Source organism: Rhizobium sp. P40RR-XXII (assembly GCF_012641405.1).
Classification (GTDB): domain Bacteria; phylum Pseudomonadota; class Alphaproteobacteria; order Rhizobiales; family Rhizobiaceae; genus Rhizobium.
The window spans coordinates 1-112,646 of record NZ_JABAII010000001.1; the positions used below are offsets into that span (position 1 = coordinate 1).

A 112,646-nucleotide genomic window follows, 5' to 3' on the forward strand; every position below is an offset into this window, starting at 1 on the left:
CATTGGCGACGATAGCGCCAGCCGCCGTTTCGCATTGATATTGATAGGCGCGGCCGAGATAGGTTCGTGTCCCCAAAATGGCCGGCAGTCCATTGCCCTCGCGTCGAACGGAAAGCCCGTCCGCACGACAGCCGAGAATGAAGCTATCCGGAATCGGCCCGAAATCCTCCTGCGAAGGAGGCAAAGCCGACGCAGGGGGACACAAATCAACAAAGCCTCCACACGAAACCAAGCTTTCCAAAAGCAAATATCGCCAAGACCGCTAGCGCCTCAGGCGCAGAACCTGAAGGGTGAGGCGCGATCGAGCTTCAGCTCGATTGCACAGTCCAGTGGCGCCGTTCCAAGCAGCCAACCGCGAAAAGCCTGAACCCGCAATCAATTCCAAAAGTACACGCGATGATTGACGTGTTCTGTTGGTAGTTACACGTCGCCACGGATGTCGGCATGTTAGATGCCTTCCGAAGCCGGCTTGAAGGTGCTGCATTTCCGTGAGCAGTACCTTCATTTTGTGATGAATATTGACAATATATGCTACACACCCCGCAATTAGCTATAATAAAAGGATATTCCGATGGCGTCGGGTAGCATTCATGTGAAGGTCAGCGGTGCGCTGCAAGACCACATCCAGCAGCAGATTGGCGACGATGGCCTCTACGAGAACGCCAGCGAATACATTCGTGCCTTGATCCGTCGCGACCTGCAAACCCGTGATGAGGCATGGGACTCGCTCCAAAAGGAGCTTGCACCGGCCATGCGCGCGGATGACAGCGAGTTTGTCGCCGTTTCCGCCGAAGATGTTATCCGCCGCAATAAGCGCCGCTGATCATGGTGGCGTCTCGCTTTTATCCGCGCGCCGACGCGGCGCAGGACAAGATTTGGCGGGATACCGTTGAGAAGTGGGGTGAGAAGCAGGCGGTGACCTACATCACCGGCCTGCATACGCATTTGCAGCGGTTATGCGAGGAAAAGGCAATCTGGCGGAAGCTTCCGCAACGTCTTGCTATTCCCGCCGATGTGAAGCGCGAGGCGTATTTCAGCCGCTACGAGCATCACTATGTCTTCTTCCGCGAACTAGATAACGGCGATCTCGGTGTGATGAGCATTTTGCATGAGCGCATGGATGTGCCCGTGCGTCTTGCCGAGGACTTGGCGGCGCTTTCAGAGAAAGCGGAGCCTTTCAAGGCATAGGGTTGGTAGCTCCGAAACAAAGTTGGGTGAGGATATATTTCCCTAACTTGAATGGTGAGGCGATCGAGCTTCAGCTCGACCGGACAGTCCAGCGGACTGTTCCAAGCAACCAATGGCGAGAAGCCTGAACCCGCAACCAATTCCAAAAGGTCCGCCGTCGCGCGGGCTTTCTTGTATCTGGTAACCGGGCAAGCATCGTCTAGCGATGCCCCAACTCCGGCGAGCTAGGCTTCCTCAGGCACTGGCCCGATCAGCGGTGATGATCCATGCTCGGGAGTCGAAGAGCACACCTTCGGGGGTCATATGCGCATCCAGCACATCACGCAGCCGCTGCAGTGGTTGGTCGGGCGTCTCATCGGTGTGCGTGAGCGCGTCCTTGACCATATAGAGGCCGCTAAGAGCATCAAGGGCGGTGTCGACATTCGTTCCATAAAAGACAGGTTCTTCCACCTCGATGAAGTCGATCGAGGTGAAGCCGCCGGCGCTCAGCAGCTCTTTGGCCATGGCGGGATCGCCAAGCGAAAACGGCTTGCCGGCGTTTTCCGAAATTGGGCTTCCCGGAGCCAAAGCTTGCCTGATGGCGCCAGACCATTCGTTGCGCTCCTGGTTTTGCCACACCATCCAGGCGAGGCGTCCACCAGGGCGCATTGCGTGGGCGATATTGGCAAATGCCGCCGGCGGATCAGCAAAGAACATAGCGCCGAACCGGCTGATACAGAGATCGAAACCGGCAGCTGGAAAGTTGTGGCTTTGTGCGTCACCCAGTTCGAAGCCGACGTTGCGCAATCCCGCTTCAGCGCAACGTTGCCGCGCAATCTCAAGCATCTCGGCGGAAGTATCCACACCGACCGCGCCGCCTTCCATCGCGGCAAGAGCTGCTTCCCGGGTGGTTTGTCCGGCGCCGCAGCCGATATCGAGTACCCGGTCGCGCCTCCTGACATCGGCGACGGCCCGCAAATGCCGGTTATGCCGTGAGAGTTCAGCGTCGTAAAAATCGGCACATTGCAACACTACAAACCTCCCTCATCTCGTTTAATCGCCATCGCGGTTCAGTTCTCGCGAAATCTCGGAACAGCTCTAACTCATTATTCTCGTACAATTCCGGATAGAAAACCGCTGGGTGCTTGTTCTGGAATTACTCTCATGGAAGTCGGGTCCCGTATTGCACCTTCTCATAAACTGATTGCATAATAAGATCAGTTATGCAATATGGATTCCAGTTGCAATTCGCAATCGGATGGATTTGTCATGGAACGAACGAGATCATTCGCCGTCACCGAGAGCTCAGTCGAGACCAAGGGAGCGAGCCTGCAGACCCAGGCTTTCGGTGATCCCTCCAGCCCGCCCATAATATTGATCATGGGGATGATGGCTTCGATGCTGTGGTGGCCGGATAGGTTCTGCGAGGCGCTCGCCGCCCGGCGGCGCTATGTGATCCGATACGACCAGCGCGACACCGGCCTCTCGACACACTATCCGCAAGGCGAACCCCGTTATTCATTCAGCGACCTGGCCGACGATGTCATCGCTATTCTCGACGGCTACGGATTGGAAACGGCACATGTGGTGGGCATGTCGATGGGCGGCGCCGTCGCGCAAGAAGTAGCGTTGCGCCATCCCCGGCGTGTGCGGACGCTCACGCTGATCAGCACATCACCGCTTGCAGTCGAGGGCTTGCCCTCCTCGACAAAAACCTATCAGGAGCATTCCAGGTCGGCCGAAGCGACCGACTGGTCCAATCTTGAATCCATCGCCGATTTCCTGCGTAGCGAGACGGCCATGCTTGCCGGCACCAGGCATCCGCATGATGCTGATGCTGCAAACACCTTGATCGCCCGCGACATGGCGCGGGCGCCGTCATTTGCCAGCGCCACGAACCATTTCACGCTCGTGAGTGAGGAGGGGCTCGCAAGACTTCAGGCATCGGATATCAAGCTGCCGGTCCTTGCGATCCACGGCACAGCCGATCCGCTGTTTCCCATAGAGCATGGGGAGGCCTTCACCCAGGTCGTGCGAGATGCGCGGCTGCACCGGGTCGACGGTGGAGGGCATGAAATCCACGAGCGCGACATTGATGAGATCGCGCAGGCCATCGTCAATCACACGGCCTGACGGACGTCCGGAAAGCCAGGCATGACCTCGCTTTCCGGTCTGTTGGAGATCAGCTTCTCGGCTTCAGGTTCTCCGCGTCGTAGAGCGGCTTGTAGCCGACGCCTGCGACTTCCACCGGGTAAGTCTCGCCGAAATATTCGACCTTCAGCTTGCGGCCTTCCTGGGCATAGGACCAGGGCAGGTAGGCGAGCGCAATATTCTTGCCGATGGTCGGGCCGTAAGCGATCGAGGTGGTAAAGGAGCGGCGGCCGAGCTCGTCGACGAGGGTTTCGCCGGTTTCGGGGTCCATGACCGGCAGGATGCCGACGAGGTAGCGTGCCACGCCGTTGGAATCCACATTATCGGTGACGATGAGCGTGCAGAGCATGGCCGGCTGATGCTCGCGGGCGCGATATTCCAGGTGCTTCGCCTTGCCGCGGAAATCAGCTTCCTTGACCTTTGGGCGGGCGAGATCGGCTTCGAGAAGATTATATTCCGTCAACAGGTCGGCATTCTGCAGGCGGAGGCTCTTTTCCATACGGCGGCTGTTGGCATAGGTTTCGACGCCGACGGCGATGGCGCCCGTCGAGCGCAGCGCATCCCAGACGGCCAGCGCGTCACTATAGGCCATGTGCAGTTCCCAGCCCTGTTCGCCGACATAGGAGATGCGGAACGCCGTGACGTTCTTGCCAGCGATGCGGATCTGCCTGATCGCCGCGAAGGGGAAGTTCTCGTGCGAGAGGTTTTCCGGGCTTTCGACCACCTTCTGCAGGTTGGTGCGGGCATTCGGTCCCCAGATGCCGATCGTGACATAGCGTTCGGTAACGTCGGTAATGGTGACGTCGAAACCCTTATCCTGGGCAACGCGGCGCATGTAGTGGAAATCGCGCGGGCCGGCATCGGCGCCGTCGATCAGGCGGCAGCGGTCGGCCATGCGGATCACGGTGAAATCGGCGCGCACCATGCCCTCGTCATCGAGGAAGTGGGTATAGATGCCCTTACCGATATTGGCGTCGCCGCCGATCTTGGCGGCGCAGAGCCATTCCAGCAGCTCGACATGGTCAGGGCCTTCGATGTCGTACATGGCGAAATGCGAAAGGTTGATGATGCCGCAATCTTCGCTCAAGGCCAGATGCTCGGCATTGGAGACGCGCCAGAAATGGCGGTTGTCCCATTCGTTTTCGCGCACCGGTATGCGGTCGCCGTATTTTTCGAGCAGGTGCTCGTTTGCGGCATAGCCGTGCGCACGCTCCCAGCCGCCGAGTTCCATGAAGTAGCCGCCGAGTTCCTTTTCGCGCTCCCAGAAGGGCGAGCGGCGGACACTGCGGCCGGTCGCATAGGGTTCGCGCGGATGAACGGCGGGGTTGTAGATCTTCTGGGCAGCTTCGGTGCAGCGGCTTTCGATGAATGCCTCTTCCAGCATATGAGGGTAGAAGCGGGAATAGTCGATCCTGTTATGGTCGATCGGCGTGCGGCCGTCGGTCATCCAGTCGGCAACGAGCTTGCCGAAGCCGGGGCCGTCCTTCACCCAGATGGCGACGCAATACCAGAGACCGCGGACCTTCTGGCTTTCGCCGACGGATGGGCCGCCATCGGTCGTGACTTGCAAGAGGCCGTTGAAGGAATGGCCTTCATTGTAGCCGAGCTCGCCGAGGATCGGCGTCAGTTCCATGGCGCGTTCGAGCGGCTCGATGATCTGCTCCATGTCGAGGTCGCGCTGCGAGGGCGAGAGGCGAGCCTCGTGCTTTTCGAGGAGATCGCGGGGATGGCAGAGGCGCGGGTTCTTCTCTTCGTAGTAGCCCCATTCGATCTGGCCACCCTCGGCGGTCTTCGGATCGCCGGTGTCGCGCATATAGGCGGAGTTGCCCTGGTCGCGCATCAAAGGGAAGCCGATTTCCTTGCCCGTGTTGGCAAACTCGTTGTAGGGGCCGAAGAAGGTCAGCGGGTGGTCGACCGGCATGACCGGCAGGTCTTCGCCGACCATCTCGGCGATCAGGCGACCCCACAGGCCGGCGCAGACGATGACGTATTCGGCCTCGATCGTGCCGCGATGGGTGACGACGCCGGTGATGCGGCCGTCCTTGACGATCAGCGACTGGGCCGGCGTATTGGCGAAGGAGAGAAGCTTGCCGCTCTTTTCGCCCTGATCGATCAGCTTGCCGGCAACCGTCTGCGAACGGGGAATAACGAGGCCGGCATCGGGGTCCCACATGCCGCCCTGCACCATGCTTTCCTCGATCAGCGGGAATTTCTCCTTGATCTCGGCGGGATCGATCAGGCTCACGCGCGTACCGAAGGCCTTACCCGAGGTGACCTTACGCTTGATTTCCGCCATGCGGTCGTCGTCGCCGACGCGGGCGACTTCCAGGCCGCCGACACGGGCATAGTGACCGAGCTTGTCGTAGAAATCGATGGAGTAGAGGGTCGTCCAGCAGGAGAGGAAGTCATGGCTGGTCGTGTAGCAGAAGTCGGAGGCATGGGCGGTCGAGCCGATATCCGTTGGGATGCCTGATTTGTCGATGCCGACAATATCGTCCCAGCCGCGTTCGATCAGATGGTGGGCGATCGATGCGCCGACGATGCCGCCAAGCCCGATGATTACGACCTTCGCCTTTTGAGGAAATACTGCCATTTCGTGCGACCCTGATTGATACTGGAGACGGATTTTATGATGTGTGCGACGCCGACCAGAGCCTGTCTACGACATATTCAAGATGCTTGCACGACGACTGCAAGGCCGTCCCCTATCGAGAAGCCGCGTTGATTGTCGTCAGCAGCCATGTCGCAAAGGCGACGGTATCGCTTCGATGTGTCTATTGCGGGATCGATTGCATCATGATCTCGCGACGCAGGACCGGGCCTTCCTGGCCAAAATAGGTGGTCAGCAATTTGGCGAATTCATCCGATTGGTAGGTCTCGGTCAGCGTCTGATCGACGAGCAGGCGGAAGGCGGAGTCATTCTGCCGGAGTGCGATCCCATAGGGCTCGTGCGTGAAGAGGCGGTTGCCGATGGCGAGCGCGGAGGGGTTGCGGGCATGCGATGCGAGATCGAAGAGCAGAGCGCGATCGGCGAAATAAGCGTCGATCTTATGGTTTTCGAGCGCGATCAGGCCGTCCTGATGCGTGGCGAAATCGGCAACCCGCGTCTTCGGCACATCGGAGCCCAGCGCATCGCGCAGCGTTGCGCCCGTCGTCGTGTCGGCGCGAACGCCGATCGTGCTCGTCGCGGGCGCCGGCTTGGCGGAGACCTGCGCCAGCCGCTTGTCGAGGAACAGAGCCATCAAATAATCGGGTGAATCCTTGCGCAGCAGGGCGCTTGCGCCGGTAATGAAGATCGGCTGCGAGAAATCGACGTTTTGGCGCCGGCCAAGACTGATGGTCAAGGCGCCGCAGAGAAGGTCGACCTGGCCGCTCTTCACTGCATCGAAGCCGTCGGCGAGCGTGGTTTGCACATAATCGCGCTTCAGATTGGCGATCTTGCTCCCCACAGCATCGGCGATTTTGCCGCAAAGATCGATCGCATAGCCTGCCGGGCTGCCGTCCTTCTTCTTGAAGGAGAATGGCTCTTCGTCGCTGATATAGCCGATACGGATGGTGCCTTTCTGGGCAATGAGGTCGAGGGTCTGCGCGGCAACGGCCGTATAGGCGGATATGCCGAGCACAAGGCCTGCCAGAACCAGTCGTCTTATGCAATTCGCCGGCATGATCCTGATCTCCAAAAGAAAATTGGGCAATCGCAAGGGCTTAGGCGCAGACTATGGGCTGACAGGGTTTTGTCAACGGCGGATTGTCCTCGACGACTTCCTATCGAGCGGGAGTGACGGAAACCTTCGTACCCGAAGGCCGGGAGTTCATTTGGACAAGGCGTGACGATCTGCCCAGTCGGAAATCGCAGCTGCAATGGCTTCAGGTTGATCTTCCGGTGCGTTGTGCCTGGCCGGTCCACAATTCCTGACTTCGAGATTGGCCATGTTCGCGCGGCACCAGGCTGCCATTGTCTCCCCGATCAAAAGTGTCTCCGGAGGTCCATCGAAGGTCAGCAGCAGCTTGGGGACATCGGCACTCGCGGCAAGCCAGGCATCGTAGGTTTCGATGCGCCTGGTCACATCGGCCGGCTCGCCTTCGATCGGCATGGCCCGCGGCCAGGCCAGCAGCGGGCGGCGGCTTTCGCGTGTCGGATAAGGGACTGCATAAACGGCATGATCTTCTTCGCTAAGCCCCTTGAGAACGGTGGCCCGCAGAGCCTGTTCGATGAAGAAATTCTCGTCCAGCACTTTCGTTTCGCCGACACCGGATGCCCGCAGAGCCTCATAACGAGGACGGGCGTTCGGGAAATCCTCCCAGGTCATCGGTCTCACGATCGTTTCCATGAAGGCGATGGCGCACACACGTTCGGCATGGCGGGCAGCCCAGTCGAAGGCGAGAGCGCCGCCCCAATCGTGGCCGACAAGCACGACGCCATCGAGCTCCAACCTGTCGAACCAGTCGTCGAGATAGCGCGCGTGGTCATCGAAACGATAGGCAATATCGGGTTTGCCGGACTGGCCCATGCCGATGAGATCGGGGGCAAGGCGACGGCCAGGCGTGGTGATAGCGGGCGACACATGCCGCCAGAGGTAGGAAGAGGTGGGATTGCCGTGCAGGAAGACGAAGGGCGTCCCCGTTCCGGCATCCTCGTAGTAAATTGTCGAGTCCAACACGTTAACCGAAGGCATGCCGAGTATCCCTTCCTTATTGGAAATGGTAAGGTACCTGACCATTTATCATAATAGTCAGGTACCTGTCTATATCTCATGGAAAAACGCGTTCCGACACATCTGTCACTGGGCTTGCTGCTGCGGCTCGTTCACCAGCATTGGGCACAGGATGTCGATGCCGCTCTCGAAAAGGCGGGCTTCGACGATATCCGACCGTCGCATGCCAATGTCTTCACCTTTATGCGGCCGGACGGAATCCAGGTGAGCGAACTCACCCGGCTTGCGCATGTGCGCAAGCAGACGATGACGCAGGCGGTGGAAGAACTGGAGCGGTTGGGTTACGTCGAACGACGCCCCGACCCCAATGACCGGCGTGCGCGGCTGGTCTTCCTGACGGAGCGCGGCAAGGGAGTGCGGCCCGTCGCAATGTCAGCCGGGCGGCTCGTGGACCAGCGCTGGTCAGACATGGCTGGTTCGGAAGAGATCGATGCGCTCAAGCAGGCCCTGCAGACCCTGCTGGGAAAACTGCGCGGTAGCGACAAGAACGACGAAGATCCGATGGGCGAGGCAGGCGCATAGGCGGTTCCCGCCGGTCATGGCATCGTCCGAGCGCTGCGAGACTATCACGAAGAGTTTCGTTACCCTCTCGTAGTTTCTGGCCTATCAATCCTGCACCATCGTCAAACCCATGGGGACGCTGATGCGGAAGAGCAATGGACTTCGATATGAAGGCAGCGCGATAAGCAAGGCAGGCTTTGCTTTGTGTGCCGGTCTTGCGGTTCTTTGTGCGGGCTTCAGCGCCGCTTTCCCGTCACCGGCGGCAGCGCAGACGATCATCGACGACTGGCAGAATGTGAAGCCGCCGGCGCCGCCGGAGCTGAAGCAGGTTACCGTCGATCCGAAGACGACGGCGCTGCTGATCCTCGATTTCAACGGCGCGCAGGACCCGACCAAGGGGCCGTGCAACGAGAAGACCAAGCCTCGGTGCCTTGCCTCCGTGCCCAAGGTCAAAACCCTGCTCGATCAGGCCCGCGCCAAGGAGATGCTCGTCGTCTTCAGTCTGGCGGGGGCCGGCCAGGCACCGGATATCGCGACGGCGCTGGCGCCTTTGGCGAGCGAGCCGATCGTCAAATCCGGGCCGGACAAGTTCATCGGCACCAACCTGCGCAGCATTCTCTCCGACAAGGGCATCAAGACCCTCATCGTGACCGGCACGGCCTCTGAGGGGGCGGTGCTCGATACCGCAACGGACGCAGCGCTCAATGGCATGAACATCGTGCTACCGGTCGACGGCATGTCGTCCACCGAGCTCTATGGCGAGCAATATGTGGCATGGCACATGGTCAATGCGCCTGGCGTCTCGCAGAAGACGACGCTGACCAGCATAGACAGGATCAAGTTCTGATCCGCTGCAGTTTGCCCTGCAGCCGATCGGAAGAAAAACATCCCGCTCTCCTGCGCGGCAGCGGATGTCGGCATGAGAGTTGTTTAGGCGAAGGCCTCGTCGAACAGGTTCAGCAGCCGTTTCCAATGCCTTTCGGCGCCGATCTCGTCATAGACGCCATGATCCGGCACCGTCCATCCATGCGCCATGCCGACATAATTTTCGATGGTGTGATCGACCCCACCTGTGCGGAGCGCCTCGGCGAGGCGAGCAGATTGTTCCGGCGGAAAGCTGTTGTCGACGCCGGCAACACCGACATAGACGCGCGCCTTGAGATTGGCGGCGAGGCGATGCGGGCTGTCTTCCGCGTCGCTGGCGAGATTGCCCCCATGGAAGCTCGCCGCAGCGGCGATGCGGTCGGGATAGGCGGCAGCGGCGGTCAGGGCGCGTCCTCCGCCCATGCAATATCCGACCACGCCGGCCGGACCCTTGGCGCCGGCGGCTGACAGTGCATCGAGGAAGGCGGCGCTGTCGTTCTTGGTCATTTCCTGTGTCGTGCCGCGCAGCATCGTCATAATTGTTTCGCGGCTTGCCGGATTGCCGAAGGCGCCGCCGTCGAAGGGGCCATAGGTGCCGAAACGATAGAAGAGATCGGGAAGCAGCACGACATAGCCGGCATCCGCCAGCCGCTGCGCCATGCCGTCAAGCGACGGGCGAGGGCCCATGGCATCCATGTAAAGGATCACGCCGTGTCCGGAGGAAGCGCCATTGTCGGCGCGGAAGAGGGCGGCCTTGGCAGTCCCGTCGGCCGTCTTGATTTCGATATTCTGTTTCATCGTCGAATCCCTTGCGAATTTTCTGGCGGCTTGTAACTCCCGGTGCTGCAGGGCACCTTGGCAAATGGCCGATAGGCCCTCAAGAGCGTCTTGCCGCAAAAAAGCGGAGATCGATGATCCATCGATCAACATCTCTTGAGTTTCGGTAAGCATGTTCCATGACATAGTATCGCCGGCAACAGGCTCTATGCGATGAACCTTCGGAGGATACGATTTCATGTCTTTTCGCCAGATGGTTCCCGGCCTGGTGCTGGCTTTTTCGCTGCTATCGACTGTCGCATCCGCCGCACCGCCGGAGCAGAACCATAACGCGCCTGCCGGTGGCGGTGGCGTGCTCTCGCTCCTGCCGCCGGATGCGGTGAGCGATCACGTGCTGAATGCGGATGGCAAGACCATTCCCTACACGGCAACGGCCGGGACCCTCGATCTCTTCGGTCAGGATGGCCAGCGCAGTGCGGCGATTTTCTACACCGCCTATGTCGCGAAGAACCGGGATGCAAACCGGCCTGTGACCTTCGTGTTCAACGGCGGACCGGGTGCTGCCTCGGCTTTTCTCAATCTCGGTCTCGTCGGCCCGCGCATCGTCGATTTCGGCGCGGATGGGCGTGATGGCGCCAATGCCAAGCTGGTCGACAACCCGCAAAGCTGGCTCGAATTCACCGATCTCGTGCTGATCGATCCGATCGGCACCGGCTGGAGCCGGACGGTGAAGCCTGATGACCAGAATGATTTCTATAGCGTGGACAGCGATGCCGAAAGCCTGGCCAAAGCGATCACTCTCTACGTTAGCCATAACGGCCGCGCCTCATCGCCGAAATATATTCTCGGCGAAAGCTATGGCGGATTTCGCTCGGTCAAGGTCGCCAACAGCCTGCGCGAGGATCAGGGCATTCTGGTTTCCGGCATCGTCATGCTCTCGCCCTTGCTGGAGGGCCGCTTCGTCTTCGGCGACAGCGGAGATGCTCTCGCCGCTGCCATGGAGCTGCCTTCGCTGGCGGCGGCCGAGCTGGAACGGCAAAATGCCTTCAGCGAGAAAGCGATCCAGGACGCCCAGACCTTTGCCTTGAACGAATATCTGCCCGCTCTTGCCGGGCTGCCGCCGTCGGGCGACGCCGGCCGGGCCTTCTACGGTCGCGTGGCAAAACTGACCGGCATTCCCGAAGATGTGGTTGCCAAGAACCAGGGCTTTCTCAGTCAGGTCTACCGCAAGCATTCCGATGGGGGCGGGACGGATGTGGCAAGTGCCTACGACGCCTCCTTCCTGGCGCCGGATCCCTATCCGCAATCGGAGGCGGAGCATGGCGGCGACCCGGTTCTGGACGGTTTCGTCCGCGCCTATGGCGGCGCCTTTTCGAGCTATGCCCGCGATGAGCTGGGCTTTCACACGGACATGACCTACACGCTGCTATCGGGATCCGTGAACAGGGAATGGAAATGGGGCGGCGGAAGCGGCGGCTCGCGCGCGACCGCCGGTGTCACCGACGATCTCAAGGAGCTGCTGTCGCTGTCGCCGTCCTTCCGGGTTCTGGTGGGGCAGGGATACAGCGATCTCGTCATCCCCTTCGGCGTCAACAAATATGTGCTCGACCACATGCCGCAGGCCCTTGCCGATCGTGTGGCATTGAAGCTCTATCGCGGTGGTCACATGTTCTACACGCGCCCGGCTTCGCGGGAGCAGTTCACGGGCGATGCCAGGGCGTTTTATGCCGTGCGGGTTCAGGCAGCGCCGGCAACGCAGTCGAACTGACGGAGCCGATTCACCGGGTTCGGCCTGGAATCCGACAGCATTGCGAGGCTCGTCTCACGCGCTTCTCGCGACCATGGCCTTGATGGTTTCGAAGAGTTCATCCTTCGCCTGCTGCGGACTGATGTCACCCGTCGTGGCGGCATAGGAAAGCGCCTCGGCCGCACCCAGCATGGCCCAGAGGCCGGCCGATGCAATCGAGCCGGTTTTGGCGAAGGGAATGAGCAGCGCGCGGCACTTTTCGATGAAAACAGTCTCATATTCACGCTTGATCTTTTCAAGCTCCGGCGAGCCCGCGAGTGCGGCGATGATGCCGGGTATTTCGCGCCCCTGCAGGAGAACGCAATCGACATAGGAGGCGGCGATCACCTCCGCCCGGCCTGCCAGCGTCGGGGTGCTTGCATCAAGCGCCTTATCCATCGCCTCCGTCTGCCTGTTGTCGAACTCGCGATAGAGTGCGGCCAGCAGGCCGGAACGGGTGATAAAATGGTCGTAGACCACGGGTTTCGTCACGCCGGCACGCTCCGACAGCCGCCCCAGCGTCAGAGCTTCCGTTCCCTCTTCTCCCGCGATTTGCCAGGCAACCTCGATGAGCTGCCGGTAGCGCTCCTGCCGCGTCAGCCGGTTGCGGGACTCCGGTTTCTTCGTCTGCATGCTTGACATCGCTATATACCAAAAGTAACTTACTAAAAGTATATAAGACTGAACCACCTTTCACAATGCGTCAGCAGGAGTTTTTCGCATGCACGCACTTATCGTCGTTGCCCACCCAAATCCCGATTCGTTCAGCCACAGCGTTGCAGCCCATGTCGCCGAAGGCGTGAGGTTGTCTGGTCAGGGAGATACGCTCGAAATCGCCGATCTTACGGCGGAAGCTTTCGATCCGCGGTTCACCGCTGCCGATATCGCCGCCCACCTCAGGGAAGGGCCGGCGCCCGCCGATGTGTTGGTCGAGCAGGCGAGGATCGATCGCGCCGATGCGCTGGTGCTTGTCTATCCCGTCTATTGGTGGTCGATGCCGGGTCTCCTCAAGGGATGGATCGATCGGGTATTTACCAATGGCTGGGCCTATGAGGACATGCCCGGCGACAGGCCGGTCAAAAGGCTGCGACATCTTCGCATCCATCTCGTCGCCATTGGCGGAGCGACCATGCGCACCTATGCGCGACATGGCTATTTCGGCTCTATGACAAAACAAATCGACCATGGAATTTTCGGCTATTGCGGCGCGCCTGTCGCGACCTCCGAACTGCTTCTGACGGAAACGCAGGATATGGCATCCCATCTCGATACGGTCCGTGCCATCGGGCAAAACCTCTTTGCCGGTTCGTCATCGGAGACGACGGCCGATGCGGCCTAGAGCCGGATGATTTTAGGTCTGCTCGACCTAAAATCTGAATCCGCTCTAGAATCAGAGAAGTAGAGCGTGATGTCGTCCGAAAACCGCCTACACTTTTCGGCATCACGCTCTAATCATGCTGCTGCAGCTGGAACAGGTGCTTGATGCGTGAGCTCAGCGAGCTGACGGGAGCGCCATGGACAAGCATATCGGCATTGGCAAACAGGTGACGCTCGGCATCGATGCGCTTCGCCATGATGGCGCCGAGCTCCTCGGCGAGCGCGGGCCTGTCATGCAGCAAGGGCGCCAGGCAATCCTCGCCGATTTCATAGGTGACGACAAAGGTCAGGGCGCGGATGGTTCCGACTTCCCCCGTGCCCATCAGCAAGCCGTTTTCACCGAAATAGTCGCCTGGAGCGAGCCTCGTCAGCTCAATCTGCCGATGTCCTTCGCGACGGGTAATGCTGATGACGCCCGAGCGGACGATTGTCAGCGAGCGAAGCCGGGCATCCTGTTCGGCGATCACCGCATCCTTGTGATAGGTGCGGCGCTGCATGTTTGTCGCCAGATGCTCTTTTTCGTCCTCCGTCAGCGAAGCGAAAAGCGGGATGTTGTTGAGCAATCGCCATGGCGTGCTGGGGTTCTGCTGTCCTCCGGCGGCCGTGTCCGTCTTATGTTCCGCCGCAATGGTGAACGTGCCGGGAGGGCCGGCGAGCTTCAGGCCTGCTGCTTTCGTATGCCGGTAGAGGAGATCGTAGATCTCGTTCTTGGCTGTGGTCGCCAGGGATACCTCGCGCACGCGGAAGGAAAGCTGCAATTCGATGGCCTGTTCATCGATCGAGCTGATGGCGACCGAGGGCTCGGGTGTCTTCTGGATGGAATTGCAGCTGATCAGCACATTCTGCATCACGTTGGCAACGACGTTCGGCTGGGTGGTCGGCTGGATTCTCACGACGACGGTGGCGCCGTGACTCTCATCTGGTGACGAAAGGTTGGTGAGCCGTGTCTTTGCGAGGACGCTATTCGGAATGACGACCAGATCGTTGGTGCCGCTCAGGAGATGCGTCGCCCGCCAGTTCGTTTCGACAACACGGCCTTGAATATCGTTGTTGACGACGATCCAGTCGCCGACGGTATAGGGGCGGCCGAGATTGAGGGCGATGCCGGAGAAGACGTCGCTCAACGTGCTCTGCAGGGCGAGACCGAGAATGATGGCGAAGACGCCCGATGTTGCGATCAACGTGCCGATCGGGACGCTGAAGACATCGCCGACGATAGAGAGAATGGCGCCAAGATAGATGATGCCGACGACCAGGTCCTGCAGCAGCCGGCCTTCGCGCGGCTTGCGCTCGAAGATCAGGAAGAGCCGCACGAAGGCGATCAGCACCCAGGCGCCGTTGATCCACCAGACGATCTTGGCAAAGCCGGTGAAGGTGCGCAGCGTCACCGAATCCTGCGGCGGGCTCGGCTCGTAGGGGACGATGCCGTGATAGAGCAAAAGCACGGTCAGGCTGACGAAGAAGACGATCTGGCCGATCAGGCGGCCCGCCCGCTGGTGACGCAGCGCGATGCGGCTGACGAATGTGCCGACGACAACCAGGATACAGAACTGGACGATCGGATCACCAAGAAGCGCAATGGACATAGGGGTTTGGCCGTTCTCGGTCTTTCGGATGGCCGCTAAATTGGCACGAAAGGGACGGCAGCGCCATATGCAGATAAAGTATGATTAATTGGCGCCGACGCCTTGATCTCAAGGCTTGTACCTTGATAATTAGATGACGATTATCATCTTATATCTGTCATCCCATCCTGCTATCTGCCTTAGAGAGCGCAGAGCTTCGCGCTCCGACATCATCAAGGAATATCCATGACACAGTCTTTCGAGATTCGCGGCGATCTGCTGATCGGCTCAGATTCCACCGGCGACAACAGAACCGCGCGTGCCGTCAACCCGGCAACCGGCGCAAACCTGGAACCGGCCTTTGCGATCGCCAGCGAAAGCGACGTTGCCAAAGCGTGCGAATTGGCCGCCCAGGCATTTGACGTCTACCGTGCGACCAGCCCCGAACAGCGCGCTGCCTTTCTCGAAAAGATTGCCGACAATATCATTGGCATCGGCGATGCGCTGATCGAGCGGGCAACGGAAGAGACCGGCCTGCCTGTCGCGCGCCTGCAGGGCGAGCGCGGCCGTACCGTCGGGCAGCTCCGGCTGTTCGCCCAGGTGGTTCGTTCGGGCGAGTGGCTCGATCTGCGCGTCGATCCGGCATTGCCGGAACGCAAGCCGCTGCCGCGGCCGGACCTGCGCCTGCGCCAGATTCCGCTCGGCCCGGTCGCCGTCTTCGGCGCCAGCAATTTTCCGCTCGCTTTCTCGGTTGCCGGTGGTGATACGGCTTCGGCACTTGCTGCCGGCTGCCCGGTCGTCGTCAAGGGACATCTTGCCCATCCGGGCACGGGCGAGCTTGTCGGCCGCGCCATCCGCGCAGCCGTCGCCACCTGCGGGCTGCCGGAAGGCACCTTCTCGCTGCTGACCGGCGCCAACGAGACCGGTGCCGCGCTGGTGCGCGATCCCCGCATCAAGGCCGTCGGCTTCACCGGCTCGCGTGGCGGTGGCCTGGCGCTCGGCGCCATTGCCGCGACCCGTCCGGAACCGATCCCGGTCTATGCCGAAATGAGCAGCGTCAACCCCGTCTTCCTCTTTCCGGCAGCCCTTGCCGCGCGCGCCGAGGCGATCGGGACAGGCTTCATCGATTCCCTGACGCTCGGTGCCGGCCAGTTCTGCACCAATCCGGGCCTGCTTTTTGCGATCGAGAGCCCTGATCTCGACCGTTTCGTCCAGGCTGCCGGCGATGCCCTGACCGGCCGCGCACCGGCACCGATGCTGACACCGGGCATTCACGCCGCCTTCGACAAGGGTGTTGCGGCACTGGCGGATCATGAGGCGGTCAAGACCGTCGCTCATGGCGCGCCGGCCGAAGGCGTCAATCGTAGCCCCGGCATCTTCTTCGAGACAGATGTCGAGCAGTTCCTAGCGGACGAGCGCCTGGGGCATGAGGTTTTCGGCGCGGCAAGCCTTCTCGTGCGCTGCAAGAACATCGATCAGATGATCGCGGTTGCGGAAAAGCTCGAGGGTCAGCTGACCGCGACGCTGCAGATCGAAGCGGATGACTACGCCACGGCCGCCAAGCTGGTGCCGGTGCTGGAGCGCAAGGTTGGGCGCATTCTTGCCAACGGCTGGCCGACCGGCGTGGAAGTCTCCCATGCCATGGTGCATGGCGGACCTTTCCCGGCGACTTCGGACAGCCGGACGACCTCGGTCGGCACGCTGGCCATCCGCCGCTTCCTGCGTCCGGTCTCCTATCAGGACCTGCCGGAAGGGCTGCTGCCTAGGGAATTGCGGGATGATGGCGTCAAGTCGTTGCCGCATCTGCTGGATGGCGTGCGCGGGGGCAACTGAGTGGCAAAGTGCCCCTCATCCGGCCTCCTGAGCTTGTCGAAGGGCGGCCACCTTCTCCCCGTTCTGACGGGGAGAAGGGGATAGACGCACCCACAGCCTTCCTTCCGACCACCTTCCCAGGCGAGGGTACAGAGATCGTTCCCTCTTCCCGTCAAAACGGGGAGAGGGCTAGGGTGAGGGGCAGTTTCGCGACTCGAGGTTGGTTGGGAAGCCTCAAACCTCCGCGTAAACAATCCCCGTGAACGAGCCGGCATGGTGCAGCAGTTCGCGTTCGCCCGAGCCGTCGAGGCTTGCGGAATAGAGATTGCCGCCGATGTCGGTGAAGAACATGCGGTTACCAGGCAGGTCGAGCGAGAGGCCGATGCCTTCGTCCAGGCCTTCGAGGACGACTTGCGATGTTGCGGCGAGATCGTCAATCTGGGCGCGGTTGACGGTATTGCCGCGCGGAAGATTGCCGCGGTCGGTCCAGTAGATCGTGCGGGTGGCGAGATCGAGTTCGAGATCGATCGGTTCCGGCAGCTTGTCCAGCAGGGTTTCGATGTCGCTACGGCTCGTCGCGGTTTCGCCGGCGGGGATGTTGATACCGGCGCGGAAAATGCGGCCGAGGCCGGCATCCGGCGGGCCCTTCTGGGTCCAGTAGATCTGCCCGAGCGGAAGGTCCAGCGCGATGCCGACGCACCAGCGTTCGATATCGGCGCTATCTTCCGGACTATCGCCGTTCTGCACCAGGGTTTCGATGTCGCTGCCGTCGATATTGGCGCGCATGACGCGCATGCCTTCGCGGTCGCACCAATAGAGCTTGCCATTATCGCGATCGAGCTGGATCTGCTTCGGCGTGACCAGCGTGCTGCCGGGCGGGATCAGCGTGATGTGATTGCCGCCGTCGAGGTCCATGCGCTCGATGGAGCCGTCATGGGCGTTGTAGTCCGTGCCCATTTCCGTCCAGTAAATCCAGCCGTTCTCGCTGTCGACGAGAATGCCGTCCGGGCTGCGGCCCGGCCGCTGGACGATGAGCTTGAGATCGGTGCCGTCGATGGCGGAGGAGAGAATTCGTCCGTCGTTGATGTCGAGGAAGAACAATCTTTCGGATTTGTCGGCGGAGGCGGCAGGCGTCCGTGCTTCTGCTTCTGACATGAGAGCATCCTTTCAAAGGGAGCGGATCTGCGGATCACAGCGCGGCAATCATGGCATCGGTTGATGACAGCATCATTCGCCGCTGTGATCATGTTGAACATCTGTTGCATTGCAGCAAAGATCAAGGGCAGGGTTGTCGCAGCGCGCATTCGTGGCCGTCAAATAAGTGTCATCGGCCTGATATAAATCCGCTTCATTCCCGTCGGCTGCGCCAGTCGAGGGCTGAAACCCGAAGCCGGAGGTGATTGATATCATGTCGACGCTCCAGCAGATCGCCTTTCGTGCAGGTTGTTCGGTTGCGACCGCCAGCCGCGTGATGAATCGCACCGGTCCGGTCAGTGACGAGATGGTGCGGCGCGTGCGCCGGGCGGCGGCGGAGCTCGGCTATCGCGCCGGCAGTCGCAGCGGCAACGGTCGGCCGGCGATCGGCGTGCTCATTCCCAGCATCACCAATCCCGTCTTTGCAGCATCGCTTTCCAGCATCCAGAACAGGGCGCTGCATGCCGGACACAGCGTGCTGATCGCGCAATCGAACTATGATCCGGCGCAGGAGACCGATGCCGTCGCCTCGCTCCTTCAGCAGCAGCCGACCGGGCTAATCCTCACGCTTTGCAATCCCGAACGCAGTCTGGTCCTGTCATCTGCCCTGCCGCCAACGGTGCTGCTCGGCAACCTGCCGACCGCCCGCTTCACCGCGGCCGTCGCCACCGACAATTTCGGCGCGGGCCGGGATCTGACCGAGCATCTCCTGCGCAAGGGGCATCGCCGTATCCTATTCATATCAGGCCATTTCTCGGCATCGGATCGGGCAAAACTGCGTTATCTCGGCTATATCAGGGCGATGGAAACGGCAGGCCGGCAGCCCCTCGATGCCCTGGAGATTTCCTTCGTGAACAGCCTGGAGCAGCTCGATCTTTCGGATGTGGTTTCGAAGCTGAATCCGACGGCGATTATTGCTTCCAACGATCTGCTGGCTCTTGGTGTCATGGGTGCGCTTCGGCGCCAAGGCCTTTCGATCCCGCGCGATATTTCGGTCGCCGGCTTCGACGGAATTTCCCTCGGTTTTCTCGCGGAGGTTTCCCTGACGACTGTCGAGATTCCGGACGGGACGATGGGGGCGGCGGCTGCCTCGCTGCTGCTCGATATGGCGGAGAATGCCGCACCGCCGCGTCATCTGACCGTGCCCTATCGGCTGCGTCCGGGTGGAACGGTGGGCGATCTCACCATTCAATCCTTGACGTAGCTTTGCATACGAAAACGCCGCCTCTTCGCGAGAGGCGGCGCAATTTCTTCAGACTGGATCGAAAGATCAGCTGCGCGGCAGCAGGCCTTCGACGTCGGAAGCGGCGTCGTCGAGTGCTTCCTTCGGCGTGGCCGAGCCATCGACGATGCGCGAGAGGTTGTCGACGATGGTCTGCGTGACCTTGACGCCGTTGCCGCCCGGGAAGGCATACCAGGGGATCATGAGCGACATCTGGCTGAGGCCAGCCTGGAACAGCGGGTTCTTCTTGTAGAAGTCACCGAGATATTCGGCCGACTTGGCGGCAAGCTCGTTGTTCGGAACATAGCCGGTGCCGGGAACGACGACCGAGGCGCCATAGGGGCCGGCGGCGAACTTGGCGAATTTCCAGGCGGCTTCTTCCTTGACCGGATCATGAGTCAGGATGACGACGGCGTTGCCGCCTGTCGGCAGGCGGCCGTTGACCGGGTCGATCAGCGGCAGCTTGGCGGTGCGCAGATCGAACTTCGCACCGACATTCTTGATGGTGTTGACGAGAGCGCCGGTCGTCTGGAATTCGAAACCGACCTTGCCGGCAGCGAAGGCCTGCTCGCCGGCAGCCTTGGTGAAGACCGGCATGCCGCCTTCCTTGACGAAGCGCTGGATCAGTTCGACCGCCTTCTGCCCCTCGGGACCGTTGAAGGCGACCTTCGTCTCGTCGTCGCTCAGCATCTTGCCGCCGGCGCCGAAGAGGAGGGCGGAGAACATCCAGTCGTCGCCCTGCCAGCGGAAGTCCATGCCGTCGACGCCGTTGCCGAGCGCCTTGATCTTGCCGGCGAGCGCAATGACTTCGTCCCAGGTCTTCGGCGGGTTGTCCGGGTTGCCGCCGGCAGCCTTCACCAGGTCGGCGTTGTAGTACATGATCGGGTTGGATGTCGCGAAGGCGAGGCCGACCTGCTTGCCCTTGACCTGGGCGAGCTTCAGGATCGTGTCCGAGAAACCTTTCTCGGCCATGTTGCTCTCTTTCTTGACGAAGGGGCCGAGGTCGACGGCGACGTTGCGCTCGTCGATCATGCGCAGGCGGTTGAGGCCGATGAAGGTGACATCCGGCATTTCGCTGGTGCCGGCCTGGCGCAGGATGGTCTGGATGCCTTCCTCATAGGTGGCCGAAGGGGCGGCGAACTGGATCTTGATGTCGGGATTTTCTTCCATGAACTTCTTCGAGATCGTGTCCATCACGTTCTTGAAGAAACCCGGCATGGGATAATGAACCGTCAGGGTGGTTTCGGCGTAAGCCGGGACCGACACGACCATGGAAATGGCCGCGGCGGCGAGAATCTGGGTGATATGCTTCATCGCTCGTTCTCCTGTTCGAGCATGATGCCGAAAAGTGTGAGGGGATTTCGGACGACATCATGCTCTACTTCTTTGATTCTAGAGCGGATTCAGATTTTAGATCGATGCGATCTAAAATCATCCGCTCTAGGGAACCGATCAGCCTTTGAGACCGGTCATGGTGATGCCCTCGACGAAGCGTTTCTGCGCGAGAAGGAATGCGACGACGAGGGGAAGGGTAATGATCAGGGTTGCCGCCATCAGCGCGCCGTAGTCGTCGCCGGCTTCGGCGGCGCGGAAGTACATGAGGCCCAGCGGCGGTGTGGCATAGTCCGGCTTGCTGATGACGATCAGCGGCCAGTAGAGGTCATTCCAGTGCGCGACGACCGAGAAGATCGCGAAGGCGGTAACCGCCGGCCAGGCGTTCGGCACGATGACGCGGGCGACGATGCCGAGTTCCGACATGCCGTCGAGACGCGCGGCATGGATCAGATCGTCCGGCATGGCGCGGAAGAACTGCAGGAACATGAAGATCGCGAAGACCGAGATCGAGAAAGGCGCGACGAGAGCCATGTAGCTATTCAGCAGCGACAGGCTGTTGAAGCCGACATAGAGCGGCAGCGCCGTCGCGTGGATCGGGATCAGCAGACCGAGCATGACCAGCACCATCATGGTGCGCGCCGCCGGAAATTTCAGCTTCGCCATGGCATAGGCGCAGGGAATGGCGATCAGCACCTGGAAGAAGAAGATCAGGCCGCAGACGAGGACGCCGTTGAACAGCAGCCTGCCCATATCAACCTTGCTGAGCGCCTTGGCGATGTTCTCGATATAGAAGAAATGCGTCGGGATCAGCCTCAGCGCCGAGGTGAAGATATCGTCCTGCACCTTGCCGGCGGTCGAGATCATGAAGATGTAGGGCGCCAGGAAGACGAGCGCGCCGAAGATCAGCAGCGAGAGGCGCAGGATGCGGCCGGGAGTGAAGCCTGTCGAGGTCATGTGTAATGCACCTGCCGGTCTTGGACGCGATATTGCAGGAAGGTCAGCACCACGAGGATGGCGAGAAAGACAGTGGTCATCGCCGAGGCATAGCCGACCCGGAGATAGACGAAGCCTTCCTGGTAGATAGTGAAGAGCAGGACTTCCGAGGCATGGTTCGGGCCGCCGTCGGTCAGGGCCTTCACGGTGTCGAACACCTTCACCGCATTGATGATGCTGATGGTCGTGACGAAGAGCGTCGTCGGCCCGAGCATCGGCCAGGTGACCAGCCAGAAGCGGTCCCAGGCCGATTTCGCGCCGTCGACTTCGGCTGCGGCATAGAGCTCGCGCGGGATGGTGGTGAGGCCGGCCAGGAACAGCACCATGTTGAAGCCGACCGACTGCCAGACGCCGATGATCGACAGGCTGTAGAGGGCGGTCGCTGAAGAGCCGAGCCAGTTCGGGCCGTGCAGGCCGATCTCGGCCAGAAGCGCGTTGATCGGGCCGATCGTCGGGTGGAAGAGGTATTGCCAGACAGTCGCCATCGCGACGATCAGCGAAGCGACGGGCAGGAAGTAGGCCGTGCGGAAGAAGCTGCGGCCGATGCCTTCGCTCTCGATCAGCAGCGCGACGCCGAGGCCAAGCGCGATCGAGATCGGCGCAACGATCGCCGTATAGATAGTCGTGTTCCAGAGCGATTTCATGAAGGCGCGATCTTTGAGCAGATGCGCGTAGTTTTCGAAGGCGACGAACCGCAGGCTCTTGTCGCCGAGCTGGAAGTCCGTGAAGCCGAGCACCACGACGGCGATGATCGGCACAATGATGAAGAGCACGATCAGGATGATGGCGGGCAGGGCAAAGAGCAGCGCCGTGCGGGCCTCGCTGCGTTCGCGCGCCGCGGCCGTCTGCATCGGCAGGGAGGTGGCGGCGATGCTAGCCATGCGCCTTCTCCCGCGTGGCGTCGACGGTCGTGGGCATGGCGCGCAGGCGTCGGCCGTCTTCGGCGAAGACCATGGCCTGTTCCGCCGAAAGGCTCAGCGCAACGGGCATGCCGGTGGAAAGACCCGCGACTTCGGCCGGTGCGAGCTTGACGACCATGGTTTCGCCGATGGCGTCGAGTTTGGCATAGAGGATGACTTCGGAGCCGAGGAATTCCATGCGCTCGATATGGGCGGCCAGCGCATCCTGACGGCCCTGGGTGAGCCGCACGAATTCTGGGCGGATGCCGAGTGTGACATTGTTGCCGGCAAGGCTTCCGTCTTCCAGCGCGAGACGGATGCCGCCGAAGGCGACGATGCCGTTTTCAGCCAGCGCTGGTAGCAGGTTGATGCGCGGCTGGCCGACGAAGCGGGCGACTTCGATATGGCTCGGGTCGTCATAGATCACCTGCGGCGAGGCGAACTGCAGCAACTGGCCGCCGATCATGACCGCGACGCGATCCGCCATCGACAGCGCCTCGGCCTGATCATGCGTGACATAAACTGTGGGAACGCCGGCACGGCGGTGCAGATCGACGATCTCGCCGCGAGCATGGACGCGCAGGTTGGCATCGAGATTGGAAAGCGGCTCGTCCATGAGAAAGACAGCCGGGCGACGCACCATGGCGCGGGCGAGCGCCACGCGCTGGCGCTGGCCGCCGGACATCTGACCGGGCTTGCGGTCGAGCAGGTGGTCGATCTTCAGCGATGTTGCCATTTCGCGGACATCGCGGATTATGCCGGTGCGCACCGCACGCTGGCCGGGGATCAGCGAGCCGATGAAGGGCAGACGCTGGACGCGCGAGAGGCGGCGCATGGCGAGCGGCACGGCGATGTTTTCCGAGGCCGTCAGATGCGGATAGAGCGCATAGGACTGGAAGACCATGGCGATGTTGCGGTCCGCCGCCGCGACGCCGGAAACGTCGTTGCCTCCAAGGATGATTTCGCCGCTATCGGCATGATCGAGGCCGGCGAGGATGCGCAGCAGCGTGCTCTTGCCGCAACCGGACGGACCGACAAGGGCGATGAACTCGCCGGGCTGGACATCGAGATCGACGCCCTTGAGGATGGCGTTGCCACCGAAGGATTTGGCGATGCCGCGAAGCGAGAGCGCGCTCATTCGGTCGGCTCCTTCTGTGCCTTGGGGGCGGCTTGCGGATAAACTTCCATGACGACGTCATCGAGGAAGTAGGCGATCATGCCCGGCACGGCGACGAGCTCGGTCGATACCGTTTCGCCAAGCTCGTGGATTGCGGCGCCGATCAGCCGTTCGCCCGGCATTTCGCGTTCCATCTTGTCGAGGATAAAGGCGCCGGGCGGCGCCCAGACGAGGTTCGTGTCGTTGAAACGGCCTTCCCAGGTCCAGTGCAGGTGGCCGCTGCCGAAGAGAGCGACGTCATGCACTGCGATCAGATCATAAAGCCGGCGGCGCTGGGCCGGGCGCACGCTCCAGTAGCCGGTATCGCCCTCGTCGGGCGCATCGACAAAGAGCGGCTTGTGGGCGAAGAGGGCAAGGCGGCGGTCGCCGCGGCTTTCGAGCATGTCCCGCAGCCAATCGAACTGCTTCTGCTCTTCGGCATCCTCGAAGCCCATCAACAGGCTGTTGAGGCCGATCAGCCGCCAGTTGTCGACATCCTTCGCCCAATAGTCCGGACCGACAAGACGACGCCAGCGCTCCAGCCGCTCGGGATTGACGGGCTGATACGAACCGGGCAGATGGCCGACATCGTGGTTGCCGGGCACGATCAGCATCGGCACGGAAATCTGGCGCATCAATTCCATGGAGAAGGTGAGATCTTCGTCCTTGTCGGCGCCATCGACGCTGAGGTCGCCGGTGTGAACGACGAGATCGGCGCCGCTTGCCTCGATCCATTTCGCCAGCGGCTCCCAATTGCCGTTGAAATGCGGCTTGTTGGGGCTCAAATGGGTGTCGGTGATCTGGATGATCTTCAAGGCGCTTCTCCGCAGTCTTCTAGAAAGGGTGCGCCTGTGGAAGGAAATGCCTTCAAACCGGCGCGTCTCTGCGCTCTCTTTAGAAGGCTCCCATGTCAGTTAGGTAACGGCTCTTTTCAGCCGTTTTTCAGTTTTGTCACATCGCCGTCAAACGGAGCCGGCGTCCGCTTCACACTGACTTCCGGGACTGTACGCAGCTGCCCCGATGTTATAGATCGTTGCGAAAGGGATCAGACATGTCAGACGAACAGAGCCGCATCACCAAACTCGAGGAGACGGTCGCCCATCAGGCGAAGACGATCGAGGAGCTTTCCGACCAGATTGCCGAGCAATGGAAGGTAGTGGAACAGACCAGGCAGAAGCTTGACCGGTTGACCGAGCGCTTTCTGACGCTGGAGGAGCAATCGCTGGACGCACCAGCCATCACCAAGCCGCCGCATTACTGAGGTCTGCCAACGCGTTCACGTTTCGGTGTTACACGCGGGCGTGTGTAACATTGAGCCTCGCCTTCCCGTATCTCCTTGTGACCGAAGAGTTTAGAATGGCGGTCGAGAGGAGAGTGTCATGAAGACTTCATCGACAGATATGATCCGCATCGGTTCAGCGCGGGTTGCGCGCCTTGCCGGACTCACTGCGGCCGCAGTGCTGGTCGGCGCCATCGCACTGCAATTTGTCGGCCGCGCATCAGCCGAGGATGCGCGTGTCATCCCGCCGCCGGGTATGGATGAAAAGGCAGGTTCATCGGGCACGGAGACGGCCGTGCTCGCCGGCGGCTGCTTCTGGGGCGTCCAGGGCGTCTTCCAGCATGTCAACGGCGTGATCAGCGCGACGTCAGGTTATACCGGCGGCGGCAAGGATGCGGCCCATTATGAAATGGTAAGTGCGGGCGACACCGGTCATGCCGAATCCGTGCGCATCGTCTTCGATCCGCACAAGATCAGCTACGGGCACCTGCTGCAGATTTATTTCTCGGTCGCGCATGATCCGACAGAGCTGAACTATCAGGGGCCGGACAGTGGCACGCAATATCGTTCGGCGATCTTCCCGACAAGCCAGTCGCAGGCCGACATTGCCAAGGCCTATATCGATCAGCTCAACCACGCCAAGGTCTTCGATGCCGGGATCGTCACCAAGATCGAGCCGTCCAGGCAATTCTATGCCGCCGAGACCTATCATCAGGATTTCCTGACGACGCACCCCACCTATCCCTACATCGTCATCAACGACCTGCCGAAGATCAAGAACCTGCAGCATCTTTTCCCCACGGATTATCGCGCCGATCCGGTCCTGGTGACGGCAAGCGCCAGCGCGAACTGACCGCCTGCCTGACCGACGAGCGATATCAGCCGGTCAGGGCCGCCTTGCAAGAAATGCTCGTTACTCCTGGCTCGTCTGGTGTATTGCTGCGCCATCAGACATTCATCGAGAGTGCAGTTCCTTATGATCGTCCGCGACCGGCCGAATCTCTTCCAGCTTTTCTTCATCCTTCGCGGCTCGATCGTCCTGCGCATCCTGCCGCAGATCATCGTCATCTTCCTGATGTCGGCCCTCATCGTCTGGGGACATGAAGAGCGGCCGAACCTGGTCGTTTCCTTCAACGGCTCATCGCTTTCTCTGCTCGGCATTGCCCTTTCGATCTTCCTCGGTTTCCGCAACAATGCCGCTTACGACCGCTGGTGGGAGGGGCGGCGTGACTGGGGACAACTCGTCTATCTTGCGCGCGGCTTCGCCCGGCAGACGCTGGTGCTGGAGGGTGCGGGCGAGGCGGGCATCGAGGCGCGCAAGCACCTGCTGCGCCTGACCATGGCCTTCGCGCAGGCGCTGGTCTGTCTTCTGCGGCCCGGCAGCGACGAGGGCAAGGTGCTGCGCCTTCTGACGGCGAGCGAGGCGGAATTCTATCACGCGGCACAGAATCGGCCGGATCTCATTCTGCGCCTTATGTCCGCCGACCTCGCGCGATTGAAGGCATCGGGCGCGATTTTGGATATCCAATACCAGATGCTGGATATCACGATCGGCCAGATGGGGGCGGCCCAGGCGGCCTGCGAGCGGCTGCGCAACACGCCGCTGCCCTTCGGCTATACGCTGCTTCTGCATCGCACCGCCTATCTCTTCTGTTTTCTGCTGCCCTTCGGCTTCGTCGATACGCTCGGCTGGGGCTCGCCATTCGTGACGGCCCTGATCGCCTATACCTTCTTCGGTCTCGATGCGCTCGGCGACGAATTGGAGGACCCTTTCGGCCGTCGCCCCAATGCGCTCGCCATCGGTGCCCTTGCCGATACGATCGAGATCAATCTGCGCGAAGCGCTTGGCGAAACCGACCTGCCGCCACTGCCGCAGCCGAAGGATTTCGTGCTGATGTAAGAAATCAGCAAAAAATATTCGTCGGGCGATGGAATAGAATCCGGAGTGCTTCCGTATATAGGGGTATGGAACGCAAAGGACGCACATTCGACGTTTTGGGGCAGCTCGGTTCGCTGAGACGTTATGCCCGCTCGCTCGTGCGCAATGCGGACGAGGCCGAAGATCTGGTGCATGACGCACTGGTCAAGGCATACGAGCGCAAGGCATCGTTCCGGCGCGACGGCAATCTACGCACCTGGCTATTGTCGATCCTGCACAATGTGCATATCGACCGCCTGCGCCAGACGAAATCGCAGAACCGTCGCCACGAGGAGGCTGCAGCCGAGCTCGAGCCGGCATTGCCGGCATCGCAGGATCATACGGTCCGTTTGAGCCAGGTCCGCGAAGCTTTCTTCAGTCTGCCCGAGGAGCAGCGTGAGGCGCTACATCTCGTGGCGATCGAGGACCTCTCCTATCAGGAGGCGGCATCCGCGCTTGGCATTCCAGTCGGCACGCTGATGTCGCGCATTGCGCGGGCTCGCGCGACGCTGCGCAATTTCGAGGAGGCTACCTCCAAGGTTTCCCATCTCAGGCTCATCGACGGAGGCGGCAATGAAAATCGTTGATCCGATCATCGATACCGATCTCGACGCCTATGTCGATGGCGAGCTGACCCTCGGGCGCCGTGTCGAGGTGGAATCCTATCTCTCGGAGCATCCCGAGATCGCGGCCAAGGTGATGGCTGACATGAGCATTCGCGGCGAGCTGCGCATGGCGCTGGCCGGAGAAGGCCATGTGGTCCGGGCCGAAACGCGCGAAGCCGCGCGGCGGCTGGAGCGCGGGCTGGTCTATGGACGCATGCTGGGCTCTTTCCAGCGCGTCGCGGCCATTGCCGTGCTGGTGACGACCGGCTGGGTCGCGCATACATCCTTCGGCGCCTTTACGGCGAGCGAGGTCAGCGCGTCCACACGGCCGCCGGCTTTCGTCGACGATGCGGTGCGCGCTTATAAGACAACGGCGGTGCGCGAAGAAATCAAGCAGCCGTCGGTCGTGAATTACAATCCCGAGGAAATCCGCGCTTCGACGGCGATCGTCCTGCCGGAGCTGCCGGGTGGCTGGCGCGTCACCGATGCGCAGATCTATCCGTCGGAGTTCGGTCCGAGCGTCGAAATGATGGTTGATGCCGGCAAGGACGGGCATTTGTCACTTTTCGCCGTCCGTCCGGGCACATTCGCCGTCAAGGACGTCAGTCACGTCAAGCGTGACGATGTCCAGGCTGCCTATTGGCAGATCGGCGAAGTCGCCTATGCGCTGATCGGCAATGGCCAGGCGGACCAGCTCGACAGCGATGCCGAACAGCTTGCCCGCAGCCTGTACTAGTTTGAATTAAAGGAGAACGACCATGAACCCGACCAATCCGCGATACGGCTACGGCGCCGCCGCCGGCTCGCAGGCGCTCTTCGACGAGGGACTGCGCAAGCATATGCTGCGCGTCTACAACTACATGGGTATCGGCCTTGTCGTGACGGGTATCGTCGCGCTGATCGTCGGCACCACGCCGGCGCTTTATGTGCCGATCTTCCAGACGCCGCTGAAGTGGGTCGTCATGCTGGCGCCGCTCGCCTTCGTCTTCTTCTTCTCGTTCCGCATCCAGTCGATGTCGGCGAGCACGGCGCAGATGATGTTCTGGGCGTTCTGTGCGGTCATGGGCCTGTCGCTGGCTTCGGTCTTCCTGGTCTTCACCGGCACGAGCATCGCACGCACCTTCTTCATCGCCGCCACCATGTTCGGCGCGACCAGCCTCTACGGCTATACGACCAAGCGTGATCTTGCCAACATCGGTTCATTCCTGATGATGGGTCTGTTCGGTGTGATCATCGCCAGCGTCGTCAATATCTTCCTGGGGTCCAGCGCGCTGCAGTTCGCAATCTCGGTGATCGGTATCGTCGTCTTCGTCGGTCTCACCGCCTGGGATACGCAGAACATCAAGGAACAGTATGCCGAAAACTACGATCAGGAATCGCAGCAGAAGCTCGCCGTCTTCGGCGCCCTGTCGCTCTACCTGAACTTCGTCAACATCTTCCAGCTGCTGCTGAATTTCACCGGCGAACGGGAATAGTTTGGAATTACTCGCTTGAGCATGATCTGAGCTGAAGGGCACTCCACCCCTTTGGTGATCCTGCTCCAGGAATGCGTCTCCCTGGGGGCTTGTTGAGACGCATGACGCGCCTGCAGTATCTGCGCCGATACTGCAGGCGCAACCTTTTTCAACAACGGAAACCGGGCCTACGATGGAGCCAGTTTCGTCGTCATCTTCGCCGCAGCGCGGCAAGGGGAAAGGTGCCGGATTTCAGAGAGCACCGGTTTAAAGAAAAGCCCGACAGCGCAGATCTGCTGCTGTCGGGCCTTCAATCATTCGGGGTAGAAAATCTTCGGCCTCTGAGGTGAGGGCCGGACTCTTACCATTCGGCGACGCTGCCGTCCTCATGGCGCCAGACCGGGTTGCGCCAGCGATGGCCTTCCTTGGCGCGTTCGATGACATAGGCTTCGTCGACTTCGATGCCGAGGCCGGGACCCTGCGGAATGCTGACGAAGCCGTCGGCATATTGGAACACCTCCTTGTTGGAGATGTAGTCGAGGATGTCGTTGCCCTTGTTGTAGTGGATGCCGAGGCTTTGCTCCTGGATGAAGGCATTATAGCTGACGGCGTCGACCTGCAGGCAGGCGGCGAGCGCGATTGGGCCGAGTGGGCAATGCGGGGCGAGCGCCACGTCATAGGCTTCGGCCATGGCCGCGATCTTGCGGCATTCGGTGATGCCCCCGGCGTGGCTGAGGTCGGGCTGCAGAATGTCGACATAGCCGTCCGACAGAACCGACTTGAAATCCCAGCGCGAATAGAGGCGTTCGCCGAGCGCGATCGGCGTCGAGCAATGGTTGGCGATTTCCTTCAACGCTTCGCGGTTTTCCGACAGCACCGGCTCCTCGATGAAGAGCAGCTTGTAGGGCTCCAGCTCCTTGGCCAGGACCTTGGCCATCGGCCGGTGGACGCGGCCGTGGAAATCGACGCCGATGCCGATATAAGGGCCAATCGCCTCGCGGATGGTGGCGATGGTTTCGACAGCCTTCTCCACCTTGTCGTAGGTGTCGACGATCTGCATCTCCTCGCAGCCGTTGAGCTTGATTGCCTTGAAGCCGCGGGCAACCACGTCCTTGGCGTTGTTGGCGACGTCGGAGGGACGATCGCCGCCGATCCATGAATAGACTTTGATCTTGTCGCGTACCTGGCCGCCGAGCAGCGAGTGGATCGGCTGCCCGAGCGCCTTGCCCTTGATGTCCCACAGCGCCTGGTCGATGCCGGCAAGGGCCGACATGTGGACGGCGCCGCCGCGATAGAAGCCGGCGCGGTACATGACGTTCCAGTGATCCTCGATCAGGAAGGGATCCTTACCGATCAGATAGTCTTCCAGCTCGTGCACAGCCGCCTGAACCGTAAGCGCGCGACCCTCGACCACGGGCTCGCCCCAGCCGACGATGCCTTCGTCGGTCTCGATCTTCAGGAACAGCCAGCGCGGGGGAACGATATAGGTCGTCAGCTTGGTGATTTTCATGGGAATGATTCCGTTTGGCTTTGGGTTGCGTCAGCGGCGCGAGGCCGCGGATCTCGGGGTTTCGGGATTTGTTTTCCGGCCTTCGTCCAGTCGTCGTTCGACGGCAAGATCGCGCGCCGCAAGATCGAGCATGCGATGAGCGCAGTCGCGCGCGGCGTTCCGGTCGCGAAGGCGCAGCGCCTCGACAAGTTCGCCGTGAACCGCAATCGCCTCGTCGCGGCTATGGGCGGCGACGTTGGAGGCATGGAGCGCATATTTGAGGCCGGCATGCATGGCGCTGGACAGGCGTCGGAATACCTGATTGTGGCTGGCGCTCAGGAGTACGTTGTGGAAGGTCACGTCGGCCTCCGTAAAACCTTCCGGATCATCGCCGCTGTGGCGCATCCGCTGCCATGCATTCTCCAGATCGGCAATCTCGCGGGCGGTGGCGCGCTCGGCCGCATATTCGGCGGCGGCGGGCTCGATGGTGCGGCGCGCCTCGAGAATGGAGCCGAGAATGTCGAAATCGGCGATGAAGGGACCCATCCATTGCAGGACATCCTGGTCGAGAATGTTCCAGTCGTCCTTGTCGCAGACCGTGGTGCCGATGCGCGGCTTACCGCGCACGAGGCCCTTGGATTCCAACACTTTGAGAGATTCGCGGATAACCGTGCGGCTGACGCCGTACATTTCACAGAGGTCGTTTTCGCGCGGCAGGGTCGAGCCGGAGGGATAGCGTTCGGCGCAGATGTCTTCGGCGATCGCGGCGGTCACGTTTTTGCGCACGCGCGGGCGGCGCGCCGGCCGCGTTGAGGAGCCATGCCCCTGTTTTGCAAGCCCCTGTCTTTCGAGCGATTCCACCCTATCTCCTCTACACCGTTTCGCATGCTCGCCCGAATATCTCTCTCGGCCAGAGGCAGGCGGGTCTTTCATGCAGGCGATGCCCGGCCATGTTTCGTGACCGTATTGAAATCATGATACGATAATCATCATACATTGGCAACATTCTTGTATGATGATTGAGAGGGTGCGATTGCCTTTTCCGGATCGACGCCGCTTCTGTTACGGCGGCGTCGTCTTCAACGGATAGAAGGAATATGGTGTCGGTGCAGGCGGCCAGGCCGCTTGCCGTCGATCATCAGGGGGAGGCGGGTTTCGCTTCCCTAAGTTCATTCAACGATAAGGAGGACGACATGCAGATCAATCGTACAGGTTCGGCCCAATGGTCCGGCGGTTTGAAGGACGGCAAGGGTCAGATCTCGACGCAGAGCGGCGCGCTCAATCATTATCCTTACGGCTTTGCCAGCCGGTTCGAAGGCGTTCCCGGCACCAATCCGGAAGAGTTGATCGGCGCTGCGCATGCCGGTTGCTTCACCATGGCCCTGTCGCTGATCCTGAATGAGGCAGGCTTCACCGCCGAAAGCATGGAGACGACGGCCAAGGTCACGCTTGAAAGCGTCGAAGGCGGTTTCGCCATCACCGCGATCCATCTGACGCTGACGGGCAAGGTTCCCGGCGCCGACGAGGCAACTTTCACCGAGCTTGCCAACAAGGCGAAGGCGGGTTGCCCGGTTTCCAAGGCGCTTGCTTCCGTTCCGATCTCTCTGGAAGTTCACGCCGCCTAAGCGGCCGTTTCAGCCTTTCGCGTCGCGCTGGCTGGCGCGGCGCGTTTAGTGTATGGTCCCTCCACCGTGGGCTTTGCGCTGTCATTTTCACTGAAATGCGGTGCTTTAAGGGGAGGGGCGAATGTCTGGAATTCTCTTAATTCATGTCGTCATAAGCTTGATTGCCATCGTCAGCGGCGTCGTCGTGGCCCAGGGGTTTCTCGCGGGCAACCGTCATAATCGATCGACGCTCGTCTATATGCTGACCACCGTTCTTACCAGCCTGACGGGCTTTCTGCTCCCGTTTCACAGTGTCACGCCGGCGATCATCGTCGGCACCGTCTGTCTTCTGATCTTCATCCCGACGGCGCTGGCACGCTACAGGTTTCGTCTTTCCGGCATCTGGCGTCCCGTCTTCGTGATCGGCGCCCTGGTGCTGCTCTTCTTCAACTGTCTCGTGCTGATCGTTCAGTCGTTCCAGAAGATATCGGTCCTCAATGCGCTGGCGCCGAATGGCAACGAGCCGCCGATATTAGCTGCGCAGGTGGCGCTGCTGGTGGTGATTGTGTTCGTCGGCTTTTTCAGCCTTCGACGCTTTCATCCAACGCTTATGAGCGCCTGAGCGGGCGACTTTCGCTGCTGCGACAAAATGCCGGACACTTTCGCTGCGTTCCGCGAGGAGCGTTGTCGATGATTTAACTCTTGTTTCAAGTTGTTCGGCGCATCCTCGGTTTATTCAATAGCATCTAAAAGCCGCCCAGGTTGCGGGCGGCTTCATTGACATCGGCGCTCTGATGGTTTACGAGTGACGAAAATTGAAAATCGTCACTCGTAAACCATCAGGCCTGCTCATGCTCGATCTTTCCGACGTTAGCGCCGATCCTGCCCGCCAGGAAAACGTCACGCGTATTCTCGATGCCGCCGAAAAGCTGTTTCGCCACTATGGCTACAGCAAGACGAACGTGGCCGACATCGCGCGCGATCTCGGCATGTCGACGGCGAATATCTACCGGTTTTTTGGCTCCAAGACGGAAATCCATCAGGCTATCTGTGGGCGCATGCTCGGCCAGAGCTACCAGATGGCGCTTGCCATCCGCAATCAGCCCATCAGCGCCGCCGATCGGCTGCGGGCCTATACCATGGCCCAGTACAGGATGACGATGGAGGCCATGCTCGACGAGCAGAAGGTTCACGAGATGGTCGTTGTCGCCATCGAGCGCGATTGGCACGTCATCGAAAAACATATCGACAGCATCCACGATCTGATCGCCGAGATCATTGCGGAGGGCATTGCCGCCGGTGAGTTCGTCGAGCAGGACCCCTATGTCGCGTCCAAATGTTTCGGCGCGGCGACCATCAATCTCTGTCACCCGCAGATGGTGGCCCAGTGCCTCGCCAAGACAAACCGGGCCGAGCCCGAGGATCTCATCGAATTCGCCATCAGGGCCTTGAAGAAATAGCAATGCGCGCACCGGATGGCCGGCGTGCTTCCACTCTTTTGTTCGACTTTAGGAGAGCGACATGGTTTCGCTGACGACCAACACCCTACGGACCGTAGCCGGCGCGGCGCTTTTTGCCGCATTTGCGCTGACGCTCTCCGGCTGCAACGAGAAGAAGGAAGAGGCGGCGGAGGTGATCCGGCCGGTGAAGGTGGTCGAGATCGCCCAGGCGGACACGACACGCAAGCTCGATTATTCGGGTGCCGTGCGCGCCCGCACCGAGATGAACCTCGGCTTCCGCGTCAATGGCAAGATCGTCGAACGCAAGGTGGATATCGGCCAGAGGGTGAAGCCCGGTGATGTGCTCGCCCGCATGGATGCGACCGATTATGTCCTTGCCGTGCGCCGTTCGCAGGCTGATCTGGATTCGGCGGAAAAGCAGGTGCAGACGACCGAGCTTGCCCGCACACGTGCGCAGACGCTGTTCGATAAGAACGTCACCTCCAAGTCGCAGCTCGAACAGGCCGAACTCTCCTATGAACAAGCCGTTTCGACGCGTGATTCCGCGGCTTCGGCGCTGACCGAGGCCAAGAACCAGGTCGCCTATGCCGACCTGACCTCGGACATGAACGGCATCGTGACTGCAATCAATGCCGATGTCGGCCAGGTGGTCAGTTCCGGCACGCCGGTCATTACCGTTGCTGTCGATGGCGAGAAGGAAGTGCAGGTCGCCGTGCCGGAAATGGACATCGCCCAATTCAAGACCGGCAAGGACGTCAAGGCGCGCTTCTGGTCCGACTCAGCTCTCGTTCTGGATGGAAAGGTGCGGGAAGTATCGGGCAGTGCCGATCAGTCGCGCACGTTTGCGGTGCGCGTGAGCCTGCCGAATGATCCGCGCGTGCTGCTCGGCATGACCGCGACCATCGAAGCGCTCGCCGGCAATACGAAACCGTACGTTTCCATTCCGCTGAGCGCCCTTGCGCAGAAGGACGGGCAACAGATCGTCTGGCTCGTCGACCGCAATGCCGGCACCGTCCATTCCCGCGCCGTCAAGATCGCCGATTTCGCCGATGATGGCGTGCGCGTCGCCGATGGCCTGAAAACCGGCGATGTCGTCATTGCCGCCGGTACGCAATTCATGACCGAGAACATGAAGGTCAAGGTCCCGAGCGCTGGCGCTCAGCAGGCCTCCGCGGAAACCAAAGCCGCTTCGGCGGATATCGTACGCTGACCCGGATCGAAGGGGACGACATCATGTCCATCAATAGCACCTCCGGCGAGAGGAAGCGTTTCAACCTGTCGCGCTGGGCGATCGCCCATCCAAGCATCGCGCGGTTCCTGTTCGGGCTCATCATCATCGCCGGCGCGCTCGGCCTGACCCATATGGGCCAGAAGGAAGATCCGGATTTCACCTTCCGCGTCATGGTCGTGCAGACCGTGTGGCCCGGCGCTTCGCTGCAGGACATGGAAGACCAGGTGGTCAACAAGATCGAGCGCAAGCTGCAGGAAACGCCGCATCTCGATTGGGTCAAATCCTATACCCGCGCCGGCTTTGCCATCACCACCATCCAGATCAAGGGCGACACCAACACCGCTGAGGTGAAGGACGCCTTCTACCAGATCCGCAAGAAGATCGGCGATATCGGCAACGAGCTGCCGTCCGGCCTGCTCGGTCCGTATTTCAACGATGAATTCGGCGATACTTTCATCACGCTGCATTCGATCAGCGGCGACGGCTACACCTATCCGGAGCTGAAGAAATTCGCCATCCAGGCCCGCGACATGCTGCTTTCGACGCCGGGTGTCGAGAAGGCCACCATCATCGGCGACCAGGCGGAGCAGATCTATATCGATGTCTCCTCCAAGGTTCTGGCCGAGCGCGGGTTGACGCTCAACGACCTGAAGAACGCCATTGTCGGCCAGAACAATGTTGATCCGGCGGGCACCGTCGATACCAGCACGCGCTCGGTGCGCATCTCGGTCGAGGGCGATGTCAACAAGATCGAGGACATCAAGAACCTCCGGCTCAATGCGGGCGGCCAGGTGACCCGTCTCGGTGATATCGCCATCGTCACCGCCGGTCTGCAGGACCCCTACACGGCCAAGTTCCTGTATAACGGCCATCCGAGCGTGCAGCTGGGCGTCGTCATGGCCAACGGCTACAAGGTGACCGATGTCGGTACGTCCGTCGAGGAAACCTACAAGCGGTTCGAAGCCTCGCTGCCGGTCGGCGTTCAGGTCGACCAGATCGCCAACCAGCCTGACGTCGTCACCGACGCAATCAGCGAATTCATGCATGCGCTCGGCGAAGCTCTCGTCATCGTGCTGATCGTCTCGTTCCTGTCGATCGGCTGGCGTTCCGGCCTCGTCATTGCCATCGCCATTCCGCTGGTGCTGGCCGCGACCTTCGCCATCATGTACGAGTTCGGCATCGACCTGCAGCGCATTTCGCTCGGCGCGCTCATCATCGCGCTCGGCCTGCTGGTCGACGACGCCATGATCGTGGTCGAGCTCATGGAGCGCAAGCTGGAGGAGGGGCTCGTGAAGCTCGATGCCGCCAGCTTCGCCTATTCCTCGACCGCCTTCCCGATGCTGACGGGCACGTTGATCACGACCGCAGGCTTCATTCCGGTGGGTTTTGCGGCATCGACGGCCGGCGAATATGTCCGCACGCTCTTCTACGTCGTTGGTATCGCGCTCGTCGTCTCCTGGTTCGTGGCCGTCTATTTCACGCCATGGCTCGGCTACATGATCCTCAAGCAGCGTCACCATGCGGGCGAGCATCATGACGTTTTCGATACGCGCTTCTATCGCCGCCTGCGGGCGTCGGTCACCTGGGCCGTGCGTCACCGCGTCATCGTACTGCTCCTGACGCTTGCCGCCTTCGTCGGCAGCCTGTGGTCCTTCCAGTTCATTCCGCAGAATTTCTTCCCGCAGTCGTCGCGTCCGGAAATCCTCGTCGATCTTTGGCTGCCCGAGGGCACCAGCATCAAGGAAGTCGAACGGCAGGCACAGGCGCTGGAAGCCCGCATGGCCGATGATCCGGACAAGCGCTTCATCGCCACCTATGTCGGCCAGGGCGCGCCGCGCTTCTTCCTGCCGCTCGATCAGCAGCTCACCAACCCGAACTATGCCCAGATGCTTGTCATGGCCAAGGACGAGCCGGCCCGCGAGCGGCTGATCACCAAGATGCGCGGCATCCTGGCGGCGGATTTCCCGTCGGTCCGCGGCAAGGTCGACCGCCTGTTCCTCGGTCCGCCGACAGGCTGGCCCGTGCAGCTGCGCGTCATGGGTCCCGACCGGCAGGAGGTTCGCCACATTGCCGACGAGGTGAAGCAGCGCTTCTCTCAGAATCCGTTGCTCGGCGCCATCCATGACGACTGGCTCGAGCCGGTGCCGGCGATGAAGCTGGTGATCGATCAGGATCGCGCCCGCGCTCTCGGTGTTACCTCGCAGCGCATCCGCCAGATGCTGCAGGCCTCGATGTCCGGCGTCACCCTCGACAATTATCGCGAGGGCGAAGAAACCGTCGGGATCGTCGCCCGCGAGCCGGACGCAAGCCGTCATCTGCTGACCTCGGTGAACTCGGTCTATATCCCCACCGATAGCGGCGGATTCGTGCCGCTGTCGCAGGTTGCCAAGATCGTGCCCGTGATGGAGCAGAGCATAGAATGGCGCCGTGACCGCCTGCCGACCATCAGCGTGCGGGCGACCCTGCCCGACAATGTGCAGTCGAACGATGTGACGGCCAAGCTCTACAACGACATGGCCGATCTCAGGAACAGCCTGCCGGCCGGCTACAAGATCGAGATCCAGGGCGGCGCCGAAGACAGCGCCGAAAGCCAGGCCTCGATCGCCGCCAAGGCGCCGATCATGCTCGTCATCATCGTCGTGCTTTTGATGGCGCAGCTGCAGCACTTCGGCAAGGCGATGCTGGTGCTCGCCACTGGCCCGCTCGGCATCATCGGTGCGGCAGGCGCCCTCTTGATCAGCGGTGCGCCCTTCGGCTTCGTGGCGATCCTCGGCGTCATCGCGCTGCTCGGCATCATCATCCGCAACTCGATCATCCTCGTCGACCAGATCGACCAGGATATCGCGGCGGGCATGGATCGGAAGGAAGCAATCATCGGCTCGGCCGTGCGTCGTTTCCGGCCGATCATGCTGACGGCGCTGACGGCCGTACTCGCGCTGATCCCGATCTCGCGCGGCGTCTTCTGGGGGCCGCTCGCCTACGCCATGATGGGCGGCATTCTGGTCGCGACCGTGCTGACGATCTTCGTTTTGCCCGCCGGCTACGCCCTGTTCTTCGGCCGCGAGCCGAAGAGCAAGTCGGCGGAACCGCCGGCCAAGGAGCAGGCCGACGAGGAGGAGCAGAATACCATCCATCTGCCGCCGGCTGTGGCGGCGGAATAGGGCATCTTAAGAAACCCCGGTCTCAGGCCGGGGTTTTCGTTTGGGTTGTTCGGATCGGCGGCAGGGTGGTCTGCCTGCCATCGGCGATCTTGAGGATCGTCAGGCTTCCGCCCATGGAAACGGCCGTATCGATGCCGATGCGGCCTATGCCGAAAGTCGGATGGGAGTCAGGCGTATGCCCGTGGACCACCAAAATCGGCAGTCGCGGTCCTTCCGACAGGAAGGGCTCACGGATCCACATCAAATCCTCGTCCGTCTGATCCCTGAAGGGAATACCGGGCCTGACGCCGGCATGAACAAAGAGCGTCGAGCCGAATGTGACGGCTGCGGCGAGCGACCGCAGCAGATCGACATGCGCTGGCGGCATCGCCTTCAGCGTCATGTCGCGCAATTGCCGGATGCTATAGCCAAGGTCGAAAAGTATGTGCCTGGCGTCGATGCCATAGGAGGCGAGCGTCGGCAGCGCGCCGAATTCGAGCCAATGGACATTGGTATCGGGATCATCGAGAAAATGCAGGAAGACATCGTCGTGATTGCCGCAAAGCGCGTAGCGGTCGAAGCCTTCCGGTGGCGGCGCGCTGAGATGCGCCAGCACGTCGCTGGAGCGCGGGCCGCGATCGACATAATCGCCGAGAAACATCAAAAGCTTGCGGCCGGGAAGGGAGCGGGCATCGGCAACGATGCGTCTTTCAGCCTCCGCCATCTCGTCGTGGCAGCCATGGATGTCGCTCAGTGCATAGATCGCGGTATAATCGCGTCCGGTGAGATCAATGCGGTCCCGTTGCTGCTGCATGAAATCGGCCGTTTCCCGCCGGGTCGTGCTTGAACGGCCGCGGCAGTCCAATTGCTTGAAATGGTGTCGAAACCCGCTTTCGGCGAGTCTGTATCGGACGGTATTCCAAGCATCGACCTGCCGCAAGTCTTACGGGCAGCGGCATTGGTCTGAACCGCTGAAATTGCAGGGAATTTCAGAATGTCTTCGGGGGATCGCACGCATGGCACAATCCCCCGAATGGTCGCTCAGTCGCGATAGGCGGCCTCAAGCTCGGCAATATCGAGCTTCACCATCTCCATCATCGCCTGCATGACGCGGGCCGCCTTGGCCGGGTCCGGATCGGCGATATATTTGCCGAGCACACTCGGCACGATCTGCCAGGAAATGCCGTAGCGATCCTTGAGCCAGCCGCATTGAACGGCCGCTCCCCCATCAGTCAGCCCGTTCCAGAGCCTGTCGACTTCAGCTTGGTCGGCGCAATCGACCTCGAGCGAGATCGCATGGGTGAACTCGACGTGGCTGCCGCCGTTCATCGCCATGAAGCGCTGTCCGGCAAGCGTAAAGCTGACGACCAGAACCTGATCGGACTTTCCGGCCGGCGTGTCGACGATATTCCTCTGAACATGATCGATTCTGGAGTCCGGGAAGAGCGAAACGTAGAAATTCGCTGCTTCCTCCGCTTCGCGCGCAAACCACAGGCACGGGGCAATCTTGGACATAATGTGCTCCTCTCTCGGATAGCTTTCTTTAGCTAAGCTGCCAGAGGACGTTCGATAGAGCGGGATGCCGACAGGTGGATTTGAAAAAGTGCTTTTCAAGTCGCCGTAGGTAAGCGGAGCGGCAGAGGAAGGTGTCAGAGGTCCGGCATACGCGGAGACGCAGCAAATCTATCTCAACCGCCCGCGAGCCTTTCGGCGAATTCGATCGCCTCGATCAGGCTGCGCTCATTGGCGATGCCCTTGCCGGCGATGTCGAAGGCGGTGCCGTGGTCGACGGAGGTGCGCACGATCGGCAGGCCGAGCGTGATGTTGACGCCGGAAAGGTCAATCCATTTTCCCGTCGCCGGGTCGATTTCGAAACCCAAGAGCTTGACCGGGATATGTCCCTGATCGTGATACATGGCGACAACAGCGTCATATTGGCCGGCGCGCAGCTTGACGAAGACGGTATCGCCGGGGACGGGGCCGACGATGTCGAGGCCCTCGGATACGGCCTTGGCGATGGTGGGCGCGGAAATATCGATATCCTGCCTGCCGAAGAGGCCGCCTTCGCCGGCATGCGGATTGAGCGCCGCCACCGCGATCTTCGGCTTGGCGATGCCAAGATTTTTGAGCGCCTTATGCGTGAGGTCGATGACGAGCCGCAGCCGCTCGGGCGTCAGGCGCTTCGGCACATCCTCCAGCGCGACATGCGTGGTGACGTGGCTGACGCGCATGTTGCCATGGGCCAGCATCATCACCGAGCCGCGCGCGCCTGTCAGCTCGGCCAAAAGCTCGGTATGGCCGGCATAATGGAAGCCGGCCTTGTTCAGCGCTTCCTTGTTGAGTGGCGCGGTGACGATGCCGCCGACCTTGCCAGACATGGCAAGCTGAACGCCCTTCTCGATCGCCTTATAGGCCATGCGTCCACCATCTGCAGAAAGCCGGCCCGGCAGGATCGGCTCTCCCTCGGCATCGGCCTGGATGAAGCAGAGGTTCGGCCAATCGCCCTCCATCTCGGCTTCCGGGATTTCGATATCGGGGCCGAGCTGCCGTTCGGCGAGGCGCAGGGCTGGGCCGCTGCCGATAATTGTAATCTTTAACTTACCTTCGTCAATCCTGTCCTTCAGCCGGGCTGCGGCCTTGACGATGATTTCCGGGCCGATGCCGGCGGGGTCGCCCATGGTGATTGCCAGGTGTCGCGTCATGGTTCTTCTCCTCCGGCAATCAGCCCGTTTTCACTCAAGAGATCGCGCCATAGGGTAGGGCCGCCGAATGCGCCTGATTTGGAGATCACCGTGGTGCCTTGCCAGGGGCCGCCGACGATGGTGGAGCGGGGCAGGCCCGGCGCTGCCTGGCCGGTGATGCTGAGGGCTGTCACGTCGAGCGCCGAGCATAGGTTTCGCAGGGTTTCGCCGCCAGCGACAATCAATGTGCCTGGAGCGGGCAGTGCCTTGGCCATGCCGCCGAAGGTCGCCTCGATCCGTCTTGCCGCATCGTCGCGCGCGAGCCCCGCCGGCAGATCGATGCTGACCATCGCGACGCCGCTTTGCTGGATTTGATGATCGACGGCATCGGCATCAGCGCCTTCGGCAAGCTTCAGCCAGTTGGGGCCGCAGGCCTGGAGCTGCGCGAGCGTAATCGGCTGGTCCGAGCCGAACAGGCCAAGCACCGGCCTTTGCAGCCTGCGTGAGATGGGGACAGTGGGTGAGGGCAGCTGTTCACCTGCGTCTCTTTCGGCCTGAGTGCGACGATGCCTCACGAGATCGATATTGCGCGCTAGTGCTCGGGCTAGCCCGCCGGTGCCGCTCCAGAGGACCGGTCCCTCCAGGCGCGATGATACCCAGGCGATGACAGCGTCCAGATCGTCGTCCGAATGGGCATCGAAAACATGGATGCCATCCGGAATGGGCTGGTTTTCAACGCCATCGACGGAGGTCCGGTCGAGAGCCGTGTTGAAGGCCGGCAATCCCTCTGCCCGTAAATGAGCGGCGAGATCGCCACTGACGTCGCGCCAGGCATCCTTCCCGGCAAACAGCACCTGCCGTCCGCCCCTTGTGTGCCGCCCATGATGCGGAAAGGCCGGCGCGAGAATGCAGTGCCGCCAGTGGCCGAGCCGAAAGCAGGCCGCGAGTTCCGCCGCCCAGGGGCCGCGAAACAGGCTGTCCACCTTCTTGAAGGCGAGATCGGCGCCCTGCAGCAGCGGCGCAATGCCACTGAGGATGGCTGCCGCTTCGGCAGCCGTTTTCTCGCGGGTGCCGCTGTCGATCGCAAGGCAATCCGGCAGGCTCGCCGGAAGTGCATCGCCGCGCTCCACCTCGATCGGCCCATAGACGCCGACGAATTCGACAGCCGTATCGAGCGCGCCGGTCAAATCATCAGCGATAAGGCGGAGGGTGGGCATTGGCGGAGAAGCCTTCAGCGGGCCTTGCGGGTATCGGATAAGGAAATGGACGTGAGGCCTTGCGGTTGCTCTTCTGGCGCGCAATCTTCAGCCTTCCATGAAGGATGTCAACGGGTTGCTTTGTCACTGAGTCATGTCGGCCCGTCGCCGATGAGATCGCTGTCGCACAACCCCTTCCGCCATTGGAGCAGGCGATAGCATATGAAACAAAAAGCGCCCCTCACCCCAACCCTCTCCCCGTTTTGACGGGGAGAGGGGGCGATCCCGCCAAGCCCCTTCGCCCCGCGTGCGGGGAGAAGGTGGACTAGAACAGTTGAGCGAAGCGAAACTGTGAGAGGACGGATGAGGGGCCAACCTGTCCCTATGCAACTGCCTGCCATTTCATCCAGCCGGGCTGCGACGTCTGCCCGCGTTTACTCGGCAGCGCATATGCGGCTATGCTTGTATCGCAACGATGCAGCCGGTTGCTTCGGCCGCTTCAAGGAGGGCAGTGTGAGTTACGGTTTCCATGTGGGTCAGAAGGTCGTCTGTATCGATGACAAGTTCAAGCATGTCAGCATCGATCAGCTGATCCGCAAGGGGACGATCTATACGATCCGCTGGGTCGGCGAATACACCCATTATATCGACGGCACATTCATCGGCGTGAAGCTGGAGGAGATCCATCGCGGCAACGATGACGGCCCGGAAGGCTATGGCGCCGCCGACATGCCCTACCGCGCCAGCCGCTTCCGCCCGCTGGTGAAGGACAAGATCGCCTCGCTCAGAAAGCTGCTGGCACCGACGCCGGATGCGCCTGTCGAGCCGAAGGTCAAGACCAAGAAGACGGAAAAGGTTTGACGCTCGAGGGCATGGCGAGCTGAATTAGGCTCGTCGCGCCCGCGCAAGCCCGTGCTCGATCAGCCGGCTGATCAGCTCCGGATAGGAAATGCCCGAGGCGCCCATGGCCTTGGGATACATGCTGATATTGGTGAAGCCGGGCATGGTGTTGATCTCGTTGATGACAATGCTTTGATCCGGGCTCTGATCCGGCCGCACAAAGAAATCGACGCGCGCCAAGCCCTCGCATCCGAGCGCGCGAAAACCATCCGCCGCCATGCGCTTCAGCACGTCGGCCGTCCCGGCCGGAATATCCGCGGGCACGGTGACGACGGCGCCATCCTGATCGAGATATTTCGCCTCGTAGGAATAGAAGCCGTGCGTCGCCGCCGTGGCGATCTCGCCCGGCACGGAAACGAAGAGCGTACCGTCAGGCTCTTCCAGAACGGCGCATTCGATCTCGCGGGCGCGCACGAATTCTTCCACCAGCACCTTGCGGTCATGCCGGAAGGCCTCGGCAAGTGCTGCTTCAAATGCTGCGGCATCCTGCACCTTGCTGACCCCGACCGATGATCCCTGGCGCGTCGGCTTGACGAAGACGGGCGAACCGAGCGTGGCTGCGATCGCATCGAAATCAGGCTTGTCGCCGCGCGTCAGCGTGACGGAGCGGGCCACCGGCAGGCCGGCCTCGCGCAGCAGGCGCTTTGCCATGTCCTTGTCGATCGCGTTGGCCGAGCCCAGAATGCCGCAGCCGACGAGGGGCAGGCCGACGATCTGGGCAAGGCCCTGAATGGAGCCATCCTCGCCGTTCAGCCCATGCAGCACCGGAAACAGCACATCGACCACGGGCAGCTCGTGCGCGCCAGCGCCCTCCAGCGCCATCAGCCGCCCCTTGCCGCCCGGAACCAGGCAGACTTCCGTGCCCTCATAGGCAATCGGCTCCGGCAGCACGCCGCCCTTTTCCTCCACCAGCAGCCAGCGCCCGGCGCGATCGATCAGGATCGGAACGATCTCATATCTCGCGCCATCGATCGCCTTGACGACATTGCGGGCCGACATGACGGAAACCTCATGCTCGCTGGACTGACCGCCAAACAGAACGGCGACGCGTAGTTTCGACATTGAGGGTTGCTCTCCCGGGCCAAGAAGGATGTGATGGGAGAAGGGTTTAAACGGGGGATTGCAGCGGAATTGGGGTGGGGGCTGCGTTGCGATGGTGCAAAGAGGTACGCCTCGTGCTAGAGACCATCCAAAGGCTTCAATTCTAGTTAGAAGTGACTAGCCAATATATTGATTTATTACTGCTTTTTTTGAGCTAGCCGATAGTGCGCATTGGGATCACGGTCCTTGGGGGTAACAAAGTCAAGAATTCCGCGTTTCGCAAGCCTATGGAGTCTATTTTTTGCTGTATGCCAATCAGCGGTACTTAGTATTCTAAGGGCCTGGCTCACGTTAATTTTATGATTTTCCGCAAGATAGTTGATAATTTTTCGCTCTTCGAGGTCAATGGAAAAAGAAATTGCTTCTCCAAGGATCTTGTAAGCTTCGCTATCCAGTGTATTTGTTCGATTTACAATATCGTTGTACATTGTAGCTGTTACGCTAGACGGCGATTCAAGATAAGATATTGGTGGCAGCTTCGCATTTTGCAGTTCGCGTCTTATCCGCTTTGTTCCTTCGCTAATGCAGCGAACCTCCCCGTATTCACGGAGTACGAACATCAAGAATGGATTTCGAGGCTTATGGATAAAGTTATCCGGGTTTATTGACGGCATAAACGTTCCCGGATTTGATATTACTAGACGATCATCAAAGAGTTTGACGAAGATGGGCTGCGTCTTTGCGTGGTAGGATCGGTGCACGCATGCGTTTACCAGCAATTCATACCAAGCGTCGTGTGGATATTCCGGCACGCTGTAGAATTTGCCATGCCTGAACTCAGTAAATTCGCGAAGATTTGCGTCAATTGTTGCAGCTGCATCTTTAATGACATCCAACAGGGATCCTTGGATCATACGATCCTTAATTACATTGTATTCCTTGCCTGATTTCTCCTCATTTCCAACATAACGAAGGAAATGAACATACGAGCCCGGGAAAACCTGTTGAGGATCCTTTGCAAACATTAATGCGCAAACGTTATTTGGAACGAATTTTCCTTCTCTAACTTTCCCAAGCCGCATTGCTTCAAGAATATCGATACGGTCAATTTCGTCAGAACCATCACGTGCATCGCGAACGGTTTTAACAAACCTGTCGATGATATTTTGTCGGAAGTCATCTGGCCATTCGAGAGGACAAGGCTCAAGCTCAAATGCACGTTCGCCCTTGTTGATCCGGACTTCTTGTTTTTCCGCGTCTGTTAGCTTCCTAGGTCGATCAGACTCGCGACAATAAGCATCGCCATTTGTAAGTTCTACGAGTTTGTCGTCAACAAAATAGACTCTAACAAGAATGATGAAGTCCTCTTCACCGTTCTTGTTTCTCACAGCCACCCTTCGTGTTTTGAAGCGACCGCCGGCACAATGATCGCGGTCACGGCACCATCGTTTTCTATTCCGATGGCTACAACGCCGCCCTCGACCGCGGGACCGTTGCCAAAAGCAGACAGGCAGATAGCAAAAACCTCCGCTTTGGCTCGCGCAGACTTCCGTTCGAATCGCGTATTCTCAGGCTGTTCCGTTATGAACTTCCAATCTTCGCTATCAAAAATCTGATCTGGCTTAATTAAAGCATCGACCGTTGATCTTTCTAGGATCTCAAGGAAACTAAGTTGCGTCATTGTGAAATAATTGAAATGCTCGAGGCGTCCCGAGCTTCTTGTTTATTGCTTGGAAATTGAGATTCTATCATCTCACCCTTGAGATGATTCCTCAAATGACTCGCAGTTCGCGCGTTCTGCATCGGCTATCATCCGCACCTATCAGTCGATACTAAGAAGCTAGCCTTTAATGGGCGCAACTGGAAGGACCTTATCTATGTAAAGGCCAAGATGGTGGACGTAGGTTGATGAATTGGGCAAAACTGGTGCTGCTAGAGAGATTTGAACTCTCGGCCTCTCCCTTACCAAGGGAGTGCTCTACCCCTGAGCTATAGCAGCATTCCGTGGCGCCGCTTGAGTGCGCCGTATTGGGCGAGGCGGCTATTGCCATAGGTCGGGGCGGAGTGCAAGCCGCAAATTGCAAGTTCTGTGAAAGATAGCTGGAAAAAATGTGTCGGTCTTTTGGCGCCTAAGGTTTTCCGCTATGAGGAAGCCATGGGTGCGGACAAGACGAAAATCGATGAAGGGCAGGCTTTGCAGGGCGGTTCGGTCTCCGGCGAGGCGGGCGAGCCCGTGTGCGGCAAGCAGGTCACGGAAGCGGATCGGCGGCGCGAGCGTGCGGCGCAGAAGCTGCGCGAGAATCTGGCGCGGCGCAAGCAGCAGGTGCGGGCGCGGCGCGCCGGCCAGGCCGACGAGACGGATGGGCTGCCGGCTGCAAAGGCTGGGGATAATGCTGATTCCGCCGCAAAAAGGGACGAATCGCAATGATTGATGTCACCCATCATCAAACGAATTGATGCGTTAATCTATTTCGTCTAAAGAGCGCGTTTTACCAGGTGCACGAAACCTGGCGCCCGCGACTTCAAGGCGCTCGGAACTATCAGGAAAGGCGGGCCTCGCCCGTATTGCTTATATGGATCGTATCAGGATTGTCGGCGGCAACGAGCTTAACGGTATCATTCCGATCTCCGGCGCCAAGAATGCCGCCCTGCCGCTGATGATCGCCTCGCTTCTGACAAGCGATACGCTGACGCTCGAAAACGTGCCGCATCTGGCCGATGTCGAGCTCTTGATGCGCATCCTCGGCAATCACGGCGTCGATGTCGCCGTCAACGGCCGGCGCGAGCGCCAGGAAGACGGTTATTCCCGCACGATCCATTTTACCTGCCGCACCATCGTCGATACGACCGCGCCCTATGAACTCGTCGCCAAGATGCGCGCGAGCTTCTGGGTCATCGGGCCGCTGCTCGCCCGCGAGGGACAGGCGCGCGTGTCGCTGCCGGGCGGCTGCGCCATCGGCACGCGTCCGGTCGATTTGTTCATCGAAGGTCTTGAGGCGCTCGGCGCCACGATGGAAATCGATGCCGGCTATATCAATGCCATCGCGCCCAAGGGCGGCCTCATCGGCGCCCGCTATGTCTTCCCGAAGGTTTCCGTCGGCGCGACGCATGTGATGATGATGGCGGCCACGCTGGCCCGCGGCACCACGGTCATCGGCAATGCGGCCCGCGAGCCCGAGATCGTCGATCTCGCCAACTGCCTGATCGCCATGGGCGCCAAGATTTCCGGCGCCGGCACCAGCACGATTACCATCGAGGGCGTCACCTCGCTCTCCGGCGCCCGTCACCGCGTGCTGCCCGACCGGATCGAGACAGGCACCTATGCCATGGCCGTCGCCATGGCCGGCGGTGACGTCACGCTTGAAAATACCGATATGGCGCTGCTCGACACGGCGCTCGAAAGCCTGCGCCGCGCCGGTGCTACGATTTCGCCGACCAACAGCGGTATCCGCGTCATGCGCAATGGCGGCGGCATCAAGCCGGTCGACGTCGTCACCGATCCGTTCCCGGGCTTCCCGACCGACCTGCAGGCGCAGTTCATGGCGCTGATGACCCGCTCCGGCGGCATTTCTCACATCACCGAGACCATCTTCGAAAACCGCTTCATGCATGTGCAGGAGCTTGCCCGCCTCGGCGCGAAGATCTCTCTGTCAGGCCAGACCGCCCGCATCGAGGGCGTCGAGAAGCTGAAGGGCGCGCCCGTCATGGCAACGGACCTTCGTGCTTCCGTCTCGCTGGTCATCGCCGGCCTTGCCGCCGAAGGCGAGACGCTGGTGTCGCGCATCTATCATCTCGATCGCGGCTTCGAGCGGCTGGAAGACAAGCTGACGCGCTGCGGCGCCGTCGTCGAGCGCATCAGCGACTAAGTCCTATCGCGGCCTTGCGGAACAGTTTCCCGCTTTTGTGCCTGTCGCTGTCGCAAAACCGCGACATGGGTTTGCGCGGCGTGCCTTAATTCCATCCGATGGCGCCAAGAGAGCGGGCAAGCCCGTTTTCTTCGGTTGCGTCTTTTGCGCTCGCATCCTATGTCCACAGAAGGGAAGCGCTGGAAACGGCGTTTCGCCGGCGCATTTTTCTGGTGGCGTGATCGGGGATAAAGGACGAATGAGCGATCTCAAGCTAATGGCACTCGACACCGAGGACCTGGATGTCATTTCTGCCTATATGCAGGATAGCGTCTTCAAGGTCGGCGACATGTCCTATGCGCCGAAGCAGGAGCAGTTTTCGCTCGCGGCCAACCGCTTCGGCTGGGAGCAATCGGATCAGCGCCGCAAGCCTTACGAACGCCATCGTTCCGCGCTGGTGTTCAAGCGCGTGCAGGCCGTGCGCTCCAACGGCATCGACCGGCGCAACGGCGACGAGGTGCTGTCGCTGCTCGCCATCCGCTTCGATCAGCGGGGCGACGGGCCTGACGGCACGATCGAGCTTGCCCTTGCCGGCAAGGCCACGATTGCGCTCGATGTCGAATGCATCGAGGCCCAGCTCGCGGATATCGGCGGCGCGTGGGAAACGGCGCATAAGCCCCGGCATCCGGATGCGGGCATATAGGCTTGTAACCGTTGGATACGGCCGCTGAAGGCGGTCTCGATGGAAGGGAATATCAGCATTGGCTATCTGGCTGGATCAGGCGTCGGAAGGGTTCGAGCAGCAGTTCGCCGCTTTCCTGACGACCAAGCGGGAAGTGTCCGAGGATGTGAATGCCGTGGTGCGCGGCATCATCGATGATGTGCGCGCGCGCGGCGATGCGGCCCTTGCTCACTATTCCAAGAAATTCGAGGGCATCGATTTCGCCACGACGCCGATGCGCGTCGGCGAAGCGGAGATCGATGCCGCCGTTGCCGCCGTTCCGGCCGAGGTGCTTGGAGCGCTGAAGGTCGCCGCCATCCGCATCGAATCGCATCACCGCCGGCAGCTGCCGAAGGACGATATCTATGAGGACGATCTCGGCGTCGGCTTGGGGTCGCGCTGGACGGCGATCGAGGCTGTCGGTCTCTATGTGCCCGGTGGCACGGCGAGCTATCCGAGCTCGGTGCTGATGAATGCCGTGCCGGCGAAGGTCGCCGGCGTCGATCGCGTCGTCATCGCCGTGCCGACCAAGGACGGTGCCGTCAATCCGGCCGTGCTTGCTGCGGCCCGCATGGCCGGCGTCGAGGAAATCTACCGCATCGGCGGCGCGCAGGCGATCGCGGCGCTCGCCTATGGCACCGAGACGATCGAGCCGGTCTATAAGATCACCGGTCCCGGCAACGCCTATGTGGCGGCCGCCAAGCGCCAGGTGTTCGGCACCGTCGGCATCGACATGATCGCCGGGCCTTCGGAAGTGCTCGTCATTGCCGACAAGAACAACGATCCGGATTGGATCGCCGCCGATCTTCTGGCGCAGGCCGAGCATGACGAAAGCGCCCAATCGATCCTGATTACCGACGATGCCGAATTCGGCAGGGCCGTGGAGGCGGCGGTCGAACGGCAGCTGAAGCGGCTCAGCCGCTCGCAGACGGCGGCGGCGAGCTGGCGGGATTTCGGCGCGGTCATCCTGGTCGCCGACCTGAAGAAGGCCATTCCGCTTGCCAACCGCATTGCGGCCGAGCATCTGGAACTTGCGGTCGACGATCCCGAGCCGCTGCTTGCCGGTGTGCGCAATGCCGGTGCGATCTTCGTCGGCCGTCATACGCCCGAGGTGATCGGCGATTATGTTGGCGGCTCGAACCATGTGCTGCCGACGGCCCGCTCCGCGCGGTTTTCCTCCGGACTTTCCGTGCTGGATTTCGTCAAGCGCACCTCGATCCTGCGGCTTGGGTCGGAGCAGCTTCGCGCACTTGGGCCGGCGGCGATCGCGCTTGCCAATTCCGAGGGGCTGGATGCACATGCGCGATCGGTCGCGATCCGCCTCAATCTCGAGGGGTAAGGCATGGCCAAGGGCGTCTTCCGGCTGAGCGATGTGGTCCTGGACGACACGATCGGCCGCTCGACGCCCGATGTCGAGCATGAGCGCGCCGTCGCCATTTTCGACCTGATCGAGGAAAACAGTTTCGAGCCGGCCGGGCACAAGGGCGGGCCTTATCTGCTCAAGCTGTCGCTGGTCGACCAGAAGCTGGTCTTCGACATCCGCATGGAAGATGGTGTCGTCGTCGCCACCCATATCCTGTCGCTCACCCCATTTCGCCGGATCGTGAAGGATTATTTCATGATCTGCGAGAGCTATTACGAGGCGATCCGCTCCGCGACCCCCAGCCGCATCGAGGCGATCGACATGGGCCGGCGGGGCATCCACAACGAAGGCTCGCAGACGCTGATGGACCGGCTGAACGGCAAGATCACCGTGGATTTCGACACGGCTCGCCGGCTGTTCACGCTCGTCTGCGTGCTCTACTGGCGCGGGTGAAGGCCATGGAGGAGCCGCAGGCGATCGAGCATATCGGCAAATCCCCCGGCGCCATCCTCTTCATGTGCGGCCTGAATACCATTCGTTCGCCCATGGCCGAAGCGATCGCCCGGCAGATGCTGCCGCAGGGCACCTATATCGCCTCAGCGGGAGTGCGGGCCGGCGAGCGCAATCCCTTCGTCGATGTCGTGCTTTCCGAGATGGGGCTTTCGCTCGGCCGGCGGCAGCCGCAGACCATGGAGGAGCTGGAGGATGATTTCTTCGATGTCATCATCACGCTGTCTCCCGAGGCGCATCATGCCGCGCTGGAATTGACGCGGGCCAATGCGATCGACGTCATCTATTGGCCGACCATGGACCCCTCCGCGACGGACGGAACCCGCGATCAGGTTCTGGATGCCTATCGCGGCGTGCGGGACTATCTTCTTGGTCTCATCGAGAGCAGGCTTGTGGAACATCGCGGCTCGCTTTAGAGCTGCAAATGAAACAAATGCAGAAACCCTTATCAACGTGGTTCACAAAACCGCGGCGATTGTGTAGTTTCCGCGCAAATTTCCGGCGACCCAGCCTTTTTATCACGGGCACCGGCCTCAACCGACAGGAAAAGAAGCTTTAATGCCGAAAGAAGAAGTCCTCGAATTTCCCGGTGTCGTCACCGAACTCCTGCCGAACGCGACGTTTCGCGTGAAGCTGGAAAACGAGCATGAGATCATCGCCCACACCGCGGGCCGCATGCGCAAGAACCGCATCCGCGTTCTGGCCGGCGACAAGGTGCTGGTGGAAATGACCCCCTACGACCTGACCAAGGGCCGCATCACCTACCGTTTCAAGTAGTCCGCCGCTCGCTGGAGCCGGATGCCGTCGACACTTTTCGGCATCATGCTCCGGAGCCGGCTCTCATTCCCGCACGACAGGTCGAGATCTGATGGCGTTGAAACACAAGCTGATACTGGCTTCCGGATCGCCGCGTCGCGTCGAGCTCCTGCATCAGTCAGGCATCGAGCCCGCGCGTCTCATGCCCATGGACATCGATGAGACCCCGAAGAAGTCGGAGCATCCGCGCTCGCTGGCGCGGCGGCTTTCGACCGAGAAGGGCGAGGCGGCGTATGCCGCGATCAAGAGCGACGCCGCCTGGCAGGGCAGTTATATTCTCTCGGCCGATACGGTCGTCGCCGTCGGACGGCGCATGCTGCCCAAGGCGGAGTTCGTCGATGAAGCGTCCGCGGCGCTGCATCTGCTCTCTGGGCGCGGCCATGTCGTCTATACCGGCATCTGCCTGATCACGCCGGACCGCAAGCTGCGCCAGAAAGTTATCGAGACCAAGGTGCGCTTCAAGCGGCTCTCCGGCCGCGACATCGAAATGTATCTCGCCTCCGGACAATGGCGGGGCAAGGCTGGAGCCTACGGCATTCAGGGGCTTGCCGGCTCCTTTGTGCAGAAGCTTGTCGGTTCCTACACCAATGTCGTCGGATTGCCGCTTTATGAGACCATGCTGCTGCTCACAGGCGAGGGATTCGACGTCCACGCCGGATGGCAGGAAGGATAGCAGTCATGACAAAGGGTGAGGATATCAAGGTTGGTGCGAAGGTCGAGCCGCTGCGCAAGACGCGTGCTTGCGCGGAATGTGGCCGCCCTTCGGTGCGCGAACACTATCCCTTCTGCTCGGATCGCTGCCGTTCCGTCGATCTTTCGCGTTGGCTCAACGGCTCCTATGCCATCCCCGTGACCGAAGACGAGACGAAGGCCGAAGGTTCCGATCAGGACTGAACGCGGCTTTCCAACGCCACTCGACCTTACGAACTCCTTCATTTTGTTCGCGAATTGCCAAAACTCGATTTCCTGTTAAAAAAGAGTCATTTGCGGCTGGACATGGGCGAACAAGATGCTATAACCCCGCTCGCTTCCGGGGCGAACCAACCGCCCGGCGCCCTTCAAGGCTCTTTCTTCGACGCGAAGCACGGATGCCCAGATAGCTCAGTTGGTAGAGCAGCGGATTGAAAATCCGCGTGTCGCTGGTTCGATTCCGGCTCTGGGCACCATCTTTTCTCCCCAATCATGCTGACAATGAAGCTCGACGTCGGCTTCGACCAATTCCTCGTTCAGATCGGGTTTTCGCACGAATGCCCGGCGAGAATGTCTGTCATGCAACTGCGACGTTTTGCGTGTGGAGATTTGATTGCAACCATCTTATGGTTGCGTTTCATTAATTCGGTGCATGATCCCATCAAGATATTGATGACATTCGGAATCAAGCGTACGAATTATTGACAGATCACCTATTGATTCGAAGCGATTCATACCGCACCTTAGATACAGCGGGATAAAGTGATCTCGTAAAAGCCGGCGTTTATTGCAATAGCAAGCTACCGAGGCGCCATGTTAAACAACGATGTGCTATTTAACACGTTCGCCCGTTCTTTCGAAGCACGGCGCGAAGTCGAGATGTCATTCTCAGAATACCTGGAAGCGTGCCGGGATGATCCGCTCATGTACGCAAATGCGGCAGAGCGGCTTCTGGCAGCCATGGGTGAACCACTGCTGATCGATACGGCCAAGGATACAAGGCTTGGGCGTATTTTCATGAACCGGACCATCCGGACCTATCCGGCCTTCTCTGGTTTTTTCGGCATGGAAGAGACGATCGAACGGATCGTCGCCTTCTTCCGCCATGCGGCTCAAGGCCTGGAAGAACGCAAACAGATCCTCTACCTGCTCGGGCCTGTCGGCGGCGGCAAATCATCGCTCGCCGAGCGGCTGAAGTCGCTGATGGAGGTGCATCCGATCCATGTGCTCAAGGCCGGAAACGAGCTGAGCCCTGTCTTCGAGAGCCCGCTCAGCCTGTTCGACCCCGTCACCATGGGGCCGATGATGGAGGAACGCTACGGCATTCCGCGCCGGCGCCTGACCGGGCTCATGAGTCCCTGGTGCCTCAAGCGCCTTGAGGAATTCGAGGGCGATATTTCCCGCTTCAGGGTGGTTCGGATCCAGCCTTCGCGGCTGCGCCAGATCGCCGTCGCCAAGACGGAGCCGGGCGACGAGAACAACCAGGATATCTCCTCGCTGGTCGGCAAGGTGGATATCCGCAAGCTCGAAAGTCTCGCGCAGAACGACCCCGACGCCTACAGCTATTCCGGTGCATTGAACCGCGCCAACCAGGGCATTCTCGAATTCGTCGAGATGTTCAAGGCGCCGATCAAGATGCTGCACCCGCTGCTGACGGCAACCCAGGAAGGCAACTATATCGGCACGGAAAACATCGGTGCGATACCCTTCTCCGGCATCATCCTGGCCCACTCAAACGAGTCGGAATGGCAGACATTCAAGGCCAACAAGAACAATGAAGCCTTCATCGACCGTATCTGTGTCGTGAAGGTGCCTTATTGCCTGCGGGTCACCGAAGAGCAGAAGATCTACGAGAAGCTGATCGAGGAATCCGAGCTCAGCGACGCGCCCTGCGCGCCGTCGACATTGGAGACGCTCGCCCGCTTCACGGTTCTGACGCGGCTTTCCAAGCACGAGAACTCGACGGCCTTCTCCAAGCTTCGGGTCTATGACGGCGAAAGTCTGAAGGAGACCGATCCGAGAGCACGCAGCGTGCAGGAATATCGCGATTCGGCCGGTGTCGACGAAGGTATGGACGGGGCTTCCACCCGTTTTGCTTTCAAGGTGCTGGCGGCGACCTTCAACTATGACACGATCGAGGTCGGCGCCGATCCGGTGCATCTGATGTACATGCTGGAACAGGCGATCCGCCGGGAACAGCTGCCGCTTGAAACCGAGAAGCTCTATATCGAGTTCATCAAGAGCGAACTCGGACCACGCTATGCGGAGTTCATCGGCAACGAGATTCAGAAGGCCTATCTGGAATCCTATGCGGATTACGGCCAGAACCTTTTCGATCGCTATGTCGACTATGCCGACGCCTGGATCGAGGATGTGGATTTCAAGGATCCCGATACGGGCCAGCTTCTCGATCGCGAACTTCTGAACCAGGAGTTGACCAAGATCGAAAAACCGGCGGGTATCGCCAACCCGAAGGATTTCCGCAACGAGGTCGTCAAGTTCTGCCTGCGGGCACGAGCGAGCCACGGCGGCAAGAACCCGTCCTGGACCAGCTACGAGAAGATCCGCGAAGTCATCGAAAAGCGGATGTTCTCCCAGGTCGAAGATCTTTTGCCGGTCATCTCGTTCGGTTCCAAAAAGGACGGCGAGACGGAAAAGAAGCATGGCGAATTCGTCGAGCGCATGATGGCGCGGGGGTATACCGAGCGCCAGGTTCGGCGGCTTGTGGAATGGTACATGCGTGTGAAACAGGCGGGATGAGCCACCAAGGAAGAAGGAATGCACATTGTTGACAGACGCCTGAACCCAGGCGGTAAAAGTCTGGAAAATCGTCAACGGTTTTTGCGTAGAGCAAAAGCGCTGGTGCAGAGAGCGGTCTATGAATCCTCTCAAAATCGCGACATTCAGGACATTCTGAAGGGTGGCGAAATCAGCATTCCCCTTGATGGAACCGAGGAGCCTCGGTTCCATCGCGGCCCGGAGGGCCTCAAGGAGCATATTCTTCCCGGTAACAAGGACTTCATTGAAGGCGATATCCTGCCGCGGCCGGAAAGCGGCGGCGGCAGGCCCCGCGCCGGCGGTGACGGCACGGGCGAGGACGCCTTCCGCTTCATCCTGACGCGGGATGAATTCCTCGATCTCTTCCTAGACGATCTCGAACTTCCGGATCTCGCCAAGCGGCGGCTGATGTCGGCGGACCAGATCAACCCGGTACGCGCGGGCTATTCGGTGACGGGATCGCCCGCCAATCTTGCCATCAACCGCACGATGCGGCTCGCGATGATGCGCCGTGTGGCGCTGCATCGACCGAAGCCGGAAACAGTCGAAAAGCTCATCGAAGAGGCGGAAGAGTGCCAGGACGAGACGCGCCGCGCGCAGCTCGAAGCCGAAATCAAGAGGCTGGAATCGAAGGTTCGGCGCATTCCCTACATCGATCCGATCGATATCCGCTATCGCCGTTTCGAGAACGAGCCGAAGCCGGTGGCACAGGCCGTCATGTTCTGCCTGATGGACGTATCCGGCTCGATGACCGAGCACATGAAGGATCTCGCCAAGCGCTTTTACATGATGCTCTACATCTTCCTGACAAGGCAGTACCGCCGCGTCGAGATCGTTTTCATCCGTCATACGGACGTCGCCGAGGAAGTGGACGAGGAGACCTTCTTCCGCAGCCCGGCAACCGGCGGCACGCAGGTTTCGAGTGCTCTCGAAGCCATGCGGCGGATCGTGCGCGATCGTTTCCCCGCCTCGGACTGGAACATCTACGCGGCGCAGGCCTCGGACGGCGACAATGCCTATTCCGATAATGCGACGACGGCGGCGCTGATGACGAGCGAGATCCTGCCCGTCTGCCAGTATTTTGCCTATCTCGAAGTGGGTGAATCGCGCAGTGTCGCGATTTCGTCCGGCTCGGCGATCTGGTCGCTCTACGAGCGGATGCAGGCGGGATGGCCGGTGCTGTCCATGCGGCGTGTCAGCGATCGCAGCCAGATCTACCCGGTCTTCCACGATCTCTTCCAGCGCCGGACGGCGGAAACAAGGAGCGGATAATGGCAAAGGCATCGATGGAACGGCTTTTCGAGGGTGCGGACTGGGATTTCGCCACCATCCAGCGGATCCACAATGCCTGCGAAAAGATCGCCGTCAACGAGCTTGGTCTCAACGTCTATCCCAACCAGATCGAGATCATCACCGCCGAGCAGATGCTCGACGTCTATTCCTCGATCGGCATGCCGCTGTTCTATAAGCACTGGTCCTTCGGCAAGCACTTCGCCCACCACGAGGCCTTCTATCGCAAAGGCCTGCGCGGGCTCGCCTATGAGATCGTCATCAACAGTTCCCCTTGCATCTCCTATCTGATGGAAGAGAACACGGCGACGATGCAGGCTCTTGTCATCGCGCATGCTGCCTTCGGCCACAACCACTTCTTCAAGAACAACTATCTCTTCAAGCTCTGGACCGATGCCGAAGGCATTCTCGACTATCTCAATTTCGCCAAGAGCTATGTCGCGCGCTGCGAGGAGCGCTATGGCCACGCCGCCGTCGAGCGCACGCTGGATGCCGCGCATGCGCTGATGTCGCATGGTGTGCATCGCTATGCCGGCAGGAAGACGCCCGACCTGCGCGACGAGGAGAAACGCGAGCGCGAACGGCGCGAATATGACGAGAAGATCTTCAACGACCTCTGGCGCACGGTTCCAGCCGGGTCAGGCAAGAAGATCCATGACCTCGATCTGGAGCGGCGACGCTCGCTGGCAGGCCTGCCGCAGGAGAATATCCTCTATTTCCTGGAAAAGATGGCGCCGCGCCTGAAACCCTGGCAACGCGAGATCATCCGCATCGTGCGGCACGTGGCCCAATACTTCTATCCGCAGAGCCAGACCAAGGTGATGAACGAGGGCACGGCGACCTACGTGCACTATCGCATCATGACGCGGCTGCACGAGCTCGGCGGCATTGGCGACGGCGATTTCCTGGAGTTCCTGAAATCGCATACCAATGTGGTTTTCCAGCCGACCTTCAACGATCAGCGCTATTCCGGCCTCAACCCCTATGCAATCGGCTTTGCCATGATGCAGGATATCGAGCGCATCGTGACGAGGCCGAAGGAAGAGGATCGTCAGTGGTTCCCCGAGATTGCCGGCACCGGCGATGCCATGGCGGTGCTGCGGGATCTCTGGGCAAACTATCGCGACGAGAGTTTCGTGGCGCAATTTCTAAGCCCGCACCTGATGCGCCAGATGCGCATGTTCCAACTGACCGACGACCCGGAAGAGGACGAGGGGCTGAGGGTTGCCGCCATTCACGACGAGCGTGGCTACCGGCGCATCCGGCGGGAACTGTCGCGGCAGTATGATGTCGGCTGGATCGATCCGCATATCGAGATCACCGATGTCGATCTTGCCGGCGATAGACGGCTTCTGGTCAGGCATACCGTGCTGAACGGCGCGCTGCTTGACGATATGGATGCCAAGCGCGTGCTGCAGCACCTGGCCGATCTGTGGAGTTACGACGTGCTGATGCAGGAGGTCGACCGCTCGGGGGCGGTGCTTCGCGAGCATCTCGTCCATCCTCGCGCTTCGGCGCTCGCGGCATAAAATTCCAATCGCTATGGCCGGTTTTTCGGCGGGCGCCGATGGCCGCTCACCTGCGCGCCGTCTTCCGGCTGCAGCTTGAGGAAGCCGGGTATGCCAAGAAGGGGAATGACTGCCATCAGCAGGAATACCGTGTGGAATTTTTCCGGCGTCAGCGCCGATCCGTCCAGCGTGACGAGACCGAGCAGCATCGCGGCAACGGAGATGCCGAAGCTGACGCTCAGTTGCTGCAGGACGCCGCCGAGACTGGTCGCACGGCTGAGCTGGGCGGCTGGCGTGTCGGAATAGGACAGGGTGTTGGAGGTCATGAACTGTCCGGCCCGCGCCAGCCCGAAGATGAAGACGTAGACGATGATGAACCAGTGCGGCGTATCCGGCGTGATCAGCGCGAAGCCGGCGACGACGGCGGCACCGAACACGGCGCTCCAGGTCAGCATGCGATCGAAGCCGTAGAGCTTCAGCAGTTTTGCCGAAACCGGCCGAACGGCGAGCGCGCTGAGAGCGCTGACGAAGGTCAGCGTGCCCGAGACGATCGGGCTCAGCCCGAAGCCGATCTGCAGCATCAGCGGCAGCAGGAAGGGCACGCCGTTCAACCCGACGCGACAGATGCCGCCGGCAAGCGTGCCGATGCGAAAGGTGCGCAGCTTGAACAAGGTCAGATCCACGGCCGGCCATTTCGCCGTTCTCGCATAGCGGACGAAGCCGACCAGCAGAAGGGCGGCGGCAGCGAGAACGAGGAAGATGCCCCAGACCGGAATGGCTGGACGGCCGATATTCTCGATACCGTATTGCAGGAGCACGCAGCCGAGGCCGACCATGACGAAGCCGGGAAAATCGAATTTGATCGTCTCGTCGCAGTCCGTGTCCTCGACGTAGCGCAGCGCCATGAACATGCCGATCAGGCCGAAGGGCAGGTTCACCCAGAAGATCCAGCGCCAGGAAAGATAGGTCGTCAGGAAGCCGCCGAGCACGGGGCCGATCACCGGCCCGATGACGGCTGGCAGGGTCATATAGGTCATGGCAGTCACGAGTTGGCTGCGTGGGAAGCTGCGGATGAGAATGAGACGCCCGACCGGCGTCATCATCGCGCCGCCGAAACCCTGCAGCGCGCGGGTGGCGATCAGCATCGGCAGGCTGGTCGCCAGGCCGCACAAGATCGAGCCGAGCGTGAAGATGAAGAGCGAGAGTGCGAAAATGCGGCGCGCGCCGAAGCGATCCGCAAACCAGCCGCTCACCGGGATGAACATGGCGAGCGTCAGGATATAGGTCGTGACGGCGAGGTTCATTCGTACCGGCGTCGTACCGAGGCTCTTGGCGATATCGGGGACGGCGGTGATGAGGATGGTCGAGTCGAGCTGTTCCATCAGGAAGGCAACGGCAACGACGGCGGGAATGATGTAGCGCAGACGAGGGTTACGTTCGACCGCGAAAGTCTGGCCCTGCGGATTGGGGTCTGTCGAATCCATGGAATGTAGTGGCTTTCCAACGCCCGGCTGGGGACCGGCGCGTTTGACGATTTGCATGGATCCCTTCGGAAACCGCCTCGTGCTCTCGGGAAACATGGTGCTGGCGGCCGGTGATCCGCCGGCCATCGGAATCGTTGCCTATATGAGCACCATCCATGGCGCGGTGCAACAAAAACCAGGCTAGTTAGGGGGAAGAGGGAGAGGGAAGGGTCCAGCGCGTCTTGTCGAAGACAATGGCGGTTCGGATCTGCTCGGGTGCCGTTCTGCGCAATTCGAGCTGAAGGTTGAAATTGTTGTTGCTCTGGAATTCCTTGAAAAAGGCGAGCTTGGCGCCGAAGGCCTCCAGCGTCACGTCCTGAAGCGTGCCGATCGCATTCAGCGCCACCTGGAAGTCCAGCCAATGGGTCTCGTTCAGCAGCAGGACCACAGTGTCGATGAAGGTGCCGGCAACGGCCTTGCCATCGTTATTGTCGGGCATGATCACCTTGATACGGATGGTCTCGATTTCGCCGGTCGGCTTGCCGCGCGCGATGATGAAGAAGGAAGCCGCGTTCGCGTTGCCATAGGCGCCCTTCTGGACGGCATAGCTGCATTCCGATGTGCCGACTCCCAATTCGCTTTGCCGCCATTCGCCTACGGACAAGCCGAACTTTTCAAGATCGGCGCAAAGTGTTGGACCCGATATCCGCCAGCTGCGCACGAAGGCGCTCAGCAAGGCGTCGACGGGAGCGTCCAGCAGATGGGATCTCTTTGCCTGAAATTGTCGAGTGGCGGCATTGCCCGTCGGCTTTATGCGGTCGTGCCTCGGCGCCTCGGGTGCTGTCGCCGGCGCATGTTCGGCTGGAGTGTTTGCCGTAGCGAGATGTGCCGGCTGCTGCGCTTGGTCGGGCTTCGGCGGAGAGGGTGCGGCCTGCTGTTCCGGTTGAGGAAACAGGTTGAGATGATAGCGGCTGTCCAGCGCCCTGAGGTTACGCATGTCGTTGGCAATGAGCGCGGTCGCCAGGATGATCGAGCCGATGACGATCGTCGCAATCCAGAAGACAGCCCTGCTTTTCTTGCTAGGTGGCGCCACCGACATGGTTCAGATCACAGCTGCTCCCTAGGAACCCAATCTTGCTGCAGCGACTGTATGTTGTGCAGCCTGTCCATGGCTACAGCATATGCGTTTATGAACGATTGATCATTCTAATGTTTCTTTGTCAATTCATGGCCTTGCCTAAAGTGCGTGGCCATCTGCCCGTTGCGTCTTGTGCTTCGGCGCTTTGGTTTTCGCATATCGCTGCCAGCAAACGCTGCACGCGTTCGAAAACATTACTTCAGGCGAAATACGTCTTGAGCGCCTTGACGGTCGCGGCGTCCGTGCGGCGCGCCGACGGCGCCGAGAAGCCGAGGGCGACGACGCGCTCGTCCGTCTCGGCAACAGCTGCGGAGCAGGAGGCATGTATCTCGCCGATCCGCAGGCGCGGCCATAGTTGATCGACCGTCGCGAGCGTGACGCCGGAACCGGGCATGATGGAAATCCGGCCGGCTGCGGCGGCGATCGCCTGTTCGAGCACGGTGACGCCCTCCGCGGCGGTCTTTGCGCCGCCCGACGTCAGGATGCGTTCGAAACCGAGGGAAATGGCCATGTCGACGGCCTCCTCGATGTCGGGGACAAGATCGAAGGCGCGATGCAGCGTCGTGCCGAGACCTTCCGCGTGGGCGCTGAGGGTGGCAAGCGCGTCAAAATCCAATCGCCCGTCCGGAAGGGAGGCTCCAAGCACGACGCCCGGCAGCCGGGAATTGCGGGCCGCGTCGATGTCGCGCTTCATGACGTCGAGCTCATCGGCAGAATAGACGAAGCTGCCGGCGCGCGGGCGGATGATGGCGTACGCTGGAACAGGAATATTCGCCGCGGCAGCCATCAGCCCGGCACTGGGCGTCAAGCCGCCGACAGCGAGCGCGCTGCAAAGCTCGATACGGTCGCCGCCGCCCTCGACGGCGGCTTTCAGGCCGGCAATATCCTCGACGCAGACCTCAAGCAGCATGGCCGCGCTCCCCGGCATATTGCAGGCCCAGCAGGGCGGCGCCGATGAGGCCCGGCTCCGGCTTGCACTGGCTGGGCACGACGAGCGGCCGGCCGAACTTGCGCAGGATGCGGGCGCGCACCGCTTCATCCAGGCGCGCCAGCAGCGCTTCGACGTTGGAAAGACCGCCGCCGACCGGCACGATGGTCGCGCCTGTTATGTTGACCGTCAATGCGAGCGGCGAAGCGACCAGATCGACCATGATGTCGATCGTGCGTTCCGCGCGCTCATCGCCCTTCCGCCATTGGTCGATGATCTCTTCGCTGGATAGTTCCAGGCCGTGAAGCGTCTTGTGCAGACGTTCGATGCCGCGGGCGCCGCCGACCGTATCGACGCAGCCCTTCTGGCCGCAGCCGCAGGGATAGGCGGGGATGGCGACCGGCGGATGGCCGGCGAAGGACGCGATGATGGGACCGTGGCCCCATTCCCCGGCAAAGCCGCCAGCGGCGTTGACCAGCCGGCCGTCTGCCACCAGGCCGCCGCCGACGCCGGTGCCGAGAATGGCGCCGAACACGATGCGATGGCCGCGGCCGGCGCCGGACATGGCTTCGGCCATGGCGAAGCAATCGGCGTCGTTGGCGATCAGCACGGGATAGCCGAGTTCCGCTTCCAGATCGGCTGCAAGGTGCCGGGCGTGGATGCAGGGAATATTGGCGCAGGTCAGCGCCTGCGTATCGGGATCGACCACGCCGGCAATGGAGAAGGAGAGGCAGTCCGGCTTTTCGTCTGTTTCCGCGATGACATCGCGCAGGACCGCGACGAATTCGGCAAAATCATGCTTGGGCGTAGGGCGCCGGGCCAGCGGCACGATATCCGTCATGGAGCGGGCGATGCCGCCTTTGATGGCGCTGCCGCCGATGTCGAAGGAAACGATCATGAATATCGACCCGCTGGAAACATGCGGCCTTGCTCGCACCCTTTACCGGTCTTTGCAAGATCAATCCTTGCTGGGCCGCGCCATCGTCAATCGGCCGGCAGCGTGACCCTGGCTTCGAAGCCGTCGGTCTTGCCCGTCGCGGGTGACAGCAGATCGAGATGTCCGCCGATCTGCTCGACGATGCGCTCGACGATCGAAAGGCCCAGGCCGGAGCCTGCCGCTTTCGTTTTGCCACGCCGAAAACGCTTCTTCAGACCGGCAAGTTCATTTGCGGAAAGCACGATGCCGCCATTGATGACGCGGATGGTGCGATCATCGACCTGGACCGTTACTTCGTCATCGTCCGGGCCGTGGATCAACGCATTTTCGATAAGATTGCGCATGACGATGGCAAAGGCGTCGATATCGACATTGCGGATCAGTTTCGCCTTTGCGTCATTTTCCAGCTGGACGCGGCCGGCCGTGCCGGTGTCGCGGTCATAGTCGCCGATGACGGTTTCGATGACGGCGATCAAATCGGCCGGTTTGTCGCCCGCGCCGATGCCGGCTTGAGCGCGGGAGAGCTGCAGCAGTTTCTCCGCCAACCGCCCCAGATTGGAAAGCGATGTCTCGATGCGGTCAGCGCGGTCCGTCAGAGGCCCTTGCGGCAGTTCGGCGATCAGGCGCTGGGTCTGGGCGAGCGCGCCCGCGATCGGGGTGCGCAGCTCATGGGCGCTGTTGGCGGTGAATTCCCGCTCGGCTTCAAGGGCCAGGCGCAGGCGGTCGAGCAGCAGATTGACGGAGCGCGCAATCGGCTGCAGCTCGCGCGGCAGCGTCTCGCTGTCCAATGGCGCCATATTGCCGCTGTCCTTGGTGGCAATCTGCGATCGCAGGCGGTCGATCGGCCTGAGCGAACGACCGACGACGAAGCCGATGGCGACGATGCTGGCGGGAATGAGGGCAAGCAGCGGCCATAGCAACGCGACACCGCTTTCGCGCGATGCTTCGCGGCGATTTTTGAAGGCATCCGCGACATGCAGGAAGATCGTGCCATCAGCCGATGATTCCGTATAGATCCGGTATCGCGGCGTATTGTGGAAGCCGATCTTCAGCGGCACGTCATAGGCTGTCGCCGGCGCATCGTGGGAATGCAGGATGACCTTGCCGTTCGCATCCAGCACCTGATAGATCAGATATTCGCGGTTCAGCCCCTTGTTCAGCTCTTCCAGGCTTTGCGGATCGCCCGAATGGTCGCGATTGGCGAGATCGTCGAGCACCAGCGGCATCAGCCGTTCGGCGGTTTCCTGCAGCGCGCCGTCGAAGGTCTCGGAGAGCTCCTTGTTGACGACATAGACGCCGATACCGACTGCAATCAGCCAGAAGACGACGACAGTACCCGTGAGTGCCGCGATCAGGCGACGGGTGATGCTGCCGCGGCTTGGGCTTTGCGGCTGCGTCATCGCTCACCCAGGCAATAGCCGACGCCGCGTGCCGTCCGGATCCGGTCCCTGCCGATCTTCTTGCGCAGGCGGCTGACATAGACTTCCACCGTATTGCTCTCTATCTCGGAGCCGAAGGCGTAGAGGGCTTCCTCTATCTTGTCTTTCGAGACGATGGCGCCAGGCCTTGCAACCAGCAGGTCGAGCACGGCCCACTCGCGCCCCGTCAGCACCACATCCTTGCCCTCCAGCCGGACACGCCGTTGCGGCTGGTCGATTTCAAGATCGGCAAAGCGGATTGTCGGCTGCGGACTGCCGGTATAACGGCGGGCTACCGCCAGGATGCGGGCCGTGAGCTCGCCGAGATTGAACGGCTTGACGAGATAGTCGTCGGCGCCGCTGTTCAATCCCTCGATGCGATCGGAAATCTGGTCGCGCGCCGTGAGAATGATGACGGGTGTTTCGTCGGGCCTGCGGCGCAGCCGCTTCAAAAAATCGATGCCGCTGCCGTCGGGAAGCTGCAGATCCAAAAGGACAAGGCCATACTGTACGGCGCTGGTAACTTCATCGGCATCGGCGAGATTCCTGACCCAATCAACGGCGTGCGGGCCTGCCGCGATATGGTCGCGAACCGCGCCGCCGATCGTGTCGTCGTCCTCTACCAGAAGAATGCGCACCTGCACCTCTCAACCATTGAACGCGTTTTAGTTAATGCCGACGAACCTATCGGGTCAATAAGGGCCGAAATAAGCCACGCCCGGATGCACAGGTCTTGGGGCATCCGCCTGCCGAAAACGTTCCCGGCGCCTATGGACAGACAGGAACGCGATGGTTACTTGTTTGCGCGGAGAACCAAGCGGCCGAGGGTGGCCGCCATAGGCTATTGGAGGATGCCCGGTCATGCTGAAGGGAATTTCGCCGCTGTTGAATGCGGACGTGCTCTACGCGCTGAAATCTATGGGACATGGCGACATGCTCGTCGTCGTCGATACGAATTTCCCGGCGGAAGCCATTGCAAGCCAGACGGTCCTGGGCGAGCTGCTGCGCATCGATAACGTGCCGGCCGCCGACGCGGTTGCCGCGATATTGTCATTGATGCCGCTCGATACGTTCATCGACGATGCGGCAACGCGCATGGAAGTGGTCGGCGCGCCCGACGAGGTACCGCAGGTTCAGCGCGAGGTTCAGGCAGCGATCGATAAGGCCGAGGGAAAGCATTGGCCGCTGTCGCCGGTCGAGCGCTACGCTTTCTATGAGCGCGCCAAGGACGCCTACTGCGTCATTCAGACCGGCGAGCGCCGCTTCTATGGTTGTTTCACCTTGACCAAGGGCGTCATCCCGCCGGAAACTGAATGATCCGATATTCGGACAACAGTGCTGTTTCGATAAAGGAAGGCGATGGCGAGAAAGCTGGATTCCCAGGGGCGGCTTGACGATGCGGCGCGGGCCGGCTGGCTCTATTACGTCGCCGGCCGGACGCAGGACGAGATCGCGGTCGCAATGGGAATCTCCCGCCAGTCGGCGCAGAGGCTGGTATCGCTTGCCGTTGCGGAGCGGCTGATCAAGGTGCGGCTGGATCACCCGATCGCCGCCTGTCTGGAATATGCCGCGGCGCTGAAAGCGAAATTCAATCTCCGCCATGTCGATGTCGTGCCGAGCGATCCGGACAGCACCTCCTCCACCATCGGCATTGCCGAAGCCGGGGCCGCCGAAATCGAACGCTGGCTGCGGCGCAGCGACCCGATCGTGCTGGCGATCGGCACGGGCCGCACGCTGAAGGCCGCGGTCGATCAGCTGCCGGCCATCGAATGTCTGCAGCACCGGGTGGTGTCGCTGACCGGCAATATCGGTCCGGACGGTTCAGCCGCCTATTATAACGTTATCTTCAGCATGGCCGACGTCATCAAGGCGCGGCATTTTCCGATGCCGCTGCCGGTGCTGGTATCGTCGGCCGAAGAACGCGAACTCTTGCATGCGCAGGCGCTGGTGCGCTCGACGCTGGATATCAGCGCCCAGGCCGACGTGACTTTCGTCGGCATCGGCGAGATGGGCATCGAAGCGCCGCTCTGCCTCGATGGCTTCCTCGAGAGAGAGGAGATGCTGGCGTTGATGAGCCGCGGTGCTGCCGGCGAGATCTGCGGCTGGCTTTTCGATGGCGATGGCAAGCTCATGCCTGATGACGTCAATGATCGCGTCGCCAGCGCGCCGATACCGTCACGGGACACCTGTTCGGTCATCGGAATCGCCAAGGGAAGACGCAAATTCGAGGCGATCAAGGCGGCAGTTGCCGGCCGGCAAATCAACGGTTTGATCACCGACGAGGCAGTTGCTGAATTTTTGCTCAGGGATTGAGCAAAAAATTTTTCCGTAAAAACAAAGAGATGGGATGCTTGCTCGGCAATGCAGCAACGAATCCGCATTGACATTTTGTCGCAATAAGCGAGTAATTGCCCACGAGCAAAGCGAATGCTCATTTTTAATCTTCTGGGAGGAAGATATGAAATTGAAAACTTTATTGCTGAGCGCCTGCTCGGCGCTGATGTTTGCCGGCCTGGCGTCCGCAGAAACCCTCACGATTGCGACGGTCAATAACGGCGACATGGTTCGTATGCAGAAGCTTACGGACGATTTCAAAGCGAAGAACCCGGGTATCGACCTGCAATGGGTCACGCTTGAAGAAAACGTATTGCGCCAGAAGGTTACGACCGACATCGCTACCAAGGCCGGCCAGTACGACGTGCTGACCATCGGCACCTACGAAGTGCCGATCTGGAGCAAGCTTGGCTGGCTTGCCTCGCTCGACAAGCTTTCCGCCGACAAGGACTATGCGGCGGATGACCTTCTCCCGGCTATCCGCAGCGGTCTGACCACCGACGGCAAGCTCTATGCGGCACCGTTCTACGGCGAAAGCTCGATGGTGATGTATCGCAAGGACCTGTTTGAGAAGGCCGGCCTGAAGATGCCGGATGCGCCGACCTGGGACTTCGTCGCCGATGCAGCCCGCAAGATCACCGACAAGGACCATGAAGTCTACGGCATTTGCCTTCGCGGCAAGGCAGGCTGGGGCGAGAACATGGCATTTCTGACGGCGATGTCGAATTCGTTCGGCGCCCGCTGGTTCGACGAGAAGTGGAAGGCACAGTTCGACCAGCCGGAATGGAAGGATACGCTGAGCTTCTACGTCAAGCTGATGAAGGATGCCGGCCCTCCGGGCGCTTCTTCCAACGGCTTCAACGAAAACCTGGCGCTGTTCCAATCCGGCAAGTGCGGGATGTGGATCGACGCGACGGTTGCAGCATCCTTCGTCTCCGATCCGAAGGAATCGAAGGTCGCCGACAAGGTCGGCTTCGCTCTGGCGCCGGACAAGGGCCTCGGCAAGCGCGGCAATTGGCTCTGGGCATGGAACCTCGCCATCCCGGCTTCCTCGAAGAAGACCGAAGCTGCCGAGAAGTTCATCTCCTGGGCAACCAGCAAGGAATACACCAACCTTGTCGCACAGAAGGAAGGTTGGCTGAACGCACCTCCCGGCACCCGCACGTCGCTCTACGCGAATGCGGACTACCAGAAGGCAGCACCTTTCGCGAAGATGACGCTCGACTCGATCAACTCGGCTGATCCGACCCATCCGACTGTCAAGCCGGTTCCCTATGTCGGCGTCCAGTTCGTCGCTATCCCGGAGTTCCAGGGCATCGGCACCGCTGTCGGCCAGCAGTTCTCCGCTGCTCTTGCCGGCCAGATCTCCGTCGATCAAGCGCTCAAGGCTGCCCAGCAGCTGACGGAACGCGAAATGAAGAAGGCCGGCTACCCGAAGTAAGGGCCTTTGAAGCTAAGGAAAGCGGCACACCCTCTCGAGTGCTGCTTTCCCCTAGGCCGCCGAGCGCCCGAATTGCCCTTGGCGGCCCTTTTCGTTTCCGCCGGCCCGCGGCCACCCCTTCCTGATCAAAGATAGGTCGGTACTTGCCATGGCAACGTTGCACACCCGTTCCACCGCCCGCGTCATGATGGCGCCTTCGGTTCTGCTCCTCTTCGCGTGGATGATCGTCCCGCTGGTGATGACGATCTATTTCTCGACGCTGAACTACAATCTGCTGAACCCCGGCACGCATGATTTCATCGGCTGGCTCAACTACGAATACTTCATCACCGATCCCGCTTTCATAAGCTCGCTGGTCGTGACGCTGCTGCTCGTCGGCGGGGCGTTGCTGATTACCGTGGTCGGCGGTATCGCACTGGCTCTCCTTCTTGATCAGCCGATCTTCGGCCAGGGCATTGTGCGCATGCTGGTGCTCGCGCCCTTCTTCGTGATGCCGACGGTTGCCGCCCTCATCTGGAAGCACATGTTCATGAACCCGGTGAACGGGCTTCTGGCGCATCTGTTCAAATTTTTCGGGCTTGATCCGCTGACCTGGCTGGAGACGGTTCCGCTGCTGTCGATCATTATCATCGTCGCCTGGCAATGGCTGCCTTTCGCGACGCTCATCCTGTTGACCGCATTGCAGTCGCTGGATGAGGAGCAGAAAGAAGCCGCCGAGATGGACGGCGCCGGGCCGGTTTCGAAGTTCATCTACATCACCCTGCCGCATCTGGCACGCGCGATCACCGTCGTGATCCTGATCGAGACGATCTTCCTGTTGTCCGCCTTCGCCGAGATCCTTGTCACCACCAACGGCGGACCGGGCACGGCCACGACCAACCTGACCTATCTGGTCTATTCGCAGATCGTTCTGTCGCAGGACGTCGGCGGCGCATCGGCGGGCGGTATCATCGCCGTCATCCTCGCCAATATCGTCGCGATCTTCCTGATGCGCGCAGTCGGCAAGAATCTGGAGGCTTGAGATGGCACGCAAGATCAGCACGCAACGCAAGATCGTCGTATCGGTCGCCGCCTGGGTCGTGGCAATCCTCATCTTCTTCCCCATCCTGTGGACGATCCTGACGAGCTTCAAGACGGAGGGCGATGCCATCGCCTCGCCGCCACAGTTCCTCTTTTTCCACTGGACGCTGGAGAATTACTTCGAGGTGCAGTCGCGCTCCAATTACTTCCTCCACTTCGGCAATTCGGTCATCATCGCCTTCGGTTCGACCATTCTCGGCCTGCTCGTCGCGGTACCTGCCGCCTGGGCCATGGCTTTCTCGCCGACCAAGCGGACCAAGGACGTCCTGATGTGGATGCTGTCGACGAAGATGATGCCGCCGGTCGGCGCCTTCATCCCGATCTACCTGCTGTTCCAGAGCTTCGGTCTCCTGAACAACCAGTTCGCCAGCCGGCTGGGCATGGTCGTCGTCCTGATGCTCATCAACCTGCCGATCATCGTCTGGATGCTCTATACCTACTTCAAGGAAATCCCCGGCGAAATTCTCGAAGCGGCCCGCATGGACGGTGCGACGCTGGCAAAAGAGATCATCTACGTCCTGACGCCGATGGCGATCCCCGGCCTTGCCTCGACGATGTTGCTCAACATCATCCTCGCATGGAACGAGGCCTTCTGGACGCTCAACCTCTCCGCCGTCGACGCGGCGCCGTTGAGCACGTTCATCGCCTCCTATTCCAGTCCGGAGGGCCTGTTCTATGCCAAGCTTTCGGCGGCATCGACCATGGCGATCGCTCCGATCCTGATCCTCGGCTGGTTCAGCCAGAAACAACTCGTTCGCGGCCTCACCTTCGGCGCGGTTAAGTAAGGAAGACAAGCATGGGTAGCATTGTTCTCAAGCAAGTTTCCAAGGTCTTCGGCGAAGCCAAGGTCATCCCTTCCATCGACCTGGAAATCGATAATGGCGAGTTCGTCGTCTTCGTCGGCCCGTCCGGCTGTGGCAAGTCGACGCTGCTGCGCCTGATCGCCGGCCTCGAAGACGTCTCCGGCGGCCAGATCCTCATCGATGGCAAGGACGGCACCAATCTGAAGCCGTCCGACCGCGGCCTTGCCATGGTGTTCCAGTCCTACGCGCTCTATCCGCATATGAGCGTCCGCAAGAACATCGCATTTCCGCTGAAAATGGCGAACATGCCGCAGGCGGAAATCGACAAGAAGGTCGCGGATGCCGCGCGCGTCCTCAACCTGACTGACTATCTGGAGCGCAAGCCGCGCCAGCTTTCTGGGGGCCAGCGCCAGCGCGTCGCCATCGGCCGCGCCATCGTGCGCCAGCCGGCAGCCTTCCTCTTTGACGAGCCCTTGTCGAACCTGGATGCGGCACTGCGCGTCAACATGCGCCTCGAGATCAGCGAGCTGCACCAACAGCTAAAGACGACGATGGTCTATGTGACGCACGATCAGGTGGAAGCCATGACCATGGCCGACAAGATCGTCGTGCTCAATCGTGGCAACATCGAGCAGGTGGGTTCGCCGCTGGAACTCTATCGCAGCCCGCGCAATCTCTTCGTCGCCGGTTTCATCGGCTCGCCGAAGATGAATTTCGTCAAGGGCGCTTATGCACAGAGCCTCGGCGGCGACACCATTGGCGTTCGTCCGGAGCACGTCCTGTTGTCGACCAGCTCCGGTGATTGGCAGGGCAAGGTGCTCGTTGCCGAGCATCTCGGCTCCGACACCTTCCTGCACATCGACGTCGAGGGAATCGGCACGGTGACCGCGCGCGGTTCGGGCGATTTTCCGGCCCGGGCCGGCGATACCGTCTACCTGACCCCCGACAAGGCGCATATTCACCGGTTCAATGCCGAGGGGCTGTCGATCTGAGCCAAAGGCCGAGGCCGTGCGCGCTTGAGCGGGCACGGCCAGCGCATCTCTGCCGCGCCGCATCGATCTCCGCGGATGGCAAGCATACCAGCCGGTGTGGTCTTCCCCAACCGCCCGGCGCCAGAGACCCTTCAGAAGGACGAGAGACATGACGTGCAAATTATCGCTCGTAACTCTTCAGCAGGCGGCTGCAAAGGCGGCCATTCCTGCTTACGATCCGAAATCGCTTTCGGCGGGCATCGTGCATTTCGGTGTCGGTAATTTCCATCGCGCCCACCAGGCTGTTTATCTCGACGATCTTTTCAACGCCGGAGAGGCCCATGACTGGGCGATTATCGGTGCCGGCGTGCTGCCGTCCGACGTGACCATGCGGGAAAAGCTTGCAGCCCAGGATTTTCTAACGACCGTCGTCGAGCAGGACAATAATCGCACGGCCGCGCGCGTGACCGCGCCGATGATCGATATCCTGCCGGTCGGCGATGCAAAGGCCACCATCGCCAAGCTCGCCGACCCGACGATCCGCATCGTTTCGATGACGATCACCGAAGGTGGCTACTTCATCGACGCCTCGGGCAAGTTCAACCCTGCTCATCCGGCGATTGTCACCGACGGGCAGAACCCGGATGCGCCGAAGACGGTGTTCGGCCTGATCGTCGCCGGCCTCAAGGCACGGCGTGCCTTCGGTCTACAGCCTTTCACGGTCATGTCCTGCGACAACATTCCCCATAATGGCGGCGTCACCAAAGCCGCCGTCGTCGGTACGGCGCGGTTGTCCGACCCGGCCTTCGCCGACTGGATCGCGGCAAACGTCGCCTTCCCGAACGGCATGGTCGACCGCATCACGCCGGCAACGGGCGCGCGCGAAATCGACCTGCTGAAAGAAGCCTTCGATATCGAGGACAACTGGCCCGTCTATTGCGAAGAGTTCAAGCAATGGGTGCTGGAGGACAATTTCCCCGCAGGCCGGCCGGCGCTCGAGAAGGTCGGCGTGACCTTCGTGCCCGACGTGACCCCTTACGAGCATATGAAGATCCGCATCCTCAATGGCGGCCACGCGGCGATCGCCTATCCGGCCGCGCTGATGGATATCCATTTCGTGCATGAAGCCATGGAAGAGCCGCTGATCCGCGCCTTCCTCGCCAAGCTCGAAAACGACGAGATCATCCCCGTGATCCCGCCGGTGCCGAACACGGTGCTTGCCGACTACTTCAAGCTGATCGAGCGGCGCTTCGCCAATCCGAAGATCGCCGATACCATCCCGCGTCTGGCGCAGGACGGCTCCAACCGCCAGCCGAAGTTCATCCTGCCGTCCACGGCCGATCGGCTTAGCCGCGGCGAGGATATCGTCGGCCTCGCACTCGTTTCCGCTCTCTGGTGCCGCTACTTCGCCGGCAAGAGCGACAGCGGCAAGGAGATCGTTTTCAATGACGCCAGCGCTGACCGGCTGTATGAAGCCGCCCTCAAGGCGAAGGACGATCCGAATGCCTTCCTGGCCTTCGACGATATTTTCGGCGATGTCGCAAAGTCCGATCTCTTCCGCAAGCGCTTCGCGCATGCACTGAAAACGCTGTGGGAAAAGGGTACCCGCGTCACCCTGCAGCTATACTTGGACAACAAACTCGCGGAATAATTTCAAGCGGCCGGACTTCTCCTGTTCCGGCCGTTTTCCATTGCCATGCCGGTTTTCGGGCTGGCGGGACAACAACAGAATTCAGGTTGGATCTGTGATGGCGGGTGAGGGAACAGGGCTCGTAATCTTCGATTGCGATGGCGTGCTTGTTGATAGCGAGCCGCTGTCGGTCGACGTGCTCATCCAGGCGATGCACGATATCGGCGTCGAGATGAGCGAAGAGGATGTCTACAGCCGCTTCCTCGGCAAGAGCCTGGCAACGCTTGTCGATACGATGCAGACGGAGTTCGATGTCTTCATCGACCAGGCGTTTCTGGATCGGGTTCGCAATAATCTCTACGAACGCTTCAAGCATGAGCTGAAGCCGATCGACGGCATTGCCGCGACGCTGGATGCGCTTTTGCTGCCGCGCTGTGTCGCCTCGTCGAGCCAGCTGGAGCGCATCCGCCTCTCGCTCGGCGTGACCGGCCTTCTCGACAAGCTGCAGCCGAATATTTTCAGCGCCAGCATGGTCAAGCGCGGCAAGCCCGCGCCGGATCTTTTCCTTTATGCGGCCGAAAAGATGGGTGTGCCGCCGAAGGATTGCATTGTCGTTGAAGACAGCCCGGCGGGCATTACAGCGGCGCGCGCGGCCGGCATGACGGTCTTTGCCTTCACCGGCGGTTCGCATGCCCATTCGCCGAGCTATCGGGCTGAGTTGGAGCAGCTTTCGCCGGAAGTCGTGTTTGACGCGATGCCGGAATTGATACAACTTGTCCGCAACATGAGATAAGTGGTCGGGACCTCTTTTGCATGCGTGATCACGTGGTTGCGGTCGATATCGGCACAGGCAGCGCACGCGCCGGTGTCTTCACGGCGAGCGGCTCACTGCTGGGAAAAAGCGAACATCCGATCCTGATGAATCGCCCGCGTGAAAACCACGCCGAGCATGATTCCGAAGATATCTGGACTGCCGTCTGTGCCGCCGTTCGCGCGGCCGTGAAGGTATCCGGCGCCGATGCATCCGTCATCGGCGCAATCGGCTTCGATGCGACCTGCTCGCTGGTCGTGCGTGACCGCGACGGCAAGCAGCTCACCGTTTCCACCGGCGGCGAGAAGAGGTTCGACACCATCGTCTGGCTCGATCACCGCGCGCTTGCCGAGGCGGATTATTGCACGGCGACGAAGCACGAGGTCCTGGATTATTCCGGCGAGTTCATGTCGCCGGAAATGGAAATGCCCAAACTGATGTGGCTGAAGGAGAATCTGCCGGAAAGCTGGGCCGAGGCCGGTTATTTCTTCGATCTCGCCGATTTCATGACGTGGAAGGCGACCGGCTCGCTCGCCCGCTCGCGCTCGACGCTGGTGGCGAAATGGAACTATCTTGCACATCGCGAGCCGGGCTGGCAGGCCGATTTCCTCAACGTGATCGGGCTCGGCGACCTGCGCGAGCGCGGTGGCCTGCCTGAAGAGAGTGTCGCCGTCGGCGGGAGCATCGGCACATTGACGGCCGAGGCGGCCGAAGCGCTAGGGCTCGATCGCGTCTGCCATGTCGGCGCGGGCATGATCGACGCCTATGCCGGCGCGCTGGGTGCGCTTGCCGCCCATGCCGGCGATGCCGACATGCTGGAACATCAACTGGCGCTGATTGCCGGAACCTCGAGCTGCGTCGTTTCCTTTGCGCGCGAGCGCAAGCGCAGCACCGGCATGTGGGGGCCTTATTACGAGGCTGTCTTTCCGGGCATGTGGCTTGCCGAGGCCGGACAGTCGGCAACGGGTGCGCTGCTTGATCATATCGTCAGCATGCATGCGGCCGGCGGGTCTCCGACGGCGGCGTTGCATGATCGCATCGTCCGGCGGATCGCGGAGCTGCGGCTTGCCGAAGGCGATTCTCTCGGCGGACGCATCCATATTCTGCCCGATTTTCACGGCAACCGCTCGCCGCTTGCCGATCCGCATGCGCTGGGCGTCATCAGCGGCATGACGCTGGATGCGTCCTTCGATGGCCTCTGCCGGCTTTACTGGCGTACGAGCGTCGGCATTGCGCTCGGTATCCGTCACATCCTGGAGCGAATGCGGGATTACGGCTATGTACCCGACACGCTGCATGTGGCCGGCGGCCACGTGAAGAATTCGCTGCTCATGGAGCTCTATTCCGACGTGACCGGCTGCAAGGTCGTGATCCCGAAGATGAACGAGACGGTGCTTCTGGGCACGGCGATCGCCGCTTCCGTCTCCTGCGGTCTGCATGAAAGCCTGGGTGCGGCCGGCGCTGCCATGCATCCGGGCGGTCACGAACGACTCCCAAACGCGGGAAAGAAGGCATTCTACGACCGCGATTACCGACGCTTCCTCGCCATGTACCGCCACCGGGCGGAACTGGATGCCATGGAATAGGACGGCTTACCGGAGCGGGGCGTGGGCAAATATGCCCTGAAGCTCTTCTATGCGGCGAATTCTGGTTTCGGCGGTCTCGCCGGCGGCCTGAACGACGGCCACGGCCAGATATTCAAGCAGCGACATTATGGCCGCAAGGTTTTCGCGGTTATTGGCCCGCTGCGGCGGCAGGGACAGCGTGATGTTTGCGAATTCATGCGCCCATTCGGTGAATTGGCCTGTTACCAGCAGAACCTTGCATCCGGACCGGCGCGCGGAGCGGGCCAGCAGGCGAGACGAAACGAAGCGCGGCGAATCGATGATGACAAGCAGCCCTTCTTCGGATCGCTCGCCGAACAGTTCGATATAGCTGCCATTGGCTCCGTCGAGAAACAGGACCTGATCGCGGGCAAAGGTCAGGCGGTCGCAGAAATGGCGGCCGATCCCCGCAAGGCTGGGGTGGGCGGCGACAAAGACATTGCTAGAGGACAGGATGGCCATGGTCGCTTCCTGCCACTGCGGCTGGCTTGCGAGGTTGTAGATATGCCGCAGCATTTCGACCTGTTCGGCAATCTGCGTCGCAAGCGGACGACCTTCGCTGGCATCTTTCTGAAGCTGCTCGAGAATGTTAGGCAATGATGACGTAAGCGTGGGTGCATTTTCCTTGAGATGCACCTTGATCCCGTCCAGGCCGTGATAGCCGAGAGATCGTAGGAACCGTCCGACCGTCATAGGGCTCAATTCCAGCCTGTCGGCGACTGAGGATGCCGTCTCAAACGGTAGTTCATTCAGATGCTCTGAGAAATACTTAGCAATTCTTCGCTCAGCCGGCGTGCCGATCTTGATATATTGTCTAAGTTTCTGGCTAAGGTCTTCCAATTTTTACGCCTCGTCGATGGTCTTTCCGATGTTCGGTTGCGCCAATTCCTGGTTCAATCGCTCATTCAAATCTAATTGAGCGGCTGGTCTTGTTTCGATTGTTGTTCTTAATGTGGCGAACAGGATATATTAGTGCAAAATATATTACAATAATTCAAATTTTTAATTGAACGTATTTCATACAGTGGCGCGAGATATTGATATCGGTACAACCACTTCCTAGGTGTTCATTTGCCATCAAAAGAGGTCGACCGAATGATTGTTCTTGCTGCACGTCTCTCCCTTACCAATCTTTTTGCGCCGGAGACGCGCAAGGTTTTCTGGAAAGTTCTGGGGCTGACTTTGCTGGCGCTGGTTGCGCTGTGGTTTGCGCTGCGCGGTGTGTTCAACTCTTTCGTCCTGCCCTGGCTGCAGGGCTTCATGCCATCGACGGCGGACTGGACGGGCTGGGTTACGCTCTTTCTTGCTATCTTTGCCGGCATTGTCCTGGCCCTGGCGATGGCGCTGTTGATCTCGCCGGTGACGGCATTGATCGCGGGCCTTTTTCTCGATGATGTCGCCGAGGTGGTGGAACAGCGCGACTATCCCGGCGATGCGCCCGGAACGGCGATGCCGATCGCAGCGGCGATGAAAAGCTCCGTGCGGTTTCTCGGCGTGGTCATCGTCGGCAATATCGTGGCGCTGTTTCTGCTGTTCATTCCAGGCGTCAACTTGGTCGCCTTCTTTCTGGTGAACGGCTATCTGCTCGGCCGGGAGTTCTTCGAATTCGCCGCCATGCGTTTCCACTCGCCGGATGAAGCGCGTGAATTCCGCGTCAAGCACGCGCTCACGGTCTTCCTCGCCGGCCTGGTGATCGCGGCCTTTCTGGCGATCCCGTTTCTCAACCTGCTGACGCCTCTGTTTGCGGCAGGCATGATGGTGCATCTGCACAAGCTGATCTCGCACAAGGAGATTGGCCTGCGGTTAAGGCAGGCTTAGCCTGCCGCTTCCGCCCCGATAATCTGCGCTGGCAGTTCGACCAGAGGGGCGGGGATATCCCAGGTCTTTTCCGGCGAGCGACAGAGATCGGCTATGACGCAGCGTTCGCATTCCGGTTTGCGCGCCTTGCAGCAATAGCGCCCGTGCAGGATCAGCCAATGATGCGCATGGTAGAGATATTGATCGGGGATGATCTTCATCAGCCGCTGCTCCACTTCATCCGGCGTCTTGCCCGGCGCCAGCAGCAGCCGGTTGGCGATGCGGAAGATGTGGGTGTCGACGGCGAGCGTCGCCTGGCCGAAAGCCATGGAGAGCACGACATTCGCGGTCTTGCGGCCGACGCCCGGCAAGGTCATCAGCTCTTCGCGCGTTCGCGGTACTTCGCCGCCGAAATCCGTGATCAGCTTTTCGGACAGGGCGACGACGTTCTTCGCCTTGTTGCGATATAGGCCGATTGTCTTGATGTATTCGCGGATGCGCTCCTCGCCGAGGTCGAGCATCTTCTGCGGGGTGTCGGCGATGGCGAAGAGGGCGCGCGTCGCCTTGTTGACGCCGGCATCGGTCGCCTGCGCTGAAAGCGCCACCGCGACGACAAGCGTGAAAGGATTGACGTGCTCCAGCTCACCCTTCGGCTCCGGCCGCTGGATTGAGAAGCGGCGGAAGATCTCTTCCAGATCGGTCTTGGAATAGAGGCTCTTTCCGCTCGGCTTGCGGCCTGCGGTCGCATTTGACTTTTTCGCGGTTTGGGCGCTGGATTTGGTCTTGGGATTTGCCATGAACGACCTATACTCAACTCCTATGACGGAACGCAATGCCGATACGGCGGCAGACGGCAACAGGCCGGTCTTCGCTGCCGAATTGTTCCCTCATCGCTCGCTGGGGCGAAAGGGGTTCAGGGTCATGCTGGCCTTGGCGGGTGGCTTCTGTCTCGTCTACAGCGTCCTGTTCATCACCAGTGGAGCGTGGCCAATCGGCATCTTCTTCGGCGCTGATTTCCTCCTGCTCTATGGCGCCTTCCGGCTGAATTACCGCTCTGGCCGTGTGCGGGAAGAGGTCACCGTGTCGCGCACCAATGTTTCCATCCGCAAGTTCTCGCCAACGGGGCGGATGGTGGAACATGATTTCAACCCGTTCTGGACGCGCTTCCTCGTTCGCCGCCACCGTGAGATCGGGGTCGTGTCGATGCATGTCGGCGACAGAAGCCATGACACCGATGTCGGCTCCTTCCTCAATCCGGAGGATCGCGAGAGCTTCGCCAAGGCCTTCAAGCGGGCGCTGGCGACGGTCACGCAGAGGATATGAACTGATCGTTCGAACACGCCGCATCACATTTCCGCAGAGAGGCCACTTGCGCAAGAAACGGGTGGTTTTAGCCCTCTTGCCGTGGTTTTCTCCTTTCCAAGGAGAAAGATCATGAATGCGATTGCACAGCTGAAGAAAGACATCACCCCGGAAGGTCAGGATTACGAGACCGTGCGGGAGGTCATCGAACTCATCTCCGAGGAATATCGCGACCAGCCGTCGCTGGAGATGCTTGCCGGGCGGCTCGGCCAATCGCCGACCCAATTGCAGAAGACGTTCACGCGCTGGGCCGGATTGTCACCCAAGGCGTTCCTTCAGGCCGTCACGCTGGATCATGCCAAGAGGCTTCTGCGCAAGGAGGATCTGCCGCTCTTGGAGACCTCCTTCGAAGTCGGCCTTTCCGGCCCCAGCCGGCTGCACGATCTCTTCGTCACGCATGAGGCGATGTCCCCGGGCGAATGGAAGGCCAGAGGCGGCGGTCTGGTGATGCGCTATGCGTTTCACATCTCCCCTTTCGGCCTTGCGCTGATCATGGTCACGGATCGCGGCCTTGCCGGCCTTGCCTTCAGCGATTCCGGCAATGAAAAGGCGTGCCTCGCCGACATGACCTGCCGCTGGCCGAATGCTGAGTTCATCGAGGATCCGCATGCGACCGCGTCTTATGCGGCGCGCATCTTCGAGCGCTCCAACTGGTCGAGCGACGAGCCGCTGCGGGTCGTGCTGATCGGTTCGGATTTCCAGCTTCGTGTCTGGGAAAGCCTTTTGAAGATCCCGATGGGCCGCGCCGTGACCTATTCCGACATCGCCAAGGATATCGGCCAGCCGACGGCGATGCGGGCCGTGGGTGCCGCTGTCGGCCGCAACCCGATTTCCTTCGTCGTACCGTGCCATCGTGCGCTTGGGAAGAATGGGCAGCTTACGGGCTATCACTGGGGGCTGACGCGCAAGCGGGCAATGCTGGGATGGGAGGCGGGGGATGCTTGAGGGTTCGCTCGATCGTAGGCCCCGAGCACGCTGAAAGTGCGGTACCCCCCTCTGTCGCTGTCGCGACATCTCCCCCACAAGGGGGAGAGCGTTGGGAGTTTGTGGCCCATTCTACCGAATGCTCAGCGACTGCGGTTTCCGCAGTTGCGATGTTTGCTTTGAGGCGAGAGCTCGATGCTGGTTACCAATCTCCCCCCTTGTGGGGGAGATGTCACGAAGTGACAGAGGGGGTATGTGCTCTCCGCAAGCTCAAACGGAGTTGCTCACGCCGCCTTCGCCATAGCCATCCGCAGCAGTGCCTTCGCGGCACTTTCGTCTGTTATCAGGGTGTTGCAGCCGATGCGCTTGATGGTGGCGCTGATCGCCTGGGCGCGGTGGGCGCCGCCGGAGGAGATCACGATGTGCTTTGCCTTTTTCAGCGTATCGAGATCGACGGACATCACCCGCTTGTTAATCGGATGATCGACGGAATTGCCCTCGGCGTCGAGGAAGTTGAACATGGTGTCGCAAACGCAGCCGGCCTCGATTAGCTCTTCCAGCTCGCGCTTCGAAATGAAGCCTTCCGACAGCGACGTCGAGTGCGGGCCGATGTCGCCGCAGCTGACAATGGCGAGATCGAGGTTCTCCGCCAGCCTGTAGATCGCTTCGAGGCCGCATTTTTCGATGAGGTTACGCTTGGTCTCGACGGAATCGACGAGAAGCGGCGCCAGGAACATGTAGCATTCCGCCCCGAGCTGGCTCGCCAGGCGCCATGTATAATCGATCGGATTGGTCTGGTGCACGGCGACGATGCCGCCGAGCAGGGAGACCACCTTGCAATTGTCGCGGCGAGGAGGGCGGAAGCTTGCGAGCGAGGCCGTCATCGTCCGGCCCCAGCCGACGCCGATCGTATAATCGTCGGGGATGGCCTCCGTCAGGAACTGCCCGAGCGCCAGACCGACGCTCTTAGCCTGCGCGTTCACATTGCCGCCGGCAGGCTCGGGAACCACGATCGCTTCATCGAGCCCGTAGATGCGCTCGAGCTTGATCGCCAGTTCGACGCAATCATCGATGCCTTCCGTGATCCAGATCTGCACCTCGGCGCGGCGCATGGCCTCGTCCAGCAAACGGATGACGGTGGTACGGCTGATGCCGAGCTGTTCGGCAACGTCCTTCTGCGTCAGGCCCTGATTGTAATAGAGCCAGGCGGCGCGAAGCCTCAGGGAGGAGGTCTCCGAATAGGCGGTATGGGTTCCGCGTCTCAGTTTGGCCACAGGTCCTCCGGCAGGATTGTCGCATGCGCCGTTTAACGTCATGATCCGCCAGGACAAGGGTTGTGGCTGTGGCGGATGACGGGAGCGGGCAAGATCGGCTCTTCTGCTGTCGATATTCTATGACGTGAAACTTATGTCAATCGAATTGCACAAATGTTCTTGACTTTTCCGTGCGAGATTGCAGATAGTCAGCGCTGAGGAATTCGGTCTTGTCCAATCGAGGAGGACAATGTGCAAATGCTGTTCCGAGCAAGTGCCGGGCCGGACAGGGAGCCATATAGGGCGCCCGATGCCGGCGAAAAGCCTGTTTTCGGAAGGTTGCCTCCTCATCGTTCGGCCGTTCACCGAAAATGGAACTCTAGCGCTTTTTATCCCGTTACTGAAACATAGGAGAAGGAAGGCTGCACCCCTGACGCCTTCAAGTCCCTCCGGCGAAAAGACCGGATCTGCTGCCCGACATCTCCCATCCAAATGGGCCTCATTCAAACAAGGATACCTGTTATGACTTCCAAGCTTGATCAACTCCGCGCCATGACGACGGTCGTGGCCGATACCGGCGATATCGAGGCAGTCGCTCGCCTGAAGCCGGTGGATTGCACCACCAACCCGACCATCGTGCTGAAGGCGCTCGGCACGCCGATGTTCGCCGATGCGATCAAGGAAGCCGTCGCCTGGGGCAAGAAGCAGGGCGGCGCCTCCGAAGCCGTTGCCGCTGCCGTTGCCGACCGCCTGGCGATCTCCGTCGGTGCTGCGCTCTCCGGTCTCGTTCCGGGCCGCGTGTCGACCGAAGTCGACGCCGACCTGTCCTTCAACACCGAAGCTTCTCTTGCCAAGGCCCGCGCCATCATCGCCGCCTATAAGGAGCGCGGCATCGAGCGTGACCGTATCCTGATCAAGCTCGCTTCCACCTGGGAAGGCATTCGCGCCGCCGAAGTGCTGCAGAAGGAAGGCATCGACTGCAATCTGACGCTGCTCTTCAGCAAGGCTCAGGCCATTGCCTGCGCCGACGCCAAGGCATTCCTGATCTCGCCCTTCGTCGGCCGCATCCTTGATTGGTACAAGAAGTCGACTGGCAAGGATTACACGGCCGAGGAAGATCCGGGCGTCGTTTCCGTCCGCGATATCTACAATTACTACAAGGCCAACGATATCCAGACGATCGTCATGGGCGCCTCCTTCCGCAATACCGGCGAAATCGAAGCGCTGGCGGGCTGCGACCGTTTGACGATCAGCCCGAACCTGCTGGACGAGCTTTCCAAGGACGAAGGCAAGCTGGAGCGCAAGCTTTCGCCGGAAAGCAAGACTTCCGTCGAGAAGATCGCCGTCGACGAAAAGACCTTCCGCTGGATGATGAATGAAGACGCAATGGCGACCGAAAAGCTCTCCGAGGGCATTCGCGCCTTCGCCAAGGACCTGATCGCGCTGCGCACCATGGTCAGCAAGGAACTGCAGCTCGCTGCGGCTTGAGGCGATCCGCTCCCGTTGGGAGACACGTTATTTAGGAGGGTGCCGCAGGGATGCGGTGCCTCTTTTTGTTTCGAGTAGAGTTTTGCGTTCGCTGCTCCTGCGGCACCCCCTCTGTCACGGTACCGCGGATGCGAGGCGCGCTATAACCTACCGATCCCCAATAAACTCCGCCCTGACTTTATCTGACTGCCCACCGATCGTCGGTGCCGCCAGGCTGTTCTTGCTTCTGACACCATTGACCCGGATAGGGCTTGCCGTCGTGCGCACGGAGGTGCCGTCGTCACGGGTCACCGTCTGCAGCATGTCGAGCTGGCGGAAGGCGGCGCTTTGCAGCAGTTTCGGCCAGTCCAGCACTTCCGCCGCCCAGATATCGGCCGGTTCCAGGATGGCGAGCCATTGCTGAGCCGTCTCTTCCTTCAGGCGGCCTGCGATCATGCTCTTGATCTCATCGCGGCGTTGGAAAGCATCATCGGGCGTGCAGACGGCAAGTTCAGGCAGATCGAGCAGCGGTGCGAGCTGCGCCAGCGGCATCATCGCCAGCGCCAGCCAGCCATCGGCGCAGCGATAGACGCCGTAGGGGGCGGCGAGATAGGCGTGGGCATTGCGCACGGCGGATTTCTGCGGCAGTCGTCCGCCGTCGTTCAGGTGCGTGGTCAGCACTTCGAACTGGAAATCGACCATCGCTTCCAAAAGGCTCGTTTCCACATGCACGCCACGCCCGGTCACGCCGCGCCGCACGAGGCCGGCGAGGATTGCCTGGACGAGGAGGTTGCCTGCCAGCATATCGGCGACGGCGAGCCCGAAGGGCACAGGCCCGTCATCGGCCTCGCCGTTCAGCCACATGGCACCGGAGCGAGCCTGGGCCAGCAGATCCTGCCCGGGAAAAAGACGCCATTCATTGTCGGGACCGTATCCGGTGATGCTGCCATAGACGATGCGCGGATTGATCGCCGCAACGGCGGCATAGTCGAGACCAAGCCTTTCGATGACGCCGGGGCGGAAATTCTGGATGACGACGTCGGCCTTGGCGATCAGCGCGCGCAGTTCCCGAAGATCGCTCTCGTCCTTCATGTTGATCGCAAAGCTCTCCTTGCCGCGGTTGATGGCATGAAAGAGTGTGGAATCGCCGCCGATCTCGGTGTCGCTGAGATAGAGCCGGCGGCAGAGGTCGCCGCCATCGGGCCGCTCGATCTTGATGATGCGCGCGCCGAGATCGCCGAGCCGCAGGGCGGCCATCGGGCCGGCAAGAAACTGGCTCATGTCCAGCACGATGATGCCGGAGAGCAGACCCTCTTCGTTGTCCTCGTTCATGTCAGGCTTTCAGCGGCGGCGCGTCCGCAGGCCGGCCGTTCTTATAGCGCACGGTCTGGATATGCTCGCAATAAAGCACCAGTTCGCCTTCGCCCTTGAAGACTTCGTAGGAGGAGCGGATCAGGCCGAGTTCGGCATATTTCGGCTGCTTATCCAGATTGGTGCGGATGGTGTAGATCGTATCGCCGATGAAGGTGGGCTTGATGAAGCGCAGCTTGTCGTAGCCATAGGAAAAGGCGTTGACGCAATTGGTGGCGACGAGGCCTAGGCCGGCGGAAAAGACGAAGGCGCCGGCGACGAGCCGCTTGCCGAACAGGCCCTCGGTCTCGGCAAAGATCTGGTCGCTGACGTAAGGGTGCATGTCGAGCACCAGCGCGTTGAACTGCTGGGACTCGCCTTCGGAGATCGTGCGGCGCAGCGAGCGGATCCGGTGGCCGATCTCGAAATCCTCGTAGAACCAGTTTTCCGCATTCCAGACTGGAATATCGGCGTGGTCTGCCGGCATGGTTTTCGGATGGGTGCTGGATACGCCGACGGTGGCGGTCATGGCATTGTCTTTCGATGGAACCTCCGGCCTCAAAGAGACCAGAGGCGCTTGGCATTGAGCTGGTAGAGGCTGTTGCGTTCGTCGGCGCTTACGCCTTGCATCAGCGCGTGGGTGGCTGCGACCCAGGTGGAGAGATTGCCGCCAAGCGTGCAGACCGGCCAGTCGCTGCCCCAGATGACGCGATCCCAGCCGAAGCTCGTGATGCAGTGTTCGACGAAGGGGCGCAGCGTTTCCGGCGTCCAGCTCTCGGGATCGGCATAGGCAACGACGCCGGAAATCTTGACGACGACATTCGGACGCTTGGCAATGGCTGATATTCCGGCCGACCAGACCTCGCTGAGCTGTTTCTTGACGGCGGGCACGCCGCAATGGTCGAGAATGAACCGGACGTCAGGATTGAGGTCGACGAGCGCGATTGCCTTGGAAATCTGATGAGGCAGCACGCAGAGATCGAAGGTCAGGCGGGTGCCGGCAAGCCGCTTCAGGTTCTCGCGAAACAATGCGCCTTCGGAGACATTGTCGGGCACGACATGCAGCACACGGCGAAAGCCCTTGACGAAGGGGTCGGCGAGTACGCGTTCGAGATAGGCGGGAAAGCCAGCGCTTTCGGGGCGGCAGGCGGCGATGGCGCCGCGAAGAAGGCTACCGGGCTCACGGCTCAGGCCTTTGACGTAGTCGGTCTCGCGTTCGATATCTTCTTCGGCGACATCGACTTCCATGTGAAGCGTATCGGTGATCCCGAGGCGCTTGGCCTCGCGCGCATAGTCCCCATAGAGGCTGTCGCGATTGAGCGCACCGGCCTCGGCCAGCCAGGGATAGGCGAGCTTTTTTCGGTCGACGATGTGCAAATGGCTGTCGAAAAGCATGGTTTTCCTCCCATACTGCTTGCTCAACATATACTCACATAAGAATAATTTATTCAAATAAAAATTATAACTCGGCCTTGTCGACTATACCGGCCACGGTTTCAGAGATCTCCTTTGCCGCTTCCCGCACATATTCGATGACTTGATCGTAAGTCGGCGCCTTGGTGTTGACGGGCTCGATATAGGGGCAGGTGAGAGCGGCAAGTCCATTGCCGTCCATGGCCAGGATCGGCGCGGAAATATTGCGCACGCCGCTCGTCTGCAGGCTGTCCATGGTCTCATAGCCCTTTTCGCGGATTGCCCGCAGCTTCTCTTCGAGATCGGCCGGCGGCTCTTCGGCCTCCTGATCCTGCTGGCGCCTTTGCTCGTTGATCATCATCTGGCGCTGCTTGTCATCCCGGAATGCCAGGAGAATGTGACCAGAGCCGGTATTGTAGAGGTTGATCTGCGCGCCGACGCGGATGGAGATGCCCCAATAGGTCGGCGAATCCTGCTGGGCGATGACGACGACCGAGCCGCGGTCGTAGATCGCCAGATGGCAGGCCTGCTCTGCGCGGTTGGAGAATTCACGCATCAGCGGCGTTGCGAAGGACACCAGTCGGCGCACTGGTGCGTGATAATGCGCCAGCCCGAACAGCTTCAGCGTCAGATAGAAGCGATCGCCGTCCTGCCTCTGCACATAGCCGCGCCGCACGAGGCGATCGAGCATGCGATAGAATTCGTTGGGGCTCTTGTTGAGCGCCTTGGCGATTTCCGCCTGCGTCAGGCCACCATCGATCGTTGCCAGCAATTCCAAAATATCGAGCCCCTTGTCCAGGGCCGGCGCGCGATAGCGATCGCTGTCGTCTTCTACACTCATCAACAAATCCCCCATGCGACGAAACATGAATCGTCATTCATATATGAATGAAGGCATTTTACAAGCACGCGATCGCAGCTTGACGGCCAATGAATAAGATGTTTACTTATAAATCATTGATCCATATTTGGGTCGGGAGAACAATCGGACAAGGGGTCCGGTCTTAGGGAGGAACTTCGATGAGGAATTGGAAGGCCGGTCTCGTTGCCGGCACGATGGCATTGCTTGCCGGCACAGCGGTCTTCGCCGCCGATCTGCCGGGCAAATTTCCGGGTGTGACGATCGACGCCAAGCTCATCGGCGGTCAGCAATACGAGCCGCTGTATGCGCGCATTGCCGAGTGGGAGAAGGAGACGGGGGCCAAGGTCAACATTCTCTCCAAGAAGAACCACTTCGAGCTCGACAAGGAAATCAAGTCGGACATGGCATCGGGCAGCATCTCCTGGTGCGTCGGCTCGAACCATTCGTCCTTCGCGCCGCAATATCCCGATCTATACACCGATCTTTCGAAGCTTCTGCCCAAGGAAGAAATCGGCCAGTTTGTCGATTCCACCATTCAGGCCTCGACCATCGACGGCCGCCTGATCATGCTGCCGCGCGCCCAGTTCGACGTTTCGGCCCTCTACTATCAGAAGAGCCTCTACAACGACGATGCCAAGAAGACGGCCTTCAAGGCAAAGTACGGCTACGATCTCGCGCCGCCGAAGACCTGGAAGGAAGTGTCCGATCAGTCGATCTTCTTCTCCAACCCGCCGAACTTCTTCGGCACGCAGTTCCCCGGCAAGGAAGAGGCCATCAACGGCCGCTTCTACGAGATGCTGGTCGCCGAGGGCGGCGAATATCTCGGCAAGGACGGCAAGCCGGCCTTCAATTCCGAAGCAGGCGTGCGTGCGCTCGACTGGTTCGTCAACATGTACAAGGCGAAGGCCGTTCCTGCCGGCGTGACCAATTATCTGTGGGATGATCTCGGCGCCGGCTTTGCTTCCGGTTCCATCGCGCTCGATCTCGACTGGCCGGGCTGGGCGACCTATTTCAACGATCCGAAGTCGTCGAAGATCGCCGGCAATGTCGGCGTCGTCGTACAGCCCGCCGGTTCCTCCGGCAAGCACACCGGCTGGTCCGGTCACCACGGCTTCTCGGTGACCGAATCCTGCGCTCACAAGGATGCCGCCGCTTCGCTCGTCTGGTTCCTGACGAACGACGACTCGCAGAAGCTCGAGGCCGCCAACGGCACGCTTCCGACCCGCAAGGCTGTCTGGGATTGGGATATCCAGCAGGCGGCTTCCGATCCTTACAAGAAGGAAGTGCTGAGCACCTTCCAGGAAGCCATGAAATATGCCTTCCCGGTTCCGCGCACGCCGCAATGGATCGAGATTTCCAACGTCGTCTATCCCGAGCTTCAGGCCGCAATCCTCGGCGACAAGAGCTCGAAGGAGGCGCTCGATGCTGCTGCCCAGAAGGCAACCGACGTCCTGAAGGACGCCGGCGCGCTCTGAGCGATGCAATCGAAATCCCGCGTGCTCATGGTGCGCGGGACTTCCGCAATCTGACTTCGAGAATGGCTTTCGATCGGCACCGTGAAGGGCCGGCGTGTGCCGCCGGTGTCGCACCGGCTTCTCGGTCCCAGGCAATTCATTCCACGCAGTCCGGGCCACGCTGCCGAGGAATGCCGACAGGTGCAAACCATGCTCAAAAGAATATCCCCACCGGTCCTGCTTCTTCTTCCGGCGATCATCGTCCTTGTGGCGGTGGTTCTGTTTCCGCTGCTCCTCTCCTTCTATTCCAGTTTCACGCCGTTTCGACTGACGCGGCCGGCGACGCTCTTCACCTTTATTGGCCTGCGCAACTATGCGCGTATCCTGACCGACCCGGTGTTTCTGGCCGCCTTCGTGCGCACCGTGGTGCTGCTGACGATCGCGCTCAATCTGGAAATGCTGCTGGGCCTGGGATTGGCTATCCTGGTCAACAAGGCGACCCATGGCAAGCGCGTGCTGCGCACGCTGATGATGTTCCCGATGATGTTTTCGCCCGTGCTCGTCGGCTTCCAGTTCAAATTCATGTTCAACGACAATGTCGGCATCATCAATAATGCGCTGCAATCCCTGGGCATTACGGAGACGGCCATTCCCTGGCTGATCGACGGCAATCTGGCGCTGCTCTCCATCGTCATTGCGGAAGTCTGGTCTTCGACCTCGGTCTTCGCGATCCTCATTCTCGCCGGACTGCTTGCCATGCCGCAGGAGCCGGTCGAAGCCGCGAAGGTTGATGGCTGCACCAGCTGGCAGACCTTCCGTTATGTCACCTGGCCGTTCCTGATGCCGTTTGCCTTCATCGCCATGACGATCCGCTCGCTCGACGTCGCGCGCGCCTACGACATCGTCAAGATCATGACGGATGGCGGGCCGGCGCGGCGCACGGAGCTCATCTGGACGCTGGTCGGGCGTACCGCCTATGCCGACGCGCAGATGGGCCTCGCCAACGCCATGGCCTATGTCTCAATCATCCTTTCGATCGTCTTCACAGTCTATTTCTTCCGTAAGCTGGCGCTTGCCCGCACCCAGATCGGAGCGGAGTGGTAATCATGGATCGCAATGCCCAACAACGCCTGCAGCGCCGCCTTTGGAAGGTCGCCTATCTCATCGGCCTTTTCCTAGCGATGCTCGTCATCTGCCTGCCCGGCTTCTGGATTGTCATCAGCTCGCTGCGCCCCACCGTGGAAATCATGGCGAAGCCAGCGGTCTGGATCCCGCAGGAACTTTCGCTGGAAGCCTATCGCGCCATGTTCGGCGGCGTGGGGCAGGGCGGCATTCCTGTCTGGGACTATTTCCGCAATTCGCTTATCATCTCCGTCACCTCGACCGCCATTGCGCTCGTCATCGGCATGTCCGGCGGCTATGCCTTCGCCCGCTTCCGTTTCGCAGGCAAATCGGCCGTGTTCCTCGGGCTGATGCTGACCCGCTCGGTGCCTGGCGTGGCGCTGTCGCTGCCGCTCTTCATGGTCTATGCCCGGCTCGGGATCATCGACACGCATTTCGGCCTGATCCTCACCTACGTCGCGCTGAACGTGCCCTTCACGATCTGGCTGATCGACGGCTTCTTCCGGCAGGTGCCGAAGGATCTCGCCGAAGCCGCGCAGATCGACGGCTGCACGCGCTGGCAGGCCTTCTGGCAGGTGGAATTCCCGCTTGCCGGCCCCGGTATCGCGTCCGCCGGCATTTTCGCCTTCCTCACCTGCTGGAATGAATATGCACTGGCCTCGCAGCTGACACGCTCCGTCGATTCCAAGACGCTGCCTGTCGGTCTGCTGGATTACACGGCCGAGTTCACCATCGACTGGCGCGGCATGTGCGCGCTCGCGGTCGTGATGATCATTCCGGCGCTCGCTCTCACTTTCATCATTCAGAAGCATCTGGTGTCGGGTCTGACATTCGGTGCGGTCAAAGGTTGATTTCCATGGCTCAGGTTTCCCTCAAAAAACTCGTCAAGCGCTACGGCGCGCTGGAAATCGTCCACGGGATCGATCTCGACATCGCGGACAAGGAGTTCATCGCGCTCGTCGGCCCGTCCGGCTGTGGCAAGTCGACGACGCTGCGCATGATCGCCGGCCTGGAGGATGTCTCAGACGGCGTGATCGAGATAGGCGACACCGTCGTCAACGACCTGCCGCCTCGTGATCGCAACATCTCCATGGTGTTCCAGTCCTATGCGCTTTATCCGCATATGACGGTGCGCGAAAATATGGGCTTCTCGTTGAAGATCGCCAAGCAACCGCAGACGGAGATAGACCGTCGCGTCGATGAAGCCGCCGCCATTCTCGGCCTGGATGTGCTGATGGACCGCCGCCCGGCCCAGCTTTCCGGCGGCCAGCGCCAGCGCGTCGCCATGGGCCGCGCCATTGTCCGTCAGCCGGAAGTCTTCCTCTTCGACGAGCCGCTGTCGAACCTCGATGCCAAGCTGCGCACGCAGATGCGCACCGAGATCAAGAAACTGCATGCCAAGGTGCAATCGACGGTGGTCTATGTCACGCACGACCAGGTCGAGGCCATGACGCTGGCGGACCGCATCGTCATCATGCGCGACGGCTATATCGAGCAGGTCGGCACGCCGGACGAGGTGTTCAAGCGGCCGGCCACGCGCTTCGTTGCCGGCTTCATCGGCTCGCCGCCGATGAATATCGAGGAGGCGACGTTGAAGGCGGGCGAACTCACCTTCAAGAATGGCGATCGGCTGCCGCTGCCCGGCCAGTTTGCCGGCAAGGTCAAGGAGGGCGAGAAGGTCGCCTTTGGCCTTAGGCCCGACGATATCTTCCCGACGGGACATGGCCTGCATTCCGGCGTGGAATCGGCTGTCTATGAACTGACTTTGCCCGTCGCCATCACCGAACCGCTCGGCAATGAAACGCTCGTCTTCGTCGAATTTGCCGGGCGCGAATGGGTGACGCGCATGCTCAACCCGCGCTCGCTGAAGAGCGGCGAACAGCTGAAGATGAGCTTCGATCTCAGCCAGGCGCACCTCTTCTCCGTTGAAACCGGCAAGAGCCTGGCAAGCTGAGGAGCCGACCCATGGCACGTATCGAGAAAATTGAGCTGCGCATGGTCGACCTGCCGCCGAAGGTGAAACGGACGGATGCGATCCAGAGCTTCGTCAGCCAGGAGACGCCGATCGTCACCATCACCGACAGCGACGGGGCTGTCGGCACCGGCTACAGCTATACGATCGGCACCGGCGGTTCCTCCGTCATGCGGCTGCTTTCAGATCATCTGGTGCCGCTGCTGATCGGCGAGGATGCCGACTGCATCGAGGCGATCTGGCACAGACTAGAATTCGCGACACATGCAACGACCATAGGACCTATTACGGCGTTGGCACTCGCAGCTGTCGACACGGCGCTTTGGGACCTGCGGGCGAAGAAGCAAAGCCTGCCGCTCTGGAAGCTCGCCGGGGGTGCTAGGGATCGCTGCCCGCTCTACACGACGGAAGGCGGTTGGCTGCATATCGAGAAGGAAGCCTTGGTCGAAGATGCGCTGCAGGCGAAGGCCAAGGGCTTCTCCGGCTCGAAAGTGAAGATCGGCAAGCCGCATGGCTCGGAAGATTACGACCGATTGGCCGCAATGCGCCTGGCGCTCGGCTCCGGCTTCGAGATCATGACCGACTGTAATCAGGGTTTTACCGTCGATGAGGCGATCCGCCGGGCGGCACGCCTGAAGGAGCTGGATCTTGCCTGGATCGAGGAGCCGTTGCCGGCCGATGATCTTGACGGCCATATCCGGCTGACCCGGTCGACAACGACGCCGATCGCGGTCGGTGAATCCATGTATTCGATCCGGCATTTCCGCGAATATATGCAGAAGGGTGCCTGCTCGATCGTGCAGGTGGACGTTGCCCGCATCGGCGGCATCACGCCCTGGCTGAAGGTGGCGCATGCCGCTGAGGCCTTCGATATTCCGGTCTGCCCGCACTTTCTGATGGAGCTGCATGTCAGCCTCACCTGCGCGGTGCCGAACGGTAGATATGTCGAATATATCCCGCAACTCGATGACTTGACGACGAAGGGCATGGAAATCGTCGACGGCAAGGCGCTGGCGCCCTCCGAACCCGGTATCGGCATCGAGTGGGATTGGGAAGCGGTGAAGGCCCGCTCGATCGGCGAATTCACCCGGGAAATCCACGGCTGAGGAGGAACTGGCCATGCAGCGAATGGGAATGGTGATCGGTCTGGAGCCGGCCAAGGTCGCGGAATACAAGGCGCTTCACGCGGCCGTCTGGCCCGAAATCCTGGCGCTGATCTCCGAATGCAACATCACCAACTATTCGATCTTCCTGAAAGAGCCGGAAAACCTGCTCTTCGGCTATTGGGAATATGTCGGCACGGATTTCGAGGCCGACATGCGCAAGATGGCCGCGAGCCCGAAGAACCAGGAATGGTGGTCGGTGTGTATTCCATGCCAGAAGCCGCTCGAGACCCGCAAGGAGGGTGAGTGGTGGGCCATGATGGAGGAGGTGTTTCATCATGAGTAACTTTCCAGAAAAGCCCCTCACCCTAGCCCTCTCCCCGCAGGCGGGGAGAGGGGACGATCTTTCAGTTCGCGATCCCTGGCTTTCCATGAAGTCGTTGAGGGCATACCCCCCTCTGTCAGCTTTGCTGACATCTCCCTCACGAGGGGGGAGATTGGTAACTCGCGGCTATTTTTCGCTATCAACGGACATCGAATCTGCAGACGGTACAGTTATTCGTTTCCCGAAGCGGTGCGAAACGCACTCAACGATCTCCCCCCTTGTGGGGGAGATGTCACGAAGTGACAGAGGGGGGCATCTAGCTTCAACAAACTCCAAAGCTGATGCTTCGGGAGTACTTCAATGACCTTCGATCCCCAATCCCTCCGCCAATGGCGGCCGAAGCCGTCGAATCCGCGTCCAATCGTTATCTTCGGCGCCGGTAGCATCGTCGGCGATGCGCATTTGCCGGCGTACAAGCAGGGCGGCTTTCCGGTCGCTGGTCTCTACGATCCCAACGTCGAGAAAGCGGCGGCGCTTGCCGCGCAATGGGGCATTCGCGCTCTCGTCTCCGAGGCAGAGGCGCTTGCCGTCGAAGGCGCTATTTTCGATCTAGCAACGCCGCCGGCCGCGCATGCGACGATCCTTTCGAAATTGCCGCACGGCTCCTTCGCGTTGATCCAGAAGCCGATGGGCAGCGATCTTGCCGGCGGCTCCGAAATTCTGCGGGTTTGCCGCGAACGCGACATCAAGGCGGCCGTCAATTTCCAGCTTCGGTTCGCGCCGATGATGCTGGCGCTCTATGATGCCGTGAAGAAGGGTTATCTTGGCGAGGTCGTCGATTTCGATGCCTGGCTGGCGCTCGCCACGCCCTGGGGCCTTTGGCCGTTCCTTAAGGGTCTGCCGCGGATCGAGATTGCCATGCACTCGATCCACTATCTCGATTTCATTCGCGGGCTGCTCGGCAATCCTCAAGGGATCCATGCCAAGACCATCGGCCATCCCAACCATGATGTCGCGCAGACGCGGACGGCCGCGATCCTCGACTATGGCGACAAGGTCCGCTGCGTGCTCTCGGTCAATCATGACCATGATTTCGGCCGCAAGTTCCAGGCCTGCGAGTTTCGCATTTCAGGCACCAAGGGTGCGGCCTACATCAAGCTTGGCGTCAATCTCGACTATCCGCGCGGCGAGCCGGACGAGCTATGGATCCGCCCCGCCGATGGCAGCGATTGGGTCGAGGTCAAGCTGGAAGGGGCCTGGTTCCCGGACGCTTTCGTCAATCGCATGGCCAACCTGCAGCGCTTCGCATCTGGCGAAGATCAGGAGCTGATCGGCTCGGTCGAGGATGCCTGGCAGACCATGGCTCTCGTCGAGGCCGCCTATCAGTCGAGCGCCGCGCCGGCGACGCCGATTGCTGAACTTCCAAAGGCTTGAGGAATGGCAGAACAAACCCTCTACTTCGAAGACTACGAACTTGGCCATGTCCGATTGACGACCGGACGGACGATCACCGAGACCGATTTCGTCGTCCATGCCGGCCATACCGGCGATTTCTTCCCGCATCACATGGATGCGGAATTCGCCAAGACCTTGCCCGGCGGCCAGCGCATCGCACACGGCACGATGATCTTTGCGATCGGTGTCGGTCTCACGGCATCACTCGTCAATCCCGTCGCCTTTTCCTATGGCTATGATCGGCTCCGCTTCGTTCGTCCGGTGCATATCGGCGATACGATCCGCACCCGCGTTACCATTTCGGCGAAAGAGGACGATCCGAAGCGGCCGGCGGCCGGTCGCGTCACCGAGCGCTGCGAGGTGCTGAACCAGCGCGACGAAGTCGTGCTGGCCGCCGATCACATCCTGGTCGTCGAGCGCAAACCGGCGGCGGAGAAGGTATGATGGTGAAGCTAAAGGGGATGACCTGGTCGCATCCGCGCGGCTATGATCCGATGCTCGCTTGTTCCAAAGAGTGGCAGGAAAGGACCGGCGTCGAGATTAGCTGGGAAAAGCGGTCGCTGCAGGATTTCGAGACCTTTCCGGTGGAAGAACTTGCCGCCCAATACGATCTCATCGTCATCGATCACCCGCATGTCGGCCAGATCACGCGCGAAAACTGCCTGCTGCCGCTCGACGATGCGGCTCATTCGGAGGAAATCGCCGCGATCGCCGCCGGCACCGTCGGGCGCTCCTATCCGAGCTACAATTGGCAGGGACGCCAGTGGGCCTTTCCGCTCGATGCGGCGACGCAGGTGCAAGCCTACCGGCCGGATCGCCTGAGCGCGCCGGTCAGGGATCTTGCCGAGTTCGTGACGCTCGCCCAGGAAGGTAGGGCGATCCTGCCGATGCGGCCGCCGCATTCGCTGATGACCTTCATCTCGCTGGCGGCGCATCTCGGCACGCCCTGCAGCATCGAGGGACCAGACTTCATCGCGAAAGCCGATGGTGAAGCGGTGCTCGACTGGATGGCGCGGATCGTCGCCGGGATGGATATCGGCTGCTACGAGATGGACCCGATCGCGGTGTTCGACCTGATGAGCCAGGTCGACAGTCCCTATGTGGCGACGCCCTTCATTTACGGTTACGTCAATTATTCCTTTGCCGGTTTCAGGCCGGCACGGATCGCCTTTGCGGATATGCCCGTCATCGACGGCCGCGCGCCGAATGGCTCGGCGCTTGGCGGTACGGGCATTGCCGTCTCGGCGCACACGCAAGCTCCCGAGGAGGCGAAGGCTTTCGCGCGCTGGATCGCCAGCGGCCCGGTGCAGGCCGGCATTTATGCAGGCGGGAACGGTCAGCCGGGTCACGCCGATGCCTGGGTCAGCGATGCGGTCAATGCGCTGGCGCTCGATTTTTACCGCAATACGCGTGCGACTCTGGATGGCGCCTATGTGCGGCCGCGGCATGACGGCTACATGGCATTTCAAAGCGATACATCCGAGATGATTAGCAATGGACTGCGAACCGGCGAAAGACATACAGTCCTCATCGACAAGCTGAACCGCCGCTTCGCGCAGTCCTTCGACGTTTGATGGATGGCTGGGCCAACCGATTGTTATTGCATGATCTTATCCAGGCTATCGGCCGTGGGCCCGGCGGAATGGGTGAGATCATAGTTCCGAGGAAAGGATTAGGATTATGGGTCACGGGTTGGAAGGCAAGAAGGTCGTCATCACGGCGGCGGGGCAGGGCATCGGCCGGGCTTCGGCGGAGCGCTTCATCTCGCTCGGCGCGCATGTCTACGCCACCGACATCAACGAGCAGACGCTTTCAACGCTGGAAGGCGCCAGCAAGCATGTGCTGAACGTGCTCGACAGCGCCGCCGTCAAGGCCTACGCGGAAGAGATTGGCCCGATCGATGTGCTCTTCAACTGCGCCGGCTTCGTCCATGCCGGAACCATCCTCGACTGCGACGAGAAGGATTGGGATTTCTCCTTCAACCTCAATGCAAAGGCGATGTACACGACCTGCCGGACCTTCCTGCCCGGCATGCTGGAAAAGGGCAAGGGCTCGATCGTCAACATGGCTTCGGTCGCTTCCAGCGTGAAGGGCGTGCCGAACCGCTTCGCCTATTGCGCCTCCAAGGCGGCCGTCATCGGACTTACCAAGTCGATCGCTGCCGATTTTGTTTCCAAGGGCATCCGAGCCAACGCCATATGCCCCGGCACGGTCGACAGCCCCTCGCTGCATGAGCGGCTGCGGGCAACCGGCGACTACGACAAGGCGATGAAGGATTTCATCGCCCGCCAGCCGATGGGCCGCATCGCGACTGCGGAAGAGATTGCCGCGCTGGTGACCTATCTGGCCGGCGACGAAGCGGGCTTCACGACCGGCCAGACTCACGTCGTCGACGGCGGCTGGACAGGCTGAGGCTTCATTTTCGCAATCGGGGGCTTCGTGTTGCGAGGCCTCCTTTTATTTGCCACTCTCGTTTGCGAATCGGTTTGTAACGGCGATTTGCGATCAGGAGAGCGGCATGGATGCGAACGAACTTATGCATCGTTCCAGAGGTCTCGTGCTGTGGCGCAAGCACCATGTCATCCTGATTTCCGTGCTTGCCGGTATTGCCGTCTTCCTGCTTCTGACATCACGTGATCTCAATGCCGGCAACCTGCTGATTGCCTGGGATACGACCGCCGTCGTCTTCATCGTCTACAGCCTCTATCGGATGCTGACAGCCAATGCGCTTCGCATCCGCAAGCGCTCGGCCGACCTCGATTTTTCGGATGGCTTGCTGCTGTTCCTGTCGATCGCGGCGGCGATCGCCAGCGTCGGCGGCATTGCGCTCGATCTCATCGGCATCAAGGACGCATCGCCCGAAATCGCCTTCATCCGCGTGATGACGGCGATCGTGACGATCCTGATTTCATGGACATTCCTGCACACCCTGTTCACCATCCACTATGCGCATAAATTTTATAGTAGTCCGGGCAAGGGGCAGGGGCTCAAATTCGCCGAACCGGTGGAAGAGCCGATCTATTGGGATTTCCTCTATTTCTCCTTCACCATCGGCGTTGCAGCGCAGACGGCCGATATCGGCGTTTCCACGGTCGGCATGCGTAAGCTGGTGCTGCTGCATGCCATCCTGTCGTTCCTGTTCAACACGACCATCCTGGCGCTCGCGATAAACGTGGGGGCGAGCCTGATTTAGGCCCGCCCCGAAGGTTGTGACGGCCGATATCGTCAGACGACGGCGTTGCCGGCCATAACGGCCAGGATCAGGAACACCAGGAAGATGATCAGGAAGATAGCGAAGAGAACGCGCGCAATGGTTGCGGTTGCCGCCGATACTCCTGAGAAGCCGAAAAAGCCGCTGATCAGCGAAATCACAAAGAAAATGAGAGCCCATTTCAGCATTAGCAATCTCCTCTGCGTTGTACCTCTTAAAGACGCCGGAGGAGGGTAAATTGTTCCGAAGGCGTTTCGGTTAAAGGCACATGGTTGTCTTCGGCGGGGGGTACAGCGTTGCCCCAAACTCAAGAGAGCTGGTTTGACCGAGAGTCTTATCTCAGCCGCCTCTCACCCATGATTGATCATCACATGCCGCACAGCCGTGTAGTCTTCGATAGCGTAGACTGACATATCCTTGCCGTAGCCGGATTGCTTCAGGCCGCCATGCGGCATTTCGTTGACCAGCATGAAATGGGTGTTGATCCAGGTGCAGCCATATTGCAGCCGTGCGGCCGTCTGCATGCCGCGGCTGATGTCCTTGGTCCAGACTGAGGAGGCGAGGCCATAGTCGCTGTCGTTGGCCCAGGCGACGGCATCATCGGCATTGGTGAAGCGCGTCACCGAGATGACAGGGCCGAAGACCTCGCGGCGGACGATCTCGTCATCCTGCGTGGCGCCGGCGACGACCGTCGGCGCGTAGAAGAAGCCGTGGTCGCCGGAGATCCTGCCGCCGGTGGTGATCTCCATGTGCTTGTGTTCGGCGGCGCGGGTGACGAAGCTCTCGACGCGGTCGCGCTGACGCTTGGAGATCAGCGGGCCGATTTCGTTTTCCGTGTCGTCGGCCTGGTTGAACTTGATGCTGGAGACTGCCGAAGTGAGGTCGGCGACGAAATTGTCGTAGACCTTGGCGTCGGCATAGATGCGGCAGGCGGCGGTGCAGTCCTGGCCGGCATTGTAATAGCCGAAGGTGCGGATGCCGGCGACGACGGCGTCGATATCGGCGTCGTCGAAGATGATGACGGGCGCCTTGCCGCCAAGTTCGAGATGGGTACGCTTCACCGTTTTGGCGGCGGCCTGAAGCACCTTCTTGCCGGTGGCGACGTCGCCGGTGATCGAGACCATGCCGATCTTCGAGTGGTTGATCAGCGCATTGCCGACGCTTTCGCCACGTCCGAGGATGACGTTGACGACGCCCTCAGGAAGGATATCCGAAAGCAGCTTCGCCATCTTCAGCGCCGTCAGCGGCGTCTGCTCGGAAGGCTTGAAGACGACGGTGTTGCCGCCGGCAATGGCCGGTGCCAGCTTCCAGGCCATCATCATCAGCGGATAGTTCCAGGGTGCGATCGAGCCGACGATGCCGATCGGGTCACGGCGGATCATCGAGGTGTGGCCGGGGAGATACTCACCGGCGACAGGGCCGTGCAGGTTGCGCACCGCGCCGGCGAAGAAACGATAGCAGTCGACGATCGCCGGAATTTCGTCATTGAGCACGGCGTTGATCGGCTTGCCGCAGTTCAGCGCCTCCAGCGCTGCGAAACCTTCGGCATCTCGCTCGATGGCGTCGGCGATTTTGAGGAGATAGGCCGAGCGCTGGCTCGGGGTCGTCTGCGACCAGCTCGTGAAAGCCTTTTCGGCGGCGTCGACGGCGGCATCGATCTGGCCGAGTGACGCCTCAGGCAGGTTGAGTACGGTCTCGCCCGTCTTCGGGTTCAGCACGCGCTCTTCCGTTTCCGTGCCGGCTTCGAAGCGGGAGCCGATCAGCATCTGGGTATCCATATTTTTCTCCCTTTCATTTGCCGCCGCCGGCGATCTGGTCGCCGTCGCGGGTAAGATAGTAGGCTGCCAGGATCGGCAGGAAGGTGACAAGCACGACGACCATGGCGACGACATTGGTCACGGGTCGCTGGCGCGGGCGGATCAGTTCCTCCAGCATCCAGATTGGCAAGGTCATCTGCTGACCGCCGGTAAACGTGGTGACGATGACTTCGTCGAAGGACAGCGCGAAGGCGAGCATGCCGCCGGCGAGCAGCGCCGTGCCGATATTCGGCAGGACGACATGGCGGAAGGTCTGGAAACCGTCGGCGCCAAGATCCATCGACGCCTCGATCAGCGAGCCGGAGTTGCGGCGGAAACGGGCGACGGCATTGTTATAAACAACGACGACGCAGAAGGTGGCATGGCCGAGAACGATCGTCCAGACCGAGAAGGGGATATCGAACAGGCTGAAGGCGGAGCGCAGTGCGATGCCGGTGATGATGCCGGGAAGCGCGATCGGCAAAATGACCAGCAGTGAGATCGCCTCGCGGCCGAAGAACTTGGTCTGGCTGACGGCGGCGGCGCAGAGCGTACCGAGCAGCAAGGCGACGATGGTTGCGATGGTCGCGACCTGAACCGACAGCGCCAGCGCCGACCAGACATCCGGCCTGTTCCAGGCAATGCCGAACCATTGCAGGGTGAGCCCTGGCGGCGGCCACTGATAGCTCTTTTCCTCCGTCGTGAAGGCATAAACGAAGATCAGAAGGATCGGCAGATGCAGGAAGAGCAGGCCACCGGCTGCTGCGATCTTCAAGGGGAGGGAGGCGCGTTGGCCACGATCAGAGCGCATCGAAGGCTCCCTGCTTTTTGGCGATCCAGAGATAGATCGCCATGATGACGATCGGCACGACCGAGAAGGCGGCGGCGAGCGGCACGTTGCCGGCGGTTCCTTGTTGCGCATAGACGGCCTGGCCGATGAAGAGGCGCGAGGAGCCGATGATCTGCGGAATGATGTAATCGCCCAATGTCAGCGAGAAGGTGAAGATGGAACCGGCGACGACACCCGGCAGAGCGAGCGGCAGCAGCACCGTGCGCAAGGTCTGCTTCGGCGTCGCGCCGAGGTCGGACGAGGCTTCCAGCAAGTTCGCCGGCACGCGCTCGAGAGCGGCCTGCGTCGGCAAGATCATGTAGGGCAGCCAGATATAGACGAAGACGAGGAAGGTGCCGATGTAGCTGACCGACAGCGAATTGCCGCCGATAATGGGCAAAGCGAGCACGCCGTCGAGCAGCCAGCCGAGATGCAGCTTGTCGAAGATCCAGGTGAGGATGCCTTCCTTGGCGAGGATCAGCTTCCAGGCATAGACCTTCACCAGATAGCTCGACCAGAGCGGCAGCATGACGCCGAGATAGAACAGCGCCTTCCATTTGCCCTGCGCATGGCGCGCGGCAAAATAGGCGATCGGGAAGGCGACGAAGGCGGAGGCCAGCGTGACGAGGGCGGCCATAACCACCGTGCGCACGATGATGTCAAAATTAGCTGTGTTCAACAGCTGGGCATAGGTCGAGAGGGTGAACTCGTAGTTCACCATTCCCGAGAAGTCGTCGATCGAGAAGAAGCTCTGCAGCAAAAGCGCGATCAGCGAGCCGATATAGATGATGCCGAGCCAGAGGAGCGGCGGCGTCAGCATCAGGAACAGCAGCAGCTTCGGACGTCGCCAGAAGAGATCGGAGAGGCGGCCGAAGACGCCGCCGCGGCGCGGCAGGATCGAGGCCGGCGCTTGGCTCGACGAGGCGGGGAAGGCGGCGGCGTTCATGCGGCGTCATCCATGTAATGAACGTCCGCCGGCAGCCAGGCGAGGCGGATGGCGGCACCGGTATCCGGGGCCGACTGGCCGGCCGGCACCGTCACATGCAGGCGTGCGCCATTCGCCTCGACCGAGAGGCGGGTAGCGGCACCGAGAAAGCTCGTCGCTTTCACGGTCGCCGCCACGCCGCTCTCCTCTGTCAACCGTATGGCTTCCGGGCGCAGGCTGGCCCAGCGCCGCTCGCCGCCGAGCGACGACATGACTTCCGGGGCAATGACATTGGAGGAGCCGACGAAATCGGCGACGAAACGGGTCTTCGGCCGCTGATAGATATCGTGCGGCGTGCCATGTTGCACGATGCGGCCATCGTTGAAGACGGCGACGCGGTCGGCCATCGAAAGCGCTTCGCCCTGATCGTGGGTGACGAAGACGAAGGTGATGCCGAGCGCCCGCTGCAGGCTCTTCAGCTCTTCCTGCATCTGCTCGCGCAGCTTCAGGTCCAGCGCGCCGAGCGGCTCGTCGAGCAGAAGAACTTTCGGCTTGTTGACCAGCGCCCGGGCGAGCGCCACGCGCTGGCGCTGGCCGCCGGAGAGCTGGCCGGGGCGGCGGGCGCCATAGTCAGGCAGTTTCACCAGTTCCAAGGCTTGTTCGGCGGCACGCAGCCGCTCGGCCTTGCCGACGCCCTTGACCATCAGCCCGTAGGCGACGTTGTCGAGGATGTTGAGATGCGGAAACAGGGCATAGTCCTGGAAGACCGTGTTGACGTTGCGCCGATAGGGCGGCACGCCTTCGGCGGTTTCGCCGAAGATCTCGATATGGCCGCCGGTCGGCTGTTCGAAGCCGGCAATCAATCTCAGGCAAGTGGTTTTGCCGGAACCGGAAGGGCCGAGCATGGCGAAAAATTCGCCGGCCGCGATCTCCAGGTCGACGCGGTCCACAGCGCGGACTTGGCCGAAATGCCGCGACACCTGCTGGAAACGAACGGCGCTCATTGGTTTCTCCGAGTATGTTGTTTACTCCTTCTCCCCAGCGGGGAGAAGGTGACCCGGAGGGTCGGATGAGGGGGTGGGGCGGCATAAGCAGTCCTTCGCTTTTCGCTCAGGACATTCGTCGCTTAACTCCTCATCCCCCTCATTTGCCCTCCTGAGTTTTCCGAAGGGCGGGCATCTTCTCCCCGAGGGGAGAAGAGTGAAGGTCACCGACCGCCGATCACGCCGATATAATCGGAAACCCAGCGATGATAGGGCACGCATTCGCTCTGCGTCGTGCACTTGGCGACAGGGGTTTTCCAGAACTTGATCTTGTCGAAGTGATCGTAGCCATTGGTGGCGCAGCCGCTGTCGGTCAGGAGTTCGTCGCCCTTGCAGGCGGCCGGAACCGAGGGGACGGCGCCGAACCAGGCGGCCGCATCGCCCTGAACCTTGGCCTGGAGCGAATGTTCCATCCACATATAGGCGCAGTTCGGATGCTCGCTGTCGGCATGCAGCATGGTCGTATCGGCCCAGCCCGTCGTTCCCTCATCCGGGAAAGTCGAAGCGATCTTCTGCTTGTCGGCCTGCAGGAGGTTGACCTGGAACGGCCAGGAGCCGGAAGCGACGACGCCTTCGTTCTTGAAATCGTCGGTCTGGATCATGGCGTCGTGCCAATAGCGGCTGACGATCTTGCGCTGGCCGCGCAGCAGTTCGAGGGCGGCCTTGTACTGGTCTTCGTTGAGCTCGTATGGGTCCTTGATGCCCAGCTCAGGCTTGTGGGCCATGAGGTAGAGGGCGGCATCGGCGATATAGATCGGGCCGTCATAGGCCTGGACGCGGCCCTTGTTGGATTTGCCGTCAGGCAGGTTCATTTCTTCGAAGACGATATTCCAGCTCTTCGGCGCCTGGCCCTTGAAGGCGTCGGTGTTGTACATCAGCACGTTCGGCCCCCAGAGATAGGGGACGCCATAGTGGACGCCGTTGACCGTATGCCAGGGGGCATTCTTCAGGCGGTCGTCGAGGTTCTTCCAGCTCGGGATCAGATCGGTATTGATCGGCTGGACGCGCTTACCGGCAACGAGCCTGAGCGACGCGTCACCGGAGGCGGTGACGAGATCGAAGCCGCCTTCGTTCATCAGCGCGACCATTTCGTCCGAGGTCGCCGCAGTCTTGACGCTGACCTTGCAGCCAGTTTCCTTCTCGAAGCCGGTGACCCAATCGTAATTCTTGTCGCTTTCGCCGCGCTCGATATAGCCGGCCCATGCGACGATGCTGACAGCGCCTTCGCCCTTGCCGAGCGTCTTCAATGGCTCCGCGGCAATGACCTGCGTTGCGAAACTTAGGCATGCGAGTGCAGCCGTGCATGATTTCAGCAGATGCTTCATCGGACTCTCCCGGTTTTTTGAGTCTTGCTCTTGGAGCCAGTGGCTGGCTTTTTGTTCCCGGAAGAAAAGGTGACGCGATTTCGCCGTATTCGCAAATTCATTTATCAGAAAGGCGATATCGGAAATTCCGATTCCTTCCCAGGCAGGCCATGTGCGGTAAGGGAAGCCTGCGATGGGCGTCGATTTGATGCTCGGCGATGCTAGTTGCGGTCGAAGGCCTTCGGCTGTAATTTCCCAGCCTTCATAAGATGTTGCAGCGTATAGGACACTGAAAGTGCGTCGTCGAGCGCGTTATGGCTCTGCAGGAGCGGATGCTCCACACCATAATAGTCGGCGAGCTTGTTGCTCGGCGTCCTTGCCAGATCCTCGATCGGCATTCCCGCCGCGATCAGCAGCTTGACGGCGTTGTCGAAGCGGCGGGCCGGAATTGGCGGCTGAATTCCGGCGACATAACAGCTGATCGCCACCATATTCAGCTCGTCCTTGCCCCAGGACCAGAAGCGGGCGCCGTCAGAGAAGCTATCGAGGCCGGCAAGCGCCTCCTGTAAGGCAATTCCCTCAGTCTTGATATTCTCTTCGGTAATGCCGGTCAGTGCGGTGAAGAACGGGTCGAGCGCATACTGGTTGCCAATCTGTCGAGGGGGCGAACATAGGCTTTATAGTTGTCCAGAATGGGGAAATCGCCTTCCAGGCCCAGCTTAACCGCTCCGATCTCGGCGATTACCGGGTCCGGATCATGGGCCGCGCACCAGAATCTGCGTTGCGAGCCTTCGAGGCAAAGAAATTCACAGTCGAATATGATGGCGCTCTTCACAATGATCCTCCACTCCCTTGATGCTCGTGGAGCAGCTCTCTGCTATCGCTGCCTCCCCGAGCGCATGCTTTCGGCAACGCCGACGAAGTCGCGAGCCGCTTGCGGAAGGCTCGATCCTTTGCGCCAGACCATGCCGACCTGAACGACCGGCAGCGAGCCGGAGACGTCGCGGCTCTCGATGCGATCGCCTTCCAGCGACCAGGGGCGATAGACGAGATCGGGCAGCAGCGCCACGCCCGCGCCTGTCGCGACAAGGCTGCGCACCGCCTCGACCGAGCGCGTGCGGAAGGCGACATGGGGGCGGGCGCCGAGTGCGCTCAGCAGCTTGCCGGTGTTTTCCTCGATTTCGTCGATGGTCAGCATGATCAGCGGTTCGCGGCTGATGTCGGCGACGCTGATGATATCGGCCGAGACGAGGGGATGACCCATCGGCAGCCAGAGGCGATAGGGCGAGGTTTCGAGGATTTCCGCCTGCAGGGCCATGCGATCCCGCAGGTTGGAAATGACCATGACGGCGACGTCGAGCTCGCCACCAACCAGAAGGTGCTCCAGATAGCCGCCATTGTCCTCGATGGCGCTGACCTCGACACCGGGGCAGGCACGGCGGTAGCGGGCCAGAAGATCTGACAGAACATAGCCGGCGACGAGCGAGGTCACTCCAATGTTCAGCGTGCCGCCAGCCTCGTTCCGCTGGCCGGAAAAGCTTGTGCGGGCATCGGAAACCGTCGCCAGGATCTTCGTTGCGTGGCGCAGGAACTGGTGACCATTATGTGTGATGGAGAGACCGCGCGGATGGCGCTCGAACAGTTCGACGCCAAGATCGCTTTCAAGTTCCTTGAGGGCTTCCGTGACGGACGATTGCGAGATGGACAGGTTCTGCGCGGCCCGCGTCACGGAACCTTGTTCCGCCACGGCGACGAAGTATTGCAGCTGTCTCAAGGTGAAAGCCATGCTTTGGTTAGAGCACGTTCGCGGCGCGAAAGGCAAGCATGCGTCATTGCTGTGAAAGTTTGGACCTTTTTTGGTAGCTATGCCGTCAGAGTTGCAAGTTTTACGTCCGTTTTAAGTATTCCGAAACGCCCTCTGCCTAACGTGAGGGTTGATCATCTTTGTCGGCTTGGAGTGGTCTATGCTGGAGCAGTTGGCGTGAGCGCCTTACTGCATATTTTCCGGGCACACCGGAAGTTTGTCGTCATATTCGGCGGAGTGGCCCTTCTCGTGGGCTCCTCCGGCGTTTTGGCGCTTTGTATCGGCAAGGACAGATTGCTCGGCTTTGCATCCGCTTCCCCCAACGGGCTTCAGTGCATGGATGTCAATCTCGTCACCATCCGCAAGGAAAACCGCTTTTGGGTACGTAAATATATCCGCACGGAACCGACCGATGGCCTGACGCGGGTGAAGACCGCGCTTAGGGTCGCCAAGGCGGTGTATCAGGAGCAGAAGCCGGATCTCGTCCAGGTTGTGGTTCTCGACAAGAACGGCCCGACGCTGCGCTCCGACATACGCGGCCGGGCGCTGGGGGCCGATGTGGTCTACGTGCCGCATCCGGACAAGCTTGTCGACGGCAGCTCGGAGGCACCGCTGACGGCACGCTACTATGATGGCGGTGCCAGCAATGCCGGCCTGTTCTTTGGCGAGCAGATCACCATGTTGCCGCAGGATATCAATGCCGCGCTTGCGGAGTTGAAGGACTATAGCGATTGCGGCAATGCCCTTTCGGCCGACAATGGTGCCGGGAGTGCGAAGAAGGACAAGATGAAAGCGGCGATTGCCGCGGAAGAAAAGGCAACGGCGAAGGAAGACGGGCAAGATGCCAAGCTGCTGCCGGAGCCGAAATCGACCGGCAATGTGCAGCCCGGCTATGACGAGAACGGCGAATTCATCGGTGCCGACGCCCGCGGCAAGGAGGGGACCCCGTCCCCGCGACTGGACCCGACCATGACGGGTGCCGCCGACCGTCGGTCGCCGATTACGAATTGACGCTACCGCCGCTATTCCAGATGGGGCGGTTCCGCGAAATGCTGAAACGCCCAATCCGCTTGCTCTTACGCAATTCCAGATGGAAAACCGCCATGCGCTTTTCCTGGAATTTGCGCCAAAAGAAAAGCGCCAGGCAGCGTCGTTTCCTTCGCTTGCCTGGCGCCTGAAATTGCTGGCTTGATCAGTCGGCCTTGCTGCGGCGAGCCGGGAAGAGAATGATGTCGCGGATCGACGGCGAGTTGGTCAAAAGCATGATGAGGCGGTCGACGCCGATGCCGAGACCGCCTGCCGGCGGCATGCCCTGATCGATGGCGTCGAGGAATTCCTCGTCCAGTTCCTTCTGCTTTTCGCCGCGCGCATGCGCCTGCTCGAGCTGTTCGACCATGCGGGCGCGTTGCTCTTCCGGATCGTTGAGTTCCGAAAAGGCGTTGCCGAGTTCCCACGCGTTGCAATAGGTCTCGAAGCGCTCGACGAGGCGCGGTTCGCCCGGCACTTCCTTGGCGAAGGGCGAGATGTCCTTCGGGAAATGCGTGACGTGCGCCGGCTGGATCAGCGTGCCCTCGACCTTCTCTTCGAAGATGAAGGCCAGGCATTCGCCCCAGGTCGCGTCCTTCTCAACGGCGAAGCCGGCGGCCTTGGCGGCGTCGCGCGCTTCCTCATCGGTCTTGATCGCCAGGAAGTCGATGCCGGTCGCTTCCTTGACGGCGTCGGGCATCGGCACGCGGCGGAACGGACCCTTGAAGGAGATCTGCTTGTCGCCGAAGGCGAATTCAGTGCTGCCGTGGATCGACATGGCGAGCGTCGAGAACAGTCGCTCGACGAGGTCCATGATGTCCTCGTAGTCGGCATAGGCCCAGTAGCACTCCATCATCGTGAATTCGGGATTGTGCCGGGTGGAGACGCCTTCGTTGCGGAAGTTGCGGTTGATCTCGAAGACCTTGTCGGTGAGGCCGGACACCAGCGTGCGCTTCAGGAACAGTTCCGGCGCGATGCGCAGGTACATGTCGAGCTTCAGCGTGTTGTGATGCGTCTTGAACGGCTCGGCGGTGGCACCGCCATAGACCGAATGCAGCATCGGCGTCTCGACTTCCATGAAGCCGTCATTTTCCATGAAGCGGCGGATGCCGGAAACGATGCGGCTGCGCTGCTGGAAGCGGAGCTTCGATTCCTCGTTGGTCATGATGTCGAGATGACGCTTGCGGTAGCGTAGCTCGATATCGGACAGGCCGTGCCACTTTTCCGGCATCGGCAGCAGAGACTTGGTCAGCATGGTGATCTCACGCGCATTGATCGTCAGCTCACCGCGCTTGGTGCGGCGCACGACGCCGGTCACGCCGATGATGTCGCCGATGTCGATCATCGGCAGCAGGCTGCGGGCCCCTTCCGAAGTTACGTCCTTGTGGCTGAAGATCTGGATCTTGGCCGAGGCATCATGGAGATCCATGAACATGCCGGAGTTGCGCGAGGAATAGACGCGGCCGGCGACGGTGACGACGTCGGCGGTTTCCGTGTCCGGCTCCAGACCCTCATATTTCGCAGCCAGTTCGGCATTGGTCATGGTCCGGTGGAAATGCGCCGGATAGACGTCGCCGATCTGCTCGCGCAGCAGCTTCAGCTTCTGCGCGCGAACTTCCGTTGCGTCGGAGGAGAGGGTGGCGGTTTCGGTCTTGTCGTTCATGGTTCTACGTCCGGTTCAATTCTTCGGGCCGACGAGGGTCGCAACGGTCTGCGCGGCAAGTTTCAGCCGCTGGCGCACGACGGAGCGGCCGAGGATGGCCATGCTATCGAAAAGCGGCAGCGAGCGCGAGGAGCCCGATACGGCGACGAAAAGCGGGGCGACGATGACCTTCAGCTTCTTGCCCATGCGGTCGGCGATGGCGCGCAGCTCGGCTTCGATCGTCTCGACATTCCATTCGAGGATCTTTTCGAGATCAGGCTGCACGGTGTTCAGGATTTCCAGCAGTTCTTCCGGTGTCGACTTGATCCTGGCGAAGGCCGAGGGATCGAGGTTGAGGTCGGACTTGAACAGGAAACCGGTGAGGTCGGGCAGCTCGCCGAGCTTGGTGATGCGCGACTGCGACAGCTTCAGGCCTTCCTGCAGGCGACTGTTTTCCATCGCCCAGGTCAGAACGCGATGCTGGAATTCTTCTTCCGAGAGCTTTTCGCGGATCCAGCGGCCGTTCAGCCAATCGAGCTTCTGGATGTCGAAGATCGCGCCGGCCTTGGAAAGGTTTTCCGGGTCGAACTTTTCCGCAAGCTCGTCCATGCTCAGAAGTTCTTCACCTTCGGCGATCTGGATGAAGAACAGGCCGAGGAAGTTCATCAGCGCTTCGGGGATATAGCCGAGGGCCGTATAATAGGAGATCGAGGTCGGGTTCTTGCGCTTCGACAGTTTCGATTTGTCGGCATTGCGCATCAGCGACAGGTGCATGAAAACAGGCGCTTCCCATCCGAGGTACCGATAGATCAGGATGTGCTTCGGCACCGAGGCGAGCCATTCCTCGCCGCGCGCGACATGGGTGATCTTCATCAGATGGTCGTCGACGACGTTGGCCATGTGATAGGTCGGCATGCCGTCGGCCTTCAGGAGAACCTGCATGTCGACGGCATCCCACGGGATTTCGACGTCGCCGTAGACGCCGTCATGGAACTTGCAGGAGCCTTCGGTCGGGATCTTCATGCGCACGACATGCGGCTCGCCTGCCGCGACTCGCGTGGTGACTTCCTCGGCCGAAAGGTTCAGACAGTGGCCGTCATACCTCGGCGGCAGGCCTGCGGCGCGCTGAGCCTCGCGCATCTTTTCCAGACGCTCCGGCGTGCAGAAGCAGCGGAAGCCGTGTCCGTTTGTGACGATCTGCTCGACATAGGGCTTGTAGAGTTCTTTGCGGTCGCTCTGGCGGTAAGGGCCGTAGGGGCCGCCGATATCGGGACCTTCGGACCATTTCAGGCCGCACCATTTCAGCGCATCGAGCACCTTGGTCTCGAATTCCGGGGTGGAGCGGGTCGCGTCGGTATCCTCGATGCGCAGGATGAACTCGCCGCCATGTTTCTTGGCGAAGAGATAGTTGAACAGCGCGATGTAAGCGGTGCCGACATGCGGCTCGCCGGTGGGGGAGGGTGCAATGCGGACGCGAACGCCTGAAGTGGTCATCTTGTTTGCCCATCATAAAAGGCCGGATCGCGCTTGGGGCAAGCGCCGTCCAGCCGAAAATGTGTATCTGGATCAGAAAACCGGCCGGAAAAGGGCGTCTTGCCGCTTCTATCAGCGTTTTCCGTATGGCTGGCCTTAGGCCATATTCAAGGGGTGGCGTCAAGGGAAACTGCGCCGCGAGGCTGCCTGGACCGGATTGCCGGCAGTGCATCTCGCATCGATTTGAGCCGATCTCCCGATTTCACAAGGTCTCTTTACTCTTCACAGGGCTACGGGAATAAAAACAGGCTGCCCGTCGAATTTGATTTGCAATTTTCGCGGCAGTGGCGAAATAGGTCCTCAATCGTTCACCGCGAGGAAACAATGAAGAAATTGGTTTTGAGCTTTTTATTGACGTTCGCCATGTTCGACACAGCGGCGGCACAATCGACAATTAAGCGCGACGGTTCGGCGCGTCTGATCGAATCCTACCGCGCCTATATCGGCAGCGACGATCTCTACAATTCCAAGGGAGAGCGCCTGACGGCGCCCTGGCAGATCATTCGCCAGGACCGCGCGAACTATCATGCCTACCGTCGCCGCGACCGTGGCGACCAGGGCGACAGCTTCTTCTCGCAGGCGTCCAATCGCCAGAAGCTGGAAGCCATGCTGGCAGATGGCAATATCGCCGACGATGCCGGGAACATCATCGTTCGCGGCAACGTCTGGATCAAGGTCGACATCTATGGACACGGGGACATCGGCCAGTGGGTCGACGTCACTGTCCAGGACTGACCAGGCGTCATGAAAGCCGCACCCGTTTTGGGGTGCGGTTTTCGCGATCAATGGCCGCTGGATGCCTTTTTCCGCCGGTTGCGCGCCAGCATGTTGAGCACTTCCACCAGGGCGGAGAAGGCCATTGCGGCGTAGATATAGCCCTTGGGCACGTGTACGCCCATGCCTTCGGCAATCAGCGTCGTGCCGATCATCAGCAGGAAGGCGAGCGCGAGCATGACGATGCTCGGGTTCTTCTCGATGAAGTTGGCGAGCGGGTTTGCGGCCACCAGCATCACCGTGACGGCGGCGATCACGGCGACGAACATGATCGGCAAATGCGGCGTCATGCCGACGGCGGTAATGATGCTGTCGATCGAGAAGACCAGGTCGAGCAGCAGGATCTGGCCGATGGCCGAGGCAAAGCTTGAGGTCGTCGACTTGGCGATGAAATCCTCACCCTGTTCCTGAGGGTCGACATTGTGATGGATCTCCTTCGTCGCCTTCCAGACGAGGAAAAGGCCGCCGCCGATCAAAATCATGTCCTTCCAGGAGAAACCCTGGCCGAAGATTTCGAAGACGGGCTGCGTGAGCTGCACGATCCAGGCGACCGTGCCGAGCAGGGCAAGGCGCATGACGAGGGCAAGGCCGATACCGATCTTGCGCGCTCTGTCGCGATGTTCGGCCGGCAGCTTGTTGGTCAGGATCGAGATGAAGATGAGGTTGTCGATGCCGAGGACGACCTCCATGACCACGAGCGTGATGAGCGCGACCCATGCGGCGGGATCCTGTAGCAGCCCAACAATATCCATAGACGATTTCCCCTTTTGTCAGCATTCGCCGATGCTGACCCCCAGCTCCGGCCTCTCCAGAATGGCCGTAATGTAAGGAGCGCCGTTCTCCGTACAAGCGCCGCCGCCAATTTCGGGGCGGCGGCGGCCTTGTTTTCAGGCTTTGCCTCTAGGCTTTCAGGGGGATCCATATCTCCGTCACGCCCGTGCCCGTACGCGGATCGAAGCGCTCGTCATAGCGTTCCATCATGTCGGGGGAGCCGCCGTGCTGCTGGCCTGATTGCGGGAGCCATTCGCCGAAGATCTGGTGCACGGTGGCGGAGATGCCGGAGATATGGCCGCGATGCGTGAAGATCGCATAACGCTGCTGCGGCAGTCTCGTGACGACGAAGCCTTCGGGCAGGTCGTCGTTGCTGGCCACCTCCGCAGCGGCCATGTAGCGAAAGCCTTCACTGCCTTCTTCCGCCTGGGTACAGACGCCATAGGCAACATTGCCGACCTGGCCCGGGATATGGTCGAAATGCTGGTTGAATTTCTGCCAGAGCGAGGGAATCGCCTGGGTGGACTCATAGGCATAGGTTTCCGCAAGGCCGGCAAGCAGCATTGCGGGGTGGGTTTCGAAGCGCGGGGCATCGAGTTTGGGAAGGCGGGTGTCGTCCATTCTGATCGGCTCCTGTAGAGCGAGGTTGCGAACGTGCCCCTGCTTGCGCAGGCTTTCCGGCGTCATGCCGAATTGCTCGCGGAAGGCACGGGTGAAAGCCTCGTGCGAGCCGTAGCCGGCATCGAAGGCAACCTGGAGAATGGTGGAAGAGCCGTCGATCAGTGTGAGGGCCGCCTCACTGAGACGGCGGCTGCGGATGTAGCTCCTGATCGAATGGCCTGTCGTCATGCCGAAGACGCGCGACAGATGATAGCGTGAAAGTCCGGCCGTCTCGGCAATCTCATCCAAAGAGATATCAGAGGTGAAATGGCTTTCGATAAACCATATCGCTCGTCCGATCGCGCTCATGCCTAACTCCCCTGGTTGCCGGGCCAGTCATAAGCGCCCGGCGGTCGCGACGCTTGATCGCAATTGCGGAGTTGGATCGCTAGCTGCTCATCGGCAACAAGGGAAGGCTTCTGGCGTCAATCCCTGCGGTCGGGGCCGTAGCCCGCGAGGAAGACGCGCACGGCGCCGCGCACGACGTAGTCGATCTCATCCTTCGATGGAGGCTCGTCCATGTCGCCGAACAGCCGCAGCTTGAAATAGCCGCCGCTGGCCATTTCGAGAAAATGGCGGGCCGCCATGTCGAAATCGTCGATCTTGAGGTGGCCGGCTGCCACCTGGCGTTCAAGAAAGCCGCGCAGCACCGTGCGCAGGTTTTCCGGGCCGGTGAAGAAGCGTTGACAGAGCGACGGCATGCGTTCGCGCACGCCGATGACCGTGCGCATGGCACTGATGGTCTTGTCCGACGTGACATGCGTCACGAATACGATGCCGAAGTCATAAAGAGACGTCGTGACATCTGCTTCGTCTGCAAGTGCGTTGCGCACGAGGTTGACGAAATAGGTGCGCTCGCTCTCCATCATGGCGGCGAACAAGTCTTCCTTGTTGGCGAAATAGACGTAGAGCGTGCCCTTGGAAACGCCGGCCTCACGGGTGACGTCGTTCATACTCGCCGCGTCGAAGCCCATCTTCATGAAGACGCGCTTGGCGCCTTCAAGAATTTGCTGGCGCTTGACCGGATCTTCGCCGGCCGCCCAACGTCCACCGGATGCAGGCGCGGGCGCGTTCAACACAGCGGCATTTTGCGGTTCGTGTTTCATCGTCTCCTTCACTCGATCATTCACTTGATCATTTTTCTGAATCTTAAACAGATTCGCCAAATAAATCGAACCGCTCAGTTCGATATCTCTTGATATGGAGTGAAAAAGGCTTTATGTCAATTGAACTGAACCGTTCGGTTCGATTAATTTAGACAGAATTTCGGTGGTAGGGCAATGTCGTCAAGTCATGGAAACAATGTAGCGCGCATCGTGGACGAGCCTGCAGATGCTGAGGTGGAAACCCGCGAAGCCGGCGTGTCTGCTGAGGCTCCCGCGGCTGAAACGCGCGGCAAACCTGCCCCCGCCCAGGCTGCGCCCACTGCTCCGGTCCCTGCGGCCCCACCGCCGCCGGAGAAGAAGCGGCGCAGCCTGGCTTTTCCAATTATCCTTGTCGTCGCTCTCGCGGCCGGTGGCTGGTACGGCTATGACTGGTGGACGAACGGCCGCTTCATGGTCTCCACCGACGACGCCTATATTGGCGGCGACATCGCGACTATACAGCCGAAGGTGACCGGCTACGTTTCCAAGGTGAACGTCGTTGCCAACCAGCAGGTCAAGGCCGGCGACGTTCTCGCCACGCTCGACGACGGCGACTACAAGCTGGCGCTGGAGCAGGCCCAGGCCTCGCTCGATACCGAGCAGCTTTCGCTCCATACCATCGATGCACAGATCGCAGCCGGCCAGGCCGCTCTTGCGCAGTCGGAAGCGCAGAAGGTTGCTCTGCAAGCCACTGTCCGTGGCGCCCAGATCACCCAGACACGCGCTGCCGAACTGCAGTCGAAGTCGGTCGGCACCACGGCCGCCTTGGATAGCGCCAACATCGCGCTCGACCAAGCCAAGGCCAACCTGGTCGGCGGCGATGCCGCGATTGCCTCGGCGCAGGCAAACATCAACCTGCTGCAGGCCCAGCGCCGGCAGGCCGAGAGCACGATCAAGGGACTGGAGGCCGCTCGTGACAAGGCTTCCCGCGACCTGTCGTTCACCGTGCTGAAGGCGCCTTATGACGGCATCGTCGGCAATCGTTCGGTGCAGGAGGGCGATCTTGTCTCTCCCGGCCAGAAGCTGATGGCGATCGTGCCGATCCGCCAGCTCTATATCGACGCGAATTTCAAGGAAACGCAGATCCAGCATCTGGTTCCCGGTTCCAAGGTCAATGTTCACGTCGATGCCTATAGCGACCATCCGATCGTCGGCACCGTCGAATCGATCTCGCCGGCTTCCGGCTCGGTCTTCTCGCTGCTGCCGCCGGAGAATGCGACGGGTAATTTCACCAAGATCATCCAACGTGTGCCTGTCCGCATCGCATTGCCGCAGGATGCGCTCAATACCGGCCGCCTGCGCGCGGGCCTCAGCGTCGTCGTCGACGTCGATACCCGCACGGCGCCGGACAGGTAAGCGATCAAGCTCGGGAGAGACGCAGCATGTCGTCCGCCAGCACTACAGCCGGGTCGCCTCCACGCGCGGCTGGACCTGCCGCACCAGCGGCGGATCACATCGACACGAAAAAACTTATCGCCTTTCTGGCGATGGTGCTCGGCATGTTCATGTCGATCCTCGACATTCAGATCGTCTCCGCCTCGCTCAGCGAAATCCAGGCGGGCCTTAGTGCCGGCTCGGATGAAATCCCCTGGGTGCAGACGGCCTATCTGATCGCCGAGGTCATCATGATCCCGCTATCGGGAACGTTGGCGCGCATCATTTCCACGCGTTATCTCTTCGCGATTTCGGCGGCCGGCTTTACCGCCGCGAGCGCGCTCGCCGCGACCGCCACCAACATCGACCAGATGATCATCTATCGTGCCCTGCAGGGTTTCATCGGCGGCGGCATGATCCCCTCGGTCTTTGCGGCGGCGTTCACGATCTTCCCGCCGTCCAAGCGCAATGTCGTCTCGCCGATTATCGGTCTGATCGCGACGCTCGCGCCCACCATCGGCCCGACCGTGGGCGGTTACCTCTCCAACGCCTTTTCCTGGCACTGGCTGTTCTTGGTCAACATTCCGCCCGGCATTGTCGTCACCATCGTGACCTGGAACTTCATCGACTTCGACAAGCCGGAATTGTCGTTGATGAAGAAATTCGATTGGTGGGGACTTTTCTCCATGGGCGTTTTTCTGGGCGCGCTGGAATATGTTCTCGAAGAGGGCAATACCAACGATTGGTTCAACGACAATTTCATCGTTGCAGGCGCAATAGCCTCGGCGATCGGAGCGGTCATCTTCTTCTATCGTGCCTTTACGGTAGAATTCCCGGTCGTCGATCTAAGAGCCTTTACCAATAAGAATTTCGCTTTCGGCTCGATGTTCTCCTTCGTGATGGGTATCGGCCTCTATGGCCTGACCTATATCTATCCGCTTTTCCTTGCTCGTATCCGTGGCTACGACTCCCTGCAGATCGGCGAGACGATGTTCGTGTCCGGCCTGGCCATGTTCTTCACGGCGCCGCTGGCCGGCTTCCTTGCAGGCAGGGTCGATCTTCGCATCCTGATGATCATCGGCTTCACCAGCTTCTCGGCCGGTACCTACATCATGATGCACCTGACGGTGGACTGGGATTTCTGGGAATTGATGATTCCGCAGATCCTGCGCGGCTTCGGCCTGATGCTCTGCATGGTGCCGATCAACAACATCGCGCTCGGGACCATGCCGCCCGCGCGCATGCGCGGCGCATCCGGCCTGTTCAACCTGACCCGAAATCTGGGCGGTGCCGTCGGTCTTGCCATTATCAATACACTGCTGACGAACCGGCAGGACCAGCATTATTTCAGTCTGCGCG

109 protein-coding genes, 2 tRNA genes and 2 pseudogenes (1 of these 113 running past the window's edge) are annotated in these 112,646 nt (G+C 60.7%); 62 read left to right on the top strand and 51 right to left on the bottom strand.

Annotation, left to right across the window (positions count from 1 at the left end):
- Window positions 1-193: pseudogene (locus HGP16_RS00005) on the bottom strand (ABC transporter ATP-binding protein); the annotation flags it as partial.
- A 378-nt stretch (window positions 194-571) separates the two neighbouring features.
- Here HGP16_RS00005 and HGP16_RS00010 point away from each other — a divergent pair.
- Together HGP16_RS00010 and HGP16_RS00015 are read left to right on the top strand one after the other, a co-directional pair.
- On the top strand, window positions 572-823 hold the full coding sequence (locus HGP16_RS00010; protein WP_168837993.1) for a type II toxin-antitoxin system ParD family antitoxin: 252 nt from the start codon (window positions 572-574) through the stop codon (window positions 821-823).
- 2 nt (window positions 824-825) lie between these two features.
- The gene (locus tag HGP16_RS00015; RefSeq protein ID WP_168837994.1) at window positions 826-1,188 is read left to right on the top strand and encodes a type II toxin-antitoxin system RelE/ParE family toxin; all 363 of its coding nucleotides are present in this window, start codon (window positions 826-828) and stop codon (window positions 1,186-1,188) included.
- A gap of 234 nt (window positions 1,189-1,422) precedes the next feature.
- Here the strand turns inward: HGP16_RS00015 and HGP16_RS00020 are convergent, their stop codons facing one another.
- Complete coding sequence (locus HGP16_RS00020) at window positions 1,423-2,199, bottom strand: class I SAM-dependent methyltransferase (RefSeq protein WP_168837995.1); 777 nt, start codon at window positions 2,197-2,199, stop codon at window positions 1,423-1,425.
- Between the two features lie 237 nt (window positions 2,200-2,436).
- On the opposite strand from HGP16_RS00020, the gene HGP16_RS00025 reads away from it, so the two are divergent.
- Window positions 2,437-3,300: an alpha/beta fold hydrolase gene (locus HGP16_RS00025; RefSeq protein WP_168837996.1), complete on the top strand. Its 864-nt coding sequence runs from the start codon at window positions 2,437-2,439 to the stop codon at window positions 3,298-3,300.
- Window positions 3,301-3,349: 49 nt separating this feature from the next.
- On the opposite strand, the gene HGP16_RS00030 is transcribed toward HGP16_RS00025, so the two are convergent.
- The 3 genes from HGP16_RS00030 to HGP16_RS00040 all read right to left on the bottom strand — a co-directional run bounded on the left by HGP16_RS00030 (window position 3,350) and on the right by HGP16_RS00040 (window position 7,994).
- The gene (locus tag HGP16_RS00030) at window positions 3,350-5,911 is read right to left on the bottom strand and encodes an FAD-dependent oxidoreductase (RefSeq protein WP_168837997.1); all 2,562 of its coding nucleotides are present in this window, start codon (window positions 5,909-5,911) and stop codon (window positions 3,350-3,352) included.
- Window positions 5,912-6,092: 181 nt separating this feature from the next.
- Window positions 6,093-6,983, bottom strand: coding sequence for an amino acid ABC transporter substrate-binding protein (locus tag HGP16_RS00035; RefSeq protein ID WP_168837998.1), 891 nt, complete (start codon window positions 6,981-6,983; stop codon window positions 6,093-6,095).
- 147 nt (window positions 6,984-7,130) lie between these two features.
- On the bottom strand, window positions 7,131-7,994 hold the full coding sequence (locus HGP16_RS00040) for a haloalkane dehalogenase (RefSeq protein ID WP_168837999.1): 864 nt from the start codon (window positions 7,992-7,994) through the stop codon (window positions 7,131-7,133).
- 78 nt (window positions 7,995-8,072) lie between these two features.
- On the opposite strand from HGP16_RS00040, the gene HGP16_RS00045 reads away from it, so the two are divergent.
- Window positions 8,073-8,555, top strand: coding sequence for a MarR family winged helix-turn-helix transcriptional regulator (locus tag HGP16_RS00045; protein WP_168838000.1), 483 nt, complete (start codon window positions 8,073-8,075; stop codon window positions 8,553-8,555).
- 121 nt (window positions 8,556-8,676) lie between these two features.
- Window positions 8,677-9,381, top strand: coding sequence for a cysteine hydrolase family protein (locus tag HGP16_RS00050; protein WP_246703261.1), 705 nt, complete (start codon window positions 8,677-8,679; stop codon window positions 9,379-9,381).
- 83 nt (window positions 9,382-9,464) lie between these two features.
- Here the strand turns inward: HGP16_RS00050 and HGP16_RS00055 are convergent, their stop codons facing one another.
- Window positions 9,465-10,196: a dienelactone hydrolase family protein gene (locus HGP16_RS00055; RefSeq protein WP_168838002.1), complete on the bottom strand. Its 732-nt coding sequence runs from the start codon at window positions 10,194-10,196 to the stop codon at window positions 9,465-9,467.
- Between the two features lie 217 nt (window positions 10,197-10,413).
- On the opposite strand from HGP16_RS00055, the gene HGP16_RS00060 reads away from it, so the two are divergent.
- The gene (locus HGP16_RS00060; RefSeq protein ID WP_168838003.1) at window positions 10,414-11,943 is read left to right on the top strand and encodes a S10 family peptidase; all 1,530 of its coding nucleotides are present in this window, start codon (window positions 10,414-10,416) and stop codon (window positions 11,941-11,943) included.
- A gap of 54 nt (window positions 11,944-11,997) precedes the next feature.
- On the opposite strand, the gene HGP16_RS00065 is transcribed toward HGP16_RS00060, so the two are convergent.
- A complete protein-coding gene (locus HGP16_RS00065) occupies window positions 11,998-12,603 on the bottom strand; it encodes a TetR/AcrR family transcriptional regulator (RefSeq protein ID WP_168838004.1) in 606 nt (201 codons plus the stop codon).
- A 79-nt stretch (window positions 12,604-12,682) separates the two neighbouring features.
- Here HGP16_RS00065 and HGP16_RS00070 point away from each other — a divergent pair, with 79 nt between their 5' ends.
- Window positions 12,683-13,300, top strand: coding sequence for an NAD(P)H-dependent oxidoreductase (locus HGP16_RS00070; protein ID WP_168838005.1), 618 nt, complete (start codon window positions 12,683-12,685; stop codon window positions 13,298-13,300).
- Window positions 13,301-13,409: 109 nt separating this feature from the next.
- Here the strand turns inward: HGP16_RS00070 and HGP16_RS00075 are convergent, their stop codons facing one another.
- Window positions 13,410-14,924, bottom strand: coding sequence for a mechanosensitive ion channel family protein (locus tag HGP16_RS00075; protein WP_168838006.1), 1,515 nt, complete (start codon window positions 14,922-14,924; stop codon window positions 13,410-13,412).
- 225 nt (window positions 14,925-15,149) lie between these two features.
- Here HGP16_RS00075 and HGP16_RS00080 point away from each other — a divergent pair, with 225 nt between their 5' ends.
- Entirely contained in the window at window positions 15,150-16,736 is a 1,587-nt protein-coding gene (locus HGP16_RS00080) for an aldehyde dehydrogenase (NADP(+)) (RefSeq protein WP_168838007.1), read from the top strand.
- Window positions 16,737-16,949: 213 nt separating this feature from the next.
- Here HGP16_RS00080 and HGP16_RS00085 read toward each other — a convergent pair whose 3' ends face one another.
- Entirely contained in the window at window positions 16,950-17,870 is a 921-nt protein-coding gene (locus HGP16_RS00085) for a YncE family protein (RefSeq protein ID WP_168838008.1), read from the bottom strand.
- Window positions 17,871-17,942: 72 nt separating this feature from the next.
- Window positions 17,943-18,125 (bottom strand): hypothetical protein, encoded by a 183-nt coding sequence (locus HGP16_RS00090; protein WP_168838009.1) that lies wholly within the window; start codon window positions 18,123-18,125, stop codon window positions 17,943-17,945.
- Here HGP16_RS00090 and HGP16_RS00095 point away from each other — a divergent pair.
- Window positions 18,124-19,113 (top strand): substrate-binding domain-containing protein, encoded by a 990-nt coding sequence (locus HGP16_RS00095; protein WP_168838010.1) that lies wholly within the window; start codon window positions 18,124-18,126, stop codon window positions 19,111-19,113. The two genes, HGP16_RS00090 and HGP16_RS00095, sit on opposite strands and share 2 nt — an antisense overlap.
- A gap of 66 nt (window positions 19,114-19,179) precedes the next feature.
- On the opposite strand, the gene HGP16_RS00100 is transcribed toward HGP16_RS00095, so the two are convergent.
- From HGP16_RS00100 to HGP16_RS00120, 5 genes are all read right to left on the bottom strand, one after another.
- A complete protein-coding gene (locus HGP16_RS00100; protein ID WP_168838011.1) occupies window positions 19,180-20,445 on the bottom strand; it encodes an ABC transporter substrate-binding protein in 1,266 nt (421 codons plus the stop codon).
- Window positions 20,446-20,583: 138 nt separating this feature from the next.
- On the bottom strand, window positions 20,584-21,420 hold the full coding sequence (locus HGP16_RS00105) for a carbohydrate ABC transporter permease (RefSeq protein ID WP_168838012.1): 837 nt from the start codon (window positions 21,418-21,420) through the stop codon (window positions 20,584-20,586).
- Window positions 21,417-22,340: a carbohydrate ABC transporter permease gene (locus tag HGP16_RS00110; protein ID WP_168838013.1), complete on the bottom strand. Its 924-nt coding sequence runs from the start codon at window positions 22,338-22,340 to the stop codon at window positions 21,417-21,419. The genes HGP16_RS00105 and HGP16_RS00110 overlap by 4 nt, the downstream gene beginning before the upstream one ends.
- The gene (locus HGP16_RS00115) at window positions 22,333-23,496 is read right to left on the bottom strand and encodes an ABC transporter ATP-binding protein (RefSeq protein WP_168838014.1); all 1,164 of its coding nucleotides are present in this window, start codon (window positions 23,494-23,496) and stop codon (window positions 22,333-22,335) included. The genes HGP16_RS00110 and HGP16_RS00115 overlap by 8 nt, the downstream gene beginning before the upstream one ends.
- A complete protein-coding gene (locus HGP16_RS00120; protein WP_168838015.1) occupies window positions 23,493-24,329 on the bottom strand; it encodes a metallophosphoesterase in 837 nt (278 codons plus the stop codon). Before HGP16_RS00120 ends, HGP16_RS00115 begins: the two co-directional genes overlap by 4 nt.
- A gap of 236 nt (window positions 24,330-24,565) precedes the next feature.
- On the opposite strand from HGP16_RS00120, the gene HGP16_RS00125 reads away from it, so the two are divergent.
- The 6 genes from HGP16_RS00125 to HGP16_RS00150 all read left to right on the top strand — a co-directional run bounded on the left by HGP16_RS00125 (window position 24,566) and on the right by HGP16_RS00150 (window position 28,791).
- On the top strand, window positions 24,566-24,775 hold the full coding sequence (locus HGP16_RS00125; protein WP_120665174.1) for a SlyX family protein: 210 nt from the start codon (window positions 24,566-24,568) through the stop codon (window positions 24,773-24,775).
- A gap of 118 nt (window positions 24,776-24,893) precedes the next feature.
- Window positions 24,894-25,646: a peptide-methionine (S)-S-oxide reductase MsrA gene (gene msrA, locus HGP16_RS00130; RefSeq protein WP_168838016.1), complete on the top strand. Its 753-nt coding sequence runs from the start codon at window positions 24,894-24,896 to the stop codon at window positions 25,644-25,646.
- Window positions 25,647-25,769: 123 nt separating this feature from the next.
- The gene (locus HGP16_RS00135) at window positions 25,770-26,693 is read left to right on the top strand and encodes a bestrophin family protein (RefSeq protein ID WP_168838017.1); all 924 of its coding nucleotides are present in this window, start codon (window positions 25,770-25,772) and stop codon (window positions 26,691-26,693) included.
- Between the two features lie 65 nt (window positions 26,694-26,758).
- Window positions 26,759-27,298, top strand: coding sequence for a sigma-70 family RNA polymerase sigma factor (locus HGP16_RS00140; protein WP_168838018.1), 540 nt, complete (start codon window positions 26,759-26,761; stop codon window positions 27,296-27,298).
- The gene (locus HGP16_RS00145; RefSeq protein ID WP_168838019.1) at window positions 27,285-28,052 is read left to right on the top strand and encodes an anti-sigma factor family protein; all 768 of its coding nucleotides are present in this window, start codon (window positions 27,285-27,287) and stop codon (window positions 28,050-28,052) included. The genes HGP16_RS00140 and HGP16_RS00145 overlap by 14 nt, the downstream gene beginning before the upstream one ends.
- A 22-nt stretch (window positions 28,053-28,074) precedes the next feature.
- On the top strand, window positions 28,075-28,791 hold the full coding sequence (locus tag HGP16_RS00150; RefSeq protein ID WP_168838020.1) for a Bax inhibitor-1/YccA family protein: 717 nt from the start codon (window positions 28,075-28,077) through the stop codon (window positions 28,789-28,791).
- A gap of 340 nt (window positions 28,792-29,131) precedes the next feature.
- Here HGP16_RS00150 and dgoD read toward each other — a convergent pair whose 3' ends face one another.
- Entirely contained in the window at window positions 29,132-30,280 is a 1,149-nt protein-coding gene (gene dgoD, locus HGP16_RS00155; RefSeq protein WP_092712672.1) for a galactonate dehydratase, read from the bottom strand.
- Between the two features lie 30 nt (window positions 30,281-30,310).
- Complete coding sequence (locus tag HGP16_RS00160; protein ID WP_168838021.1) at window positions 30,311-31,120, bottom strand: FadR/GntR family transcriptional regulator; 810 nt, start codon at window positions 31,118-31,120, stop codon at window positions 30,311-30,313.
- A 332-nt stretch (window positions 31,121-31,452) separates the two neighbouring features.
- Between HGP16_RS00160 and HGP16_RS00165 the strand changes: the two genes are divergently transcribed.
- From HGP16_RS00165 to HGP16_RS00185, 5 genes are all read left to right on the top strand, one after another.
- The gene (locus HGP16_RS00165) at window positions 31,453-31,884 is read left to right on the top strand and encodes an OsmC family protein (protein ID WP_104824404.1); all 432 of its coding nucleotides are present in this window, start codon (window positions 31,453-31,455) and stop codon (window positions 31,882-31,884) included.
- 121 nt (window positions 31,885-32,005) lie between these two features.
- Window positions 32,006-32,485 (top strand): hypothetical protein, encoded by a 480-nt coding sequence (locus HGP16_RS00170; protein ID WP_168838022.1) that lies wholly within the window; start codon window positions 32,006-32,008, stop codon window positions 32,483-32,485.
- Window positions 32,486-32,714: 229 nt separating this feature from the next.
- Window positions 32,715-33,323 carry a TetR family transcriptional regulator gene (locus HGP16_RS00175; protein ID WP_168838576.1) on the top strand — a complete coding sequence of 203 codons (609 nt, stop codon included), beginning with the start codon at window positions 32,715-32,717 and terminating at the stop codon, window positions 33,321-33,323.
- A gap of 61 nt (window positions 33,324-33,384) precedes the next feature.
- A complete protein-coding gene (locus HGP16_RS00180) occupies window positions 33,385-34,533 on the top strand; it encodes an efflux RND transporter periplasmic adaptor subunit (RefSeq protein WP_168838023.1) in 1,149 nt (382 codons plus the stop codon).
- 23 nt (window positions 34,534-34,556) lie between these two features.
- Window positions 34,557-37,715, top strand: coding sequence for an efflux RND transporter permease subunit (locus HGP16_RS00185; protein WP_168838024.1), 3,159 nt, complete (start codon window positions 34,557-34,559; stop codon window positions 37,713-37,715).
- Window positions 37,716-37,737: 22 nt separating this feature from the next.
- Here the strand turns inward: HGP16_RS00185 and HGP16_RS00190 are convergent, their stop codons facing one another.
- From HGP16_RS00190 to HGP16_RS00205, 4 genes are all read right to left on the bottom strand, one after another.
- Window positions 37,738-38,508, bottom strand: coding sequence for a metallophosphoesterase (locus tag HGP16_RS00190; RefSeq protein ID WP_168838025.1), 771 nt, complete (start codon window positions 38,506-38,508; stop codon window positions 37,738-37,740).
- A gap of 227 nt (window positions 38,509-38,735) precedes the next feature.
- Complete coding sequence (locus HGP16_RS00195) at window positions 38,736-39,209, bottom strand: VOC family protein (protein ID WP_168838026.1); 474 nt, start codon at window positions 39,207-39,209, stop codon at window positions 38,736-38,738.
- Between the two features lie 173 nt (window positions 39,210-39,382).
- Window positions 39,383-40,396, bottom strand: a complete 1,014-nt coding sequence (gene pdxA, locus HGP16_RS00200) for a 4-hydroxythreonine-4-phosphate dehydrogenase PdxA (protein ID WP_168838027.1) — start codon at window positions 40,394-40,396, stop codon at window positions 39,383-39,385.
- The gene (locus tag HGP16_RS00205) at window positions 40,393-41,592 is read right to left on the bottom strand and encodes a four-carbon acid sugar kinase family protein (protein WP_168838028.1); all 1,200 of its coding nucleotides are present in this window, start codon (window positions 41,590-41,592) and stop codon (window positions 40,393-40,395) included. Before HGP16_RS00205 ends, pdxA begins: the two co-directional genes overlap by 4 nt.
- Before the next feature lie 492 nt (window positions 41,593-42,084).
- On the opposite strand from HGP16_RS00205, the gene HGP16_RS00210 reads away from it, so the two are divergent.
- Complete coding sequence (locus tag HGP16_RS00210; protein WP_168838029.1) at window positions 42,085-42,432, top strand: CAP-Gly domain protein; 348 nt, start codon at window positions 42,085-42,087, stop codon at window positions 42,430-42,432.
- Window positions 42,433-42,456: 24 nt separating this feature from the next.
- Here HGP16_RS00210 and HGP16_RS00215 read toward each other — a convergent pair whose 3' ends face one another.
- The 4 genes from HGP16_RS00215 to HGP16_RS00230 form a co-directional block, all read right to left on the bottom strand.
- Window positions 42,457-43,533, bottom strand: coding sequence for a D-alanine--D-alanine ligase family protein (locus HGP16_RS00215; RefSeq protein ID WP_168838030.1), 1,077 nt, complete (start codon window positions 43,531-43,533; stop codon window positions 42,457-42,459).
- Between the two features lie 176 nt (window positions 43,534-43,709).
- Window positions 43,710-44,900: an ATP-binding protein gene (locus HGP16_RS34510; RefSeq protein ID WP_168838031.1), complete on the bottom strand. Its 1,191-nt coding sequence runs from the start codon at window positions 44,898-44,900 to the stop codon at window positions 43,710-43,712.
- Entirely contained in the window at window positions 44,897-45,193 is a 297-nt protein-coding gene (locus tag HGP16_RS00225; RefSeq protein WP_168838032.1) for a helix-turn-helix domain-containing protein, read from the bottom strand. Before HGP16_RS00225 ends, HGP16_RS34510 begins: the two co-directional genes overlap by 4 nt.
- Window positions 45,194-45,436: 243 nt before the next feature.
- Window positions 45,437-45,511, bottom strand: a tRNA-Thr gene (locus tag HGP16_RS00230).
- A 156-nt stretch (window positions 45,512-45,667) separates the two neighbouring features.
- On the opposite strand from HGP16_RS00230, the gene HGP16_RS00235 reads away from it, so the two are divergent.
- From HGP16_RS00235 to HGP16_RS00295, 13 genes are all read left to right on the top strand, one after another.
- Window positions 45,668-45,940, top strand: a complete 273-nt coding sequence (locus HGP16_RS00235) for a hypothetical protein (RefSeq protein ID WP_246703259.1) — start codon at window positions 45,668-45,670, stop codon at window positions 45,938-45,940.
- 145 nt (window positions 45,941-46,085) lie between these two features.
- The gene (gene murA / locus HGP16_RS00240; RefSeq protein ID WP_168838033.1) at window positions 46,086-47,378 is read left to right on the top strand and encodes a UDP-N-acetylglucosamine 1-carboxyvinyltransferase; all 1,293 of its coding nucleotides are present in this window, start codon (window positions 46,086-46,088) and stop codon (window positions 47,376-47,378) included.
- A 238-nt stretch (window positions 47,379-47,616) separates the two neighbouring features.
- Window positions 47,617-48,060 (top strand): DUF2948 family protein, encoded by a 444-nt coding sequence (locus HGP16_RS00245; protein WP_168838034.1) that lies wholly within the window; start codon window positions 47,617-47,619, stop codon window positions 48,058-48,060.
- Window positions 48,061-48,118: 58 nt separating this feature from the next.
- On the top strand, window positions 48,119-49,417 hold the full coding sequence (gene hisD / locus HGP16_RS00250) for a histidinol dehydrogenase (protein WP_168838035.1): 1,299 nt from the start codon (window positions 48,119-48,121) through the stop codon (window positions 49,415-49,417).
- 3 nt (window positions 49,418-49,420) lie between these two features.
- A complete protein-coding gene (locus tag HGP16_RS00255; RefSeq protein ID WP_168838036.1) occupies window positions 49,421-49,894 on the top strand; it encodes a UPF0262 family protein in 474 nt (157 codons plus the stop codon).
- Window positions 49,895-49,899: 5 nt separating this feature from the next.
- On the top strand, window positions 49,900-50,367 hold the full coding sequence (locus tag HGP16_RS00260; protein WP_168838037.1) for a low molecular weight phosphatase family protein: 468 nt from the start codon (window positions 49,900-49,902) through the stop codon (window positions 50,365-50,367).
- Between the two features lie 142 nt (window positions 50,368-50,509).
- The gene (gene infA / locus HGP16_RS00265) at window positions 50,510-50,728 is read left to right on the top strand and encodes a translation initiation factor IF-1 (protein ID WP_004117876.1); all 219 of its coding nucleotides are present in this window, start codon (window positions 50,510-50,512) and stop codon (window positions 50,726-50,728) included.
- Between the two features lie 91 nt (window positions 50,729-50,819).
- Window positions 50,820-51,440, top strand: a complete 621-nt coding sequence (locus HGP16_RS00270; protein WP_168838038.1) for a Maf-like protein — start codon at window positions 50,820-50,822, stop codon at window positions 51,438-51,440.
- Window positions 51,441-51,445: 5 nt separating this feature from the next.
- Window positions 51,446-51,661 carry a DNA gyrase inhibitor YacG gene (yacG, locus tag HGP16_RS00275; protein ID WP_168838039.1) on the top strand — a complete coding sequence of 72 codons (216 nt, stop codon included), beginning with the start codon at window positions 51,446-51,448 and terminating at the stop codon, window positions 51,659-51,661.
- 196 nt (window positions 51,662-51,857) lie between these two features.
- Window positions 51,858-51,933 (top strand) — tRNA-Phe (locus HGP16_RS00280).
- A 337-nt stretch (window positions 51,934-52,270) separates the two neighbouring features.
- Entirely contained in the window at window positions 52,271-54,217 is a 1,947-nt protein-coding gene (locus HGP16_RS00285) for a PrkA family serine protein kinase (protein ID WP_168838040.1), read from the top strand.
- A gap of 18 nt (window positions 54,218-54,235) precedes the next feature.
- The gene (locus tag HGP16_RS00290) at window positions 54,236-55,507 is read left to right on the top strand and encodes a YeaH/YhbH family protein (RefSeq protein WP_168838041.1); all 1,272 of its coding nucleotides are present in this window, start codon (window positions 54,236-54,238) and stop codon (window positions 55,505-55,507) included.
- On the top strand, window positions 55,507-57,054 hold the full coding sequence (locus tag HGP16_RS00295; RefSeq protein ID WP_168838042.1) for a SpoVR family protein: 1,548 nt from the start codon (window positions 55,507-55,509) through the stop codon (window positions 57,052-57,054). Before HGP16_RS00290 ends, HGP16_RS00295 begins: the two co-directional genes overlap by 1 nt.
- Before the next feature lie 11 nt (window positions 57,055-57,065).
- Here HGP16_RS00295 and HGP16_RS00300 read toward each other — a convergent pair whose 3' ends face one another.
- The 6 genes from HGP16_RS00300 to HGP16_RS00325 form a co-directional block, all read right to left on the bottom strand.
- Window positions 57,066-58,517: a DHA2 family efflux MFS transporter permease subunit gene (locus HGP16_RS00300; protein ID WP_168838578.1), complete on the bottom strand. Its 1,452-nt coding sequence runs from the start codon at window positions 58,515-58,517 to the stop codon at window positions 57,066-57,068.
- A 184-nt stretch (window positions 58,518-58,701) separates the two neighbouring features.
- On the bottom strand, window positions 58,702-59,595 hold the full coding sequence (locus tag HGP16_RS00305; protein ID WP_168838043.1) for a DUF6030 family protein: 894 nt from the start codon (window positions 59,593-59,595) through the stop codon (window positions 58,702-58,704).
- Between the two features lie 238 nt (window positions 59,596-59,833).
- Window positions 59,834-60,544: a copper homeostasis protein CutC gene (locus HGP16_RS00310; protein ID WP_168838044.1), complete on the bottom strand. Its 711-nt coding sequence runs from the start codon at window positions 60,542-60,544 to the stop codon at window positions 59,834-59,836.
- The gene (locus tag HGP16_RS00315) at window positions 60,534-61,460 is read right to left on the bottom strand and encodes an ROK family protein (RefSeq protein WP_168838045.1); all 927 of its coding nucleotides are present in this window, start codon (window positions 61,458-61,460) and stop codon (window positions 60,534-60,536) included. The genes HGP16_RS00310 and HGP16_RS00315 overlap by 11 nt, the downstream gene beginning before the upstream one ends.
- Window positions 61,461-61,546: 86 nt before the next feature.
- Entirely contained in the window at window positions 61,547-62,899 is a 1,353-nt protein-coding gene (locus HGP16_RS00320) for an ATP-binding protein (RefSeq protein WP_168838046.1), read from the bottom strand.
- Window positions 62,896-63,555: a response regulator transcription factor gene (locus tag HGP16_RS00325; RefSeq protein WP_168838047.1), complete on the bottom strand. Its 660-nt coding sequence runs from the start codon at window positions 63,553-63,555 to the stop codon at window positions 62,896-62,898. The genes HGP16_RS00320 and HGP16_RS00325 overlap by 4 nt, the downstream gene beginning before the upstream one ends.
- A gap of 223 nt (window positions 63,556-63,778) precedes the next feature.
- On the opposite strand from HGP16_RS00325, the gene HGP16_RS00330 reads away from it, so the two are divergent.
- From HGP16_RS00330 to HGP16_RS00370, 9 genes are all read left to right on the top strand, one after another.
- Entirely contained in the window at window positions 63,779-64,234 is a 456-nt protein-coding gene (locus HGP16_RS00330; protein ID WP_120665128.1) for an RbsD/FucU family protein, read from the top strand.
- Window positions 64,235-64,276: 42 nt separating this feature from the next.
- Window positions 64,277-65,230, top strand: a complete 954-nt coding sequence (locus HGP16_RS00335; protein ID WP_168838048.1) for a sugar-binding transcriptional regulator — start codon at window positions 64,277-64,279, stop codon at window positions 65,228-65,230.
- Window positions 65,231-65,375: 145 nt separating this feature from the next.
- The gene (locus HGP16_RS00340) at window positions 65,376-66,692 is read left to right on the top strand and encodes an ABC transporter substrate-binding protein (RefSeq protein ID WP_168838049.1); all 1,317 of its coding nucleotides are present in this window, start codon (window positions 65,376-65,378) and stop codon (window positions 66,690-66,692) included.
- A gap of 148 nt (window positions 66,693-66,840) precedes the next feature.
- Window positions 66,841-67,713 (top strand): carbohydrate ABC transporter permease, encoded by an 873-nt coding sequence (locus HGP16_RS00345; protein WP_168838050.1) that lies wholly within the window; start codon window positions 66,841-66,843, stop codon window positions 67,711-67,713.
- A 1-nt stretch (window position 67,714) separates the two neighbouring features.
- Window positions 67,715-68,557, top strand: coding sequence for a carbohydrate ABC transporter permease (locus HGP16_RS00350; RefSeq protein WP_168838051.1), 843 nt, complete (start codon window positions 67,715-67,717; stop codon window positions 68,555-68,557).
- Window positions 68,558-68,568: 11 nt separating this feature from the next.
- The gene (locus HGP16_RS00355) at window positions 68,569-69,567 is read left to right on the top strand and encodes an ABC transporter ATP-binding protein (RefSeq protein WP_168838052.1); all 999 of its coding nucleotides are present in this window, start codon (window positions 68,569-68,571) and stop codon (window positions 69,565-69,567) included.
- A 148-nt stretch (window positions 69,568-69,715) separates the two neighbouring features.
- Complete coding sequence (locus HGP16_RS00360; RefSeq protein ID WP_168838053.1) at window positions 69,716-71,197, top strand: mannitol dehydrogenase family protein; 1,482 nt, start codon at window positions 69,716-69,718, stop codon at window positions 71,195-71,197.
- Window positions 71,198-71,294: 97 nt separating this feature from the next.
- On the top strand, window positions 71,295-71,969 hold the full coding sequence (locus tag HGP16_RS00365) for an HAD family phosphatase (protein WP_168838054.1): 675 nt from the start codon (window positions 71,295-71,297) through the stop codon (window positions 71,967-71,969).
- Between the two features lie 20 nt (window positions 71,970-71,989).
- Window positions 71,990-73,573 (top strand): FGGY-family carbohydrate kinase, encoded by a 1,584-nt coding sequence (locus HGP16_RS00370; RefSeq protein ID WP_168838055.1) that lies wholly within the window; start codon window positions 71,990-71,992, stop codon window positions 73,571-73,573.
- 6 nt (window positions 73,574-73,579) lie between these two features.
- Here HGP16_RS00370 and HGP16_RS00375 read toward each other — a convergent pair whose 3' ends face one another.
- A complete protein-coding gene (locus HGP16_RS00375; RefSeq protein WP_168838056.1) occupies window positions 73,580-74,431 on the bottom strand; it encodes a MurR/RpiR family transcriptional regulator in 852 nt (283 codons plus the stop codon).
- Between the two features lie 255 nt (window positions 74,432-74,686).
- On the opposite strand from HGP16_RS00375, the gene HGP16_RS00380 reads away from it, so the two are divergent.
- The gene (locus HGP16_RS00380; RefSeq protein ID WP_168838057.1) at window positions 74,687-75,409 is read left to right on the top strand and encodes a sulfate transporter family protein; all 723 of its coding nucleotides are present in this window, start codon (window positions 74,687-74,689) and stop codon (window positions 75,407-75,409) included.
- On the opposite strand, the gene nth is transcribed toward HGP16_RS00380, so the two are convergent.
- Window positions 75,406-76,185, bottom strand: coding sequence for an endonuclease III (nth, locus tag HGP16_RS00385; RefSeq protein ID WP_168838058.1), 780 nt, complete (start codon window positions 76,183-76,185; stop codon window positions 75,406-75,408). The genes HGP16_RS00380 and nth overlap by 4 nt on opposite strands.
- Before the next feature lie 22 nt (window positions 76,186-76,207).
- On the opposite strand from nth, the gene HGP16_RS00390 reads away from it, so the two are divergent.
- Both HGP16_RS00390 and HGP16_RS00395 read left to right on the top strand, forming a co-directional pair.
- Window positions 76,208-76,711 carry a DUF2244 domain-containing protein gene (locus tag HGP16_RS00390; protein WP_168838579.1) on the top strand — a complete coding sequence of 168 codons (504 nt, stop codon included), beginning with the start codon at window positions 76,208-76,210 and terminating at the stop codon, window positions 76,709-76,711.
- A gap of 111 nt (window positions 76,712-76,822) precedes the next feature.
- Window positions 76,823-77,695: a methylated-DNA--[protein]-cysteine S-methyltransferase gene (locus HGP16_RS00395; protein WP_168838059.1), complete on the top strand. Its 873-nt coding sequence runs from the start codon at window positions 76,823-76,825 to the stop codon at window positions 77,693-77,695.
- 263 nt (window positions 77,696-77,958) lie between these two features.
- Here the strand turns inward: HGP16_RS00395 and HGP16_RS00400 are convergent, their stop codons facing one another.
- Complete coding sequence (locus tag HGP16_RS00400) at window positions 77,959-78,948, bottom strand: sugar-binding transcriptional regulator (protein ID WP_168838060.1); 990 nt, start codon at window positions 78,946-78,948, stop codon at window positions 77,959-77,961.
- Window positions 78,949-79,449: 501 nt separating this feature from the next.
- Here HGP16_RS00400 and tal point away from each other — a divergent pair.
- On the top strand, window positions 79,450-80,415 hold the full coding sequence (gene tal / locus HGP16_RS00405; RefSeq protein ID WP_168838061.1) for a transaldolase: 966 nt from the start codon (window positions 79,450-79,452) through the stop codon (window positions 80,413-80,415).
- Between the two features lie 147 nt (window positions 80,416-80,562).
- On the opposite strand, the gene HGP16_RS00410 is transcribed toward tal, so the two are convergent.
- From HGP16_RS00410 to HGP16_RS00425, 4 genes are all read right to left on the bottom strand, one after another.
- A complete protein-coding gene (locus tag HGP16_RS00410) occupies window positions 80,563-81,726 on the bottom strand; it encodes a CaiB/BaiF CoA transferase family protein (protein ID WP_168838062.1) in 1,164 nt (387 codons plus the stop codon).
- A gap of 1 nt (window position 81,727) precedes the next feature.
- Window positions 81,728-82,273, bottom strand: coding sequence for a MaoC family dehydratase (locus tag HGP16_RS00415; protein WP_168838063.1), 546 nt, complete (start codon window positions 82,271-82,273; stop codon window positions 81,728-81,730).
- A 29-nt stretch (window positions 82,274-82,302) separates the two neighbouring features.
- Entirely contained in the window at window positions 82,303-83,139 is an 837-nt protein-coding gene (locus tag HGP16_RS00420; RefSeq protein ID WP_168838064.1) for an amidohydrolase family protein, read from the bottom strand.
- Between the two features lie 64 nt (window positions 83,140-83,203).
- Window positions 83,204-83,998, bottom strand: coding sequence for an IclR family transcriptional regulator (locus HGP16_RS00425; protein ID WP_168838065.1), 795 nt, complete (start codon window positions 83,996-83,998; stop codon window positions 83,204-83,206).
- Window positions 83,999-84,177: 179 nt separating this feature from the next.
- Here HGP16_RS00425 and HGP16_RS00430 point away from each other — a divergent pair, with 179 nt between their 5' ends.
- From HGP16_RS00430 to HGP16_RS00480, 11 genes are all read left to right on the top strand, one after another.
- The gene (locus HGP16_RS00430; protein ID WP_168838066.1) at window positions 84,178-85,494 is read left to right on the top strand and encodes an extracellular solute-binding protein; all 1,317 of its coding nucleotides are present in this window, start codon (window positions 84,178-84,180) and stop codon (window positions 85,492-85,494) included.
- Window positions 85,495-85,683: 189 nt separating this feature from the next.
- On the top strand, window positions 85,684-86,577 hold the full coding sequence (locus tag HGP16_RS00435) for a carbohydrate ABC transporter permease (protein WP_168838067.1): 894 nt from the start codon (window positions 85,684-85,686) through the stop codon (window positions 86,575-86,577).
- A gap of 2 nt (window positions 86,578-86,579) precedes the next feature.
- Window positions 86,580-87,446: a carbohydrate ABC transporter permease gene (locus tag HGP16_RS00440; protein WP_168838068.1), complete on the top strand. Its 867-nt coding sequence runs from the start codon at window positions 86,580-86,582 to the stop codon at window positions 87,444-87,446.
- Window positions 87,447-87,451: 5 nt separating this feature from the next.
- Window positions 87,452-88,549 (top strand): ABC transporter ATP-binding protein, encoded by a 1,098-nt coding sequence (locus HGP16_RS00445; protein WP_168838069.1) that lies wholly within the window; start codon window positions 87,452-87,454, stop codon window positions 88,547-88,549.
- An 11-nt stretch (window positions 88,550-88,560) separates the two neighbouring features.
- Window positions 88,561-89,673 carry a mandelate racemase/muconate lactonizing enzyme family protein gene (locus HGP16_RS00450; RefSeq protein WP_168838070.1) on the top strand — a complete coding sequence of 371 codons (1,113 nt, stop codon included), beginning with the start codon at window positions 88,561-88,563 and terminating at the stop codon, window positions 89,671-89,673.
- Window positions 89,674-89,686: 13 nt separating this feature from the next.
- On the top strand, window positions 89,687-90,016 hold the full coding sequence (locus tag HGP16_RS00455; protein ID WP_168838071.1) for an L-rhamnose mutarotase: 330 nt from the start codon (window positions 89,687-89,689) through the stop codon (window positions 90,014-90,016).
- Window positions 90,017-90,355: 339 nt separating this feature from the next.
- Window positions 90,356-91,429: a Gfo/Idh/MocA family protein gene (locus tag HGP16_RS00460; RefSeq protein WP_168838072.1), complete on the top strand. Its 1,074-nt coding sequence runs from the start codon at window positions 90,356-90,358 to the stop codon at window positions 91,427-91,429.
- A 3-nt stretch (window positions 91,430-91,432) separates the two neighbouring features.
- The gene (locus HGP16_RS00465) at window positions 91,433-91,894 is read left to right on the top strand and encodes a MaoC/PaaZ C-terminal domain-containing protein (RefSeq protein ID WP_168838073.1); all 462 of its coding nucleotides are present in this window, start codon (window positions 91,433-91,435) and stop codon (window positions 91,892-91,894) included.
- Window positions 91,891-93,024 carry an extracellular solute-binding protein gene (locus HGP16_RS00470; protein ID WP_168838074.1) on the top strand — a complete coding sequence of 378 codons (1,134 nt, stop codon included), beginning with the start codon at window positions 91,891-91,893 and terminating at the stop codon, window positions 93,022-93,024. Before HGP16_RS00465 ends, HGP16_RS00470 begins: the two co-directional genes overlap by 4 nt.
- Window positions 93,025-93,130: 106 nt before the next feature.
- Complete coding sequence (locus HGP16_RS00475; RefSeq protein WP_168838075.1) at window positions 93,131-93,862, top strand: SDR family oxidoreductase; 732 nt, start codon at window positions 93,131-93,133, stop codon at window positions 93,860-93,862.
- 106 nt (window positions 93,863-93,968) lie between these two features.
- Entirely contained in the window at window positions 93,969-94,643 is a 675-nt protein-coding gene (locus HGP16_RS00480) for a DUF1345 domain-containing protein (protein ID WP_168838076.1), read from the top strand.
- A 32-nt stretch (window positions 94,644-94,675) separates the two neighbouring features.
- Here HGP16_RS00480 and HGP16_RS00485 read toward each other — a convergent pair whose 3' ends face one another.
- The 8 genes and pseudogenes from HGP16_RS00485 to HGP16_RS00520 form a co-directional block, all read right to left on the bottom strand.
- Window positions 94,676-94,849, bottom strand: coding sequence for a DUF1328 domain-containing protein (locus HGP16_RS00485; protein ID WP_015341190.1), 174 nt, complete (start codon window positions 94,847-94,849; stop codon window positions 94,676-94,678).
- Window positions 94,850-95,011: 162 nt separating this feature from the next.
- On the bottom strand, window positions 95,012-96,439 hold the full coding sequence (locus HGP16_RS00490) for a gamma-aminobutyraldehyde dehydrogenase (RefSeq protein WP_168838077.1): 1,428 nt from the start codon (window positions 96,437-96,439) through the stop codon (window positions 95,012-95,014).
- Between the two features lie 13 nt (window positions 96,440-96,452).
- Entirely contained in the window at window positions 96,453-97,268 is an 816-nt protein-coding gene (locus HGP16_RS00495) for an ABC transporter permease (protein ID WP_168838078.1), read from the bottom strand.
- The gene (locus tag HGP16_RS00500) at window positions 97,258-98,232 is read right to left on the bottom strand and encodes an ABC transporter permease (protein WP_168838079.1); all 975 of its coding nucleotides are present in this window, start codon (window positions 98,230-98,232) and stop codon (window positions 97,258-97,260) included. The genes HGP16_RS00495 and HGP16_RS00500 overlap by 11 nt, the downstream gene beginning before the upstream one ends.
- Window positions 98,229-99,215, bottom strand: a complete 987-nt coding sequence (locus tag HGP16_RS00505; RefSeq protein WP_168838080.1) for an ABC transporter ATP-binding protein — start codon at window positions 99,213-99,215, stop codon at window positions 98,229-98,231. The genes HGP16_RS00500 and HGP16_RS00505 overlap by 4 nt, the downstream gene beginning before the upstream one ends.
- Window positions 99,216-99,418: 203 nt before the next feature.
- On the bottom strand, window positions 99,419-100,579 hold the full coding sequence (locus HGP16_RS00510) for an ABC transporter substrate-binding protein (RefSeq protein WP_168838081.1): 1,161 nt from the start codon (window positions 100,577-100,579) through the stop codon (window positions 99,419-99,421).
- A gap of 200 nt (window positions 100,580-100,779) precedes the next feature.
- Window positions 100,780-101,393: pseudogene (locus HGP16_RS00515) on the bottom strand (3'-5' exonuclease).
- A 42-nt stretch (window positions 101,394-101,435) separates the two neighbouring features.
- Window positions 101,436-102,344 (bottom strand): LysR family transcriptional regulator, encoded by a 909-nt coding sequence (locus tag HGP16_RS00520; RefSeq protein ID WP_168838082.1) that lies wholly within the window; start codon window positions 102,342-102,344, stop codon window positions 101,436-101,438.
- Between the two features lie 195 nt (window positions 102,345-102,539).
- Here HGP16_RS00520 and HGP16_RS00525 point away from each other — a divergent pair, with 195 nt between their 5' ends.
- The gene (locus HGP16_RS00525) at window positions 102,540-103,373 is read left to right on the top strand and encodes a hypothetical protein (protein ID WP_168838083.1); all 834 of its coding nucleotides are present in this window, start codon (window positions 102,540-102,542) and stop codon (window positions 103,371-103,373) included.
- 181 nt (window positions 103,374-103,554) lie between these two features.
- Here HGP16_RS00525 and lysS read toward each other — a convergent pair whose 3' ends face one another.
- Together lysS and gltX are read right to left on the bottom strand one after the other, a co-directional pair.
- Window positions 103,555-105,051, bottom strand: a complete 1,497-nt coding sequence (lysS, locus tag HGP16_RS00530) for a lysine--tRNA ligase (protein WP_168838084.1) — start codon at window positions 105,049-105,051, stop codon at window positions 103,555-103,557.
- 15 nt (window positions 105,052-105,066) lie between these two features.
- Complete coding sequence (gltX, locus tag HGP16_RS00535; RefSeq protein WP_168838085.1) at window positions 105,067-106,524, bottom strand: glutamate--tRNA ligase; 1,458 nt, start codon at window positions 106,522-106,524, stop codon at window positions 105,067-105,069.
- Between the two features lie 363 nt (window positions 106,525-106,887).
- Between gltX and HGP16_RS00540 the strand changes: the two genes are divergently transcribed.
- Window positions 106,888-107,298 carry a hypothetical protein gene (locus HGP16_RS00540; protein WP_168838086.1) on the top strand — a complete coding sequence of 137 codons (411 nt, stop codon included), beginning with the start codon at window positions 106,888-106,890 and terminating at the stop codon, window positions 107,296-107,298.
- 47 nt (window positions 107,299-107,345) lie between these two features.
- Here the strand turns inward: HGP16_RS00540 and HGP16_RS00545 are convergent, their stop codons facing one another.
- The 3 genes from HGP16_RS00545 to HGP16_RS00555 form a co-directional block, all read right to left on the bottom strand.
- Window positions 107,346-108,089, bottom strand: a complete 744-nt coding sequence (locus HGP16_RS00545; protein ID WP_168838087.1) for a TerC family protein — start codon at window positions 108,087-108,089, stop codon at window positions 107,346-107,348.
- A 148-nt stretch (window positions 108,090-108,237) separates the two neighbouring features.
- On the bottom strand, window positions 108,238-109,077 hold the full coding sequence (locus tag HGP16_RS00550; protein ID WP_168838088.1) for a GyrI-like domain-containing protein: 840 nt from the start codon (window positions 109,075-109,077) through the stop codon (window positions 108,238-108,240).
- Window positions 109,078-109,193: 116 nt separating this feature from the next.
- Entirely contained in the window at window positions 109,194-109,874 is a 681-nt protein-coding gene (locus HGP16_RS00555) for a TetR/AcrR family transcriptional regulator (protein ID WP_168838089.1), read from the bottom strand.
- Window positions 109,875-110,048: 174 nt separating this feature from the next.
- Between HGP16_RS00555 and HGP16_RS00560 the strand changes: the two genes are divergently transcribed.
- Both HGP16_RS00560 and HGP16_RS00565 read left to right on the top strand, forming a co-directional pair.
- Entirely contained in the window at window positions 110,049-111,269 is a 1,221-nt protein-coding gene (locus HGP16_RS00560) for an HlyD family secretion protein (RefSeq protein ID WP_168838090.1), read from the top strand.
- A gap of 26 nt (window positions 111,270-111,295) precedes the next feature.
- On the top strand, window positions 111,296-112,646 hold the 5' portion of the coding sequence (locus tag HGP16_RS00565; protein WP_168838091.1) for a DHA2 family efflux MFS transporter permease subunit. The gene runs 251 nt beyond the window's last position; the window shows 1,351 of its 1,602 coding nt (coding positions 1-1,351); it begins with the start codon at window positions 111,296-111,298; its stop codon lies off the right edge, out of view.

Excerpts from the sequence above, each read along its gene's own strand:
- HGP16_RS00460 (WP_168838072.1), top strand. The coding sequence starts at position 90,356 with ATGACCTTCGATCCCCAATCCCTCCGCCAATGGCGGCCGAAGCCGTCG.
- HGP16_RS00085 (WP_168838008.1), bottom strand. The coding sequence starts at position 17,870 with ATGTCAGAAGCAGAAGCACGGACGCCTGCCGCCTCCGCCGACAAATCC.
- HGP16_RS00510 (WP_168838081.1), bottom strand. The coding sequence starts at position 100,579 with ATGAAGCATCTGCTGAAATCATGCACGGCTGCACTCGCATGCCTAAGT.
- HGP16_RS00560 (WP_168838090.1), top strand. The coding sequence starts at position 110,049 with ATGTCGTCAAGTCATGGAAACAATGTAGCGCGCATCGTGGACGAGCCT.
- HGP16_RS00105 (WP_168838012.1), bottom strand. The coding sequence starts at position 21,420 with ATGACCTCGACAGGCTTCACTCCCGGCCGCATCCTGCGCCTCTCGCTG.
- HGP16_RS00320 (WP_168838046.1), bottom strand. The coding sequence starts at position 62,899 with ATGACGCAGCCGCAAAGCCCAAGCCGCGGCAGCATCACCCGTCGCCTG.
- HGP16_RS00090 (WP_168838009.1), bottom strand. The coding sequence starts at position 18,125 with ATGATATCAATCACCTCCGGCTTCGGGTTTCAGCCCTCGACTGGCGCA.
- HGP16_RS00480 (WP_168838076.1), top strand. The coding sequence starts at position 93,969 with ATGGATGCGAACGAACTTATGCATCGTTCCAGAGGTCTCGTGCTGTGG.
- HGP16_RS00135 (WP_168838017.1), top strand. The coding sequence starts at position 25,770 with ATGATCGTCCGCGACCGGCCGAATCTCTTCCAGCTTTTCTTCATCCTT.
- lysS (WP_168838084.1), bottom strand. The coding sequence starts at position 105,051 with ATGAACGACAAGACCGAAACCGCCACCCTCTCCTCCGACGCAACGGAA.
- HGP16_RS00410 (WP_168838062.1), bottom strand. The coding sequence starts at position 81,726 with ATGAACGAGGACAACGAAGAGGGTCTGCTCTCCGGCATCATCGTGCTG.
- HGP16_RS00150 (WP_168838020.1), top strand. The coding sequence starts at position 28,075 with ATGAACCCGACCAATCCGCGATACGGCTACGGCGCCGCCGCCGGCTCG.
- HGP16_RS00290 (WP_168838041.1), top strand. The coding sequence starts at position 54,236 with ATGCACATTGTTGACAGACGCCTGAACCCAGGCGGTAAAAGTCTGGAA.
- HGP16_RS00505 (WP_168838080.1), bottom strand. The coding sequence starts at position 99,215 with ATGAGCGCCGTTCGTTTCCAGCAGGTGTCGCGGCATTTCGGCCAAGTC.
- HGP16_RS00545 (WP_168838087.1), bottom strand. The coding sequence starts at position 108,089 with ATGGATATTGTTGGGCTGCTACAGGATCCCGCCGCATGGGTCGCGCTC.
- HGP16_RS00335 (WP_168838048.1), top strand. The coding sequence starts at position 64,277 with ATGGCGAGAAAGCTGGATTCCCAGGGGCGGCTTGACGATGCGGCGCGG.
- HGP16_RS00245 (WP_168838034.1), top strand. The coding sequence starts at position 47,617 with ATGAGCGATCTCAAGCTAATGGCACTCGACACCGAGGACCTGGATGTC.
- HGP16_RS00295 (WP_168838042.1), top strand. The coding sequence starts at position 55,507 with ATGGCAAAGGCATCGATGGAACGGCTTTTCGAGGGTGCGGACTGGGAT.
- HGP16_RS00170 (WP_168838022.1), top strand. The coding sequence starts at position 32,006 with ATGTCTGGAATTCTCTTAATTCATGTCGTCATAAGCTTGATTGCCATC.
- HGP16_RS00040 (WP_168837999.1), bottom strand. The coding sequence starts at position 7,994 with ATGCCTTCGGTTAACGTGTTGGACTCGACAATTTACTACGAGGATGCC.
- HGP16_RS00495 (WP_168838078.1), bottom strand. The coding sequence starts at position 97,268 with ATGCGCTCTGATCGTGGCCAACGCGCCTCCCTCCCCTTGAAGATCGCA.
- yacG (WP_168838039.1), top strand. The coding sequence starts at position 51,446 with ATGACAAAGGGTGAGGATATCAAGGTTGGTGCGAAGGTCGAGCCGCTG.
- HGP16_RS00255 (WP_168838036.1), top strand. The coding sequence starts at position 49,421 with ATGGCCAAGGGCGTCTTCCGGCTGAGCGATGTGGTCCTGGACGACACG.
- HGP16_RS00485 (WP_015341190.1), bottom strand. The coding sequence starts at position 94,849 with ATGCTGAAATGGGCTCTCATTTTCTTTGTGATTTCGCTGATCAGCGGC.
- HGP16_RS00425 (WP_168838065.1), bottom strand. The coding sequence starts at position 83,998 with ATGAGTGTAGAAGACGACAGCGATCGCTATCGCGCGCCGGCCCTGGAC.
- HGP16_RS00415 (WP_168838063.1), bottom strand. The coding sequence starts at position 82,273 with ATGACCGCCACCGTCGGCGTATCCAGCACCCATCCGAAAACCATGCCG.
- HGP16_RS00140 (WP_168838018.1), top strand. The coding sequence starts at position 26,759 with ATGGAACGCAAAGGACGCACATTCGACGTTTTGGGGCAGCTCGGTTCG.
- HGP16_RS00470 (WP_168838074.1), top strand. The coding sequence starts at position 91,891 with ATGATGGTGAAGCTAAAGGGGATGACCTGGTCGCATCCGCGCGGCTAT.
- nth (WP_168838058.1), bottom strand. The coding sequence starts at position 76,185 with ATGGCAAATCCCAAGACCAAATCCAGCGCCCAAACCGCGAAAAAGTCA.
- HGP16_RS00260 (WP_168838037.1), top strand. The coding sequence starts at position 49,900 with ATGGAGGAGCCGCAGGCGATCGAGCATATCGGCAAATCCCCCGGCGCC.
- HGP16_RS00345 (WP_168838050.1), top strand. The coding sequence starts at position 66,841 with ATGGCAACGTTGCACACCCGTTCCACCGCCCGCGTCATGATGGCGCCT.
- HGP16_RS00180 (WP_168838023.1), top strand. The coding sequence starts at position 33,385 with ATGGTTTCGCTGACGACCAACACCCTACGGACCGTAGCCGGCGCGGCG.
- HGP16_RS00550 (WP_168838088.1), bottom strand. The coding sequence starts at position 109,077 with ATGAGCGCGATCGGACGAGCGATATGGTTTATCGAAAGCCATTTCACC.
- msrA (WP_168838016.1), top strand. The coding sequence starts at position 24,894 with ATGAAGACTTCATCGACAGATATGATCCGCATCGGTTCAGCGCGGGTT.
- HGP16_RS00125 (WP_120665174.1), top strand. The coding sequence starts at position 24,566 with ATGTCAGACGAACAGAGCCGCATCACCAAACTCGAGGAGACGGTCGCC.
- HGP16_RS00360 (WP_168838053.1), top strand. The coding sequence starts at position 69,716 with ATGACGTGCAAATTATCGCTCGTAACTCTTCAGCAGGCGGCTGCAAAG.
- HGP16_RS00065 (WP_168838004.1), bottom strand. The coding sequence starts at position 12,603 with ATGTCAAGCATGCAGACGAAGAAACCGGAGTCCCGCAACCGGCTGACG.
- HGP16_RS00520 (WP_168838082.1), bottom strand. The coding sequence starts at position 102,344 with ATGGCTTTCACCTTGAGACAGCTGCAATACTTCGTCGCCGTGGCGGAA.
- murA (WP_168838033.1), top strand. The coding sequence starts at position 46,086 with ATGGATCGTATCAGGATTGTCGGCGGCAACGAGCTTAACGGTATCATT.
- HGP16_RS00465 (WP_168838073.1), top strand. The coding sequence starts at position 91,433 with ATGGCAGAACAAACCCTCTACTTCGAAGACTACGAACTTGGCCATGTC.
- HGP16_RS00205 (WP_168838028.1), bottom strand. The coding sequence starts at position 41,592 with ATGCCCACCCTCCGCCTTATCGCTGATGATTTGACCGGCGCGCTCGAT.
- HGP16_RS00365 (WP_168838054.1), top strand. The coding sequence starts at position 71,295 with ATGGCGGGTGAGGGAACAGGGCTCGTAATCTTCGATTGCGATGGCGTG.
- HGP16_RS00390 (WP_168838579.1), top strand. The coding sequence starts at position 76,208 with ATGACGGAACGCAATGCCGATACGGCGGCAGACGGCAACAGGCCGGTC.
- HGP16_RS00190 (WP_168838025.1), bottom strand. The coding sequence starts at position 38,508 with ATGCAGCAGCAACGGGACCGCATTGATCTCACCGGACGCGATTATACC.
- HGP16_RS00165 (WP_104824404.1), top strand. The coding sequence starts at position 31,453 with ATGCAGATCAATCGTACAGGTTCGGCCCAATGGTCCGGCGGTTTGAAG.
- HGP16_RS00050 (WP_246703261.1), top strand. The coding sequence starts at position 8,677 with ATGCGGAAGAGCAATGGACTTCGATATGAAGGCAGCGCGATAAGCAAG.
- HGP16_RS00145 (WP_168838019.1), top strand. The coding sequence starts at position 27,285 with ATGAAAATCGTTGATCCGATCATCGATACCGATCTCGACGCCTATGTC.
- HGP16_RS00235 (WP_246703259.1), top strand. The coding sequence starts at position 45,668 with ATGGGTGCGGACAAGACGAAAATCGATGAAGGGCAGGCTTTGCAGGGC.
- HGP16_RS00430 (WP_168838066.1), top strand. The coding sequence starts at position 84,178 with ATGAGGAATTGGAAGGCCGGTCTCGTTGCCGGCACGATGGCATTGCTT.
- HGP16_RS00185 (WP_168838024.1), top strand. The coding sequence starts at position 34,557 with ATGTCCATCAATAGCACCTCCGGCGAGAGGAAGCGTTTCAACCTGTCG.
- HGP16_RS00490 (WP_168838077.1), bottom strand. The coding sequence starts at position 96,439 with ATGGATACCCAGATGCTGATCGGCTCCCGCTTCGAAGCCGGCACGGAA.
- HGP16_RS00285 (WP_168838040.1), top strand. The coding sequence starts at position 52,271 with ATGTTAAACAACGATGTGCTATTTAACACGTTCGCCCGTTCTTTCGAA.
- HGP16_RS00330 (WP_120665128.1), top strand. The coding sequence starts at position 63,779 with ATGCTGAAGGGAATTTCGCCGCTGTTGAATGCGGACGTGCTCTACGCG.
- HGP16_RS00435 (WP_168838067.1), top strand. The coding sequence starts at position 85,684 with ATGCTCAAAAGAATATCCCCACCGGTCCTGCTTCTTCTTCCGGCGATC.
- HGP16_RS00420 (WP_168838064.1), bottom strand. The coding sequence starts at position 83,139 with ATGCTTTTCGACAGCCATTTGCACATCGTCGACCGAAAAAAGCTCGCC.
- infA (WP_004117876.1), top strand. The coding sequence starts at position 50,510 with ATGCCGAAAGAAGAAGTCCTCGAATTTCCCGGTGTCGTCACCGAACTC.
- HGP16_RS00350 (WP_168838051.1), top strand. The coding sequence starts at position 67,715 with ATGGCACGCAAGATCAGCACGCAACGCAAGATCGTCGTATCGGTCGCC.
- HGP16_RS00305 (WP_168838043.1), bottom strand. The coding sequence starts at position 59,595 with ATGTCGGTGGCGCCACCTAGCAAGAAAAGCAGGGCTGTCTTCTGGATT.
- HGP16_RS00395 (WP_168838059.1), top strand. The coding sequence starts at position 76,823 with ATGAATGCGATTGCACAGCTGAAGAAAGACATCACCCCGGAAGGTCAG.
- HGP16_RS00540 (WP_168838086.1), top strand. The coding sequence starts at position 106,888 with ATGAAGAAATTGGTTTTGAGCTTTTTATTGACGTTCGCCATGTTCGAC.
- HGP16_RS00445 (WP_168838069.1), top strand. The coding sequence starts at position 87,452 with ATGGCTCAGGTTTCCCTCAAAAAACTCGTCAAGCGCTACGGCGCGCTG.
- HGP16_RS00070 (WP_168838005.1), top strand. The coding sequence starts at position 12,683 with ATGCACGCACTTATCGTCGTTGCCCACCCAAATCCCGATTCGTTCAGC.
- HGP16_RS00475 (WP_168838075.1), top strand. The coding sequence starts at position 93,131 with ATGGGTCACGGGTTGGAAGGCAAGAAGGTCGTCATCACGGCGGCGGGG.
- HGP16_RS00270 (WP_168838038.1), top strand. The coding sequence starts at position 50,820 with ATGGCGTTGAAACACAAGCTGATACTGGCTTCCGGATCGCCGCGTCGC.
- HGP16_RS00450 (WP_168838070.1), top strand. The coding sequence starts at position 88,561 with ATGGCACGTATCGAGAAAATTGAGCTGCGCATGGTCGACCTGCCGCCG.
- HGP16_RS00100 (WP_168838011.1), bottom strand. The coding sequence starts at position 20,445 with ATGAAGCATATCACCCAGATTCTCGCCGCCGCGGCCATTTCCATGGTC.
- gltX (WP_168838085.1), bottom strand. The coding sequence starts at position 106,524 with ATGACCACTTCAGGCGTTCGCGTCCGCATTGCACCCTCCCCCACCGGC.
- HGP16_RS00380 (WP_168838057.1), top strand. The coding sequence starts at position 74,687 with ATGATTGTTCTTGCTGCACGTCTCTCCCTTACCAATCTTTTTGCGCCG.
- HGP16_RS00195 (WP_168838026.1), bottom strand. The coding sequence starts at position 39,209 with ATGTCCAAGATTGCCCCGTGCCTGTGGTTTGCGCGCGAAGCGGAGGAA.
- HGP16_RS00015 (WP_168837994.1), top strand. The coding sequence starts at position 826 with ATGGTGGCGTCTCGCTTTTATCCGCGCGCCGACGCGGCGCAGGACAAG.
- HGP16_RS00055 (WP_168838002.1), bottom strand. The coding sequence starts at position 10,196 with ATGAAACAGAATATCGAAATCAAGACGGCCGACGGGACTGCCAAGGCC.
- HGP16_RS00115 (WP_168838014.1), bottom strand. The coding sequence starts at position 23,496 with ATGAGCGCGCTCTCGCTTCGCGGCATCGCCAAATCCTTCGGTGGCAAC.
- dgoD (WP_092712672.1), bottom strand. The coding sequence starts at position 30,280 with ATGAAAATCACCAAGCTGACGACCTATATCGTTCCCCCGCGCTGGCTG.
- pdxA (WP_168838027.1), bottom strand. The coding sequence starts at position 40,396 with ATGACGCGACACCTGGCAATCACCATGGGCGACCCCGCCGGCATCGGC.
- HGP16_RS00355 (WP_168838052.1), top strand. The coding sequence starts at position 68,569 with ATGGGTAGCATTGTTCTCAAGCAAGTTTCCAAGGTCTTCGGCGAAGCC.
- HGP16_RS00010 (WP_168837993.1), top strand. The coding sequence starts at position 572 with ATGGCGTCGGGTAGCATTCATGTGAAGGTCAGCGGTGCGCTGCAAGAC.
- HGP16_RS00030 (WP_168837997.1), bottom strand. The coding sequence starts at position 5,911 with ATGGCAGTATTTCCTCAAAAGGCGAAGGTCGTAATCATCGGGCTTGGC.
- HGP16_RS00215 (WP_168838030.1), bottom strand. The coding sequence starts at position 43,533 with ATGTCGAAACTACGCGTCGCCGTTCTGTTTGGCGGTCAGTCCAGCGAG.
- HGP16_RS00080 (WP_168838007.1), top strand. The coding sequence starts at position 15,150 with ATGACACAGTCTTTCGAGATTCGCGGCGATCTGCTGATCGGCTCAGAT.
- HGP16_RS00110 (WP_168838013.1), bottom strand. The coding sequence starts at position 22,340 with ATGGCTAGCATCGCCGCCACCTCCCTGCCGATGCAGACGGCCGCGGCG.
- HGP16_RS00225 (WP_168838032.1), bottom strand. The coding sequence starts at position 45,193 with ATGACGCAACTTAGTTTCCTTGAGATCCTAGAAAGATCAACGGTCGAT.
- HGP16_RS00340 (WP_168838049.1), top strand. The coding sequence starts at position 65,376 with ATGAAATTGAAAACTTTATTGCTGAGCGCCTGCTCGGCGCTGATGTTT.
- HGP16_RS00060 (WP_168838003.1), top strand. The coding sequence starts at position 10,414 with ATGTCTTTTCGCCAGATGGTTCCCGGCCTGGTGCTGGCTTTTTCGCTG.
- HGP16_RS00555 (WP_168838089.1), bottom strand. The coding sequence starts at position 109,874 with ATGAAACACGAACCGCAAAATGCCGCTGTGTTGAACGCGCCCGCGCCT.
- HGP16_RS00310 (WP_168838044.1), bottom strand. The coding sequence starts at position 60,544 with ATGCTGCTTGAGGTCTGCGTCGAGGATATTGCCGGCCTGAAAGCCGCC.
- tal (WP_168838061.1), top strand. The coding sequence starts at position 79,450 with ATGACTTCCAAGCTTGATCAACTCCGCGCCATGACGACGGTCGTGGCC.
- HGP16_RS00095 (WP_168838010.1), top strand. The coding sequence starts at position 18,124 with ATGTCGACGCTCCAGCAGATCGCCTTTCGTGCAGGTTGTTCGGTTGCG.
- HGP16_RS00370 (WP_168838055.1), top strand. The coding sequence starts at position 71,990 with ATGCGTGATCACGTGGTTGCGGTCGATATCGGCACAGGCAGCGCACGC.
- HGP16_RS00440 (WP_168838068.1), top strand. The coding sequence starts at position 86,580 with ATGGATCGCAATGCCCAACAACGCCTGCAGCGCCGCCTTTGGAAGGTC.
- HGP16_RS00500 (WP_168838079.1), bottom strand. The coding sequence starts at position 98,232 with ATGAACGCCGCCGCCTTCCCCGCCTCGTCGAGCCAAGCGCCGGCCTCG.
- HGP16_RS00035 (WP_168837998.1), bottom strand. The coding sequence starts at position 6,983 with ATGCCGGCGAATTGCATAAGACGACTGGTTCTGGCAGGCCTTGTGCTC.
- HGP16_RS00315 (WP_168838045.1), bottom strand. The coding sequence starts at position 61,460 with ATGATCGTTTCCTTCGACATCGGCGGCAGCGCCATCAAAGGCGGCATC.
- HGP16_RS00455 (WP_168838071.1), top strand. The coding sequence starts at position 89,687 with ATGCAGCGAATGGGAATGGTGATCGGTCTGGAGCCGGCCAAGGTCGCG.
- HGP16_RS00300 (WP_168838578.1), bottom strand. The coding sequence starts at position 58,517 with ATGGATTCGACAGACCCCAATCCGCAGGGCCAGACTTTCGCGGTCGAA.
- HGP16_RS00075 (WP_168838006.1), bottom strand. The coding sequence starts at position 14,924 with ATGTCCATTGCGCTTCTTGGTGATCCGATCGTCCAGTTCTGTATCCTG.
- HGP16_RS00045 (WP_168838000.1), top strand. The coding sequence starts at position 8,073 with ATGGAAAAACGCGTTCCGACACATCTGTCACTGGGCTTGCTGCTGCGG.
- HGP16_RS00175 (WP_168838576.1), top strand. The coding sequence starts at position 32,715 with ATGCTCGATCTTTCCGACGTTAGCGCCGATCCTGCCCGCCAGGAAAAC.
- HGP16_RS00025 (WP_168837996.1), top strand. The coding sequence starts at position 2,437 with ATGGAACGAACGAGATCATTCGCCGTCACCGAGAGCTCAGTCGAGACC.